Raw genomic sequence first — 115,343 nt, forward strand, 5'->3', positions numbered from 1 at the left:
CTTATAGGATTACTGGTACAAAATCCATCACTGGCGGCTGAAGTCCCTACGCTTGAAGGCTTGAGGGAACATCAACTGCCTGGATTGCCATTATTTATAGAATTGGTTGAAACCTGCCTAGCGCAGCCAGGATTAACAACGGGTCAGTTGATTGAGCTATACCGTGATAATAAATATGCCCAACAGCTTGAAACTTTAGCAACCTGGAACCACATGGTTATTGAGGACATGGTTCACCAAACGTTCGTCGATACATTAGGCAGTCTGTATGACTCCATGCTCGAGCAACGTCAGGAAGAACTCATCGCGTTGGATCGAACCCAAGGCCTAAACGCCGATCAACGACGAGAACTATGGGCACTCAACCAAGCATTAGCAAAAAAGAGTTAATCAGCAAAATTACCTATTTATTTTAATCGTACCACCCAGTGTGAACGAGGAATGGCAAACACTTCCCAAACCGACAACACATTAGGTTAACGATTAAAAACTGAATTACGGCTTAAGTGCCGATGAAAAGCGGGGACAAGCCCCCGTATAATGCCGCAATACCGGGGAGCGGCGCGCAATGAAAAAAACCCGTGTCAGTTATTGTTGGCGGTTCTGCTGCCCAACACCGATTTAAACTCTGAAGTGTGGATACCGTCTTATGGAGCAAAACCCGCAGTCACAGCTAAAACTTCTTGTTACCAAGGGCAAGGAGCAAGGCTACCTGACCTATGCTGAGGTCAATGACCATCTGCCGGAAGATATCGTCGACTCCGACCAGATCGAAGACATCATCCAGATGATTAATGACATGGGTATTCAGGTGATGGAAGAAGCACCTGACGCCGATGATTTGATGCTGGCAGAAAACATTGCTGACGAAGATGCTGCCGAAGCTGCTGTGCAGGTATTATCAAGCGTAGAATCCGAGATCGGCCGCACGACTGACCCCGTCCGCATGTATATGCGTGAAATGGGTACCGTTGAACTTCTGACCCGTGAAGGCGAAATCGACATCGCTAAACGTATCGAAGACGGTATCAATCAGGTTCAGTGCTCTGTTGCCGAGTACCCTGAAGCAATTACTTATCTGCTTGAACAGTATGATCGCGTCGAGGCAGAAGAAGCGCGTCTGTCCGATATCATTACCGGTTTTGTCGACCCTAACGCAGAAGAAGATCTGGCGCCAACCGCGACCAACGTCGGTTCTGAGCTCTCTTCAGAAGATCTGAATGACGACGATGAAGAAGAAGACGAAGACGACGACAGCGAAGATGACAACAGCATCGACCCTGAACTGGCGCGTCAGAAATTCTCTGAACTGCGTGAGCAGTATGAAAAAACACGTGTTGCGATCAAAACTCATGGCCGCAGCCACGCGAAAGCAGCAGAAGAGATCCTGAATCTCTCTGAAGTTTTCAAACAGTTCCGTTTAGTGCCTAAGCAGTTTGACTATCTGGTCAACAACATGCGTCAGATGATGGATCGCGTTCGTACACAAGAACGTCTGATCATGAAGCTGTGTGTTGAACAGAGCAAAATGCCGAAGAAAAACTTCATCACCCTGTTCACCGGCAACGAAACCAACACAACTTGGTTCGAAGCAGCGCTGGCTATGGCTAAGCCATGGGGCGAGAAGCTGAAAGACGTGCGTGAAGATGTTGAACGCAGCCTGCAAAAACTGCATCAGATCGAAGAAGAAACCGGTCTGACTATCGAGCAGGTTAAAGACATCAACCGTCGTATGTCTATCGGCGAAGCTAAAGCACGCCGTGCGAAGAAAGAGATGGTTGAGGCGAACTTACGTCTGGTTATTTCTATCGCGAAGAAATACACCAACCGTGGGCTTCAGTTCCTGGATCTGATTCAGGAAGGTAACATCGGTCTGATGAAAGCGGTTGATAAGTTTGAATATCGCCGTGGTTATAAGTTCTCCACCTACGCAACATGGTGGATCCGTCAGGCGATTACCCGTTCTATCGCGGACCAGGCGCGTACCATCCGTATCCCGGTACATATGATTGAGACGATTAACAAACTCAACCGTATTTCCCGTCAGATGCTGCAAGAGATGGGCCGTGAGCCGACGCCGGAAGAACTGGCTGAACGCATGATGATGCCAGAAGACAAGATCCGCAAAGTGCTGAAAATTGCAAAAGAGCCGATCTCAATGGAAACCCCAATCGGTGATGATGAAGATTCACATCTGGGCGATTTCATTGAAGATACCACGCTTGAATTGCCGCTGGACTCTGCAACCTCCGAGAGCCTGCGTTCTGCAACACGTGACGTTCTGTCTGGCCTGACCGCGCGTGAAGCGAAAGTCCTGCGTATGCGTTTCGGTATCGATATGAATACTGACCATACTCTGGAAGAAGTGGGTAAACAGTTCGACGTTACCCGTGAACGTATTCGTCAGATCGAAGCGAAGGCACTGCGCAAACTGCGTCACCCAAGCCGTTCTGAAGTATTACGCAGCTTCTTGGACGATTAATTTCTTCCACATCGCGTTAAACATAAAAACCCGCTTCGTGCGGGTTTTTTATTGCATCAATATCATCGCTTATTGGCCAAGCGCATCATTGAGAACCCGATAGCTCGCCACCAGTTCATCAACGGTGATGCGGCTCAATCCACTCGGGTTTGGCAGTACCCAAATTTGAGTTTTCCCAATCGTCTTCTCTTGGCGACCCCACTCCACCTTGCGAATGCCAAATGCCTGCGTGTACGCCTGTTTACCAAGGATGGCGATAGATTGCGGCTGATAGCGCAAGATCTTCTGCTCAAGCGCGTCACCGCCCGCACGTAGCTCTTCACGCGTCACTTCCGCGGCCGTGACGGTTGGGCGAGAAACTAACGCCGTGATACCACAGCCGGTATCCAATAAATGCTGCTCATCCTGTGGAGCTAGCTGACGCTGAGTGAATCCCGCCAGATGAATAACTTTCCAGAAGCGATTTGTCGGATTAGCAAAATGAAATCCCTGATGCGCCGAACTTAATCCCGGGTTAATCCCACAAAAAATGACACGAAGGTCGGGAGCTATTATGTCCTGAAGCATCTGTCTTACATCCTATTCAATTTACGAATGACTAAGATCTTACAGAAATTACAATGATCTAGCTATGCTCAAAAAAGCTGCAACCGCCACAAAGCTACTGGATCTCATGCCCGCTTTTACTCTATAATCCCCGCCACTCGGCCCCTTAGCTCAGTGGTTAGAGCAGGCGACTCATAATCGCTTGGTCGCTGGTTCAAGTCCAGCAGGGGCCACCAAATTTTAGATTTAGATTCAGTCATTTAAGCCACTTCTTATGAAGTGGCTTTTTTGTATCTACTTTTCAGTGACGGTAAAATGGCGGTCTATTGCACCACTAACAGGATGCGGTGGAGCAGGATTTATGTTTCCTAACGTCACGATAAATCGTTCCATGCTCTCCATAGTGATAAAGGTACAGCTACAATTAATATTCTGGCACTGATGATAGCGCTCTTTGTATTTTTGCTTAGATATCGGGAAAAAAGATTAAAAGGTGAATACGCCCGTTCAAATAGGGTAAAAGAGGTATCACCTCGAACGTTGAATCTTGAGCTAGCTTACTTCCGGGCTGTGTTCAATGAGCTAAATCACCTCGGAGAGTGGAAAGGTGAAAATCCGCTAAAAAATATGCGCCCTTTCCGCACCGAAGAAATGGCTTGGCTAACTCAAGAACAAATTGCACTGCTGCTCGCAGAGTGCAAACGCCATGACCATCCAGATTTAGAAATGGTAGTTAGAATTTGCCTTGCCACCGGCGCACGTTGGTCTGAGGGCTAAGGAAAAGCCAGCTCGCAAAATACAAGATCACTTATACCAATACAAAAGGTAGAAAAAACCGCACCGTACCCATTAGCAAAGAGCTTTATGACTCTTTGCCTGATGATAAAAAAGGTCGGTTATTTAGTGATTGTTATGGCGCGTTCCGATCTGCATTGGAAAGAACAGGCATCGAATTACCAGCAGGACAACTTACTCACGTATTGCGCCACACCTTCGCCAGCCACTTTATGATGAATGGTGGTAATATTCTGGTCTTACAGCGTGTACTCGGCCATACAGACATTAAAATGACCATGCGATATGCACACTTTGCTCCTGATCATTTAGAAGATGCGGTAAAGTTAAATCCTTTATCATCAATGGCTACTGCACATACGACTCTAACAGCTGAATTGTGAAAAAATAATATTGGAGATTTTATAATGATAATTGGAATTTTTTTAAGATACTTTAAAACATACAGTGGTACAAACTATATTCCGCTTTCTAGTGGGAGCAATTTTTGCGGATTAATCGGAAACAATGGGATAGGCAAAAGTTCAATTTTAGAATCATTAGACTCATTCTTTAACGGAAAGAGCTGGAATATTAACACTGGACTAAAAAAGGCATCAGCAAATACGGCAGGCTCTCATATAGTTCCAGTATTTATGATTAGAAAGGAGGAACTACCAGAAAGGTTTCATGAAACAGCAAGTCGTTTAACGGAGCTCACACTTAATTTTGATGAAAAAAGTAGCGGCACACCAATGACACCAACAACCAGACCGCTTGTTAATGCCTTCATGGAACATATAGATAAAATAATAAGAAACAATAAGGTAGATGATTTTTTCATCATTCCCTTGGGGCATGATTCATCGGGAAATCCAAGCATCTCAATGTTAAATTGCAAGCAACTTACGGAAATGCTGAACCTCGATGAGGAATACATTGAAAATAATAGATTAACAACCATAGGTCTTATTCATAATTTTTACGCATTATCAATGTTTCTAAAAGAAGAATACGAATTTATTTATATACCAAAAGATATAGATCCTGAAACTTTCACAAAACTTGAAACTAGTGAGATACAAAAACTTATGGGCGAAAGCCTTGAGCAGATTATCAAGGAAAAAATCCCTAGTGATATAATATCTAAAATAAATACAGAGTTAAATTCATTTATATCTCAAATTGAAAATGAACTACAAGTATATAGTTATAGAACATCAGGCGATAGACAGCAAAACCTTAAAAGAAGAGATATATATAACTTAATTATCGATGCATTTTTTAGAATAAGAAAACTTAACAAAAGAGACTCATCGAATTGGATCGAAATAAACTCATTAAGCTCTGGTGAAAAACAAAGAGCCATCATTGATATAGCTCACGGTTTTTTAACAAACCATCGTGAAAATGGAGACAAATTAATAATAGGCATTGATGAACCTGAGTGTTCCCTCCATATGTCAGCATGTTTTGAACAATTTGATAATTTATATCAAATAAGCAGAAATTGCCGCCAATTGATATTTACAACGCATTGGTATGGATATCTACCTACAGTAGAGGATGGATGTTCAACATCGATTATAAAAGAAAACCTCACCCATCACTTTGCATTATATGATTTAGCTGGTTATCGTGAAGAAATAAAAAAGAAAAATACTGAATCAAAAAATCGAATGCCTTATGATATCCGGTTAAAGAGTACAAATGATTTAATTCAATCAATAATATCTAGTACACTTTCAGAAGAGCCATATAATTGGTTAATTTGTGAAGGTTCGACAGAAAAACTGTATCTTGGTTATTACCTTCGTGACTTAGTTGAAACAAAAAAATTGAGAATAGTACCTGTTGGCGGTGCTAAAGAAGTAAAAAAAATATTTCAATTATTAGAGGCTAGCCATGATGATCTTCGAAAGGATATCAAAGGGAAAGTTTTTTTGCTATCAGACACTGATAGGGAGCTTATAAACTATCACGTAAATCAAATAGAAAAAATAAAATGCAAGCGCGTCATTAACGATCCGGTGACAAACACTACAACACTAGTAGATATACACTCCAATAAAGTTTCTCCACCGACAGAAATTGAAAATTGCCTTAATGGCTCAATTTTTATTAGCGCTTTGCTACACTTTATACACAATCATGAGCAATTTGAATATTTAGATGAGCTATTATTAGGAGAGAAAGATTCTGAAACTAATTTAAATTCTTATTACACTATGGATTTACGCCCTAAAGAAGAGATTATATTAGATAAGTTTTTCAATACAGAAGGTATAAAATATGCTTTTGCGAAAAAATATATCTCCATTGATAAATATCTAAAAGAGAAAAAAGGTATAAATACTCCTACACCAGCGTGGATCGAAGAGATAAGGAGCTTTTTCGAATAACCCCTTCCCCTTTCTTATACACAAAAAAGAGGGGTTAACACTGAGTTCTCTCACCTCTTAGTTAGATAAGAGGTGAGAGTTGTTTAGGCATAGCTAAATGGCGATAAAGTGGCAATATAAATTAAATGGCTAAAACAGGTAATCTCCGGCAAAAAATTCAACCTATCTAAATGATAAATAAAGTAAAGTATTGATTATTCGTTGTTACAGTAGGAACTCATAATCGCTTGGTCGCTGGTTCAAGTCCAGCAGGGGCCACCAAATTTTAGTTTTAGATTCAGTCAGTTAGGCCACTTCTTTCGAGGTGGCTTTTTTGTTTCTAGGGGGGTAGTGTCCCCTTTTTGTCCGCCCATTTTATTTTGTCCCTTCTAATGACAGGCATCCCCCACTTTCTCAGGGCGAAAAAAAAGCCGCTAAGCGGCTTTTTTTCTACATCCAGCACATTTTTTGCTATCCCGCCTACAGCAGAGTGAAGATAGGATATCGGGGGGTAGACCCGGTAAGCGAAACGCCACCGGGCAATACCCACCAGGCAAACTGGAGCAGTAGCAGAGACGGGATGTTAAAACGTCTCCCACTCCTCATTGTCATCCACTTTCGCTGGGCGTGTTTCCATCACAGGTTCCGCCTTCGGCTTCGGTTTAACCACTGCTTTAACCACTTTTGGCTCTGGCATTTGAACTCGCTGGTTATCCTTGAGGGTGAACACCGAAACAGCCTGCATCAGTCGGCCTGCATGTTCTTCCAGTGCCGCTGCCGCTGCCGCGGATTCTTCAACCAGCAAGGCGTTCTGCTGGGTGACCTGATCCATCTCAGATACCGCTTGGGCAACCTGCTCAACCCCACGGCTCTGCTCATCAGAAGCGGAAGCAATCTCACTCATAATATCGGTAACACGGGTCACGGAGCCGACAATCTCACTCATCGTTTCACCGGCGGTTTCCACCAGTGATGAACCGACTTCTACCTTCTCGACAGAATCGTCAATCAGCGCTTTGATCTCTTTCGCGGCTTCTGCACTACGCTGTGCCAGATTACGAACTTCACTCGCTACCACCGCAAAACCACGCCCCTGCTCACCGGCACGAGCCGCTTCCACCGCGGCATTCAGTGCCAGGATATTCGTCTGGAAAGCGATACTATCGATAACACTCGTGATATCGGCGATCTTCTGTGAACTCTGGGCAATACCGTTCATGGTATTCACCACATTATCTACAACCTTGCCGCCACGCTGGGCGATTTCGGATGTACTCAGTGCAAGCTGGCTAGCCTGCGAAGCGTTATCGGCGTTCTGTTTCACCGTCGCGGTCAATTCTTCCATGCTCGCGGCCGTTTCTTCTAACGCCGCAGCCTGCTGCTCAGTACGGGAGGACAAATTGGTGTTATCTACGGCGATCCCGTTCGCACCCGCGTAGATCGAATTAGCACTGCTGCGCACGTTGCTCACGGCTTTAACCAGAGCTGACTGCATATCTCTCAGGCCAGCTGCAAGCTGCCCCATTTCGTTGGTACCTTCAACTTCAACTTCATGGGTTAAATCGCCATCGGCAACATAGAGAATGCTGCCAAGCAGACTTTTCAGCGGGGCAACCAAGATTTTCTGCATCCCAAACCACATACCAATCGTCATGGTGACAGTCGCGATGATCACCGAAAGTAAAATGGTGGTCGCCAGGCTATGAGAGTTTTGGTTGGCAACAATCGCTTCCGCGTTGATACGATTGTTATCAGCCCGATAATTCATATAGGTACGCTCAAAATCGTCCTGATATTTTTGCGTAGGCTGATCGAGGAAAGCGGTAATATTGCCCGCTTCAAGCAGTTGGACCAGCTCAACCAGTGCGGCATGGAAAGTGTCATATGCGCGATCAATATCACTCGACAGATTCTCACTTTGCCCTGAACCGCGTGGCAGCGACTGATAAGTTTTCCAACTTTTATCAACCGCAGCCAGATGTTTCTTTGCTTCTACCATCAACTCATTGACGGAAACTGCGGTCGCAGCCCCACCGCTTTGCATCACTAAAAAACGAGAGCCAGCACGATTCAATGTGTTTCTCATTTGCAGCAGTGAAATCCAGGATGCATTAAGCTCTGACTCTTCATTATTAATCGTTTGCTGTGTAGAAAAACTATCTTCAGCGCTAGTAATAATATTAAAAACAAACCCACCTGATGCAATTTGCAGTACAGCAAACACAACCAGAGAAATCATGAAACACTTAATTATACTGACTCGAGATAGCATAATGCACCCCTCCTTGTTGGACATATAACTAATATCGGATGATGAAAAAAAAACTGTTGGATAAATTATTTACATTGATACAAAAATGATAATTTTTACTTTTATTTACTTCTAAACCTTTACTGGTTACCGACGCTTAGCAACCTATTTAACTCATCACATACAATTTCATGAAATAGCAGATACTAACGACTAGCAAACATCAGAATAATGCGAGAAAGAAGATCGAAAATATCTCTCAAGCTATTTTCAAAGAATGGTGCAAAGGTATACATTTCCAACGCCAAAGCGCCCATACCTACCGTCAGCGTCAGCGGAAAACCAATGACGAAAATAGAAAGCTGTGGTGTAAGACGGTTAAGCAAACCCAACGTAAAGTTGATCGCTAATAACAGCGTAACAATCGGTAAACCGAGCATTAATCCGTGTTTGAAAATCAACCCTGCACTTTGTGCCAAGAAGAAAAAACCCTCACTATTCAATGTACTGCCACCTATTGGCAAAACCACAAAACTTTCATTAATAATGGTTAATAGCCATAGGTGCCCATTGAGAGAGAGAAAAAGTAACGTGGCCAGCAGGTTTAATATCCTGGCAATCACCGGCATGTTCTGTCCGCCGGATGGGTCAAAAAATGTGGCGAACGATAGCCCCATTTGCAGCCCCATAATTTCACCGGCGGTTCTCACCATAACAAAAATAAGCTGTACGGTGATGCCCATTGCCGCACCGATAATCAGTTGCTGTGCAGCTAATCCGATACCACTCCAAGCGAAAATAATATGATGACTGTCAGGCAAGTTTTGGCTAATTAAAAATGCAATGATTAACGCCAAACCCACTTTAGTTTTTTTATTTATTTCGGTGGCACTAAAAATGGGGGCCGTCGTGAACAGCGCTAAGATTCTTAGCGCTGGCCAAAAGACATGGCTAATTTGGGAATAGAGACTATCAACGGAAATGGGCAGCATAATTACCCGATGATATACGGTAAGTTGCTAAATAGTGTCCGCATATAATCGAGGAAAATACTTAGCATCCACGGCCCAAGCATAATCGTCACCAAAATAATGGCTAGAATTTTTGGGATAAAAGAAAGGGTCATTTCATTAATTTGCGTAGACGCCTGAAGAATACTGATGATTAAGCCCGTAAACAGGGCAGCCATCAGTAACGGTGTCGCAATCATCAGGCCAACTTTCACCGCCTGAAACCCCATCGCCATTACGCTTTCTGGTGTCATAATTTATTCTGCTCAGCTAAAAAAGCTTTGGGCAAGCGAGCCCATCAACAGCCCCCAGCCATCGACTAGGACAAACAGCATCAGCTTGAACGGCAAAGAAATTGTCGCAGGCGGCAACATCATCATCCCCAGCGCCATCAGCACACTAGCAACCACCAAGTCGATTATCAGGAACGGAATAAATACCGTAAAACCAAGCTGGAACCCTGTTTTCAGTTCGCTGGTGACAAAGGCGGGAAGCAGAATACGCATAGGAACATCATCGGGCGTGGCAAAATTCTCGGCCTTCGCTAGGCGTGAATAGAGAGCTAAATCCGATTCACGCGTTTGCTGCAACATAAAGGTACGCATCGGCCCCGCCGCTTTTTCCAGCGCGGTTTCCATACTGATCTTATCTTCGGATAACGGCAGCCAGGCATCGTTGTACACCTGATTGAATACCGGCGACATCACATAGAAGGTTAAAAACAGCGCCAGCCCAAGCAACACCTGATTCGGTGGAGTGGAAGGCGTACCCAGTGCGTTTCGTAACAACCCCAGCACGATGATGATGCGGGTAAAACCGGTCATCATCAGCAATACGGCGGGTAAAAACGTCAATGAGGTGAGCAGCACCAGAGTTTGTAACGGCAGCGACCAGTTTTCACCGTTCCCAGAACGCGAGATCAATAAATCGCTGTTCGCGGCCCAAGCCTCGTGTACCGGAGCCAGCAAGCCTAAACCCAGCAGCGCCGCGAGGGATAAAGTCGTCCAACGACGCACGCTCATTGTGGCGACTCCGGTTTGCGTTTTTTCAGCATATTCAGCAATACGTTCTGGAAATCACCGGACAACGGCGAGCTAGCCACTTCGTCACTGTCGCTTTGCTTGTTCAGCGTGGCAAGGCAGTTGATATTGGTGGGTGTGACGCCAAGGAGAAACCATTTATCGTCGGCTTCAACAATCACTACGCGCTCACGCTGCCCCAGCGACTGGCTGCATTTAACCGTTAGCAGCGCCGATGATTTACCGCCCTGAGTGCGGAATCCGGCACGGCGGGCAACCCAAGCGATCGCGGCAATCAACAGCAATACCAGAGCCAGCGAGCCTCCGACATTGAAGAGAATGGAACCCGGCGTACCTGAGTCGATCGTTGAGGGCGTGGTTTGGATAGCGGTTGTATTCTGCGGATTCATTATCTGCTCAAACGGTGCATACGTTCAGACGGCGTAATAATGTCTGTAATACGAATACCGAACTTGTCCGATACAACCACAACTTCGCCCTGAGCAATCAAATAACCATTGATCAAAATATCCAGCGGCTCACCGGCCAAACCTTCTAGTGCAACGACCGAACCCTGGCTTAAGCGCAGTAATTCTTTAATGGTCATTTTAGTTCGGCCTAATTCCACGGTCATTTTAACCGGGATATCCAGAATTAAATCCAGATCCTGAGATAGATGTGCAGCTAGGTGATCATGTGCGCTAAGCGGCGCCGCGCCATTATTCTCAGCCGACTGCTGCTCGTTCATGGCATCGCCCCACAGATCGTCTATGGATTGTTTGTCAGCGTCAGATGATGGTGTGGTGTCACTCATTAGGTACTACTCCTTTTTAAAATTCGCTAAAGTGGTGCTTTTGATGCGTTCTACTTTAAGGGCGTACTGATTATTCACACTGCCATATTTACCCGACAACACTGGCACACCATCAATAAATGCCTCGAGGGTATCTGGCTTATCAATTGGAATAATATCGCCTGCTTTAAGTTTGAGAACACGTGACAGCCGGGTATTAATCTCTGCAAAGTTAGCAACCATTTCTAATTCGGTATTCCGTACCTGATCAACCAAGATATTATGCCACTGAGCATCTTCTTGCTTTGAATTCTCTACCGGCGGATTCGTCAGTAATTCACGTAGAGGCTCAATGATACTAAAGGGTATACAAATATCGAACTCACCAACATGGGCACCAATTTCCACCGAGAACGGTGTCGTTACAACAATGTCATTTGGTGATGAAGTTATATTGGTAAATTTAACCTGCACTTCCGAACGGACATATTCTGTTTTCAGTTTGTAAACTGAACTCCAGCCATAGTCATATGCCTCCAGTGCCATCGAGAGAATACGTTCGATAATGCGCTGTTCAGTCGGCGTAAATTCACGCCCATCGGCTTTTGTTGGAAAACGACCGTCACCACCAAATAGGCTGTCAACGGCCATGAATACCAAATTAGGCGAGAACACAAACAGCGCAGTGCCTCGTAACGGATTCATGTGCACGAGATTTAGGTTGGTCGGCACCGACAGGTTTCGTGCAAACTCGTGGTAAGGCTGAATTTTAATATTGCCAGCGGTAATATCCGGGCTACGACGTAGCAAGTTAAACAACCCGATACGGAACTGGCGTGCAAAGCGCTCGTTGATAATTTCCAGAGACTGCAGACGATCACGAATTACGCGGCGCTGAATATTAGGATCGTAAGGCTTAATTCCTTCATCCAGCGTAGAATATTCGACCTTATCCTCGCTTTCGCTATTACTTCCGCCGTTCAGCAGGCGATCAATTTCCGCCTGTGACAATATACTATCAGACATAGAATTTACCGTAGGATGAATGCGTTATATAGAACATCAGTAACGCCTGCACTGTGATTAGCTGCAAGAGGCTGGTTGACAGCATCTTTAATTTTTATCGTCAGGTGTTGTTTGCCTTCATCGGTAGATAAAACGTCAAATGTTTGCTGCGAGAAAAGCATTAATAAGCGGCTGCGAATTTCAGGTAAAAACTTTTCGACTAACGCTTTTGCGTCATCATCTTTCACCCGCAGAGTTAAACCAATATAAAGAACACGATCGGGCTGACGAGCCACAGGTTTAAGACTGACGGTAAACGTATCTAATGGGATATACATAGGAACAGCGACGACAACTTTTTTAACTTCTCCCGCGCCATCATCTTTTTTCATTTTATTCATTTCATAAAACGTATAACCCGCCATACCGCAAGCACCGACGACCAGCAGCATGAGAAGAAAAATAACTAAAGTGTTCTTTTTCCCAGAACCAGCGTCATTTTTATTCCTTTTTGACATTATGCAAACCCTTGTAAAAAAACTATGGTCCTGAAACAGACTACCCGAATGAGGGGGGGTATTCTATTACAGACAGACACTGGGACAATTCAGTGAATAAGTGAAATTAGTGACGGCAAGCGGACGAATAAAATTAATCATCAGGCAAATGTATTTATTCCGCTATTGAGTCGAATAACCGGGGAATGAACCTCTCGATCATCCTCTGCAACGTGTCGGTCATCAGATATTTTATCGTCACGAGAGGCTTGCCCATGCGCCTCGTTATAGTGCGAGGAACCGTCCCACGACTGTGTTGAGTCGCTGCCCACGCTGCCCGCATTGAGGTTAATGCCCGACTCGGCAAGTGATGTCCGTAATTGTGGCATTGCCGCTTCCAGCACCGCACGAACCTGATGGTTTTCACTAACAAAGTGCAAGTTTGCCTGATCGCTGTTCATACGCAGGTTAATTTTTATCACGCCAAGTTCCGCCGGATTTAAGCGTATTTCAGCGTTATGAATTCCGTTACGCGTGAACATGCTGACCTGCTGGCTTAATGCCTGCTGCCAAGCGGGAGAGCCCAGTTCCTGTGTTAACACCGGTGCTGGCACCGTAGTCACCGGGGTCGCCGTCGCATGAGACGCCTGTTGCATCGTCGGTGCGGTATGGGTGACGCTCGTTACAGGCACAAACGATGAGGAGCGCTCGCCGGTTGCCGCAGGCATGTCGACAGGTTTAAACATCGTAGCCAGCGGCTCAGACTCTTCAACTTTCGTCGGAACCAATAAAGCAGCGGGTTCAGCCTCTTCTTTATTATTCGGGATCACAACCTGTGACACGTTTTTAGCCAGCGCCGCAGCGGTAGGGGGGCCGCCAGCGCCCGCACGGGTATTCTGTCGGGTGGTAAACATCGCCTGAGTGATCTCCGACAGCGCGGTTTTCCTTCCCTCGACATCAGTAACAGCCATGGCGGTTTCCTGTCCGGCAGCGGGGAGCTCCTGTCCAGCAGCGGCGGTATCCACCTGCATCACGAGGTTTTGCAAATGCGCCAGCCGTGAATCAACAGGCAACGTTGGGAGGTCAATCTGCCCCACGGTAGGATCTTCACTACCCTCCTGCAGCGGTTTACCCGGCAGCTCGCTAGGCAACGTGATCATGTCTTCAGGTAACGCAGGCAGCACATTTACCAGAGCATCTTCCGGCAACGGGGCGGGCTGGGCCGTGGTTTCGTGATGTGCCGGTTTGCGGGACGGTTTCATCTGCCCTTCAAGCAAAGAGGCAAAATCACCGCCAGCTTCGGCCCCGGATGCAGGCTGATTCGCCGTCGCCTTTCCGGCCGTTGGCAGTGATAAAATATTGGTTATCATAAAACTTTCTTCCCTAGACTGGCGCGCTGCGCAAACTCATCCATCAATTTTTGTTCCTGACGGTTCTCTTTCAGAGTCCGTACCTCTTCTGCTCGGCTTTTTAGCGTGTCAAACGAGTTCAAACGCTGCTTATCGCTGCGCCAAGACGACAGGGCTAAATCCACCGATTTCTTGCACTGCGTGACATGCCCTGTGTGCTGAAACACCACTTTGCCAAGCGAATCAATAAACGACTGATGGTTCACCCAGTCGACCACCGAAATGCCTTTATTGGCCATGTTTGATTGCAGGGTCTGCTGGTACTCCAGCTCATACGCTTCCAGCTGTTCGAGCTGCGTCACCGCACGTGAGTAATCCTGCTGTACTTTTCCCAGATGGCTGGTCGTGTCGTCGAGTTTCTGCTGAGCAAGGTCGCGTAACACATCCATCGGGCTGATCGTGGCCATGTATTCATCTCCCTCTTAGGGTTTGGGGCACGAAGAAAAGATCTTTTCCAGTTGCTCGGTAGAATCTTCGTAGCCGCAGTTTTCGTGAATAGACTGCTGGAGGAAAGCTTCAAGCTCTGGGTAAAGGGCAATGGCTTTATCCAGAAGAGGATCGCTGCCTGCGGCATAGGCTCCGACGCTGATAAGGTCACGGTTACGTTGATACGCAGAAAGTAACTGTTTGAAGTTTTGGACTTTTCGATAATGCTCTTCGTCGATAAGCTCCGTCATCGCACGGCTGATGGATGCTTCAATATCGATAGCCGGATAATGCCCCGACTCCGCCAGACGGCGCGAAAGCACAATGTGGCCATCCAGAATGGCACGTGCGGAGTCAGCGATCGGATCTTGTTGATCGTCCCCTTCCGTCAGCACGGTATAAAAAGCAGTGATCGAGCCGCCCCCTTTCTCGCCGTTACCGGTACGTTCCACCAGCGCGGGCAGCTTCGCAAATACGGAAGGCGGATAGCCTTTGGTGGCAGGTGGCTCACCGATGGCCAACGCGATTTCACGCTGCGCCATCGCATAGCGGGTCAGGGAATCCATAATCAACAGGACGTTCATGCCGCGTTCGCGAAAATCCTCTGCAATACGCGTGGCATAGACCGCCCCTTGCATACGTAAAACCGGAGAAACATCCGCCGGAGCCGCAACCACCACGGAACGACTTAGACCTTCTTTGCCGAGGATATTATCGATAAAGTCTTTTACTTCACGCCCGCGTTCACCGATCAGCCCAACGACAATCACATCGGCTTTGGTGTAACGCGCCATCATGCCCAGCAGGACGCTTTTACCTACGCCGGAACCGGCAAACAGGCCCATACGCTGACCGCGTCCGACGGTAAGCAGGCCATTGATCGCCCGCACGCCCACATCCAGCACATTTTTAATCGGATCGCGCGCCAGTGGGTTCATCGGAGCGGTAAATAAAGTGTCACGGTGCTGATGGCTAGGGGCAGGAAGCCCATCCAACGGTCGGGCGCTCGCATCAAGAACGCGGCCCAGAAGCTCCGGTCCGAGCGGCAACTGCTTGCCTTGTCTCAGCCCGACACCGCTTTCCAGTGCGTAAACCCGAGCGCCGGGTAAAATGCCGTCGACGTTCTCAAGCGGCATCAGATAAAGCACCTGACCGTTAAACCCCACCACTTCACTTTCAACTTTGGCAATGCTGGTGCCGGTATCTCGCTCGACAATGCACAAGGTGCCAATTGGCAAGCGCAGGCCAATGGCCTCCATCACCAGACCCGCCGCGCGAGTCAGTTTGCCGTAATGTCGGCTAGGCTGAAGTGTGGTAATTTTTTGTTCTTGGCTGTCGATAGATTCCAGCCATTTTTTCAGGCGAGCTGCCATCAGAGATAGTCCTCTCTGGTTATCTGGCAAAGCTCTTCCCAACGTGTAGTCACCGTAGCGTCAATTTCACCTTCCACCGAGGTGATCCGGCAGCCGCCCGGTAAAATATCGTCATCGCCGCGCAGCTCCCAGCCCAGTGAATCTAAGGTGGAGCGAAGATGTTCCGCCACCAGCGCCAAGTCGTCTTCACTTACCCAAAGCTGAACTTCACCTTTAAGCAGGCTCTCTTCTTTGAGCAGCTGTTTAATCTTCTCCAGCAGGATGGTGTTGTCATAGGCAATGGTTTTCCCCACGATAGAGCGCGCCGCCGAAAGAGAAAGCTGTACCAACCGCGATGGGATCACGCTATCGAGATTATCCAGCGCCGTTTTAAACGTCTCAAACAGATTGGTCATGCGGGTAACGGTTTGGTTCTGCTGTTGCAGCGCCTGCGCCAGGCCCTCTTTTTTACCGAGCGCCAGCCCTTCCTGATACCCCTGCTGCTTGCCTTCTTCCAAGCCACGAGCCTGCCCCTGAGCAAACCCTTTTTGTTCCGCCTGCTGGCGAATACGCGCCAACTCCGCCTGCAGTAACTCATCGGACTGATAGTTGCTTTCCGGCGCAATCGGTTCTGCGACGGTCAGTTCTACCGGATTAAAATCGTTCAGTAGATCCTGAGGCTGCCAGCTTTTCCACTGTAGCGTTTTATCAGACATAGATATCTTCCCCGCCACCCAACACAATCTCGCCGCTTTCCGCTAAACGACGAACAATCAACAGGATGTTTTTCTGTTCGCCTTCGACCTGAGACATACGTACCGGGCCACGGGAGTTGAGGTCTTCCAGCATGATATCCGCCTGACGTCTCGACATATTGCGGAAGAACTTGTCGCGTAGCGGCTGATCCGAACCTTTCAGGGCGACGATCAGCATCTCGTTATCAATTTCTTGCAAGATACGCTGAATGCTGCGGTCTTCCATTTCGATGAGGTTTTCGAACAGGAACATTTCATCAATAATTTTCTGTGCCAGCTCGTTGTCAAATTCACGTACCGCTTCAATGGCAGCATCTTCCTGCTGCGATTTCATCAGGTTGAGAATTTCAGCCGCAGGACGAACACCACCCATTTTGCTGCGTTTGAGGTTTTGGCCGTGAAGCAGATTGTTCAGCACTTCCGTCAGTTCATGAAGTGCTGCTGGCTGTACACCACCAAAGGTGGCGATACGCAGCATAATGTCGTTGCGCTCGCGTTCGTCGAATTTCGCCAGTACATCGGCAGCCTGATTGCGCTTCAGATGCACCAAGATAGTGGCAATAATCTGCGGGTGCTCTTCGCGGATAAGGTCGAAAACGGCCTGCGCATCCATAAAGTTGAGCGCTTCAATACCGCTGTTCCCATCTTCCACATCCAGCAAGTCTTCAAGTAGGCTCGCCGCACGCTCTTCGCCCATCGCTTTAACCAGCACGCTGCGCAGGTATTCGTTGGTATTAAGGTTGAGTGCAGCCACTTCGCTGAAGTCGTTTTGAAACTCACCCAGCACGCTGGAAAGCTGCTCATAGGTAAAGCCACTCATGCTGATCATCGCGGTACTGATTTGGGTCACTTCGCGGGTAGAGAGGTGTTTAAACACCTCCGCTGCCCGTTCGTCACCCAACGTCAACATGACGACGGCGCTTTTCTCTGAGGCATTCATTCTGCTTTCAGTTCCTTATTCAACCATTGGCGCATAACAAGCGCGATTGTCTGCGGATCTTTTTCTGCCATTTCACGCAGATTCTGCGAACCGACTTCCGTATCCACTCGCGCCTGAGCTTTCGCTTTTGCGCTGCTCTCATTCTTACGAACCAGTTCATCAATCTTGGCTTGGCGTGCTTCTTTCTCCAGTTCAAGGCGCTGTAATGCCAGTTCCTGATGACGTAGCCAAGCTGGCTGCACAGCTTTGCGCCACAACATGAAGGCGACAATACCAATCAGCAAATAACGGATGATGGCGAAGAACAGGTCGATCATTTCCGGCTGCTTCCACAGCGGCGGGCTTATCTCATCATCAGCAGTGCTGAAGGCTGAGTTCACGATGTTGAGCGTGTCACCGCGCGCTTCGGAATAGCCAATCGCTTCTTTCACCAGAGCGTTGACCTGCGCCATCTGATCTTTGGTTAACGGCACCAGCGCACCGTCTTTATCCTGCAAATGGTTGATAACCACCGCCACGGATAAGCGCTCGATGCTGCCGGTGCTGCGCTTAATGTGCGTCAGCGTGCGATCCAGCTCATAGTTGGTGGTCGCGTCTTTATTCGAGTTGAACGGGATAGTCGTGGCCGGTGCATTCGTTGCCGCCGGAGTATTACCCGCGCCCGCCGCTGGCTGATTTCCAGCCGGTGGGGTTGCCGTCCCTGCAGGTTGCGTCAGAGGGGCCGCCGCCGGTGTCGGTGGCTGATTGCTTAATGCGCCTGGGACACCACCGACACTGCTCGCGCCGCCCTGTTGCGCATCGCTAGTCTGACGGCTGCGAATCGACATTTTTTCCGGAGCGGAGTTCGGCTGGAACTGCTCGGCTGTTTGTTCATGGGTGGTGAAGTCAATCTGTGCGGTCACCTGCGCATGCACGTTCTGGCTGCCAACAATCGGTGTCAGAATGGCCTGAATACGGCGCTGGAAATCGGTTTCGACTTCGCTGGTATATTTCAAGCGCGACGTCTGCTGCACCTGATCACCTTTTTGCGACAGCAGACGCCCGGTCTGATCGACAATGGTGACATGGTCGGCATTCAGGCCCGGAACCGCGCTAGAGATGAGATAAGAAATGGCGCTCACCTGCCCCGCATCCATAGTGCGGCCATTATCCAAATGGACAGTCACGGAGGCGGTCGGCTGCTTTTCTTCACGCACAAATAATGACGGTTTCGGCATCGCAAGATGCACACGCGCACTGCGCACAGAACCGATGGTTTCAATGGTTCGTGAAAGCTCGCCTTCAAGTGCACGCTGGAAGTTCACTTGCTCACTGAATTGGCTGATACCAAACTTTTCTTGGTCCAGCAATTCAAAACCAATCGCTCCGCCTTTTGGCAAACCCTGCTGGGCAAGCTGTAAACGCGCTTCATAGACTTTATCGGCAGGAACCATAATGGCACCGCCACGTTCATCAAAGCGATATGGCACATTCATCTGTGTTAACTGAGTGACAATAGCGCCGCCATCCTGATCGCTGATATTACTAAACAGCACACGATAGCTTGGCGATTGAATCCACAAAGTGAATGCAACAATAATTGAAATAGCTGCCGCCGCAGAAACAGCTAACGCTATTTTAGGATTGGCACGAATGCGCTCAAAAGCAGTCATAACATTCGTTATATTATTTTTTTAATACCGTTCGTGGTGGCATTCATGCCGTAGTCCTGTAAAAAAATGACGCAATGTGGACGCAATATTGCGAATAAGCATTCCGGTTTGGTTTTCACAGAAAATGCTGCGGCGAGATATCTCACCCACTGATGTTTCAACCGCGCATTATAGGGTATGAGAGGATATTCTTAACCTCCAATAAGCTGAAACTTCTGTCGACTTATTAGTTTATTTCGAACTTGCAGTGCCGTGATAAACTAATACTAACAAGGGAAATACAGCCAGCAGATTATTGCTGGAAAATAATAGGATTATTAATGTCTATTCAATCAATGGGTGGCATTCTGGAACAGATTCAGTTTCAGGCGCAACAGATTTCCGCCACCGGCAATAGCAACCCACTAAAACCCGCACAAAGTAATAGCGATTCAGTTTTATTCTCCTCACTATTATTTGACAGCATCAATAATATTAATGATGTTCGCAGTACAGCCAGAACGCAGGCTCAGGATTATATTAAGGGCACATCAGATATCGGCCTGAACGATGTTATGGTTTCGATGCAAAAGTCATCTATTGCGCTCAATCTGGGCATCCAGGTACGTAATAAAATGGTCAGTGCTTACCAAGAAATCATGAACATGGCGGTATAACCGAGAATCCTGCATTCATTATCAGGCTTCACAACGCTAATCCCGCATTGCCCACGGGGCAACAGCAATATTAATAACACTATTTTTCATATGCAGTGCATGCGCATCGTATGAGCATGACAAGGCGATCATAAATATCGCCTGGATGTAATATCCATATATGAGTATTGGGTGCGACAAAATTAAAATGACAAGCAACAAACTACGCATTCAGTCTGGAATTTCTGATAAAGAACTAGAGACCGTTAGCCAACTTATTTACCAACGTGCAGGAATAGTTCTTTCTGTACAGAAGCGTGACATGGTTTACAACCGCCTGTCGCGCCGTTTGCGTGATCAGGGAATATCGACTTTCAGCGAGTATTTGAACGACCTGAAAACCAACCCGAATAGCAATGAATGGCAATCATTTATTAATGCATTGACCACTAATTTGACCTCCTTTTTTAGAGAGTCATACCATTTCCCTATTTTGGCGGAGCACGCACGCCAGCGTAAAGCGGGTTATAAAATATGGTGTACTGCGGCATCGACCGGAGAAGAGCCCATTTCTGCCGCTATTACGTTGAATGAAACCTTGGGTAAAAGTATGAGTGGCCCACGGATCTGGGCCACGGATATTGACACCGAAGTTCTCTCAAAAGGCATGGCCGGTGTTTATCGCTTATCCGATATAGATAATTTAAGCGCTGAGCAAAAAAGAAATTACTTTATGCGCGGCACAGGCACGCAAGAAAACCGGGTAAAAGTCAGAAAGGAACTGCTCGATTCTATCCATTATGAGCAGCTCAACCTGCTGAGTTCGAACTGGGATGTTCCGGCGCCGTTTGACGCTATTTTTTGTCGCAATGTCATGATCTATTTTGATCAAAAGACTCAGGAACACTTACTGAAGCGCTTCGCTAGCCTTCTCAAACCTGGCGGGCTTTTATTTACTGGTCACTCAGAACATTTTGGCCCTATGAACGGGGCATTCCGCCTGCTTGGCCAGTCGGTATATGTTCTGTCTCAGGAGAAATAATGCGCAAGATTAAAGTCCTCTGTGTTGATGATTCTGCACTGATCCGCAACATCATGACTGATATCGTTAATCAACAGCCCGATATGGAAATGGTGGCTACCGCACCCGATCCCATTATCGCCAGGGATTTGATTAAACGCCTTAACCCGGACGTGTTGACGCTTGACGTTGAAATGCCACGCATGGACGGGCTGGACTTCCTTGATCGCCTGATGCGCCTGCGTCCAATGCCGGTCGTGATGGTGTCATCTCTGACCGGTAAAGGGGTCAGAGATCACCCTGACCGCCCTAGAAATCGGTGCCGTCGACTTCGTCACCAAACCGCAGGTGGGTTTGCGGGAAGGCATGGAAAAGTATGCCGAGCTGATTGCCGAGAAAATTCGCACAGCCGCAGTGGCTCAGGTTTATCGTCGCAGCAGCCATACTCCCCAGCCCAAAGCAATCACCAGCCCGCTGGTTGGCAGTGAAAAAATCTTCGCTATTGGTTCTTCCACCGGAGGAACCGAAGCGCTGCGCCAAGTGCTGGTGCCGATGCCACGAACCTGCCCGGGCGTCATCATCACTCAGCATATGCCGCCGGGCTTCACCCGTTCCTTCGCCGAACGCCTCAACAAGCTGTGTGAAATTTCAGTGAAAGAAGCCGAAGACGGCGATCGCGTCCTGCCGGGGCATGCCTATATCGCCCCCGGTGCGCGCCATATGGAACTGGTGCGTAACGGCGCCAACTACCAAATCAAGCTTACCGATGCTCCCCCTGTTAACCGCCATCGTCCGTCAGTCGACGTGCTGTTTAAATCCGTGGCGCTTAGCGCGGGGAAAAATGCCGTCGGAACCATCCTTACTGGTATGGGCAACGATGGCGCTCAGGGGATGCTCGACTTACGCAAAGCGGGAGCACACACCATTGCGCAAAGCGAAAAAACTTGCGTGGTCTTTGGGATGCCCAGAGAAGCCATTCTCTTAAATGCGGCGGTGGAAGTAGTCGATTTGAACGACATCACCCAGCACATGTTGAACGGCGTGACCGGACAGGCGCGCCGTATTTAATTTGACGTTTCATTACTCCCCCTGCGGGGACATACACAATCAGGAATAAACATGGCAGACAAGAATTTGCGTTTTTTAGTCGTTGATGACTTCGCTACCATGCGTCGCATCGTGCGTAATCTGTTAAAAGACTTAGGTTTCAATAAAGTAGATGAAGCGGAAGATGGTCAAAATGCACTGACCCTACTGCGTGAGTCGACCTTCGACTTTGTCATTACTGACTGGAACATGCCACACATGGACGGTCTTGAGCTGCTATCTGAGATCCGCAAAGATCCGAACCTGAGCAAATTGCCGGTGTTGATGGTCACTGCCGAAGCGAAGAAAGAAAACATTATTGCCGCCGCTCAGGCTGGTGCTAGCGGATATGTGGTGAAGCCATTTACCGCCGCCACGCTGGAAGAAAAGCTGGGCAAAATATTTGAAAAGCTTGGGTGGTAAATCATGGACGATAAAAGTAGCAATCCCGGAGCACAGAATTTTCAGGAAATCTTCTCCCGCATTGGGCATCTGACCCGTTTGCTGCGCGACAGCATGACAAATCTGGGCCTCGACCAGATCATCATGGATGCCGCCGAAGCCATTCCCGATGCCCGTGACCGCCTCTCTTACGTGGTGGGGAAAACCTCGCAGGCGGCCGAGTGTGCCTTAACCTGCGTGGAAGTCGCCCGCCCGCTTCAGGATTCACTGAGCAAACAGTCCACCGAACTGACTCAACGCTGGGATGAGTGGTTTGAAAACCCAATCGAACTGCCGATGGCAAAGGAACTGGTGGAAAACACCCGTAGCTTCCTGCGAGAGACGCCCAATATGGCGGCAAAAACCAACGAGCAGCTCATGGAAATCATGATGGCACAGGATTTCCAAGATCTGACCGGACAGGTTATCCAGCGCATGATGCACCTTATCGAGAACATCGAGAAAGAGCTGTTCCATGTCCTGATCGACAACATGCCAGAGAAACAAGCTCAGGCAGTGGAAGCGACAAAAGCGCCGCAGTTAAAGAATGGTCCGCAAATTGATCAGGAAGGCGCTGGTGTTGTCGCCACACAAGGTCAGGTTGACGATCTTCTTGAAAGCCTAGGCTTTTAATCTCTTGGTCGCATGATGAAAGCCGATGTCTGAAGAGAGTGATGTAGAAAAAACTGAGGAGCCCACACCCCAGCGACGAGAGAAAGCACGTGAAGAGGGACAAATTCCCCGTTCAAAAGAGCTGACCTCGTTGCTGATGCTGTTAGTGGGCTGGAGCCTGATCCTGTTTGGCGGAGATGTCGTCGCGCGTAAGCTGGCGCTGGTTCTGCAAAACGGTCTGAGCTTTGACCGGATGATTATCCTCGATACCACGTCGATGATCCGCCAGTTACGCCATCTATTGCTGATGGCGGCCACCTCGGTTTTGCCGATTTTACTTGGTCTGTTTCTTACCGGCATATCCGCCCCTGCGATCCTCGGGGGCATTCAGCTAAGCGGTAAATCGTTCAAGTTCGATATGAAGCGTATCAACCCGTTGCCGGGCCTTAAGCGAATGGTTGGCGCGCAGCTCGTCTCTGAACTGATCAAAGGTCTTCTCAAAGTGGTACTGGTGGGTATCGCCAGCGGGCTGTTTATCTGGAGCAACAAATCCCGTTTTATCGCCCTCGGTCACGGCTCGCTGGCCGATGGTCTGGGGGATACACGTGACCTGATTTCAGGCTGTCTGTTAATCGTGATTATGTCCCTGTTCCCGATGGTCGCTTACGACGTTTTTTATCAGATTTTCAGCAACTTGAAGAAAATGCGCATGAGTCGCCAAGAAATTCGTGATGAATTTAAACAAAGCGAAGGCGACCCGCACATCAAAAACCGAATTAAGCAGTTACAGCGTGCAGCTGCCAGCCAACGCATGATGGCCGATGTACCGACTGCCGACGTCATCATCAATAACCCGACGCACTACTCCGTCGCCCTGAGCTACAAGGAAGGTGGCACCGCAGCACCGATTGTCGTGGCAAAAGGTGCAGGAGAGGTCGCGCGGCGCATTCGAGAAATTGCACAAGAACACAATGTTCCCATGCTCGAGGCGCCCCCCCCTTGCGCGTGCGCTCTATCGCCACTGTGAAATTGGTCAGCCGATTCCTGCCGATCTCTACAGCGCAGTTGCTGAAGTCCTCGCCTGGGTTTATGGCCTGCGACGCTGGCGACTCGGTGGCGGTATTGTTCCTAAAAAACCTGAAAATCTTCCGGTGCCTGCGGCTCTGGATTTTGCACAAGAGAGTAAAGAGTAATGTCCAATTACGCCGAAAAATTGCGTATCCCCAATCTGAAAGAGACGCAGTGGCAAATACTGGCAGGGCCGGTATTGATCATGCTGATTCTGGCCATGATGGTACTGCCATTGCCTGCGTTTCTGCTCGACCTGCTTTTTACGTTTAATATCGTTCTCTCGCTGATGATCTTGCTGGTGGCGATGTTCACCCAAAAGACGCTTGAGTTCTCGGCCTTCCCGACGATCCTGCTGTTTTCAACCCTATTACGTCTGGCGCTTAACATCGCCTCCACGCGTATTATTTTGATGGATGGTCACACCGGAGCAAGCGCCGCCGGTAAAGTGGTTGAGGCATTTGGTCACTTCTTGGTGGGCGGTAACTTCGCGATTGGTATCGTGGTCTTCGCCATTCTTATCATCATCAACTTTATGGTTATCACCAAAGGTGCAGGACGTATCGCCGAAGTTGGTGCACGCTTCGTCCTCGATGGGATGCCAGGTAAACAGATGGCGATCGACGCCGATCTAAATGCCGGTCTGATTGGGGAAGACGAAGCAAAGCGTCGTCGTAGCGATGTAACCCAAGAGTCTGACTTCTACGGTTCAATGGACGGTGCCAGTAAATTCGTGCGCGGCGATGCCATTGCGGGTCTGCTGATCATGGCGGTAAACGTCATCGGCGGCTTGTTGATCGGGATGCTGCAACATGATTTGTCTTTCGGTGCTGCCGCAGAAACCTACACGATTCTGACCATCGGTGATGGTCTGGTCGCTCAGATCCCTGCCCTGATTATTTCAACGGCGGCGGGTGTTATCGTGACCCGTGTCTCCACCGAGCAAGATGTCGGTGAACAGATGGTCAGCCAGCTGTTCAACAACCCACGCGTAATGGTGCTTTCTGCCGCGATTATTGGCCTGCTGGGGATGATCCCCGGAATGCCAAACTTTGTGTTCCTGCTGTTTACCTGTTCGCTGCTGGGGATTGCCTGGTGGATGCGTGGTAAAGAGTTAGAAGAACAGGGCTCGGGCGGCACACAGTCGAAAGAAGGTAAAGCCGCCGCGAAAGCGCAGGCCGATGCGACGAAAGTCAGCGAAGCCTCATGGTCTGATGTGCAGATGGAAGATGTGCTCGGTCTGGAAGTGGGCTATCGACTGATCTCGATGGTGGATAACGAGCAGAGCGGTGAGCTGCTGACCCGTATTCGTGGCATTCGTAAAAAATTCGCTCAGGAGATGGGCTTTTTACCTCCCGCCGTGCATATCCGCGACAACCTTGATCTGTCGCCGACCCGCTACCGTATTCTGCTGAAAGGGGTAGAAATTGGCAGCGGTGAAACCATGCCGGAACGCTGGATGGCAATCAACCCCGGCTGTGCCGAAGGTGAGCTGCCGGGTACGCCGTGTCGCGAACCCGCATTCGGTCTGCCGGCGATCTGGATTGATGAAGTGATGCGTGAACAGGCGCAGATCCTCGGCTATACGGTAGTGGATCCGAGTTCGGTGATCGCCACCCATCTTAATCACCTGATCGCCACCCATACCGATGAGCTGTTTGGTCGTCAGGAAACGCAGCTGCTGCTGGATCGCTTAGCGAAAGATATGCCGAAGCTGGTGGAGGGTCTGATCCCCGACCTTATTTCGCTCACGACTTTCCATAAAGTGCTGCAAAACCTGCTGGCGGAAAGGATCTCCATTCGCGACATGCGCACCATTGTCGATACGCTGGCCGAGTTTGCCGCAGTGCAAACTGATCCGGACGAGTTAACCGCCCAGACGCGTATTCGCCTCGGCCGAGCAATCACCCAGCAGTGGTTCCCTGGCACCGATGAAATTCAGGTGATCGGCATGGATCTCAATTTGGAAAGGTTGATGATTCAGGCAAGTCAGAACGGCAGCGCGATTGAACCCGGCATTGCCGAGAATATTATTCGTCAGACGGAGAAAGCGCTGATGCAGCAGGAAACGCTGGGCGCACCGCCTGTGCTGCTGGTCAATCAGCCGCTGCGGATGATGCTTTCTCGCTTCCTGCGCCGTATTTATCCTCAGCTGGTGGTGTTGTCGAATCTGGAAATCAGCAATAACCGCACCGTGCGTATGACGTCGATGATTGGGGGTCAGGAGTAATGAAGTCTGGCGTTCTAATAGCGATGCTGCTGGCTTTTCCGCTGACGGCAGGTGCAATCAGCGGTTCATGGAGCCAAACGGCGGCAAGCGGCGTGATTAGCGTCGGGAAACAAGCGGTGCCCGGCTCACGGTTAGCGCCGTCCGGCAGCATCCCGGCGTCAGCGACGGTGACGCAAATTTCATGGCGTATCACACTGCTTTCTCCACAGCCGCCGGGGCTGCAAATCAAGTTATGCACTGCCACAGCCTGCTTCGCGCTGGACAGCCTTTCAGGGCAAAAACGGTTCACCACAGCAATTTCCGCACAAGGCCCGTTCCGGTTTGTCTATGCCGTGGCACATCGTGGGCAGGTTGTGCCCCCTGTGCGGGTGGTGAGCAATCAGTTAACGGTGAATTATCGCTAATACCCTCTCGAAAAAAGAGTCACTCTGATTATCTGCCAGAGTGACTCTTTTTTTTCGCGGGGAATATACGGAAAACTGGGTAAGAAAGAAAAACAGAACCAGAAAAGTACGGCATAAAATAAAAAAAGAGAAAGGCTATTTTCTGAGAAAATAAAACAGCCTTATCACCGTGGGCTACTGAAGGGTGGTGGTAAAACTTGACGCGTAAGCCTGATTACATTTTCTACCGCGATTCAACGACGTAATATCCGACTGGAGTACATCTAGGCGGCCTTTTAAATTTCGGCTTATTTCCGCTTCATTATCAACCAGCGCTTTAATGATATAACCAATTCTCCCTTCCGCACTTTCTTGTAATACTTCAGGGTGATCGCTCAGCGTTTGTTGCAACGTAATAATATATTTCTCTGCCAGCTCAACAAAACCCTCCCACTCACTTTCTCTGGCCATTTTCAGCATAGTCAGACTCATCTGATAAATAACTTCATACTGATTGGTAATGGTATCAGACATTTTTCACCTGTTTTTGCTGAGGGTCGATTTCTTTCCATGTATTAGCCAGATTCATTAATAGCTCATCGACATGAGGAAGCGCATCTGGATTATTGCGTAAATTGCATTCCAATAAAGTGCGCGACATATAGTCATAGAGCATCTCCATTTCCTCGGCGATCCCTTTGCCTTTCTCAAAATCGAGCGATGCACGAAGCCCGTTATCAATAATGTTGATGGCTTTGGAAATCATCTCTCCACGCCGGGCAACATTACCGGTCTCGAAATAAATCTTTGCGCGTAAAATTGCATTATGCGCCCCATCGTACAACATGGTAATAAGCTGATGAGGTGTTGCTCCTGCTAGTTGACTCTGTAGGTCAACCTGAGCATAAGCTTGAATGCCTCGACTCGCGTACATAATAGGCTCCGTGATAAACAGGCTCGAGGTAGCATCCCTCTTGCCTGGTAAAAAAAGTCGTTAACCCAGCGAAGTCAGAATGGCGGAAAGCTGCGAGCTCATGCTATTTAACTTCGACATGGTGGTGTCGAGGTTCTGGAACTGTACGCGATAGCGTTCAACGGAAGCATCGATCAAACGCTGGGTTTTATCGATTTGCTTCTGCATCTGCTCGGACTGTTCAGTCAGGGTTTTGGTGGACGTTTTGATGATGCCATCAGTTTTCGTGTCCGTATCACCCACGTACTTGGTGATAATATCGTTCAGCGTGTTTGCAAGGCCTGGCACATCTTCGCCTTTGCCGGTGAACATCGACGCGACATCATTCGGATTATCAGCAATCGCCTCATCCAGTTTCTTCTCGTCCAGCGTCATCTGCCCGGTAGCGGCGTCAATTTTGATGCCTAGATCGGCTAATGCGGAGTAGTCGCTGTCGCTTTCACCGTACATACCGTTCACCGAGGAACGCACCTCGCTTATCATGCCACGCAGGGTAGAATCACCCATCAGTGCGCCATTTTCCGCGTTGGTGGTGGCGGTTTGATCGTCGCTAATACTGGACGCATCATACGGCACGTACTTGCTGGCGTTGGTCGTCAGGGTCATTAAGGCGTTATAGGCTTTAACAAAATCCTGCACGGTGGTTTTGATGGCGCTGGTGTCCTGAGTCAGCGTTAGCTGCTCAGCCGGTTTGCCCGCTTCCGACACCGCAGTCAGAGACAGCGTAATTCCATCAAGAATATCGGAGATGTTATTGCTGGAGCGGGTGTAAGTACTACCGTCTACGGTCAGTTTTGCATCTTCCGCCGCTGACACCTGGGTCATAGCATTGCTGTTCAGCACACCATCGAGTTTGGTATCACCCGACACACTAACGGTCATTTCCCCGTCTTTACCCGTGGTTTTCGAGCTTAATACCAGCTGATAACCGTTATCGGTACGCTGCACGGAAGCCGAAACATCACCACCTTCACGGTTGATCGCCTTGGCAATCTGCCTTAGGGATGTTTCGTCATCCTTCAGATCCACTTCCATGGTGACTTGTTTATCCGTGCCGTCTTCTTGCTTTACGGTTTGCGTGATGGTTACGGTGCGTGAATTACCGCTGGTCGACTCTCCCAGCTGTGTGTCCTGGCTATTCTCCGCATCCGTTCTAATCTTGTGTGCGGTGGCGAGTTTTTCCACCGTCACGGAGTGCGTATCAGCGCGGGCGTCCGACGTAGCGGTTGCGGTAAACGCGGTATTGTTGCTTACTTTTAAGGTGTTAAAAGCATCGTTCGTGAGGCTCTTTGTTGGCTTCTGTAATGCAGAAAGCGCCGCAGAAATTTGCCCCCAGGACGATACTTTTGATTTATAGCTGGTCTGTAATGCAGTATATGGCGATAAACGCGTCTGCTCGCCGGCCTTAATTTGCGCCAACATCGTTTCCGTGTCTAACCCCGAACCGATACCCAGTGATGATATGCTAGCCATGTTATCTCCTTATGCCAGTACTTTATTTTTTCTGTTCACTAATACCTATCGGTTTTTACTGCACAAAGTTTAATTTTTTGCATTAACAGGCACAACTCTTCCTGACCGATTAATACAATTACGCCGTCTTTTCGATGAATAAAAAATACGCCGCCAAGTTGTTTTTGCTGCACCAAAATCAAACCGTAAAATTGCTTACACTAATGCATTCATTTTACCTGATTGCATATTTTTACTATTACTATAAAGAAAGAAATTGCCATTTGTGTAAATTCCAAGCAAACGCCATAAAATTTTAAAAAAAATTTTTAGAGAATTTTTTTCGCGCCGATATTTTTATTATGCGAACAAACTAACGCATAAAACATAGCACCACATAGATGTGCTGCTGATTTTATAAAGAGAGGAATGAATATGTCACAGGTAATTAATACCAACTCCCTGAGCCTGGTTGCTCAAAATAACCTGAACAAATCTCAGAGCGCCCTGGGTACTTCTATCCAGCGTCTGTCTTCTGGCCTGCGTATTAACAGCGCTAAAGACGATGCAGCGGGTCAGGCTATCAGCAACCGTTTCACTGCGAACATTACCGGTCTGACTCAGGCCTCTCGTAACGCCAACGACGGTATCTCCATCGCGCAGACCACTGAAGGCGCGCTGAATGAAGTGAACGACAACCTGCAGAACATTCGTCGTCTGAGCGTTCAGGCACAGAACGGCACCAACTCCGATTCTGACCGTAAATCCATTCAGGACGAAATCAACGCACGTCTGGACGAGATCAACCGTATCTCCGAACAGACTGAATTCAACGGCGTGAAAGTGCTGAGCAAAGACCAGACCCTGAGCATTCAGGTTGGTTCTAACGATGGCCAGACCATCGATATCAGCCTGAGCCAGATGAACTCTGACACCCTGGGTATGGCTACTTTCGATATCAGCAAAATGGCGACCAAAGTTAGTGCTGGCCAAACTGTTACTGATGGTACTGATTCCCATCAGCTGGTAGATGCTGACATCGATGCGATGAAACTTGCTGCCTTTAAAGCAGGTGGCGAAGGTGAAATCTATACAATGGATGATGGCTCTTACGTCGCGATCGGCAAAAATGCTGCAGGTGATGAAGTCGTCTCCACTCTGACCCCAACCTTCCCAGGTGCCGGTGCAGCACCTACTTGGGCTGGTGTTGATGAAACAGATGCTGCGAAAATCAGTGAGTTAAAAACCGCTGCGAACCCGCTGACTGCTGTTGACGATGCAATGGCACAGGTTGATGAACTGCGTTCCGGTCTGGGTGCAACTCAGAACCGTTTCGATTCTGTTATCAGCAACCTGAACAGCACCGTAAACAACCTGTCTGAATCTCGTTCACGTATCCTTGATGCAGACTTCGCTTCCGAAGTATCTGAAATGAGCCGTGCGAACATCTTGCAGTCTGCGGGTATCTCCGTATTGGCTCAGGCTAACCAGGTTCCACAGAACGTACTGTCTCTGCTGCGTTAATTTTTATTAATTAACCGTAATACAACCGGCTCATTAATCATGAGCCGGTTTTTATATATTTATTGCAAATAACCCCATTAACGCCCTCTTATTCCACCATCGATCGGTTGTACATAAAATAGCTCAAAAAGTATAATAAGAGCAATTAATCTAAAAAGACAAAATTATGCTGCAACCTTACCTCTGGGCCATGAATAAAATCAACGTTACCGCCAAAAGCATGGTTGACGTTATGAATAAGCCGGTTAAAAAACATCGTCTAAAGAATTTTACGGCGATGAAGATCTGCCCCCATATTCAACCCATTATGTGTTCCGCCACTCAGCGTCTGATTGGGGCGGAAGTTTTACTGCGCTTTAATGACGGAAGCGGAAATTATTTTCCGCCTAACTCCAGAATAGAAGAATTAGAAACCGCCCCGCTGACGAACCTCTTCACCGTAAAATTAATTGAAGAAATTCACACGTTTTTCCTGCCATTGCGTAGCAAACTCCCAGAAGGTTTTTTCTTTACCTTTAATCTCTGTGCGAAACAGATTACCCAGCCCGCATTGAGACATGCCATCTACACGTTTTCGGACAGCTTTAATATGCTGCTGGAAATCAGTGAAAGCTCGTTTGAGGCCATGGAAGATAACACTCTGGATATTATTCAAGACATGATGAATGAAGGTATTCAGTTTGCTATCGATGAGTTTGGCACCAGCAGTTCCAGCCTGAAGTACTTAGAAAATATGGAGTTCTGCCTGCTTAAACTCAACCGCGATTTAACGCTGGTTCATCAGGGCGAGCTGGTCTATAAAAAAACCCTTGATGGTTTGTCTGGCCTGGCATTCATGCTGGATATGCAGCTGGCAGCCGAAGGCGTGCAGAGTGAAAACCAAGCACAGTTACTGCTGGAGCGTGGAGTTCATATGTTGCAGGGCCGCCACTATTCACCACCGCTGACGATGAAATATTTTATGCAAACTATGTATCCTGAGGAATATGGTAACGGTAACGCGGGAGATAAAAGCGGGCAGATTTTATGAGTGTGGTTCTTGCGTTATTTGGCAATATATCCCGTATTAATCACAGTAATATATGCTTAAATATTATCTCCATAAATCATCACCTGCCGTTAAATAATATAACGGCAGGTATGGCTACAGAAGATTATCTCATCAGGCGATTTCTGTCTTCGACATAGATTCAACCAGTTGCATCTCTTCGCTATTCAGCAGTTTTTCTATGTCTACCAGAATAAGCATACGATCGTCCACCGTCCCCAGACCTAATAAATATTCCGTTGACAGCGTAACCGAGAAATCAGGTGCTGGACGAATTTGATCGTTCGTCAGTGACGTCACATCAGAAACGCCATCCACAATAATACCGACCACACGTTCGGAAAGATTAAGAATAATAATCACAGTATTAACGTTGAAATCCGCCGTCGGGAAATCAAACTTCACGCGTAAATCGATAATTGGCACAATCACGCCGCGCAGATTCGTCACGCCAAGAATAAAGTCCGGGGTATTGGCAATACGCGTAACGCGTTCATAGCCACGAATTTCTTGCACCTTGAGAATTTCAATGCCGTATTCTTCAGCGCCGAGAGTAAATACCAAGTATTCCTGACCAATATTTTTCTCGTCGTATTGTTTTTCTGATACTGAGTAGTTCATGAGATCACCTTACTAAATCGTATTCAATCCGCCAGCGGGTTTAATCAGCCGTGGTTTTTGGAAAATGAAGCCAGCGCGGCAACGTCGAGGATCAGCGCCACGCTGCCATCCCCCAGAATGGTGGCCGCAGAAATGCCCGGCACTTTGCGATAATTAAGCTCAAGGTTTTTCACCACCACCTGATGCTGGCCAATCAGTTGATCGACCAACAGCGCATAACGATTCCCCGCGCTTTGTACGATAACGGCCACCCCCTGCTGTGGTTCCACCACGTCGCTTTTGATATCAAAGACCTGATGCAGCTCAATCAGCGGCAGATACTCACCGCGCACCTGCAACATGCGTTCATTCCCCCCCATACGGTACAGCGCGTTTTCAGCTGGTCGGAGCGACTCCATCACCGTGCTGAGCGGTAGAACATAGATCTCCTCCCCCACTTTCACCGACATGCCGTCGAGAATGGCCAGCGTCAGTGGCAGGATGATTCGGATGGTCGAGCCTTTGTCCTGCTCAGAGCGAATTTCAACATGACCGCCCATTTCCTGAATGTTTCGACGAACCACGTCCATGCCAACGCCACGGCCGGAGACATCGGTGACTTTTTCTGCGGTGGAGAAGCCGGCTGCAAAGATAAGCATCCATACTTCTTCATCGCTCAGGTTGTCGCTGAGCCCCATCCCTTGTGATTCTGCACGGGCTAGGATCTTCTCACGGTTCAGACCTGCACCATCGTCGATCACTTCAATCACGATGTTGCCGCCGTGATGTTCAGCGGAGAGGATCAGGTTGCCTTTTTCCGGTTTGCCTTTCGCTCGGCGGATCTCTGCCGATTCGATGCCGTGATCGAGGCTGTTACGCACCAGATGCGTCAGCGGGTCGATGATCCTTTCGATCAGGCTCTTATCCAGTTCAGCCGAACCACCGCGCAGCGTCAGTTCCACTTCTTTGTCGAGCTTGCCCGCCAAGTCATGCACCAGACGCGGGAAGCGGCTAAAGACATATTCCATCGGCATCATACGAATCGACATCACCGATTCCTGCAAGTCACGCGAATTGCGATCCATCTGTGCAATGCTGCTGATGAGCGTGTCGTGCACCGCCGGATCGAGCGAGCTGGAGAGCTGTCTTAACATCGCCTGAGTGATGATCAGTTCACCCACCTGATTGATTATCTGATCGACCTTTTCAACCGCGACGCGAATACTGCTTTCGGTCGCCTGCGCGCGCGCAACCGGCTTTTGACGAGCGACAGCCTTGCTGCTCGGTACGACGCTGACGTCACTGTCGGTTGCTGCGGTGGCAACCGGCGTTTGAGTGACGGTCGCGACGGCTGGCGAAGGTTCACTGGTGACCGTCTCGATAATGTCAATTTGCTCAGGTTCCAGCACAAAGCAGAGCACCGCGAGGATATCGTCCGGATCGGTGGTAGTGCTCAGTTGTGCCACGATGCAGTCATCCACAACTTCATGGCTCAGCACATCACCGAGATTTTCCAGCTCTTCAACCAGTACCGGCGCTTCAGACGCCTTCACGCCGCTGAGCGTCACCGTCAGCTGCGGAATACCGTTGTTGGCCAGCGCCACTGGCGCGACCACGGCGGCCTGCACCGGTGCTGCGACTTCTGTACTCCCCTGCTTTGCTTCCTCCGCTATCTTGCGCAGGGCATCACAGATATAGCGGAAGCTGTCATTATCAGGTTCCTGGGATGACTGGTACGCGTCGAGCTGGCCTTGCATAATGTCCTTACTCTCCAAAAATAGATTAATAATGTCGCTGTTTAACTGCAGTTCCCCGCAGCGGGCATCATCGAGTAAATTTTCAAGTAAATGCGTTGTTTCCTGGAGCACCGTAAAACCAAATGTCCCAGCACCGCCTTTAATCGAGTGGGCGGCGCGGAAAATGGCATTCATCATTTCTTTGTCTGGCGAAAGGTAATCTAACTCCAGAAGGTGCCGTTCCATATCTGCCAGAAGCTCATCAGCTTCGGCAAAGAAAGTCTGATAAAAATCACTTACATCCATGTTGTTCAGCTCTCTCCTGAGTTAATTACGTCGGGTTTTGCATGCAGTGCCTTTTCAGCCTCTTGAGGGAATTTCTCCTGCAACGCAGCTTCAATTTGCTCTTTTTGAGGGTACGAAGGAGGCGTAGAAGATGAGCTCTGTGAGGTGTACTCGTGGCGGATACTTTTCTCTTTCTCTTGGCTTAAAACCAAGATACTGATACGGCGGTTAGAAGGAGCGTCGGGCTGGGTATTTTCCAGCACCATGATGTCTGCCGTTCCTGTTACGCGCATAAACTTCTCTGGGCTAAGCCCGGCAGCCACCATGGTGCGACGTGATGCATTGGCGCGATCGGCTGAAAGCTCCCAGTTACTGTAACCCGATCCACCTCCGGCATACGGCAGTGAATCCGTGTGTCCAGTCAGACTAATATGATTCGGTAATTCATTCAGCACCGGCACCAGACTTTGCAGAATGCCGCGCATGTAAGGCTCAAGCGTGATGCCGCCCACACGAAACATCGGACGGTCTGAACTGTCGAGGATTTGGATCAGCAAACCATCATCGGTGAGCGACAAACGCAGGTTGGATTTATAGTCACTCAGACGCGGGTCGTTCTTAATCAGATCTTCCAGTTTGTCGTGGGCACGCTTTAAATTCATGGTGCTTTTGTCACGGTCAATTTTGTTCAGCACCTGCTTAAAGACTTCCCCCTGTTGATGCATCATGTCTTCACCGCCACCGGGGATCGTGCTGCTGCTCAGGCTCTCTTTATTGCCCTGACTTAACGCAACCTTCAGCGGCATCTGGAAGTATTCAGCAATCTGGTGGCGCTGCAACGGCGAAGAAGACGCCAGTAGCCACATCACCAAGAAGAAGGCCATCATTGCCGTCATGAAATCCGCATAGGCGATTTTCCATGAGCCACCATGATGAGCGTGCTTATGGGATTTACGCCTGCGAACAACAATCGTCGCCTTGTCGTTTTTCATGAGGCGTTGTCCGCCGAGGACGCGCTGCTGTTACTTGAGGATTTAACCTCACGAACATGCTCTTCAAGTTCCATGAAGCTTGGACGTTCAGTGGTGAAGAGAATTTTACGGCCAAACTCCACGGCGATCTGCGGGGCGTAACCATTGAGGCTGGAAAGAAGCGTCACTTTGATACATTGCAGCATCTTAATCTGCTCGCTGCTCTTCTGACGCAGCAAGGACGCCAGCGGCAGAACAAAGCCATAGGCCAGCAGGATGCCGAGGAACGTCCCCACCATCGCGTGCGCAATCAGTTCGCCCAGCTCCGCCGCCGGACGGTCCGCTGCGGCCAGAGCATTCACCACGCCCATCACGGCCGCCACGATCCCGAAGGCGGGCAGGCCATCACCTACACCGTTCAGGGCACTGGCTGGGACATCGTGTTCATGTTCGAGGGTTTCAATTTCCTCATCCATCAAGGCTTCCATCTCGAACGAATTCATACTGCCGCTCACCATCAAACGCAGATAATCGAGCACGAAGTTCAACAGCACTTTGTCTTTCATCAGGCGAGGATACGCCGAGAAGATGGTGCTGTTCTCTGGGTCTTCAATATCGTTTTCCAGCGAGATCATGCCGGTCTGTCGGGCTTTGCTGAGCAGTAAATACATCGCAGCAATAAGGTCCATATACAACGCTTTGGTGTAATGGGAGCCCTGCATCATGTGGGGGAATGCCTTCATGGTGGCTTTAATCGCTTTACCGTTATTGGCAACGATAAAGGCACCTACCGCAGCCCCGCCGATGATCAACAGTTCGAGGGGTTGAAACAAAGCGGCAAATGAACCGCCAGATAAAGCAAAACCGCCAAATACGGTCAGCATAACTACCATATAACCAACAATGACTAGCACATGAACTCCTTACTAAAATAAACCCCTTCCCCATCCATGCGACGAGTTACCAGGATTTCAGTATCCTGGTAATAATGCGTTGAGGGCCGCAATAGGCTTTTCGTTTGCGATTTTTAACTAACGGCAGACATGCTCAGTTGAGCAACATCGTGAGCAACCTTTTTCTTCGCACGTGATGGGGGACTACATAAGCTGCAGGTAAACGGTTTTTTTGCCTGTTCATTAGAGGCCACAAAGCGGCCCTGACAGACACAACATTCGGTATGTTGAATCATTCCACAATCAACAAAACGCAAGAGAGTCCAGGCTCTTGTCAGCCCCAGTACCGGTTTTTCATCCAGCAGCATCGGACACTGTTCCAGATACAAACGATAGGCTTTCACCATCGCTTCAACCGGACGACACACTTCCGTTTTGCTCAGGTACAGGAAGATGTTGTAGAACATGGAAGAGTGAATATTCTGCTCCCATGACATGAACCAATCTTCCGAGAAGGGCAACATACCTTTCGGTGGTGGGCATCCGCGTAGTTCTTTGTACAGCTTAAGCAATCTTCTGCGGCTTAAGCTCGTCTCACTTTCCAGAACCTGCATACGAGCGCCAAAGGAAATAAGCTCCATCGCAATCTGAGCTTCTTTTATTTCCTCTAAAATGCTTTTATCCGTCATTGTCAAAATTCCATCATGCAGGCGGAATACTTTCTTCCGTCAGCGAGTTAAGCAAATTAGTTGATAAGATGATGCCGGTATGAACCTGCTGTAAGGCCTCTATACGCGACTCTTTAGTTAGGTGTTCAATGACTGTTTCATTATCTACGCGAAGACGACAAATAAGCTGATTAGTTGATGCGAGCTTAATTAGCTGTGGAAGCGATAGTTCCTTTAGCATATCGATAGTTGCTTCGGTTAATCCGAGGCGAAACCCAGCAGCAAATTTGTCTTCCCTTATAAGCTGCTGCGCCAATAATAGATAAGACAAATTAATGTCATGGATACTTTGCAATTTTTCGTCGAGGTGCATTTTTTTCTCAGCCCAGGTTACATCCACACAAGGGAGTGAATATGAATCTCTCTGCCACACTATCAAAATATGACAATTATACGATCGGGTATGTATTCGCCTTAATATAAAAAGGCAAACAATATTAACTCTGGTAATTATTTCGTAGAGTCTAATCGAGCACGTAATCTTTTTATTGCCTGACTATGTAATTGGCTAACACGTGTTTCCGTAATGCCCAGTAATACCCCAACTTCCTTCATGTTCAGGTCTTGCTGATAGTACAGGTTCAAAAGCAGTTGTTCTCTTTCCGGTAATGCACTGATTTCCGTTGAGATCTGACCGAGTAATTTCTTCTTCATCAAATCATTCAGCGGGTCGAGCTTTTCATGCTGCGAACTGAGCTGCTCAAAGCCATCCGAATACTCTTCTTGGAGTTCTTCCAGCGAGTAGAGCTGGCTGCTGTTCGTATCCGCTAACATCTTATGGTACTCACGGATAGTCACCCCCATTTCTTCGGCGACTTCTATCTCAGTGGCTGCCATGCCCGTGCGCTGCTCGATACGCTGGATCACCGCGGCAATATCTCGGCTGTTGCTGCGCACGCGGCGTGGCACCCAGTCCCGCTCTCGAAGTTCATCAATTAATGCCCAGCGAATACGCTGGGTAACATAGTTGCTAAGCGTAATGCCTTTCGTCGGGTCGAAATCGTCAATCCCAGCAAGTAATCCAATTGAACCTGCTTGAATAAGATCGTTAAGTTCAACACTTGCAGGTAAGCGAAATTGCAAACGCTGAGCCTCACGGCGAACAAGAGAAGCATATTTTACCCACAATTCATTCTTACCTATCACTCCGTTCAAATTATAGATACTGTTCATATTCAGATTTTTCCGCCAACTAATTAGCAAACTAGTAAATTAGCAAGTTATCAAATTAGCCAATTATTATTTTGTGTCTTGAAGACGTTATAGATTCACTAATACGAGGAAATGCTAAATGGAGCATTTCCTCTATATGAAAATAATTGTCAGCAGTACGTAAATAAACATATGCATAATGCTTCATGTTTCAGAAGGTCAAATGCCGGGGCATAGATTGAACAATCAGAGCACATTAAACGATGTTTAATTGATAATTAATCACTATATTAATATTACTCCTACGATTAATTGACATTAACCTTCACCATATATGGATTTCTTTTAATTTATAGTTCTTCTTAATAATGATGGTTATGGTCAAATTAAAAGCAGATTAATAATATTGGCTTAGCGAACCATATTAAACAGTGACATCTGCTGCATCGTCTGGAAGACCATCATCGACGAACTCAACGCGAATTCACTCATTTTTGACTGCGACACGAGTGTGATCATGGAGTCCGGATCAGAACCTACAGTCTGTTGCAAACGTGATTGCAGGGTGATCTTCTGCGCATCTGAGCTAAAACCCAGCGCTTCAATTTGTTGAAGATTGGTCCCAACTTCAGCCTGAATTTTACCCAGATTGTCGATGCCGCGTTTTATAGAAACGTTGACGCCGTCCAACACATTTTGCAACGCTTGACGATCGGCATCATCCACAATCGGTTGCTTGAGTGCATCGATGGCTTGATCCAGTGCGGCAAAAATATCATCCGATGTACCGCTCATGAAGACATCGCTTCCGGTATGTCCGACAGCAAGCGTTGTACTGTCAGCAACGGTTTGGTTCAACGCCACATCGCCACCCAAGTAGTTGCCATCGACATCAAACGGTGCATCGCCGGTTTTATAGCCCGCAAAAATATAACGTCCGTTGGAGTTCTTGCTGTTCGCCAGATCCATCAGGTTATCGCGGATCCCCTGCAATTCTACTGCCAGCGACTGACGGTCTTCATCGGCATACGCGCCATTCCCACCCGCCACGATTTTTTCTGACAGGTTTTTTGTTAACAGATTAGAGATAGAACCGAGGACGGTATCTTCCTGCCCCAAGGCATCATTGGCGTACATACGCGCCGTGTCATACTGGCTGATGGTCGACAGTGCATTCTGATAAACCACGGCCTGTGAAGCCCCCGCCGGGTCATCAGACGGTTTCAGCAAAATTTGTCCAGCGGATAAACGCATATACACATCGTTTCCCTCACCCATGGCTTTGGATAAGCTATCAATGTTGTTTTGAAACATGTAATTAGTACTTAAACGCATCATCTGTCCTTAACGTCTAAACTCTCCGCGTTTCCGGGGGAGGTGCTAGTAATTATCGAAGGCTTAAAAGCGAATCAAACAAGGTATTCGCTGTCTGCAACACCTGTGCATTTGCTTGGTAGTACTGCGTGAACATGGTCAAATTCACATATTCCTCGTTCAGATCTACCCCGGAAACGCTCTGCTGCTGGTACAACAGCGCATCAAGTGTTTTCCCACTGGTGCTGGCACTGGCTTTCAGCGCAGTGACGGAAGAACCGACCGAACTGACCAGGCTTGCATAAGCTTCAGTTAATGTTGCCTTACCAATCAGCGCTTCATCTTTAATGCCAATCAGCAGCTTAATATTCTCGTTGTTGCTCTCATCTGTGGGGTCTGACGAGCTTGAAGCGGCAATTTCATTTCCGTCCGTTAGCGCCACTTCCAGTTTATCCGCTACGCCGGCAACCGAGTTAAGCACGAAGGAGTCATTAGCCTGCGGGTTACCCTGTGGCAAAATAGACAGACCATCAAATTCCAGTTCACCGTTCGGCCCCACGGTGGTGGGAACTACACTTCCGGCGCTGGTTTTAACTTCCCATCCTGGGCCAATAAAGGTAATGGTGTAGTCCTGCGGTGTGACGGCACTAACATCGCTATACGACACATCGAGCGTCGAGTTGCCGTTGTTGTTCCGGTTGGCTAAGGCGACTGGGTCAGCAATATTAAAGATGTCCCCGCCTGGGTTGCCGTTCAGGTCGTAGCCCTGCTGGTTAACTTCGTTAAAACGGTTAGCCATTTGCAGCGCAAGCTGGTTGAGCTGGTTACGCGCATCCACCAAATCTTCGTTACGGAACTTAAACAGGCCACCCAACTTACCGGTAGTGATTTTGTCTTCATCTAATGGCAGTGAGTTGCCGGACGCATCCACATACGCGACGACGCTTTTTGCCGGGTTCTCCGACGATGGCTCTGCGACAAGCCCATAAGAGCGATTGCCATTCACCAGCGGAAGGCCGTTAGCCATCGTGACATCCACGCGGCCAGTGGTGGCATTTTCCGTCACGCGGATACCAATCTGGTCGTTGAGTGAATTCAGCAAGGTATCGCGCTGATCCAGCAGGTTAGCCGGCAGTGAGCCACCCTGATTGTGGATCTTCTCGATTTCTTCATTCAGACGTGCCAGCTGCTTGGCACTGGCATTAATGTTGTCCACGGTCTGCGAAATCTGCGTGTTGGTACTTTTCTCCAGACCATTCAGCGTTTTGCTGTTGCTCTGGAACTGGTATGAAAGGGCTTTAAACTGGGAAAACGCTTCCTGACGCGCCGCTGCGCTAACCGGGTCGCTGCTCATTTTCTCCATCGCGCCAAAGGTGCTGCCCAGCGTGACGGAGATATTTGAGGTGTCATCGCCCAGCATGTTATCAATCTGGCTTAACTGTTCGTAACGACCGACCAGCGACTGATATTCGGTCGCCGAACCGCGTACCTGATTATTGATAAAACTGTCATAAGCTCGCTGTACTCCATCAACCTGTACCCCGTAACCGAAGTAACCGTTGTTGGTCGTCCTTCCACCCGCCTCACCCAAAATAATGCTTTGGCGGCTGTAACCGAAGGTCATCGAGTTAGTAATATTGTTACCAACAACATTCAATGCTGACTGTGCAGAACTTAACCCTGACTGGGCCAGATTAAGTAGATTCATAAATTTTCATCTCTACATTTGGTACATATATTTTAATGAACCAAGAAAATTCCCATCTTATGTAAGATATATCGGCATGAGAAAAATAAACTGAAACGCGCGATCTAAAATAATGACGATATATCACCTTTATATGCGCTTAATGCATTATTAACATTTAATTTAATTTGTTTAATAACTGATATTAATTTGTTTGCATACTGTGGATCAGTTGCGTACCCTCCGCGCTGTAGCTCGCGCGCGCCACTTTCCGCCGATGATGCATTAGCAACATTTCCGTAACGAGGGTTATTTGTAAGTAATGATGCATAATCTGATAAAGCGTCAGAATAGGATTCATATACACGGAATGAAGCTTTAACTTTTTGCTTGATACCGTTTATATATTCCGTGGTGGTTATTTCTGTAGTTTTACCTTTCCAATTCCCCGTGGCTTTAATACCAAACAGGTTATGGCTCGGTTTGCCTTCTTTCGTCAGAATCTCTTGCTCACCCCAACCGGATTCCAGCGCCGCCAGAGCAATAATAAGCTGATGTGGTACACCGCTTTTTTGAGACGCGTCCATGGCAGGTGCCAACATGCGTGAAATAAAGTCGCGACTGCTGCCACCTAATCCGGCTTCTCGGGCAGTTTGCTGGTTGACGATATCGTCGGCGTTTAAGCGCTGTGGAATGCGCTTAAACGATGCGGTATCCAGTGATAGAGGAACCTGCGCGGTTCTCGTCGTGGCATGTGTATTTTCCACTTCGCCACCCATCTGTTTCACCATCATGTCGGCCAGCCCCAGACTGCCGCGATCGGCCATATTCTGCGCAATCTGCTGATCGTACATGGAGGTGAACATCTCGGACTGCTGGCTATTAAACAACCCGTCTTTGAAGGAGGCATTGCGCATGCTTTTCAACATCATCTGCACGAAAAGCCCTTCCATTTGTTTCGCCGCCGCCTTTAATCCCTGCTGGGGATCTTCTTTTGCGGTGCGCTTCAGCGCATCGAGGTTGCGGATATCAAACGCCGCGCCCTGCGTTAAAACAGAATTGCTGTTCATCAGTTGGTCTCTAATTTAGCACGCAGGCAACCTGCGCTTTTCATCGACTGCAAAATGGACATCAGGTCGTTTGGTGTGGCTCCTAGGCTGTTAAGAGCACGTACCACGTTGTTCAGATCGGCACTGGTATTCACACGTTGCAGCGCGCCGTTTTGTTCACGCAGTGAAATTTCCGTATTCGGAACCACCACGGTTTGCCCACCGGCAAGCGGGGTATCAGGCTGGCTAACGGCGTTATTCCGCGCCACTTCAACGGTCAAGTCACCCTGTGCGATAGCACAAGCTTCAAGCGTGACATGGCGGTTCATCACCACAGAGCCGGTACGGGAGTTAACGATGACTCGCGCTTCCATCGGGCCTGGGCGAATCGGTAAATTCTGGATGTTGGCCAAGAAACGCACTTTCGCCGCACTGTCTGCTGGAGCAAAGAGTTTGATCACGCGCGCATCTTCCGCCATGGCGGTACCGCCGCCAAAATTACGGTTAATTTCATCGCTGATTTGCTGTGCGAGGGCGAAATCACCGTCGTTAAGCTGCAAATACAGACGCGTCTGCCCGGCAAAGTTCACCGGTACTTCACGCTCAATAATGGCGCCACCGCTGATACGGGCACCATTCAGTTGGTTAACCTGTACACTGCTTCCGCCCGATGATGCCCCTGCACCAGACACCAGCAGGTTGCCTTGTGCTAGGGCATAAATCTGGCTATCCACGCCTTTCAGCGGCGTCATCAGCAGCGTGCCCCCACGCAGACTTTTGGCGTTACCCATTGAGGAAACCACCACGTCAATTTTTTCACCTGAGCGAGAAAAAGGCGGCAGTTCTGCCGTGACCATCACCGCGGCCACGTTTTTAAGCTGCATGTTGGTACCTGACGGAACGGTGATCCCCAACTGGGAGAGCATGTTATTCAGGCTCTGGGTGGTGAACGGTGTTTGCATCGTCTGGTCACCCGTGCCATCCAACCCGACGACCAGGCCGTAACCCATCAGTGCATTGCTACGCACCCCCTGAACCGACGTCAGATCGCGAATACGTTCAGCATGAGCCACCCGCTGCGGAGAAAAAATCAGCCCGATACAAAGCAGGCTGAGGCAGAACGTGAACAAGGTAGTTTTCATATTGGCTGACTAAAAAGGAGAAAGATTAAGGAACAGACGCTGTAACCAACCCATCTGCTGCGCTTCATTAATGTAGCCATTGCCAACATATTCAATGCGGGCATCGGAGACCTGCGTCGAGATCACCGTATTACTGCCGCTGATGGTGCGTGGGTTCACAACCCCGGAGAAACGAATAAATTCCGTTCCCTGATTAATGGCAATTTGCTTCTCGCCAACCACGCTGAGGTTGCCGTTTTCCAGCACCTGCTTCACCGTCACAGTTATCGTGCCGCTAAAGGTGTTTTGCGCTGCCGCCCCACCTTTACCGGTGAAATCGTTTTTCCCGTTGATGGCGGTATTCGCTTTATCGCCACCAAACCATTTGTTCATCATGCTGGGCATGGCTTCAAAGGTCAGGCCGGTTGAGCCACTGCGCCCGGCATTAGCCGACGAGCTTTTGCTGGCACTGACGTTTTCCTGCAACACAATCGTCAGCGTGTCACCGATATTGCGCGGACGACGGTCTTCAAACATTGGCTGATAGCCGTAGTTCATCGCCTGCCCGCTTTGAAATACCGATCCATTGACGATTGCAGGTGCAACCGGCGCTGGGCTGGCGGTGGTATGTCCTTCCACTAAAGGTTTGTGCGGAATATAGGCACAGCCCGCTAGGGGTAATACAAGTAGAAGCCGAATCCATAAGGTCTTCGTCCGGCCGGTCTGCGGCTTGGTCATAACGGAAAAGGGATACTTTTTCATTTCATTCACTGCGGTAAGGCAGATGCCGTTCCCAAAAAAGGAACGGCAGTACCGTTATAACTGCATCAAGCGCTGCAACATCTGATCGGATGTTGAAACGGCTTTAGAGTTGATTTCGTAGGCGCGCTGCGTCTGGATCATATTGACCAGTTCTTCAGCGACATTCACATTGGAGGTTTCGACATAGCCCTGCGTCAGGCTACCGGCTCCGTTCAACCCTGGCGTCGATTCGTTTGGCGCACCAGAAGCCTGAGTTTCGCGGTACAGGTTTTCACCAATACTTTCCAACCCCGAATCATTCATAAACGTTGCCAGTGTGAGCTGCCCGACCTGCTGCGGGGCGGTTTGCCCAACAATGCTCACGCTAACCAGACCATCTTTGCCCACCGTCAGCGTATTCGCATCCTGAGGGATGGTAATCGCCGGTTGAATCGGATAGCCGCTGGCTGTTACCAACTGGCCGTTCTGATCAAACTGGAAAGAACCATCACGCGTATAGGCAGTAGAACCATCTGGAAGCTGCACCTGAAAGAAGCCGCTACCGTCAATCGCCACATCTTTACTGTTGTTGGTCTGCGTCAGGCTACCCTGACTGTGGATGCGCTCGGTGGCGACCGGACGCACACCCGTACCAAGCTGTAAACCGGACGGGATCGTGGTTTGCTCGGAAGATTGCGCCCCGGGCTGGCGGATCGTCTGGTAGAGCAAATCTTCAAACACCGCACGCTGGCGTTTAAAACCATTCGTGCTGACGTTAGCCAGGTTGTTTGAAATCACATCCATATTGGTTTGCTGTGCTTCAAGACCTGTTTTGGCAATCCATAAAGAACGGATCATAAGAATTTCCTTGTTACGGCGTTAGGAGATACTCAGCAGCTGATTAGCATTCTTCGCATTGTCGTCAACGGCGCTGATTACCTTCATTTGCATATCGAAACTGCGGGCGGTGGAAATCATGTCAACCATAGACTTCACCGGGCTAACGTTGCTGCTTTCAATAGCACCGGGCACCAGTTTCATTTCCAGATCAGCAGGCAGTGGCTGCCCGTTCTGCGCTGTCGTATGAAAAAAGCCATCGTCGCCATTGCGCAGCGTCTGAATCGGCGCGTTAACCATTTTCAGTCGCCCAACCTGTGCCAGTGCAGTCGGTTCATCTCCGGCACCGAGCACGGTAATAGAACCGTCTGGCGCAATGGTGACTTCCGACTGTGGTGGTACGGTCAGCGGGCCGCCGTCACCGAGCAGTGGAAAACCACGCACTCGGAGCTGCCCTTCGTTATCCACTTCGATATTACCGTCGCGGGTGTAGGCTTCAGAACCATCGGCCAGCGATACCGCCAACCAGCCATCCTGCGGTAACGCCACGTCGAGGTTGCGTCCGGACTGGTTAATCGCGCCCATGGTGTTGTCATGATATGGCGTGGATTCCGTCACCAGCGTGCGGGTCGGAACAGACGGGCCGTTAACCGGCACCGCGCGATAGGCCATCAGCTGAGCACGAAACCCAGGGGTTGACGCATTAGCCAGATTGTTCGCGGTAACCGCCTGCCGATTAAGGGCAGCACCTGCTGCCCCCATTGCGGTATAAATTGCACGATCCATAGAGGCCTGCTATTAACCGAGGTTGGTGACAATCTGAAGAAGCTCAGACTGCGTTTTGATAGTTTGCGAGTTGGACTGATAGTTACGCTGGTAGACGATCATGTTGACCATCTCCTGACTCAGATCCACGTTCGACGCTTCCAGACGGTTACCGAACAGCGTACCTAGGTTACCGGTGCCAGAAATGCCGTTAACCGGCTGCCCGGAAGCAGGCGTCTCGGACCAGGCGTTATTCCCTTCGGACGTCAGGCCAGCGGGGTTCGCAAAGTTGCTCAGAACAACCTGACCCAGCGTTTGCTTCTGGCCGTTGCTGTAGTTAGCAATAATTTCGCCGCTATCACCGACAACATAGCCGTTCACAGCGCCTGGCGGATAACCTGTGGTGCTTGGGCTATTCATCGCGGTATCGGTCGCCTGCTGGGTCATACCATCCATATCGATATCAAAGTCCAACGCATTGCCACCACTGTAAGGGGAGCCCTGCACGTTGATCTTCGCCGGAGTGGTGGTCAACTGACCGGAGGCGTCAAATTCGATGTTTTGCTGCTGGTACACCGTATCTCCATTGGCATCCAACTTCGGTGCCGTGGTATCGCTGGAGTACACTGTCCACTTGTTATCTGCCGTCTTCACGTAGTAGACGTTAACCGTGTGCTTGTTGCCTAAGCTGTCGTAGGCATCTACCTGCGTCACGGAGTTGTAGCTTTTGCTGTTTGATGGATCGAACGGGTTAGCGGTGGTATCAATCACTTCGCTACCGGAGTCTAGGTTACCGTTCATCGTGCCGCTGTCAGATGCCTTCGCGGGCATCTGAGTGCTTGGAACCTGAATCGGCCCAATGGCTGCGCCCGGCTGAATCGCTGGCGGAGTACCGGTTGCCTGATAGCCGGTCAGGTACATGCCCTGTGCGTTGGTAATAAAACCATCGGCATCTTTATTAAACTGCCCGTTACGGCTATAAAAAACGCTGCCGGCTTCATTCACCAGACGGAAGAACCCATCGCCGCTGATCCCCATATCCAGAGCGCTGTTGCCCTGACCCAGCACACCACCGGTGAAGTTCTGGCTAACGCCAGACACCTGCACACCCATACCAATCTGCGATCCGGCAAAAACATCGGCAAACGAAACGCTGCCCGATTTAAAACCGACGGTCTGGGAGTTGGCAATGTTGTTACCGACGACGTCCAGCGCCTGAGCAGCGGCGTTTAATCCGCTAAGTCCTTGTGAAAAACCCATGACTAATGTTCCTGAAAGCTAAAATTAAAAGCAATTATTCAACGAGATAGACTTCGCCCAGCGTCGCTGTTCCATTGAGTCCCAGCTGCAGCAGAGCTCCTGTTGGGGTAAACGACACGCTTTCTACCGTCGATTTTTTCAACGAGACAATTTCTGGCGTGTCGCCATCGGCGTTGCTGGCGGAGTAAGACACTTTGAATGTCTCGTCTGCGATAGTGCTCGGATCGGCTGGCTGGAAATTAGTTAAATCATCAAGATTGAACTGGTGTACGCCCGCCTTCACATCTTTCATCTCAGCGGTATACACGTTGCCCTGCGCATCCGTGAGAATGACGCTGACAGTGTCGGCATCATTGTTAATGGAAAACGCACCTTCGCAGTTTCCACCATCAGCGGTGGACATCGTTGTGTCACCTTCTGTCAGCACCTTATGGCCAACCCACTGGGTTGCATTCATCTGCTGCATACTGGTGACCAGCATGCCCAATGAATTCACGCTGCCGTTGAGCTGCTGAACCCCGGCCGCCGTCTGGAATTGCGTCAGCTGAGACGTCAGCTGGTTGTTATCCATCGGGTTAGTCGGATCTTGGTTCTGCATCTGGGCTACAAGAAGATTCATGAAGTTATTCATCAAATCATCAACGTTGTCCCCAAGGCTGTTACTGCCACTGCTGGTTCGGGCTACATTGTTGTCGTTCATTACCGCGGAAACGGCCATGTCACTCTTCCTTATTGACCCAGGGTCAGTGTTTTGAGCATCAGCGTTTTCGCGCTGTTCATCACTTCCACATTCGCCTGGTAGCTACGTGAGGCAGAGATGGAGTTCACCATTTCACTGACCACATCCACGTTCGGCATCCGCACGTAACCTTTATCGTCCGCCAGAGGATTCCCTGGCTCATAGACCATGCGATCTGGCGCGCTGCTTTCCACGACGTCAGTGACCTTAACGCCACCAATTTGTTGACCTGCCGCAGCGTTAACTTGGAAAACAACTTGCTTTGCACGGTAGGGATTTCCATCTGGGCCAACCGCCGTATCGGCGTTAGCCATATTACTGGCGGCGACGTTCAATCTTTTGGACTGAGCCGCCATAGCGGAACCGGAAATATCTAGAATACTGAATAGAGACATATCAATAATTAACCCTGACTGATGACACTCATCATGCCTTTAATTTCGGAGCCAAGCATCGTCAGGCTGGATTGATACTTGATATTGTTATCGATGAAACTCACACGCTCACGATCCATATCGACGGTATTACCATCGGCACTCGGTTGATCGGGAATGCGATATAATATTTGCTGATTATTCATCGCAGGTGCACTTGCGGGAATGTGACTGCCAGCCGTCAACGTTAAAGACAATGGTCCTGTCGCCATTTTTCCTTTATCCATTGATTCTTTTAACTGCTGAGAAAAATCAATATCACGAGCTAAATAGCCAGGCGTGTCAGCATTAGCGATATTCGAAGCTAAAATATCCTGCCGCTTAGTCAGCAAATTTAAAGCTTGCTGCTGAAAGCGCATCGAATTATCGAGTTTATCAAGCATGTTTTTACTGACCTCTGCTAGGTAAGATAAGAATAGTCACCTGCACATATTAAAATAGAACAGGTCAATTCTATACTGCAAAAACCGAACAGAAATCGTTGCTTTTAAAACCTTAAAAAACACTGACAAAAAAATTTGTTTTTATCTCCTAATATGGCGTCAAAAGTAACGCCATTTAAGATAATGAAAATGCCACTTCCTCGAATATACTTATATATTCATATAGCGAGATTAAGAAATTTAATTTACTCACGATAGTTAATAGAAGGCCAGAATTATCATGCCAGGGTTACCCCGTCTGTTAAGCAGCTTCGTTCTTGTGCTGTTATACGGCAAGTTATTCTTAATTCCTAATGCTGCGCACGCTGAATCCAATAAATTAGCCAGTAAGATTACTGAGTTATTAAACAAAGATTCAGACAGCAAGGTGACACGCAGCGTAACGATTCTGACCCCCGCCAATCAGCTGGCGGAAATGTGTAGCGATCCCATACTTTCTGTTTCCGGCAACGATGCACGCTTAACCGGTAACCGTAGCGTGATTGCGCAGTGTGACAGCAATAAAAAGTTTATTCAGATTAAAATCGAGGCCGAAGGAACATGGTGGGTGACAAACCGTGCCCTGAAACCTGGCACGCCTATTCAGGCGGACGACCTTAAGCAAAGGAGCGGCTCAATGGCACGCCTCCCAGCCGGTGTCATACTGAATAAAGACGACATTGTAGGCCAAGTCGCCAAAGGCATGATCGGCGCTAATCAGCCTTTTGTGGAGAGTAAGCTACGAAAACGCTGGACGATAGTTGCCGGGCAAAATGTGGAGTTATTGGCCCCTGGCCCCGGTTTTAATATCCGTTCTCGGGGCAAAGCCATCGACAATGCAGCACAGGGTGACACCCTACGCGTGAAAACAAATCTGGGTCAAATTGTCTCGGGAAAAGCCGTTTCAGAAGGGAAAGTCAGTATTTTCATTAAAGATTGAGGCAAATTGCTTTAGTTTTTTCAAATATCACCGATTCATAGTTCTATATGCAGTAGCGACTTGATTCAACATTGACGAGGGAATTATGAGCATAAACCGAGCACAACCTATTTCACCCAGTAATGCTCAGCATGACCTAGCAGTACGCCCAAGAACCCAAAGCGTAAGCACCAGTTCCGCTCCCAGCGACGAGGTCATAGGTATCCAAGTGAGTATTCTCAAGCAGACAACAGCCATTCAGAACGATACCACTAAAGACATCAACGTGGAGAGACTGGCTAATATCAAAGCAGCGATGGATGCCGGAGAACTACATATCGATACCGATAAAATTGCGCATGCCTTGCTGCAAGATATGCTTAACTTTTAATAAAAAATTACCGAATTATAATAATGGATAACTTACGCTCAACTTTAGTCAAAATGCTCGAATCTATTGGGACACTTGAATCAATTCTTGCGGAAGAAATGAGCCAGTTAGGTCGCCCGCAGATTAATCCAGTGTCACTACAGATTATTTCTGATACTAAAAGCCGATTGCTCTCAACTCTCGGCTATTATGATGAAATTCGAACCAAAGAAGAGCGTCGTCTTGGTCTTGTCGCTCCCTACGAAGGGCACGCCGCATTTTCCCGGACATGGAAAAGTATTATCGAACGAGTCGCCAGTTCTAATGCATTAAATGAGCATATTGCGACGTTGCTTAATATGCATTTGAAAAAGAATAATGACTTAAAGAAAATGATGAATCAGGTGGGTGGCATAAGTGCAACCTACGGTCAGGATGGAACATCTCGAGATGCTGCATCAGGTAAAATCTACAATATCAGTATTTAGTTCATTGTCTGTTGCCTTTTATGTGACAAAGGCATTTGAGCTTCTTTTTTCTCTCTTCGGAAGGGAAGCTCATTTTTTTTACCTACCGCCCTTAATTGCTACTACGCCAGCAACATTATTTTTATTAATGCAACAAGATTAACAAATTAACTGCAATTTAATCTGCGGTCATTTTTTATTGCATTAAAAGCCGACACTTCCATCTTCTTTTTACCCATTTCCTTAAACACTTTTTCACCCTGAAAGCCGCTAAAATAGTCAGCAATTAGCATATGGTGAAATAAACCAGACGGATAAAGGTTAAAGAATTGGCAAAGATATTATTGCGCAGCGGTTATTCCGGTGACTTCCTCGCGCTGGGCGAAAATGGACAGTCTATTTTTGATTCCGCACGGCAAATACGTGAAACGCTACGATTAAGAAAACAGCAGATGCTGGCGGACTGTCTGGCTATCCCCCAATCCAATGATGCAGAGGATAAAGTCGACTGGTACGCGCCGTATTCCGGTACCGTGACGCCCTGGTCTATGGCCAGCGAATTACAACGCACGCAGGCCCTGCGCTATCTGGATAACTGCCTGCTAACGGCCTCAGAAATGAGTCAGCGTAGCCTGAAGTCAGAAAAAAGCGCCGAACAGCTGTTTGGCATCCTGCTTCAGAACGCGATCCGCTTTCCGGGCAGCCAGCATGTGTACCTCGTTGATGATAAACCGGTACTCACCTTCTGGGGTTTTTCCGATCTCAACGCATCGCCCGAACAGCACGCATTATCCTGCCTATATGCAAGCATGGCGCCCGAACCGGTTCCCGTTGCGCCACCGGTATTGCCTGAGCCCGTCCCGGAATATGAACCCATTCAGGTTGATGACCCAGAACCGGTGGTTGTCACACTGAGCACCCCGGATAAACCGTTATTAACGCCAGAGGTTGCCCCGTCAGTTGTGCCGGAAATCGACGAACCGCCTGCACCGCGCACTCGTTCCTGGCGCAAAAAAATTCTGAGCGTGCTGGCTCTCGCGGTGGTTCTCGCCGGACTGCTGGCGTGGCCATGGCTTTCATCTCACTTTAAGCCTGCCGCCGAACCGGTTGCCGCGCCACCGGCCAAAATGGTCAAACCGCCCGTCGTCGCAAAGCCGATTGCGCCTCCGGTGATTACCCCTGCTAAGCCAGTAGAACCGCCAGTGGTTGCAAAGCCGCCTGTAGTCACAGAAACACCGCCAGCACCGACTCAGCCAGTAAAAGTCGTGGAGCCAGAGCCCGAAGTTCCACCAATCGATGCGCTGGTATTACATAGCGAAGCCGTGAAATTAGGCACCACTGAGTTTCTGGATGGTATCTGGCGAGTCTCGCTGGAAGCCAATGACGCGATCGCCAACCTTCCGAGCAGTATGCGTTACCAGATCAGCAAAAATGAGGGTCAGGCACGGCTGGTGATGAAAGATAACCGAGTCTGTCGTGGCGACATTTATTCTGGGCTGATGCAATCCGGCAATCTGATGATTAAACCCCGTTCCCGAGCAAAATGCGCCGACGGTAGCCGCGTTCGTATCCCAGAAATCGTTTGTTCGCAGGCACTTACCGGTGCAGCACAGTGTTCTGCCCTCTATGAGAATGACATTACGATCTCCGCTAAGTTTAAACGAGTGAGGTACTAACCATGCAGGCCAACCTTATCGGCTATAAAGCCAATATCACTCTGATTAAAAATAGCGGCGTGCAGTTTCTGGATTTCGGTCTGGCAACACGCACGGGCAACAGCGGTAGTTTTGTTCGTCAAAGCGCCAACGGCCCGCTGCTCCGTCTGGACTACGATGAAAATCTGGCAAAGTTTACCCTGCCGGGTGAAAACGGCGGTATGCCGGAGATTGTTCGCCCGGAAGCCACGATCACGCTTGAGCAGTCTCTGGCAGCCCTAGATACCCTCTGGCTCCCGCTACCTTTTCTGCGAGTGAATGCGCGACAGGTCTTTTCCGGCGGGCCGGATAACTGGGCTCGTGTGCAGGTTCAGCGCCTGCCAACGCCTGATTCACTGGGAAATACAGTGCGTCTTACTCTGGCCTTCGACACCAAAATCGTGGCAGATGACGCATCTTCCACGCCCCTTGCACCGACGTTTTCCGACGTGCGCAACGGAGCCCGTTTCGCTCTGGCATGGCGTAACCACGAAGTAGCCGAATTTCTGGATCAGACTTGGGTAGATGGCTGGCTGCGTGATGTTTTTGTCGAGTACGCCACCCGCCATGAACAACGCAGTGAACGGGAAATAGCACTCGCCCTGAAATTGTTTGAGTATCAGGCGCACTACCTGAACCTTCTGGAAATGCTCAGCACACACCTTCAGGTGCCAGAGATCCAGATAGTCACCGAGACGCTCCAGTCTCCGGCCATTGCCGTGGATCTGGTGATGGACGTCGGCAACAGCCACACCTGCGGCGTGCTGACTGAAGATCACGGGGCCGGAAATGAAGGCTTACGCCAAAGTACCGAACTGCATATCCGTTCATTATCACGCCCACAGGAATTCAGCGAAGCCCTGTTCTCCAGCCGTCTGGAATTCAGCGAAGCGCGCTTCGGGAAACACCACTTTTCGGTAGAAAGCGGCCGTGAAGATGCTTTCACGTGGCCTTCTATCGTGCGCGTGGGCGAAGAAGCACTCACTCTGGCTCAGCAACATCAGGGCACGGAAGGCAGCAGCGGCCTCTCCAGCCCCCGCCGCTATTTGTGGGATGACTCGCCGGTTAATCAGGCATGGCGCTTCAGCCAGCCGCGCGGAAAAAGCCAGCGCGAACCCCGTGCCATGGCGCTTCCATTAACACATCTGATGAACGATGAGGGCCAGCCGCTCTTTAGCTTGCCTATGGACGAACGTCTACCGGTCTTTACCCCACACTACAGCCGCAGCAGCTTGATGACCTTAATGCTGTGCGAATTGCTAGCACAGGCGCTGTCACAGATAAACAGCGCCAGCCACCGACAAAATATGGGCCACCACAATGCCCCGCGTCAGTTGCGTAATATTATCCTCACCCTGCCTTCCGCTATGCCAAAACAGGAACGGGAAATATTCCGCCAGCGCATGGAAGAGGCGATTGGGTTGGTGTGGAAATCGATGGGCTGGCATCCGCAGGATGAAGCCTTCTACGAAATGCGCAGTGAAGAGTTCAGTACCGTTCCGGTACCTAAAGTTCAGATGGAGTGGGATGAAGCCACCTGCGGTCAACTGGTCTGGTTGTACAACGAAGCGCTGATTAATTATGCCGGGCAAAGCGGCGTATTTTTCCAGAACCTAGCGCGTCCGGACCGCCAGCTCGCCCTAGACGAACCGACGGGTACCACGTTGCGTGTCGCATCAATAGATATCGGTGGTGGCACCACGGATATGGCTATCGTGCAATATCAACTGGACGGGGGGATCGGCAGTAACGTCAAGTTCAAGCCACATCTGCTGTTCCGCGAAGGTTTCAAAGTGGCCGGCGATGACATTTTGCTGGATGTGATCCAGCAGTGGGTGCTGCCATGTCTGGAAAAAGCCTTGCTGACAAACGGCCTGACGGACGCGAAAAGCGTCATGATGCAGCTATTCGGGGAAGGCAACCAGAATGAAAATGAAAACATTCTGCGCCAGCAAGCCACTCTGCAAATACTGATCCCCGCGGCTCAGGCTATTCTGGCCTTCTGGGAAAAAAGTAACCCACAAGATGAGAGTCGCCAGTTTGAAGCCAAACTGGATGAGCTCCTGCCACAGCGCCCCACTCTTCCGGTGATACGTTATCTCGATCAGGCAATTCAGCCGCGACTTCCTTCAGATAATCAGGCATTCAGTTTGCTGGATGTGACGCTGCGGGTGAATATGGCCAGCCTTGAAGAGGCGATGCTGAGTGGTCGCTTTACGCTTACCGCCCCGCTCAAGGCGCTCAGTGACGTGGTGAATCATTATTGCTGTGATGTGCTGTTGATGACCGGTCGTCCAACCGGTTTACCCGGCGTACAGGCGCTCTTGCGCTATCTGCAAGCCGTACCCGCTAACCGTATTGTCTGGCTGCATAACTACCCGGTTCACGAACGCTTCCCACTGGGGCACGATGGCTATCTGAGCAGCCCGAAATCAACTGCCGCGCTGGGCGCAATGCTGTGCAGCCTAGCGCTGGATTTACGCCTGCCCGGGTTTAACTTTAATGCGGCAGATATTCAGGCCTACTCCACCATACGCCATCTCGGCATTCTGGACGGGAGTAATATCCTCCGTGACGAAAACGTCTGGTATCACGATCTGTGTCTCGACGATACGACGCGCAAACTGGACACCCAGCTCTATTTCCCGCTGCGCGGCAACGCCTGCCTTGGCTTCCGCCAACTGGCCGATGTTCACTGGCCTGCCTCACCTTTGTATCTGGTACAGATTACATCTCCGGAACTGGCGAAAGCCATCGCGGGTGATGGCGTCCTCTCCGTTCGCCTGCAATATGACACGCAAAACGGCGGCTTCGCCATCGTTGCAGCCCAAATGCAGGATGGCTCACCGGTATCCCTCGACCAAATTAGTCTGAAACTCAACACCCTTGCAGACAGCTATCGCGGGGTCACTCACTACTGGATAGACAGCGGGAGCGTATACCCTAAATGAAACCGTTTTCGACAACGATCCGCGAACTGGAAGAGTGGATTCAGAGTAACCGCAGCCACTCTTCAACCCTGCAAAACGAGGCCAACAGCCTGTTAGGCAGACTGGCTCAGTTTGCTGCACGCCAGCAGAAAATCGATGCATTGGCTCACGCTCCCTTAACGCTGGGGCTGTATAGTGCCTCCGTGGCGGGGAAAGCTCATTTGCTACGGACACTGCTGGCTCAGGGGCTTGACCACATCACCGTGCAGCTCGGGGATAAATCGCTAAACTATCTGCGGCATATCAATCCCCCTACGGCACTAACTGCCCTCGCGGTACGCCTGACATCGACCCTCCCTCCAGAGGTAGAAAACTACCCGCTGCTGCTTAATATGTTGTCTGAAGACCAGCTGGCGATCCCTCTGGTGCAGCGCTACCACGCCCGCGGCGAGCCACGTCTGCTGTCTGAAAGTGCGATGTATAAAAAACTGAGCACCTTACAAAAGCAGCGCCAGAAGCAGCTAGTGCCGGGAATGAGCCGGGAACAATTCGCTGCCATTGCCCACAGCTATCAGCAGCAGGTACACAGCGAGCATTACCCAGACGATGACCTGCTGTGGCAGATGACTGAACTAGCTCCGTGGCTAACGGTAAACGATCGCGCCACGTTGCTGGCCCTGTTCTGGGGCGAAGAGCCAACCCTGACGCAAGACTGGCTGGAGCAGGCACAGGTTTTACATTTATTGGGAGGTGCAGAGCAAGTTCTGGCCCCTGCCAGCCTGATCGTTGATAAATTTCTGCTTCCTGCTGAGGGTTTTCTTGTTCTGCCGGAACAGGCTCACACGGCCGAAAACATCGATGTGATTGTCTGCACGCTGCGTGACGGAAAGCCACTGACACATGTCAATGTGGCTCAGCAGTCTCTTCGTCGAGTCTGTGCGGAAGTCGTGCTCACGTTAAGCGCCACCACAAATCTGGGTGAGATTGATATCGTCGACATCCCACGCCATGAGCAAGACCGTTATACCGCAACGCTTCAGCCCGATATTCTGATGGTCTGTAATGCGGTTGAGTCCTCGTTGGAAGTCGTGCCGGTCGCCAGCACGCTAAACCGCTGGCTGGAACAAACCCAAAGCGAAGCCGATGAAGGGCTACCGCGTTTGATTTGGGCCATTACGCCTTATGATCCGCGTTTTACCCAAAAAACGATTCTGGATAATGACGTACAGCATTTGCTCACCCAAGCAGGTAAAAAATGGGGGACGCTACAGGCGCTGGAAAGTCACAGTATGCATCGGTTACAGGAATGGCTTGCCAGTGCGATCAGCCCCACTAACCGCCGTGTTCGCCATCAGGCTTTGCAGAACCGTCTCAGCCAAGACGTGCAAGCTCAGTTCGCCCATATTCGTACTGCCAGTGGTCAGGCGCAAACGCCTGCACAAGAAGCTGAAACGCTGATCCGCACCCTGCAATCTCAGGCCGCACGTCAGGGAGAGTTGTTGGATCAGCTCACGCTGCCACGCGAAATGATCCGTCAGTGTTGGCAGCGTTGCGAACAACAGCATCGTCCACTACCGATGCTGTCGGCCTTTGAGATTGACCTTTTTGCTGTCGAAAAAGATCCGGTGCCAACAGCCATTGATGAAAATAACTTTTCTCGCCAGCTACATAAGCGCTGGATTAATTATTTGCGTCAGCTCGGCTATCGCAAACATATTGCCGCGCAGCTTGGCCTGTCAGCGCAGGAAATTCAGGCGTTGTGCGAGTTGCTCATTGATACCAGTTACCGGATTGATCTGGGCAGTGAACTGGAAAAGGCACTACAGCATCGCGACAGTCATTCATCATTAATGCCAACGTGCGCCGGTAATATCCTTAACGACTTCATCGGTTGGCTCGGCTATCAAAACGTACCACAAGAAAATCGCCCACCCAGCAGGATAAATAAAGGTCAGGCTATTTTTTCCCCACCGCATCAGGCTAATGCCGCCATGCGCCTGACACAGCTTGGCGAGCGTCAGGCTCAGGGTAATGCCAGTTATTTATATGACTGGCTGGTGGCGCTTTACGTCCGAGCCATAGAAAACTCGCAGGACTCACAATGGGATATTGGCGAAGATCAACGGGGAAATTTAGTGTGCATCTTAAAGCAATAAGAAAAATATGAGAGCGAGGTCTTAATCTGGTTCAGATTTTATTGTCCACGGATAATGTTATTAAATTTATCCATCAATAATACATTATTTTGCCAAATGTTTTTCTTGCCTCAGCCGATAGTAAATATAGACAACTAAAGGAATTAGATATTATGTTTCGCAACGTCAAAATTGTTACCAGTTTAGCTATTGTATTGGGGTTATTTAGTTTATTGCAGCTCACATCCGCTGGGCTGTTCTTTAAATCACTAAATACGGATAAGGATAATCTGACCGAGCTTAATTCAGTTCGCGAAGAGCAGTCCAAACTAGACTCCTCTTGGACTGCATTATTGCAGGCACGAAATGATGTCACTCTTGCCGCGCATTACTACTCAAGAAAAGATCTTGAACCGGAGATGGCCGCTTACCTCAAACAATCATTGATAAAAACCAGCGACTCGCTGAAAGAGGTGAAAAAGAGCTGGAGCGAGTATCAGAGTACTCAAGCAGCAGGCTCGAATAAGGAAATTTTAGCCGCTTATACCGCATACTATAATGCACTTTCTGATATGTTGAACTATATCAAAACGAATAATATGACTGCCGTATATGCACAGGATACGCAATCCTATCAGGATAAGTTTTTTGATACCTATGCGCGTATCTCTGCAAAGAATAATGATTTTTATAGCGAAGCGCTTTCTGACAGTCAGCAATCATTTAGTGAAGCAACCTGGCTCACCGCCGCATCACTGATTATTGCTCTGTCGATCGCGGTTGTCGTTTGGCAAGGTACGAAAGTCACACTGATTAATCCACTGAACAGACTGATCGAAGAAATTCGTTTAATTGCTGACGGCGATCTCGTCCATAAAATTGATGTTGAAGGACGTAACGAAATGGGTCTGCTTGCCGAGTCCCTGCGTCATATGCAGGAAGCACTGGCACGCACCGTCGGGAATGTTCGTTCCGGCGCAGAAGCTATTTTTAGTGGCGCAAGCGAAATTTCAGTCGGCAGTACCGACCTTTCTTCCCGCACCGAGCAGCAGGCTGCTTCACTGGAGCAAACGGCAGCAAGCATGGAAGAACTGACCGCAACCGTGAAACAGAACGCTGAGAATGCGTCACAAGCTAGTCAGCTCGCGCTAAGTGCCTCTGACGTTGCCCGTCACGGCGGAAAAGTGGTGGATAACGTTGTTAACACCATGACAGAAATTGCCAGCAGTTCGCAGAAGATTGCTGACATCACCAATGTTATTGACGGCATTGCTTTCCAGACCAATATTCTAGCGCTGAACGCGGCAGTCGAAGCGGCACGCGCCGGTGAACAAGGCCGTGGTTTCGCCGTCGTGGCCAGTGAAGTGCGCAATCTGGCACAACGCAGTGCACAGGCGGCACGAGAAATTAAGCAGTTGATTGATGAGTCAGTCAGCAAAGTCGATACCGGCTCCACACTGGTTGAAAGCGCAGGGGAAACAATGGGTGACATTGTGAAAGCAGTATCCCGCGTAACGGACATCATGAGCGAAATTGCGTCTGCATCAGACGAGCAGAGCCGCGGCATCGACCAGATTGGCCTCGCAGTAACCGAAATGGATCGCGTGACTCAGCAAAACTCCGGTTTGGTGCAGGAATCCGCTGCCGCAGCCACGGCACTGGAAGAACAGGCCAGCCGCCTGAGCGAAGCTGTTGCCGTGTTCCGTATTAATCATCGAAGCGGAGCTGCTGCGTAAGAATTCAAAAAGATATAAAATGATTAAGGATCGGTGTGAAAACACGGACCCTTATTTTTTATATTGAGACTCTATCCGCGGAAAGAACGCATCGAGCTGAAACCGTCCACCCGGTTATTAGCTGCATGATTTTCGTTCGAGGGAGATAATGCTATTTCATGCGGAATTAAAAAAGGATATTTAATGAACACCGCCACAGCGATCCATAAAAATATAGGCTATGAGATCATGCAACACTTGCATGAGAACTTCACTGGCTCACATTTATATGACATTAATGACAAAGGTTGTTATCAACAATTAAAATTAGAGAATGGTTGTTCAATTCATTTTACAAAATGGCGATACGGAGGCATGCCTTTTTACATCGTGCTATTCAACAATAAAGGTAAATACATTTTCGAGCTGGATCTATCAATGATTGTTTGTAGTGATGATGTTTATGACTGGTATCTTAAATCTCCACAGAACAAAACAACCTTTAATGTCGTGAATGAAATGTTATCTGGCATCATAAAACTGCCTGATGAATATACTTTGTCAGTAAAAAAGTTAAAAGAAACGCTGTCATCCGGCGTAAACACGCCCAGAAATGGGTTTGATTTTTTATCCAATGCATCATGGAATACACTCACGACACGACTACTAACGTTAGTTACTTCGGTATTTGATGGTCATGGATTGCCAAAATTAAACGTAAATCCCCCTTGTACTACGCATAATGAAGCAAACAATGACAGTAATGAGTATGAAGCACAACGCAGGCGTATAAGAAAAGGGCAAGCGGCATTAAAGCAAAAACTCCTTGAGGTTTATGATGCTAAATGCTGCGTGACAGGGTGTGATATTTTAGAGATTCTGGAAGCGGCACACATTATGAGCCATGCTGAAAGCGGAATTAACCATTCTGAAAACGCCCTTCTGCTAAGAGCTGACATCCATATTCTTTTCGACAGACATTTATTGAAGATATCACCTAAAGCGTTAAAAATAACTTTAGATAAATCACTCAAAAATACAGAGTACTGGAGTTTAAACGGGAATCGCTTACGGAAAAGAAATGATAACAAAAAACCCTCGTTTGAATACTTAGACAGCCGCTGGAGCAACGTATAACTCGCCAGTGCTTTATTAGTTTCTGCGCCCCCCATCTTTCCAGAACACCAGCGCATCCGTGAGTTGGAAAAGCAGGTTCGCCGTCTGGATGAACAGAATAGGACATTAAGAAAGGCTAGCGCGCTCTTGATGTCCGACTCGCTGAACGGTTCACGATAGCTGCCAGACTGGGTATTCAGAAACATAAATAACTTTATAACCAAAGTGGAATAGATACTTTGTCGCATAACAAAACTGAAAACATTGATAAAAAATGGGCTTGTTGCCGATTAGGTTAGATGCTTTTGTAAACAGTACCCCCAGAAAATCCCCCTTCATTATCCAAACTAAGTCACGCTTCTCAGCTTTCTACCAGCACAATGTTGCGGTAAATCACAGTTCATTAACATATTACTTTCAAAGCCCCGCAGAGAGACTAGATTTAAGAAACTCATCCGACCAGAAACTGCTGCTTCAGCCTGTGCTAACAAGGAAAGCCCGAATGAATCAATACTCTCATCTGCTCGCACCATTAGATCTCGGGTTTACTACCTTAAAAAATCGCGTCCTGATGGGATCGATGCATACGGGGTTAGAAGAACATCCTGACGGCAGCAGACGTTTGGCAGAATTTTACGCGGAGCGCGCTCGGGCCGGTGTTGGGCTCATTGTGACGGGAGGCATTGCGCCAAATCAGCATGGCGTGGTGCATGCTGGCGCTTCCGTATTGGATCACGAAAACCAGATCCCGCATCATAAAATCATTACCAGCGCGGTACATCAGGCCGGTGGGAAAATCGCGCTGCAAATTCTGCATACGGGGCGCTACAGCTATCAACCGCAGCCTCACGCGCCCTCTGCGATACAGGCCCCTATCAACCCTTATCCGCCGATAGAAATGACCGAAGATATGATTCAGCAAACGCTGTCTGACTTCGCCCAGTGTGCGCGTTTGGCGCAGCACGCTGGGTACGACGGCGTTGAAATCATGGGCTCTGAAGGCTATTTGATTAACCAGTTTCTTGCCGCCAGAACCAACCAGCGCGACGACGATTGGGGCGGCGATTTCATGCGCCGCATGCGTTTTGCCGTGGAGTGTGTGCGCCGCGTGCGCGCCGCCGTTGGGCAAGAGTTCATCATCATTTATCGTCTATCGATGCTGGATCTGGTTGAGGAAGGCTCTGATTTGAAAGAGATTGAACAGCTGGCGATTCAGGTGGAACATGCCGGTGCGACGCTTATCAATACCGGTATTGGCTGGCATGAGGCGCGCATTCCTACCATCGCAACCATGGTGCCACGCGCAGGATTTAGCTGGGTTACACGTCGTTTGATGGGCAAGGTTTCCATCCCTCTCATCACCACCAATAGAATTAATCACCCCGACGTTGCCGAGGCCGTGCTGGCGGACGGATGCGCCGATATGGTGTCTATGGCGCGACCATTTTTGGCCGATCCGGCATTTGTGCAAAAAACGGCTAGCGGTCGCGTCGATGAAATCAATGTATGTATTGGCTGTAATCAGGCCTGTCTTGATCAAATTTTTGAGCACAAACTCACATCCTGTCTGGTCAACCCACGCGCATGTCATGAAACCGAGCTCGTGCTGACCACCGCAGAAAAACCTAAACGCCTAGCCGTGGTGGGCGCTGGCCCCGCAGGTTTAGCGTTTGCGACCACCGCGGCACAGCGAGGCCATCACGTCACGCTGTTTGAGGCAGACAATCAGATTGGTGGTCAATTTAATATCGCCAAGCAGATCCCCGGCAAAGAAGAGTTTCATGAAACGCTACGCTATTTTAAGCGCTTGTTGATTATCCATAATATTCAACAGCGGCTAGGCCAACGCGTTGAGGCTCAAGATCTGGCTGAATTCGATGAAGTTATTTTGGCGACGGGAATTATCCCGCGCTATTTAGATTTACCCGGTAGCGATATGCCCCACGTCCTGAGCTATGCACAGGTTTTACGTGACAAACTTCCGGTTGGGAAACGCGTGGCCATTATTGGCGCTGGCGGTATTGGTTTTGATACCGCCGAATATCTCAGCCAGTACGGTCAGTCTACCAGCCTAAACAGCGTCGCCTTTGCCGAAGAATGGGGCATCGATCTACAGTTAAAACAGCGTGGAGGGTTAGCCGCAGGCGGAATGCATTCCCCGCATAGCCCACGCAAAATCTATTTACTGCAGCGTAAAACCAGCAAAGTGGGCGAAGGTCTTGGAAAAACAACCGGATGGATACATCGTGCCAGTTTGCAAAAACGCGGCGTGACGATGATAAACGGCGCCCATTATCATCATATTGATGAGCAAGGCCTGCATCTGATGCGCGATGGACAGATTGAATGTCTACCGGTAGACAACATCGTTATTTGTGCGGGGCAAGAATCGCAGCAGGCGTTGCTGGCGCCATTACAGAAGATGGGTAAAACCGTGCATTTGATTGGCGGCGCAGATGTCGCACGCGAGCTCGATGCACGGCGTGCGATAGACCAAGGAACCCGACTCGCGCTGGCAATTTAAACGCATCTATTCGTCATCCTCACTTCCGCGAGGATGACGAATGCCAAGTACCTTGGAATTTGAATCTTATTTCACTTTAGTGATCTGTTTGACGTCCAACTCAACCGAGTTCCAGTCTTTATCGATTTTCCCCTGCAATTCCACGGTATCTTTCGGGGTGATGGTCTGCCCATTCCAACGCTTATGGTCGATATCTACGTTCATGGTGCCGGTAGCATCACGGAAAGTGTAGTGCTCACCACCAATACGCTGCTCGATGTTCCCGCGTAGGGTAACCCAAGTATCATCGCTCATGGTTTTGGCTTTCTCGACCGTCATCGCGCCGGCATTTGGGCCATTGAATCCACCGGCAGCTTGCGTCTGCATCGTTTGAACTGCGGGAGCATTCGGGTCAGAAAAACCACCGTTTTGCGCTAAAACAGGAGCACTGCAAACGGCAAGAATGACGACTAGAGCGGCTACTTTTTTCATTATTTTTCTCTCTCTTAATGGGATTAATGTCAGCATCAACAGTTAGCTGTTTTTGCTCTTCGGAATGCATTACACCAAAGAGTTCTTAACAAGATCTTAAGCTCGTAGTTTAACCAACTTTATTTTTTAAAACTGCCTACGGTGCTGGATCCGCACGGTATTACGCTGTACAAAGCCCTTGCCAAATAGTTAGATAAAACCATACAGCACAGCATAAAGGACGCAGTTATGCGGGTATTACTCATTGAAGATGACAAACTGATCGGCGACGGCATTAAAGCCGGTTTGATTAAAATGGGGTTCAGCGTGGACTGGTTCACCGAAGGGAAACAGGGGCTCAGCGCGTTGGATTCTGCTCCCTACGACGCCGTCGTGCTCGACCTTAGCCTACCCGGCATGGATGGACTCGATATTCTGCGCACGTGGCGTCAAAACGGCCATGATGAGCCGGTGCTGATTCTCACCGCTCGCGATGCGCTAGAACAGCGCGTGGCCGGTTTGCAACAAGGGGCTGATGACTATCTATGTAAGCCATTTGCGCTGATTGAAGTTGCCGCACGTTTGCAGGCGCTCATCCGCCGCCGTCATGGGCAGGTGCAAACAACGTTGAATCACGGATCAGTCTCACTCGATCCCATCAATCTTACCGTGACCTATAACGACGAACCGATATACCTGAAACCAAAAGAGTTTGCGTTGCTGGAGCTGTTATTGCGCAATGAAGGCCGCGTGCTGCCTCGCCCGTTGATCGAAGAGAAAATTTATAACTGGGACGATGATGTATCCAGCAATGCCATCGAGGTGCATATCCATCATTTGCGGAAAAAATTCGGCAGTAGCTTTATCCGCACCGTCCATGGCATCGGTTATACGCTAGGAGAAGCGTCATGAAGGCGCTAACGCTTAGCCTTAGGCTGCGGCTCATTTTAGGTTTCATTGTGCTCATCGTTATTACGTGGGTTTGCGCCAGCGCATTAGCGTGGAATCAAACCCGCGACACCGTCGATGAGCTATTTGATACCCAGCAAATGCTATTCGCCAAGCGTCTAACCGCGCTTAATATTGACGATCTGGCGGTTAAAAGCCCTCAACTACCGCGTAGTAAAAAAATGGTGCGCCATAGCCACGGCGACTTAGATGACGACGCGCTGGCCTTCGCTATTTTTACCGTAGAGGGGAAAATGGTGTTGAACGATGGCGATAACGGCCCCGATTTACAGTATCACTATCGACGCGACGGCTTTACCGAAGGAACGCTACAAGATGATAAAGATCTCTGGCGTTTAGTATGGCTAACCACGCCTGATGGGAAGTATCGCGTGGTGGTTGGTCAAGAATGGGACTATCGCCAAGAGATGGCCATCGACATTGTGAAGGCTCAGCTTTTACCGTGGTTAATCGCATTGCCGATCATGGTGTTACTGCTGATTTGGCTCGTCACTCGTGAATTAGCCCCAATGAAAAGGTTAGCCAAACGCCTGTATCAGCGTCGCCCCGATGACGAAACGCCGCTCCCGCTGGACGCGATTCCTAGCGAAGTAAAACCGCTGGTTGAGGCGCTTAACAGCCTCTTCACCCGTACCGGAGATATGCTGGTGCGCGAACGTCGTTTTACCTCCGATGCAGCACATGAGCTGCGCAGCCCACTCGCGGCGCTCAAGGTACAAACCGAAGTCGCACAGCTCGCGCAAGACGATACCGAAATGCGCGAGCATGCATTAACCAACCTCACGGAAGGCATAGAACGCGCAACTCGTCTTGTGGATCAGTTACTGACGCTTTCGCGGCTGGATTCGCTGTCTGGCTTGGACGATGTGCAAGATATTGCTCTGCAAGACGTTCTACAAACCGGCGTAATGGACCATTACCACAAAGCAAGAACCAGCGGCGTAGAACTGATGCTGGATATTCGCCAAACGCCACCGCCTCGGCGGGCACAGCCGCTTTTACTCGCCTTGCTGGTGCGTAATCTATTGGATAATGCCATTCGGTACAGCCCACGCGGCAGCACCGTCAAAATTACCTTAGATGCCCACAGTTTTAGCGTGGAAGACAACGGCCCCGGCGTTAGCCCTGAATATTTAAAACGCATCGGCGAGCGCTTCTTCCGTCCACCAGGGCAAGAAAAAACCGGCAGCGGTTTAGGCCTTTCTATCGTGCAACGCATCGCCACACTGCACGGCATGACCACGCATTTTAGCGATGGGGAAAATGGGGGATTTAGGGTGGAAGTCAGATGGTAACGAGAACGATGTAAGACCCCCTCCCAGCCTCCCCCTTCATAAGGGGGAGGAGCATACGGTATTCCACGCCATCGCCAGCCTGCACATACCAAAGCAAAGGTTGATGGCAATTTATCTAGCAACACCGTTCAGCCCCCTCCCCTGCGAGGGGGAGGGCCGGGGTGGGGGCAGATCTCCGAAGGGAGGCATTAAGCGATACTTACACCCACCCTTTCGCACTAAACGATTTCAGCACGCTGACAAACACCTGCATTTCCTGCGGGGTGCCTAAGGTTAGGCGATTCCAACCCACCGCCGGTGGAAATTCACGGCCAACGTAGATATTTTGCTGCTTCATACGATCTTGATAGGTTTTCACATCGCCGTTCACTTTATGGAAGATAAAGTTGGCCTGCGACGGTACATATTCTAAATTCAGTTCATCAAGCATCGATGTCACGATCTGGCGCGACAGATCGATTGATTTGCGACTCATGGCCACAAAGGTTTTGTCTTTCAATGAGGCCAACGCCGCTACCGCTCCGGCGGTATTGGTGTTATCCAATGAGACAAAGTTTTCCACCTGAGCAATGACTTCAGGTGCCGCGATACCATAACCAATACGTAACCCCGCCAAAGCGAAGATTTTGGAAAAGGTACGGGTCACGATCAGGTTTTTTTGCCCGCTTTGTACCAGACCGATAGCGCTTTTAAACGCCGGATCGTTAACAAACTCGGCATAGGCCTCATCGACAATAAAGAATGTGTCAGCTGGCGCACTTTTTATCCAGCTATCCATAGTAGCGGCTGGCGTAATCGTCGCGGTTGGGTTGTTTGGATTGCACAGGTAGACAATAGATTTACCCGCAAAGCCTGCTGCTTTTGCCTGCATAGTCGCCAGATCAAACTCAAGTTTCGCGTTCAGCGGTACTTTGACAATTTCAGCACCCAGCGGCTTGGCGTAAAGCTCCGCATAGTTAAAAGTCGGATCGGGCACGATCACCTGCACTTTTTTCTGCTGCTGTTGAGCCTGCAAAACAATCGCCTGAACCGCGGCTTGGATCGTCTCCGATGAGCCATTGCCCAAAGTAATATTTTCACTCTTCAGGCCAAAATGTGCCGCGATCTGTTCAATCAGCTCGGCGCGTGCCGCATCAGGGTAACGAAAGGCGGTCGGCAAACAGTCCACAACCGCTTGTTTGGCCTGCGCAGACATCCCCAATGAGTTTTCATTGAAATTTAATAACAGCGGATTTTTTTCAGTCGGAAACGAAATAACGGCAGCGTTTGCCGGAGTGGCCGCCTGCGCGCGATTAATCAAACCGCTGAGCGTTAACCCACCGAGAATAGCACCTGAAGATTTAAGAAGAGTACGACGATCCATGGCAAAGTCCCTGTCAGCAACATTATTTATTTTAAGAAGCGTTATTTTGACCAGCCGGAAACGGCTGTAGGACTGAGCATAACCGAGAAAAAGTGCATAACACAATATATTATGCACTTTTTGTGATTATAAATTCAAATATAGCGAATTTAATTAACGACGCGGTGGGAGTTTAGTCGCTTTTAAAACCACAAATTTTTTGTTGGTTTCAATGGTGGTGCAGTTGCCAAACAAACGTTTCAGTTTGTGGAAGTAATCCAGATGACGGTTGCCCACGATATACAGCGTACCGTGAATTTTCAGGCAACGTTTCGCCCCGACGAACATATCCCACGCCACCTGATCGGTAATGGAATGCTGCTGATGGAACGGAGGATTACACAGCACCGCGTTTAGGCTGCCGCCGTCTACGCCAGAGAAACCGTTACCCACGCGGAACGCACAGCGATCCATATCCTGCGGACGGTTAACTTCGACGTTCATCTGCGCTGAGGCAACGGCCATGTATGACTCATCACAAAACAGCATATCAGCGTTTGGATTCAGCTCGAGTGCCTTCAGGCCAATAACGCCGTTACCGCAGCCCAGATCCGCAATCGAACCTTCGATATCTTTCGGCAGATGCTCAAGGAAGAAACGAGCGCCGATATCTAAGTTGCTACGGGAGAAGACCGATGCATGGTTATGCATCTGGTAAGGCTCGTCAGTGCCGCAAAGGTCCAGAGGCCAAACGGTTGTTGGCTGCGCAGGCGCGGGGCTACGTTCGGCCACTTGGCAGTGGATCAAACGGGCTTTTTTCCATGCCAACGAAGTATGGGTATCACCCAGAATAGTTTCGAACAGCTGTAGCGTTGAGGTGTGAATATCACGCGCTTTTGCCGCCGCAACAATCACGGTATCTGGCGCAACCACTTCACGCAGCGCACGCAGCTGGTGCTCCAACAATGCCAACGCTTTTGGCACTTTAATTAGTACCAACGCAGGCGCCTGCGGCAGGGGCGCAAGGCTATCAAGCAAGGTGATCGTGTCGTCATCCATGCCGTTCAGGCCAAGATTATGACGCGTTGCCAACTGGCTCACATAAGAGTCACTCACGCTGTATAACCGCTGACCATGCAGCGCACAAGCCAACGCGCCAAAGGCGTCGTTGAACACAATCACCGGACGACCTTCTGCCTGCGACAGATCGAAACTCTGCAACAGATATTCATCGGCGGCTTCCCACGCCTGAAGCGTTGGATCATCAGACTGCTGTGGGTAGCGTTCTAGCTCAAGGCCATTTTCTTCAAAAAAACCGGAGATCGGTTCGAGTTGGCTCATCGCCCCTCCAAAATCTATCCGCTTGATTAAGCGGAAGAATAAAATAAATTATCGTGCAGATGTGACGGTCTTCACCGCCCGAGCACCGTGCTCAAGAATTGTTATGTCACGCGCATGACGTACAATAGTCCGCTATTGTACCTGAAGGAATTGAATATGACGTCTTTGACTTATCTGGCCGGCTATCCTGAACATCTGCAAACGCAGGTTCGCCAGTTGCTCGACCAGCAACGTCTGGGGACTGTTTTATTGCAGCGTTACCCGCAGCCACACCAGCTCACCACCGATCGCGCACTCTATCAATACACTACCGATCTCAAAAATCAGTATCTGCGTAATGCACCGCAAATTAATAAAGTGGGCTACGACAGCAAAATTCAGGTTCTCAAACATGCATTAGGGCTACATACCGCCATTTCGCGCGTGCAGGGTAGCAAGTTAAAGGCAAAAGCTGAAATCCGTGTTGCGACCGTCTTCAAAAATGCGCCCGAGGCTTTTCTGCGTATGATCGTCGTTCACGAGCTGGCGCACCTGCGCGAGAAAGAACACAACAAAGCGTTTTACAACCTGTGCTGCCATATGGAACCCGCTTACCACCAGCTTGAGTTCGATACCCGCATGTATCTCACGCATTTAGAACTGGTTGGCGCGCTGTATTAATTTGCCCAGCGTCGCCGAATTAATCCAAGAAATGCTACTCTGTGAAAAATCTTATTTTCCCAATCGGAGACGCCCATGATTCGCTTTGCCGTTATTGGAACCAACTGGATTACCCAGAGCTTTATCGACGCCGCTCATGCCACGGGGAAAATGCAGCTGACCGCTGTGTATTCACGTCATTTAGCGCAGGCATACGCTTTTGGCGAGCCAAATAAAGCCCAGTATTTTTTCGATTCGCTCGACGATCTCGGCAATTGTGCTCAGGTTGACGCGGTTTATATCGCCAGCCCAAACTCTTTCCACTATCCACACACCTTGGCGATGTTGCAGCATAAAAAGCATGTCATCTGTGAGAAGCCGTTGGCGTCTAACGTGCATGAAGTCGAAAGTATGATCGCCTGCGCGCATGAGAATCAGGTCGTGCTGTTTGAAGCCTTTAAAACCGCATACCTACCTAACTTCTCTGCGATCCAGCAAGCGCTGCCGCGTTTGGGCAAACTGCGTAAGGTGTTCCTGAACTACTGCCAATATTCCTCGCGCTACCAGCGTTATTTAGACGGTGAAAACCCAAATACCTTTAATCCCGCGTTTTCAAACGGTTCGATTATGGACATTGGCTACTATTGCTTGGCAAGCGCAGTGTCTCTGTTTGGCGAACCGGACAGCCTTAACGCCAGCGCCACGCTGTTAGATTCCGGTGTGGATGCCCATGGGCACGTCAGCATGAACTACGCAGGTCACCACGCAGGCGACGGATTCGACGTGGTTCTTTTCCACTCCAAGGTCAGCAATTCAGATATCCCAAGCGAGATTCAGGGGGAAGACGGCACGTTAGTTATCGAAAAAATATCTGAATGCCAGAAAGTGACATTTACACCGCGCGGTGGGCAGCCTGAAGTCATCAGCCAAGCCCAGCAAGAAAATACCATGTATTACGAAGCGGAAGTATTTGCCAAACTGGTGCAATATCAAAGTATTGAGCATGCGGGGATCAACGTATCACGCAGCACGGCGAAGATCTTAACGCAGGTTCGCGCGTTGACCGGGGTTGAATTCCCGGCCGATGCCGCTATTCCACCGGAAACCGTGGTTGTGCCGAATACTCGCGGATGATCATGAAAAAAGGCCTCTGTCATCAGAGGCCTTTTGACTAACGAACAGGCTTAACCTGCTGAATTTGGGCTTTCGCCACGCGTTTACCGCCGAAACTTAATGCTGCTAGCGCCAGCACGATTAACACAATGCCCGCTCCTTCAATCGCTCCCGGATTTTCACCCAGCAGCCACCAAGAGAACAGTACGCCACATACGGGTACTGCCAAGGTGCTCAGGCCTGCAATGCCCGCCGGTAAGTTCTTCAACACGAATAGCCATAGCGTCCACGCCAGCGCGGTGGCCAAAATGGCGCTGTATGACAATGCGAAATAAACATAGGGATCCCACACAATTGGGCGCTCGGGAACCAGCCACGCAATCACGCTCATAATGATCGCGCCGTACACCATTTGCCATGTGGTCAGCGACAGCAAATCAACCTTAGGATGACGCTGGTACAAACGTTTAGCGACAATAGCGCTCGCCCCCCAGCTGATGCCAGACAGAATGGCCAGCACCGCGCTTTGCAGTGACTCACCCGTCAGCTTCCACGGTTGTAAGACCAGACAAAGCCCAATCGCCGCCACCACGATTGCCAAATACTGTACGCGACGCATTCTTTCACCCAAGAACAGCGCCGCCATGATCACCACCCAAAACGGCATGGTGTAACTCAGTATGGCCACTTTACCGGCTCCACCGCTCACCAGTGCCCACTGAGCCAGCCCAACCATGCCGCAGGTTTGCAGCACGGCAATCGCCAGCGTGTAAGCAAAAGGCGTTGGTTTCATCCCGCGACCACGCAGTTTTAACACCACCAACAGTAATAAGGCTCCGAACACGCAGCGCAGCGCGGTAAAATCAAAGGCGCCGATGTAAAGCGTGACCTGCTTCATCGCGATCCAGCTATAACTCCAGATCAGCGTTAATAATACCAATCCCCCAAACGCCAACGGATCGGCTTTTCCTGCTACGGCCATTTTGATGTCCTAATCATTATCAATCGTGCTTATTATCACTAATGCCATTATCTCATTACTCTCTCTTATATCCACCTTCTATATTTCACAACGGCATTAGAAAAATGTGTGAAAAGCGTCTAATTTGAAAGCTTCAATAAATTTGAAAATATCCAACGGCGGCGGTACTCAGGAGATTCTATGGCGGAGTTTGAGGCAAAACCCTTAGTCATTTTACAAACCGGTGATGCACCGGATGTTATTCGCCATCAGCACGGCGGTTTTACCGATATGTTTTTGCAGCAGGGCGATATTGATCCGTCCAGCGTAGTGATTGTGAATCTTCCTGCAGGCGAACAACTGCTCAGCCCCGAACATTATCGCGGTGCGGTGATTACGGGTTCAGCGGCGATGGTGACCGAACTACTGCCGTGGAGTGAATACGCTGCGATGTGGCTACGCGACGCCATCGGTATGGGGCTGCCTATTTTCGGAGCCTGCTATGGTCATCAGCTATTGGCTCACGCGCTCGGCGGCGAGGTGGGTTATCATCCCGAAGGGCTGGAAATTGGCACATTGGAAATTGAGCTGTTGCCAGAAGCTCAACAGGATCCGGCACTGCAAAACTACCCACCGCGCTTCTATGCCAATCTCATACACTCGCAATCGGTGCTTCGCTTGCCTGAGGGCGCGGTCGCTTTAGCCCGCTCACAGCAAGATCCGCATCAAATCATCCGCTATCGCGATAACGTGATTAGTACGCAGTTCCATCCTGAATTTAACGGGCCGGTGATGCATTGCTACATGAGTTGGATTGCTGAGCTAGAACCGCAGCATCAGGCTAAATACCTCGATATTCAGCGCCGTACTAGCAATACTCCCGTCAGCCAATCATTACTGCGTGAATTTGTTCGCGGTTTATAAATTTAAACGAGCCATGGTTTACAAGATGTAAAATCATGGCTCAAGTTTTCTCTTTGTTAAACCACGCCAAACATTGACCTTTGAAATATTTTGCATTATTTTCTTACATGCAAAGGGGAGTAACTTCATTGCTGGTTAATCGTCATTACGGTGCGTGCTGCGTACCCGGTTGCCAGGCAACGCATTTTGGCTTTACACTAAAATGTATCTAAGCGCCCTGCTTAGATGTATACCAGAATCATTGAGCGCGGCTAATTCCGCTGTCGCATGATGATGCAGGTATCGAGTTGTAAGTGAGACCTTGCCGGAAGGCGAGGTGCGCTTAAAACTCAGACAAGAGTCGTCGCTGTCGTCCTCCGTCATCGTGATTTTTGTATTTAATGAGTGTTACGAAGGATACTCCCATGATCAATTCCATTGGCTCTCCCCTGCTCTGGGGTAGTTTTGCCGTCATCGTCGTCATTATGCTCGCCGTCGATCTGCTGTTGCAGGGGCGTCGCGGTGCAACCACCATGACGCTGCGCCAAGCCGCCATCTGGTCGCTCGTATGGGTCAGCTTATCCCTCTTGTTCAACGCAGGTCTGTGGTGGTATCTCAGCGAAACCATGGGGCGCGTCGTTGCCGACAAACAGGCACTGGCGTTTCTGACCGGTTATCTCATTGAGAAAGCGCTGGCCGTCGATAACGTGTTCGTTTGGCTGATGCTCTTCAGCTACTTCTCGGTGCCGCCGAACCTGCAACGCCGCGTACTGGTTTACGGTGTTTTAGGCGCGATCGTGTTACGTACTATTATGATTTTCGCCGGTAGCTGGTTAGTCACCCAGTTCCAGTGGATCCTGTACGTATTCGGTGCTTTCTTGCTGTTTACCGGCGTGAAAATGGCCTTGGCGAAGGATGACGACGGCGATATTGGCGACAAACCGCTGGTGCGCTGGATCCGTAGCCATTTGCGCATGACCGACAAGATTGAAAACGAGCACTTCTTTACTCGCAGAAACGGCGTGTTGTTTGCCACACCGCTGCTGTTGGTGCTGATTCTGGTTGAGCTTAGCGACGTTATCTTTGCCGTAGATAGCATCCCAGCAATCTTCGCGGTCACCACCGATCCGTTCTTGGTATTAACGTCTAACCTGTTTGCGATTTTGGGTCTGCGTGCAATGTACTTCTTGCTGGCGGGCGTGGCAGAACGCTTCTCAATGCTGAAATACGGTCTGTCAGTAATTCTGGTGTTTATCGGCTTTAAGATGCTGATTATGGATCTGTACCACATCCCAATCGCAGTATCGTTAAGCGTAGTGGCTGGAATTTTAGTGCTGACGCTGGTGATTAACGTCTTTGTTAACCGCCGCAACGACCGTTTGAAATCACAAAGTGAATAACCGTTAAACGGAATGCCCCGGATTTTCCGGGGCATTTTTTTGCTTAGAGCCGTTAACTTCTGCGCCTTGCAGACCAAGCCACCGCAAAGATAATCAGCAAGCCACCTGAAACCATCCTCAGGCTTGGTACCTCATGGAACAGCGCCCATGCAATCAGAATGGCGTACACCGGTTCTAGCGCAATAATCATCGCGGCCATACGCGCTTTCAGCGCCTGTAGGCTGTTGATAAACAAACTGTATGCTAATCCCGTGCAAATCAGCCCCAAGCAGGCAATCCACATCCAATCCATCGCACTGACCAGCGGCAGCTCATGATAGGTAAACGGAAATAGCAGCACGATAACGGCAAGGTTTTGCCACCAGCAGACCTGAGTTCCGTTCACGCTGGCGGCTGAATGTCGATTCGCCAACGCCAGAATTGCATAAATTAGGCCGGATAAAATGCCCCACAGCAGCCCTTCCGTTGCGCTGTTCTCGAAGTTGAAGCTCGGCGTCACCAACACCAGTCCTACAGTTACCAGCAGAATTAACACGTACTCCGCTGACGACAGCTTCTCTCGATACAGCAGCCCTTCCAGAATCGCCACAAAGGCGGGGAAACAGGCAAAACCTAGCGTACCGACCGCAACCCCACCCACTTTCACCGCGATAAAAAACGTGACCCAGTGCGCGCACAGCAGCGCGCCACAGGCGCACAAACGCCCCACGCCGCGAGCATCAAGCTCACGCCACGGTAGGCGTTTTAGTTTTATCAATAACAGCGACATGGCCGCTAACGCGAAAATCGCACGGCCAAAAACCAAGACGGCGGCACTGCTGGCAATGAGTTTGCCAAAGATACCTGAAATGCCAAATAGCACGGTAGCCCCGTGCATCAGCCATAGCGCACGGCGACGATCCATGCTCACTCCTCAAAAAATCGCTGAAGGATCAGCGGTTCATAAACAGCTTAGGGATCTCACGCAGAAGCCAAGATTTTGCCTCGCCCATGCTATCGCGACGCCACGCCATAATAATATCGGTTTCATGACTGTATTCGGCGCTCACCACCCGCAGGCGACCTTCGGCAATATCCTGTTCGACCAACGGATAAGGCATAGTTGCAACGCCCAGCCCATCAATAAGCGCCTGACGTTTATCCGCAATAGTGCTCACGGTTAAACGCTGTTGCTTATCAAGCAGTTGAACCGTCAACACGGGGCGCTCACGCGCAGTATCCGCTACGGCAATGCCGCGATATTTCACCCGAACAGCGTCGGATAAAGGCTCTGGCTCTAAATGAATAGGATGCTCAGGGGCGGCAACATAAACGCTCATCACCTTATAGAGCTTACGCACGTTGATCTCAGACGAAGAACGAAAATGCATATCTGGCGCGATCACGATATCCGCACGCCCTTGTTCAAGGCGCTCCCATGCACCCGCTAAAACTTCGGTCATGAGAGACAGTTGAGTATTGGCTTTTTTCGAAAGCTTATCCACCAGCGGGAAAAGCTGTGTGGCGGGCACCAAAGCCTCGCATACCACCGTAATGTGCGTTTCCCAACCGCGCGAAAGCGCTTCGGCATCTGTCGTCAGCTTGTCGGCCGCTTCAAGAAGAATGCGCCCACGTTCGAGCAACATGCGTCCCACATTGGTAAATTTAGTGCGGTGGCCAGAACGGTCGAACAACACCACATCCAGCTCTTCTTCTAGCTTTTGCATGGTGTAGCTTAAAGCTGAAGGCACTCGGCCTAATTCGTCTGCCGCCGCTGCAAAACTTCCACGACGATCTATGGCATCCATGACCCGCAATGCTTCCAATGTCAGCGCGCGATCTTTACTCATAGCATCCTTCTATTCAGGAAATTTGAATATGGCGACCAGATTAACTGGCTAACAATCTCACGTCCAGACGCTTACCATGGTTATATCGATTATTAAGAGCCTTGAGCGCCATGATTACACAACGAAAAGCCCAAAACTGCGGACACGCTGACTATGGTTGGCTCAAGTCCCGCTATACATTTTCCTTCGGCCACTATTTTGATCCTAAGCTGATGGGATATGCGTCACTGCGCGTTCTCAATCAGGATGTATTGGCACCCGGTGCGTCATTACAGCCACGCACCTTCCCACGCGTCGACGTATTGAACATTATTCTTGATGGTGACGTAGAGTACCGAGATAGCGAAGGCAGCCATACACAAGCCCATACTGGCGATGTGGTGTTACTCGCCACGCAGGGGAACATCAGCTACAGCGAACATAATCTCAATAGTGATAAACCGCTTACTCGCATGCAGCTATGGCTAAATGTATGCCCAGAAAGAGAAAACGACGAGATCCAGCGCCTCACGCTCGTAGAAGAGCCTTACCGCTTGCTCGCTTCGCCCGAAGGCGACAACGGCAGCCTGCAACTGCGCCAGCAGGTGTGGATCCATCATTTGGATCTTAAACCGGGTGAGCAGCACACGTTACATTTGCACGGATCGCGTGCCTATGTGCAGTCGATCCACGGAAGCTACAAAACGCAGGATAGCGCCGAGCTGTTAGCCTGCGGCGACGGTGCCTTTATCAATGATGAAGAAAGCCTAACCCTCACCGCCGTCACACCGCTGCGCGCACTGGTGATTGATTTGCCGGTGTGATTTTTGCCTTCCCTCTTGGTTTAAGGGGGAAGGCCATCACCAACGCGTATGTTTCCAGATACTCCCTCCCCAACTATGCCTAGATGACCACCAATGTCTTTTATGCGAACTACTGGAGCTATTCCAAGATAGTTGGGAGAAGTTATTTTCTGGACCCCACCAGATTTTCACTTCATCTTTTGGCAGCAAAAGAACATGCAGATACACTGCTCCCAGTTTACGTTCCGGCAATAATACCGTTTTATGTCGAATTTCTTCTTTAATTCCCTTAACCCGCTGATCTTTATACGCACCAAAAACCCAATTAACCTCAACGAGCCTTTGCTTATCCCAATAACAACAAGCGCCCATTGATTGCATATCATTACCTGATGAATCAATTACATTCACTTTGAGTAATGGTCGCTCCACATCAGTGTTGTTTTGTATATCGACTGTGATCTCGGTAAAACCAATCCATAGTATTAGCCACAAAAAATAAGCCGCAGGTAGGGGGACAACTAAAATCCATAATATACGCCAAAACCAATGTCCCCCTCTCTCATAACTCCGCGTCAGAACCTCATCAAATTGTTCTAGCCGTCTAAAAAAACGCATATTAATTCTGCTGTTCTATCAATGAATATCTCATCGTCGCTTATGTATTAAGTACAAATCAATATAATGAGCAGTTAAGGAAAACTTAATAATTCATGTCATTACAGTCTCTGGCTATTCAGATAGCCATCTGAATAATATGCCAATACTTATTGCTAATATTGAATAATGAAAACGACTTATCAGAAGGATACTGATATGAATAAGATAAAAACAAATAGATACATCAAAAAAGACTGCAAACTTATTATTTCCATTATCTTCTTCATTTTATTTATTTTTTATATATCGTGGGCATCCAGAATTTCAAACAACACCATTCTTATAAAATCAGGTGCTGAAGTTAAACTGTCTTTCATTGTCATTGGCATGATGGCTACAGCAGCGGGAATCAGTGCCGTGAGGCTGGCTGCTATACCACGTACTAGAAATGACTGTATTTTTATCTTAAGTATGTTCATCGCTGGCGGGCTGATAGGGTTAACCCTATCGCTGAATGCGCTGGATGCTTACGTTTATCTATTTCCAGATAAAACAATTTATTATGCCAGTGAGTATGATGTTTCTATTCCCGGCCCATACCGAGGGAGGTATCGCTGCGAGGCTGGTGTGCGGCTGAAAGATATTCATACTTCACGCTGGATTGAGCTGCGTACTTCAAAAGAAGAACTGAAAATCGGAAATAAGCGACAACAAGGGATGGATGCTGTGTGGGTGACTGCGCGAGTTAATCGCGTTGGCAGTTATATTGTTAACTACCAATTTATTTTCAAATAACGGCTGAAATATTCGTTCTGCTGGTGCCATCTGTGAACAGGTTGATCACGTATTTTCCTCCCTGACTACACTCCATTAACCATCCCTCACCGCCTGCAAACAACTCTTATTGCATTAAGAAAAACGACCTCGCTCTCGGTTTGTATAACGTTTCTACCGAAAATAAAAATCTTTGCGCTATGTCAAACTACTGCGCTTTAACTCAAATCAAATACCATATATAGTGTGTCTCACTTTAGAACATACCCATATGTAGTAGTTATCCACAAAACATCCACAAGACTGCGTCAAGCCTTATGGCACGCGGATTGTGGCTGTGGATAACATACAAAACGGGAAAAAGGAGCGACGCGGTGAAACCAATAGTGATTAAACGGGACGGTTGTCAGGTACCATTTGACGAACAGCGAATCAAGGAAGCTGTGGTGCGTGCTGCCCGAGCGGCAGGCGTTGATGATACTGATTATTGTGCAACCGTAGCCCGCGTAGTCGCTATGCAGATGGCCGATCTCGAGCGTGTTGATATCCATGTGATTCAAAACGCAGTAGAAAACCAGCTGATGGCAGGCAACTATAAGCAGCTTGCGCGTGCATACATTGAGTATCGTCACGACCGTGACGTGTCTCGTGAACAACGCGGCCGTCTTAATCAGGAAATCCGTGGCCTGGTTGAGCAAAGCAATGCCGCTTTGCTGAACGAAAACGCAAACAAAGACAGTAAAGTTATCCCAACCCAGCGCGATCTGTTGGCGGGTATCGTGGCAAAACACTACGCGACACAGCACATTCTGCCGCGTGACGTGGTGCTTGCGCACGAACGTGGTGAAATTCACTACCACGATCTGGATTACTCTCCGTTCTTCCCAATGTTTAACTGCATGCTGATCGACCTTAAAGGCATGCTGACTAACGGCTTCAAGATGGGTAACGCAGAAATTGAGCGTCCTAAATCTATCTCGACCGCCACCGCCGTGACCGCACAGATTATCGCTCAGGTCGCCAGCCATATTTATGGCGGCACCACGATTAACCGTATTGACGAAGTTCTGGCGCCGTTTGTCACTTCAAGCTTTGAAAAACATCGTAAAACCGCTGACGAATGGAACATTCCAGACGCAGAAGGCTATGCAAAAACCCGCACCGAAAAAGAGTGCTACGACGCATTCCAATCTCTGGAATACGAAGTCAACACGCTGCATACCGCTAACGGTCAAACCCCATTTGTGACCTTCGGTTTTGGCTTGGGAACCAGCTGGGAATCTCGTCTTATCCAGCAATCTATCCTGAAAAACCGTATCGCAGGCTTGGGTAAAAATCGTAAAACTGCCGTGTTCCCTAAACTGGTCTTCGCCATTCGCGATGGCTTAAACCACAAGTTTGGCGACGCGAACTACGATATCAAACAGTTGGCGCTAGAGTGTGCTAGCAAGCGTATGTACCCAGATATTCTTAACTATGATCAAGTAGTTAAAGTTACCGGCTCGTTCAAAACACCAATGGGCTGCCGTAGCTTCTTGGGTGTGTATGAAGAAAATGGTGAGATGATCCACGAAGGGCGTAACAACCTCGGCGTCATTAGCCTAAACCTGCCGCGTATCGCTTTAGAAGCTAAAGGTGACGAAGCTGCATTTTGGAAATTGCTGGACGAACGTTTAGAGCTTTCTAAGAAAGCATTAATGACGCGTATTGCTCGTCTGGAAGGTATCAAAGCACGCGTTGCACCGATCCTCTATATGGAAGGTGCATGTGGTGTTCGCCTGAAAGCCGACGACAATATTGCTGATATTTTCAAAAATGGACGTGCGTCAATTTCGCTGGGCTACATCGGTATTCACGAAACGATGAATGCGCTGTTCGGCAACCAAACTCACGTCTTCGATGATGAAACCCTGCGTGCGAAAGCCGTGGCGATTGTTGCACGTTTACAGCAGGCAACCGACAGCTGGAAAGAAGAAACCGGCTACGGCTTCAGCTTATACAGCACGCCAAGCGAAAACCTGTGTGACCGTTTCTGCCGCTTGGATACCGCTGAATTTGGCGTTGTACCAGGTGTGACCGATAAAGGTTATTACACCAACAGCTTCCACTTGGACGTTGAGAAAAAAGTTAACCCATACGACAAGCTGGATTTCGAAGCGCCATATCCGCCATTGGCGAGCGGCGGTTTCATTTGCTACGGCGAATATCCAAACCTACAGCACAACCTGAAAGCGCTGGAAGACGTCTGGGATTATAGCTATAGCCGTGTCCCTTACTACGGTACGAATACGCCAATCGATGAGTGCTACGAGTGCGGTTTCACCGGTGAGTTTGAGTGTACCAGCAAAGGCTTTACCTGCCCGAAATGTGGTAATCACGATTCGGCTAAGGTTTCCGTGATCCGCCGTGTATGTGGCTATCTGGGTAGCCCTGATGCGCGTCCGTTCAACGCCGGTAAGCAAGAAGAAGTTAAACGCCGCGTTAAGCATTTGAACAACGGGCAGATTGGTTAAATACAACGAATACCCCACCCTAACCCTCCCCTTCACAGGGGAGGGAACCGTTCGGAGCGGATGAATAACGATCCGCTCCGCCTCCTGCCAAGGGGGAGGCTGGGAGGGGGCTTCCCTCCGCATTTCTTATAGATAAGCAGATATGAATTTCCATCAATATTACCCCATAGACGTCGTCAACGGGCCGGGTACTCGCTGCACGTTATTCGTTGCCGGCTGTGTGCATGAATGCCCCGGTTGCTATAACAAAAGTACATGGCGACTGAATTCAGGCATGCCGTTTACGCAAGAAATGGAAGATCAGATCATTGCCGATCTGAATGACACACGTATTCCGCGTCAGGGTTTATCCCTTTCCGGTGGCGATCCGCTGCATCCGCAAAATGTGCCGTTTATTCTGAAGCTCGTACAACGCGTGCGTGCGGAATGTGAGGGCAAAGATATCTGGGTTTGGACAGGCTATAAGCTAGACGAACTGAGCGATGCACAGCGTGAAGTCGTGGATTTGATCAACGTGCTCATCGATGGCAAGTTCGTACAAGACCTCAAGGATCCGATGCTCATCTGGCGAGGCAGTGCGAATCAGGTTATTCACAAGCTGCGCTGATCGTTTCATTTCAGTCGTTCATCAAAAGCATGCGGCACTTCAGCCACCGTGGTTAGATAGCGTTCAAATTTTGGATGCTGCGGATTCAGTAAAAGATTATTTTCCTGTGGCACAATCACCGAAGGCACCCGTAATCCTACGGATACCTTCGATGCTATCCACTGTGACCCCATATCGGCAGTTACCGATGAGATTTCATCCTGACGCCATTGAGCAGGCAATACGCTGACATCTAGCGAGCTAATATCACGGTCGTCAATTTCTATCGAAAAAAGCGAGTAAAACTCAGTTAGCCGTGCGCTTTCGAGGTGAACCAAACATTCCAGCATCGCAAGCGAGATAGAACTGGCCAGATACACCATTGGGCTACCCATGCGGTTCCAACGCCCGCCAAACTGTTTTGCTCCCTGCCCCGTGAATGCGCTGTTTGCAAATTTGGTTTTAACAATGCGATAGCCCATCATGAGAATACACCGTGCTCCAAGCGCCCGATCAGGTTCAATACCGCAATGGCTCCACTCTCCGTGCTGATGAGACTCGCTGGAGCAGTCTGTCCCAGTGCACGCACAGGATGTGTTAGCCAGTGGATAGCCTGCTCTTTATCATCCTCAAAAAGGGCAATCGCCGCGTTCATCACCCTCACCAAACGAGCAATACTTTCACTCTGCTCAGGCGATAACGTTTTAGGCCCATTCTTTCTACGAGAAACCTGACGACCGCTGATCCCCGCGATTTGGACGATATCGGCCTTATTAATCCCCGTCCATTGGTGAATATTTTCAATCACGTCGGTGGGTAATCCCTGTTTAAGCAACTCAAGCAGCTGAATGCTACCTTCTGGCGGAAAACTCACTACGTGCCAAAGTGTGCTTTCATCTCGCTGCTGAGCGGGTGTGAACATACGCATACTTGCCTCCTGCTACTTAGCCATACGTCTATGCTTAATATAGACCTATGACCTACAGTCGACAATCCTATCGTGCAAATAACAACCACACGTCGTGTTATATAAAAATACCCAACGCCTGTCTTTATGAGTTTTCAATGTCTTGTCAAAACTGTATGACGCTGTCCAAAATGCGCAGCTGAATACAGCTCAACGACACTATTTTTGCAATCCGCTTCGCACCTCTTCTCTTCGCGGCTGTCATCCTAACGCCTTCAACTATTCATATTTCTGCAACATATAAACAACCGTTTTGTCATTTTCAATCGGCACCATGAGCGCAACTTAATTTTGACCACCTCACTAAAGAGGGTTACGCCATGTCGATTATCCGAGTTACCAACCTCAGTAAAACATTCGCCGGTCAGCAGGCGCTACACAGCGTTGGCATGGAGGTTCAACAAGGACAGATGGTGGCCTTGCTCGGCCCTTCTGGTTCAGGAAAATCCACGCTGCTTCGTCATCTAAGCGGACTTATCACCGGCGACCGCCATGATGACTCCCACATCGAATTATTAGGCCGTACCATTCAAAAGCAGGGACGTCTCGCGGCTGATATTCGCCGTAGCCGCAGCGATATTGGCTATATCTTTCAGCAATTCAATTTAGTGAATCGCCTGACGGTTCTCGAAAATGTGCTGATTGGCGCGCTAGGCGCAACGCCATTTTGGCGTACCTGTTGCGGTTGGTTCACTCAAGAACAAAAACAGCAGGCCATGCAGGCTCTCACTCGCGTGAGCATGGCCTCCTTCGCCCACCAGCGTGTGTCCACGCTTTCCGGTGGCCAGCAGCAACGCGTTGCCATTGCGCGTGCGCTGATGCAAAAAGCCAAAGTTATTCTCGCCGATGAACCCATTGCGTCACTGGATCCTGAATCCGCCCGCATCGTGATGGAAACCCTGCTCGATATTAATCAAAAAGACGGCATCACCGTGGTGGTCACTTTGCATCAGGTGGATTACGCCCTGCGCTATTGCCAGCGCGTCATAGCGCTGCGTCAGGGGCATGTTTTCTACGACGGTGAAAGCGCGCACTTAGCACGCGAGCAAATTGAACATCTCTATCGCGGCGTAAACCGCGTCAATGTTTCTACCCCTGAAACCGAAGCCGTTGCGGCTTAATTCGAACCTTCAACATGCTCATAGGGAGTCATCACATGACTTACAAAACGGTAGCCGCGCTGGCTTTCACCAGCATGTTCAGCGTCTGTACCCTGCTTGGCACAGCACACGCTGAAGAACAGGCTCCGGCGCTCAACTTCGGCATTATTTCGACGGAATCACAACAAAACCTAAAACCGCAGTGGGACCCGTTCCTGAAGGATATGGAGAAAAAGCTGGGTATGAAGGTCAATGCCTTCTTCGCTCCAGACTATGCGGGCATCATTCAAGGCATGCGCTTTAACAAAGTCGATATCGCGTGGTATGGCAACCTCTCGGCGATGGAAGCCGTGGATCGCGCCAACGGGCAAGTCTTTGCGCAAACCGTAGCCGCAGATGGTTCACCTGGCTACTGGAGCGTGCTGATCGTGAATAAAGACAGCCCGATCAACAACGTTCAAGAGATGCTGGCCAAGAAGAAAGATCTTACCTTCGGCAACGGCGATCCCAACTCTACCTCCGGTTATTTAGTCCCTGGCTATTACGTTTTCGCCAAGAACAATACCGCCGCCAGCGACTTTAAACGCACCGTGAACGCCAACCATGAAACCAACGCGCTCGCCGTGGCGAACAAGCAGGTAGATGTGGCGACCAACAATACCGAAAACCTCGATCGTCTAAAGATCACGGCTCCGGAGAAATTCAAAGATCTGAAAGTGATCTGGAAATCACCGTTGATCCCCGGCGACCCGATCGTATGGCGTAAAAACCTGCCAGAAGATGCCAAACAAAAGATCTACGGCTTCTTTATGAATTACGGCAAAACGCCGGAAGAACAACAGGTTCTCAAAGGCTTGAGCTGGGCACCGTTCCGCCCATCCAGCGATCTTCAACTGGTTCCCATCCGCCAGCTCTCCCTGTTTAAACAAACTCAGACGATCAAAGCCAACGACGGCTTAAGCCAAACCGACAAAGCCACAAAAACCGCTGCGCTACAGGCTCAAATGGACGATCTCGATCGTCTGAGCTCGGCGCTTAACGCCATGAACAGTTTGAAAACAGCCACTCAGTAATTTGGCCGTCGCCTCCTAGCTCTGCATGCAGAAAAGCTGAGCTAGGAGAAAAGTGACACCAAATTGGAGATACAGATGCAAACCACTCAATCCACCGCAGCCCTAGTGCCCGAGCAAAAGCGTAGCTGGTTTAGCCTTTTCACCGGCGCCATTCTACTTGCGGTTCTCGCTTGGTCTTGGCATGGCGCGGAAATGGCCCCGCTCACGCTGTTTCGTGATGCTGGCAATATGGCGACCTTTGCCGCTGATTTCTTCCCACCTGATTTTAGCCAATGGCAGCAATATCTTGGCGAAATGCTGGTAACCCTCCAGATCGCCGTTTGGGGAACCGCGCTTTCCATCGTGCTTTCCATTCCTCTGGGGCTAATGAGCGCTGAAAACCTTGTGCCTTGGTGGATCTACCAACCGACTCGCCGACTGATGGACGCCTGCCGCGCCATTAACGAAATGGTATTCGCCATGCTGTTTGTGGTGGCTGTCGGTCTTGGCCCATTTGCTGGCGTGCTGGCGCTATTTATTCATACCACCGGTGTTTTGGCGAAGCTGTTTTCTGAAGCAGTCGAGGCCATCGAGCCGGGCCCCATTGAGGGTGTTAAAGCCACCGGTGCCAACAAGCTGGAAGAGATCATTTACGGCGTCCTTCCCCAGGTTATGCCGCTGTGGATCTCTTATTCACTCTACCGTTTTGAATCCAACGTTCGCTCCGCCACCGTGGTGGGCATGGTGGGTGCCGGTGGTATCGGCGTCACCTTGTGGGAAGCCATCCGCGGATTTCAGTTCCAGCAAACCTGCGCATTGATGGTGTTCATCATCGTCACGGTCAGCCTGCTGGATTTCATGTCTCAGCGTCTACGCAAGCACTTCATCTGATTAAAGAGGCTTTGTTTGTTATGCACTTATCTAGACATCCGACCAGTTTTCCCACCCGCTATCAAGAGATTGCGGCGTTATTGGAACAAGACCTACGCCAGCATTACCAGTGCGGAGACTATCTTCCCGCAGAGCATCAGCTCGCTGAACGTTATGAGGTAAATCGCCACACTCTGCGCCGCGCCATTGATGAGTTAGTCGTTCGAGGCTGGGTGCAACGTCGTCAAGGCGTAGGCGTTTTAGTGCTGATGCGCCCGTTTGATTATCCGCTGCACTCACAGGCTCGCTTTAGCCAAAACCTATTGGAACAGGGTAGCCATCCCACCAGCGAGCGGTTGATCTCAGTTCTTCGGCCTACGGTTAGCCATATTGCCGATGCGCTAGGGATGGAAGAAGGGCAACAGGTTATTCATCTGCGCACCCTGCGCCGAGTCAACGGCGTGCCGGTCTGCGTTATCGACCATTTCCTACCGGATCTCAGCTGGTGGGGCACGTTGCAAAACTTCACCAGCGGTTCGCTGCACGGTTATATCCAACAGCATCTTGGCCGTGAACTCAGTCGCACTCAAACCCGCATTAGCGCACGCTGCGCACAGGCCAAAGAGAGCCGACTGTTAGAAATCGCCACTCATGCACCGCTGATGTGTGTTCGTACCTTAAATCACTGTGAAGGCCAGTCACAGCCTGCGGAGTATTCCGTTAGCCTGACGCGTGCCGACATGATCGAACTGACCATGGAGCACTAAATGGACGCCACACCGTCTCACTCTCATTTTTCAATCGCTGAGCGCCAACGCTGGATGGCAACGCTGGCGCACAGCCAGCCCGACGACCTTAATCCGCTGTGGGATGCCCTGCATCTCAATGCACTGGAGTGGAAAAATATTCGTCCCGCAGAAACCGGCCTCACCCAAATTCAGGCGCGTACCGGCGGAAGCGGTCAGCGCTTTTTCCTCGGCGACGCCACGCTCACTCGCGCAGTCATTCAGCTCAGCAGCGGCACCTATGGCTACAGTTATCAGCTTGGCCGCGACAAATCTCACGCCGAGCGCTGCGCGTTAATCGACGCCCTGCTGCAAGAACGCGAGCACAACATGACTTTGCTGGAAAACCTGATTAACCCACTCGCCGCACTGCAACAAGAACGACACCAGCAGCGCGCCCAAGAAATTGCAGCTAGCCGAGTGGACTTCTTCACTCTGGTTCGCGGAGATAACTAATGACGTTAATGACCGCTTTTACATTGCCCGTGCATGATGCACAAAACCATTTTCGCCGCCTGCTGAAAGCCATGAGCGAACCCGGCGTGATCGTGAATTTGAATAACACGCCGGAAGGCTGGCTGCCGCTCAACAGCGCCACCACCAGCGTGCTGTTAACCCTGAGTGATCAAGATACGCCAGTATGGCTCACGCCCGAGCTAAGCTCGGAAACCGCGCAGCAAAATCTGCGCTTTCATACCGGCGCTCCGCTGGCCGTCGAACCTTCACTGGCAGCCTTTGCGGTCGTGAATGAACAGGTTACCGCTGAACAACTGACTGATTTCGCACAAGGTGAAGATGTCTCACCGGAAACCAGCGCCACCGTGATTGTGCAGGTAAAAAGCCTCAGCGGTGGCCACATGTTGCGCCTGACCGGCCCCGGCATTTTAGAAGAGCGCATGATTGCGCCTCAGATTTCAGACGTCGTGCTCAACGCTTTAACCGAACGTTCGCACAGCTTCCCGCTGGGTTGCGATTTCATCTTTACCTGCGGCGAACGTCTGCTTGCCATACCACGCACTACGCTCGTGGAGGTGTTCGATGTACGTAGCCGTTAAGGGGGGCGAAAAAGCCATCGCCGCCGCCCACCGTTTGCAAGAACAGAAGCGCCGCGGATCGACCCAGCTCAATGAGCTCAGCGTTGATCAAATCGATCAGCAACTCACGTTAGCCGTCGATCGCGTGATGACCGAAGGCGGGATCTACGATAGACAGCTTGCCGCACTGGCGATCAAACAGGCCAGCGGCGATCTGGTCGAAGCCATCTTTTTACTGCGCGCCTATCGCACCACCCTACCGCGTCTGGCGGTCAGCGATGCCTTGAACACGCAGGATATGCGTTTAGAGCGCCGCATTTCGGCGGTGTATAAAGACCTGCCCGGTGGCCAAGTGCTCGGCCCCACCTATGACTACACCCATCGGCTGTTAGATTTCACGCTGTTAGCCAACGGCGAAACGCCAGAAATAAACCGCGATGAAGCGATGAACGAATCGCATAGCCCGCACGTCTTCAGCATGTTGGCACAGCAAGGGCTGGCACGTGCGGAACACGACAGCGGCGCCGAACCCGACGACATCACCCGCACACCGCCGGTTTATCCCTGCTCTCGTTCTTCACGTTTACAGCAGTTGGTGCGTGGCGATGAGGGCTATCTGCTGGCGCTGGGCTACTCCACTCAGCGCGGCTATGGGCGCAACCACCCGTTTGCAGGAGAAATTCGCAGCGGCTATGTCAGCCTAAGTATTACGCCTGAAGAGCTGGGCTTTTCCGTTGAAATTGGCGAGCTGTTGCTGACCGAATGCGAAATGGTCAACGGCTTTGTTGCCCAACCCGATGATGCCCCGCATTTCACGCGCGGCTACGGCTTGGTGTTTGGCATGAGCGAACGCAAAGCGATGGCGATGGCGCTGGTCGATCGCGCCCTTCAGGCTCCCGATTACCAAGAGCAGATCAACGGCCCCGCTCAAGACGAAGAGTTCGTGCTGGCGCATGCCGATAGCGTAGAAGCCGCCGGTTTTGTCTCCCACCTTAAATTACCGCACTACGTTGATTTTCAAGCCGAGCTGGAATTGCTCCATCGTTTACAACAGGAATTCAATGACCGTCAGGAGAATGCACATGACTAACGTGCTAACCGGTTACAGCTTAGCGGGCTATAACTACGGCTATCTCGATGAGCAGACCAAACGTATGATCCGCCGAGCGATCCTCAAAGCCGTGGCGATCCCCGGCTATCAGGTGCCCTTTGGCGGACGAGAAATGCCGATGCCCTATGGCTGGGGAACCGGCGGAATTCAGCTCACCGCCAGCGTGATTGGTGAAGCTGATACCTTAAAAGTGATCGATCAGGGCGCAGACGACACCACCAATGCGGTATCGATTCGCCGTTTCTTCCAGCGCGTTACCGGCGTTGACACCACCGAAGTGACCGCCGACGCTACGCTTATTCAAACTCGCCACCGCATACCTGAAACGCCGCTGCGCCAAGATCAAATCATCATCTATCAGGTTCCGATGCCTGAACCACTGCGTTTTATCGAACCGCGTGAAACCGAAACGCGAAAAATGCATGCGCTGGAGGAGTATGGCGTCATGCAGGTAAAACTGTATGAAGATATCGCGCGTTTTGGCCACATCGCAACTACCTATGATTATCCCGTAAAGGTCAATCATCGCTATGTGATGGCTCCTTCACCCATTCCAAAATTTGATAATCCCAAGATGAACATGATGCCCGCGCTCCAACTGTTTGGTGCCGGACGCGAAAAACGGATCTACGCCGTTCCCCCGTACACCAAAGTGGAAAGCCTCGACTTCGACGATCATCCGTTCAGCGTGCAGCAATGGGATCAGCCCTGCGCGATTTGCGGATCGCAGCACAGCTATTTGGATGAAGTGGTGCTCGACGATCAAGGCTCCAGAATGTTCGTCTGCTCCGACACTGATTTTTGCCGCCAGCACAGCGAGGCCAATGCGCAATGAACGCCACAGACTCGATCTTCTCAGCGCCAGCCGACGATCTGCCGCTGCTTTCCGTGAACAATCTGACCCACCTGTATGCGCCGGGCAAAGGCTTTAGCGATGTCTCTTTCGATCTCTATCCGGGCGAAGTGTTGGGGATCGTCGGAGAGTCGGGATCCGGTAAAACAACGCTGCTGAAATCCATCTCTGCACGTCTCACCCCGCAGCAGGGAGAGATTCGCTATTTGAGCGCCCAAGGCGTTCAGGATTTATACGCCATGAGCGAAAGCGACCGCCGTCGCCTGTTACGTACCGAATGGGGCGTGGTGCATCAGCATCCGCTCGACGGGCTTCGCCCGCACGTTTCGGCCGGTGGCAATATCGGCGAGCGCTTAATGGCCGTAGGGCAACGTCATTACGGCAATATTCGCGCCGAAGCCATGCGTTGGCTGGAAGACGTGGAGATCCCAGCCACGCGCATTGACGATCTACCCACCACGTTTTCAGGCGGCATGCAGCAGCGCCTGCAAATAGCGCGCAATTTGGTGACTCATCCGCGCGTCGTGTTTATGGATGAACCCACCGGCGGGCTCGATGTTTCAGTACAGGCGCGCCTGCTCGATCTGCTGCGCACGTTGGTGGTCGAGCTTCAGTTAGCCGTAGTGATCGTGACCCATGATCTCGGCGTGGCTCGCCTGTTGGCGCATCGTTTGCTGGTGATGAAGCAAGGCAAAGTGGTTGAGAGCGGGCTGACGGATCGCGTATTGGACGATCCTCATCATCCGTACACCCAGTTGTTGGTTTCTTCCGTTTTACAAAATTGAGCGAAAATCATGACCATAACAACACGCTTGCGCGTAGAGAATCTGAGTAAAACCTTTGTACTGCATCACCAAAACAGTATTCGTCTGCCGGTGCTTTCAGACGCGTCATTGGAAGTGAACGCCGGTGAATGCGTGGTGTTGCACGGTCATTCAGGCAGCGGGAAATCAACGCTGTTGCGATCGCTTTATGCTAACTATCTGCCCGATGAAGGCAGCATCTGGGTACAACATCAGGGTGAATGGCTGGATATGGTGCAAGCCCCAGCAAGGCAGATCCTCGCTGTGCGTCGCAAAACGATCGGCTGGGTCAGTCAGTTTCTACGCGTGATCCCACGCATTAGCGCATTAGACGTGGTGATGCAGCCGATGCTTGAACTGGGCTACGAACGTCAAGCCTGCGAACAAAAAGCGGCGGCGTTATTAACCCATCTCAACGTTCCCCAACGCCTCTGGCATTTGGCACCTTCCACCTTTTCCGGCGGCGAGCAGCAGCGCGTAAATATCGCCCGCGGATTCGTGGTTGATTATCCGATTTTGTTGCTCGATGAACCTACGGCGTCGCTCGATACCACCAATAGCGCCGCGGTGGTGAGTTTGATCGATCAAGCCAAAGCACGTGGTGCCGCTATCGTTGGGATCTTCCATGATGAAGCCGTGCGCGACCATGTTGCAGATCGTCTGCATGTGATGACTGAATAGCGGAGCAAAACCATGATCGTGAACAATGTAAAACTGGTGCTGGAAAATGAAGTGGTGGCAGGTTCGCTTGAGGTTCAAGACGGCGTGATCCGCGCCTTTGCCGACAGCGATAGCCGTTTGCCCGAAGCCGTCGATGGCAACGGCGGCTGGCTGCTGCCGGGCTTGATTGAGCTACATACCGATAATTTGGACAAGTTTTTCACTCCGCGTCCCAAAGTCAGCTGGCCTGCGCATTCTGCCATGAGCAGCCACGATGCGTTGATGATTGCCAGCGGGATCACCACGGTGCTTGATGCCGTAGCCTTGGGTGACGTGCGCGACGGTGGCGATCGCTTAGATAATCTGGAAAAAATGATCAACGCGGTGATTGACAGCCAGCAGCGCGGCGTCAATCGCGCAGAGCATCGCCTACACCTGCGCTGCGAACTCCCCCATCACAGCACCCTTCCCCTGTTCCAACAACTGGTGGAGAAACGCGGCGTGTCTCTGGTGTCATTGATGGATCACTCTCCTGGCCAGCGCCAATTCGTAAACCCGCAGAAATATCGCGAATACTTTCAGGGCAAATACCATCTCAGCGATGAGCAGATGGATGCCTATGAACGTGAACAGCTGGAGAATGCTGAGCGCTGGTCACAACCTAATCGCCATGCCATCGCTGAACTCTGCCGCACGCGCGGCATTGCACTCGCCAGCCATGATGATGCCACCGAAGCACATGCCGATGAATCGCATCAGTTAGGCAGCGTGATTGCCGAATTCCCCACCACGGTAGAGGCGGCACATGCATCACATCAGCGCGGTTTGCAGGTGATGATGGGCGCTCCCAATATTGTGCGAGGCGGCTCGCATTCCGGTAACGTTGCGGCTCATGAATTGGCTTCGCTCGGCGTCTTGGACATTCTGTCATCCGACTATTATCCCGCTAGCCTGTTGGATGCCGCGTTTTGCGTCGCCGCCAGCGAGCACAATACGTTTACGCTGCCTCAGGCGATGTCATTAGTGACGCGCAATCCGGCGAAAGCACTGGGATTATCCGATCGCGGCGTGCTTGCAGAAGGCAAAAGAGCGGATTTGGTATTAGCACAACGCCACGGCGAGCATATTCATGTGAATCACGTGTGGCGCGAAGGGATACGGGTGTTCTAATGGCAAAATTAATTTATCTGGTTGGCGCGTCGGGCTCAGGTAAAGACAGTTTGCTTCAGGCGTTACGCGAGCAGCAAACCACGCCGTTGCTCGTCGCCCATCGCTATATTACTCGGGCCTGCCATGCAGGCTCGGAAAATCACATCGAACTCAGTGAAAACGAGTTTATGCAGCGGTGCAGCCAAGGACTTTTTGCGCTGCACTGGCAGGCTAATCAGCATTATTATGGGTTGGGTATAGAAATAGATCAGTGGCTGACTCAGGGGATTAGCGTGGTGGTCAACGGTTCTCGCGCCCATCTGCCTATCGCCCGCGAGCGCTATGGCGATCGAATGCAGGCCGTGTGTTTGCAGGTTTCTCAAACGACCTTGCGCCAGCGATTGTTGGCGCGTGGGCGCGAAACGCCGCTGCAAATAGAGCAGCGTTTGCAGCGTGCACAGGATTATCAATTACCGGAAAACGCACGCTGTGACTATCTGAATAATAATGATGATTTGCAGCACACGCTGCGGGAGTTTTTGCGCCTCGTAGAACGCACTATTGCTGTTTCCGTTTAATTTTTTGTTTCGTCATCACGTAGAGGTTCTGTATGCCAGAGACGACTTCTCCCCATATCATTTTACGCCCCACCACCGCGCAGGATGAAGACACGGTGTATCACCTGATGTGTGAGCTTGAGCAATGTGAGTTTGACCGCCTCGCTTTCGCCAAAGGCTATGCGCTCAATTTAGCCAATCCGAATATGCACTATGCGTTAGCCACACAGAATAACGAGGTGCTGGGATTTATTAGCCTTCACCTGCAATATCATCTGCATCACGTAAACTGGATTGCCGAAATTCAGGAGCTGATCATTACGCCACAGGCGCGTGGAGCTGGCGTGGGTAAACGGTTGTTACGTTGGGCAGAAGATACAGCGCGTGAATTAGGGGCGGAGCAGACCGAGCTCTCCACCCGCGCAACGCGTTATGACGCGCATCGTTTTTATCAGCGTGAAGGCTATCTTCACACACATTTTCGCTTCGTTAAGCCGTTATCGGATCAGTAACGATGTCCAAGCTTACTCTCACATTTTTAGGCACCAGCGGAGCACAGCAGGTGCCCGCTTTTGGCTGTCAGTGTATGGTCTGTCTGCGCGCCCGAGAAGAGCCGCAATATCGGCGAAAACCCTGTAGCGCCATGCTGGAATATAACGGCAGCCGAACGCTGATTGATGCTGGTTTGCACGACCTCACCGAACGGTTTACGCCTGAGCAAATTAGCCAGTTTTTGCTAACGCATTACCATATGGACCACGTTCAGGGATTATTCCCGCTGCGCTGGGGCGTGGGTGGGTCCATTCCCGTTTATGGGCCACCGGATGAAATGGGCTGTGACGATCTGTTTAAGCATCCCGGCATACTTGATTTCAACCATACGCTCACGGCGTTTGAAACCATCCAACTGCAAGGATTGAGCATCACACCGCTTCCTCTCAACCATTCGAAACTCACTTTTGGTTATCTATTCACAACGCCCCATCATCGAATCGCCTATCTGACGGATACCGCAGGCTTGCCCGAAGCTACCGCAGAGTTTTTGTGCCAGCAACCGCCGGAAATCATGATTATCGACTGTAGCCATGAGCCACGTCCAAGCACGCCGAAAAACCACAGCGACCTCAATACGGTGATAGCGTTAAAACAGCGGATAGGCTGCGAGAAAATTTGGCTGACCCACATTAGCCATCAGTTTGATGCGTGGATGCTAGAGAATTCGCTGCCCGAAGGTATTGAAGCGGCCAGAGATGGATTAACGCTGACCGCAGATGAGAGTGGCTATTATTGAGAATATTTTTGAATCTGTTCTGACTCGATGATCTGCAAGCGATAAGGCGCTGGATTACGTGCAGATTTCAGCATCGCCATCGCTACGGCTGAAGCCTCAACGGCTTTCCATTTCTCGGGCAGCAGCTTAAATATGGGTTCTGAAATTTGCTCTAACAATCGTGGTTTTGGCCTGTCGCCTTGTAACATTGATGGACGCACTATCGTGAGATGTTGCCATGCTTGCAGCTCTAACGCTTTCTCCATTTCCCCTTTCGTGCGGCTATAGAGGAATGTTGACTGTGGATTCGCGCCAAGCGCACTCACTACTGAATAGTGCTGGCAGCCATTTTTTAGCGCCACCGACCCACACTCAACCACCAGCGTATAGTCTACATAGCGGAATGCGGCATCACTGCCGGCATCTTTGCGCGTGGTACCCAAGCAACAAAATGCGATATCAATAGGGGTCGTCCATGTTGCCATCGTCGCGCATAAATCATCTGCAACCGGATTGACCAGTTTTTCTGACGGCGGTAAAGGCCTACGCGTTGGGGCATAGATTTTGCTGATGCCTGAATCTTGTTCTAGAAGTTTGAGTAATTCACTTCCGACTAAACCCGTCGCGCCTAACAATAAAATTTTCATCCGTTTTCCTCCCTGTCTTGAGTATAACGCGAGAAAAGCGGGAGGTAAGGACTTCAAGCAATTAGTTTCAGTGATATATATCTAACTTTTCCGTCGTCATAATGATTATGTCGCCGTTATTCCTGCGCAGGGGTTCGCTCCCAGCGAATTTTTTTCGCAAAGCCCAATTTATTGTCCGTCATTTTTATCTGGTTGAGCGAAAGCTGCCAAATAGGCGCAGACATTAAACGGGCGGCGGGGAATTGCTGATAATAGCGGCTACGGGCTAGATGCTCATTTTCACCTTCTAATATTATGGCCTCACCCGAAAATTGCAGCCCACGGATCAGCGCAATAGTTTTGGTTTGATGTGCGATGGTTCCCGCGACCCGAGGATTTTTAAGCAACATTCCACCGTGACGGGTGCGCGTTTCCGTCATGAAATAGAGCGCCATACGCTCTTCATCAAAGACGTAAAAACAGTTGGCACACCACATTTCGCCTTCCCAACAGGTTCCGAGCGTTAACACATGCTGGGCGTGCAGGAAGCGGCATATATGCTCTTTATCAGTCGTCATGGGTTAGTCTCACAGGCCGTGATGGATGAGGGTATAATGTCATGAAACGGCTAACCAATTAAATCCTAATGACCACTGCACCTCATGAAACCCGCTGGTATCTCTATCTCATACGCACCGCATCAGGCGCGCTTTATACCGGTATTACCACCGACGTAGAACGCCGCTATCAGCAGCATCAGAATGGTACAGGCGCGAAGGCGTTACGCGGTAAGGGGCCATTGCAGTTGGCATTTTCATGCTTCGTGGGTGAGAGAGGGCAAGCTTTGCGCTTGGAATATCGAATCAAACAGCTTAATAAAGCTCAGAAAGAAAAATTAGTGGCGGAAAGCCCACAATTGCTCGAGAAATGGTTTGGGATCGCGTAATTAAACAAGAAAATTTATTAATATCGAAAAAAATATGCGGCTCCCCTTTGGCAATTTATTGTTGCTCTATCGGTGGAGCCGTAAAGAATGGCTGGTTTTTCTTAGTAGCGCCCTGGTGAGGCGAAATCAGCATCTTCAGACAGAGCGCAACAAACAGCTAAGGTTTACGAGGCACATAGCTATTTGTTTAACTCTGTCACATTCAATATAAACACTGAGCATCAATCCGTGAACGGGTGAAAACCACCCTTGTAACACTTTAATAAAAGTGATACTAAAATTGGTTTAGCTCAATTCTTTTAATTACAATCCTAATTATTTACACGCAAAGGTATCTTTCACCATGAACATCAATATTACGGATGCGCCAAACCCGCAGGATGAAGAGTATGTCATTGACAGTCTCTGGGCGCACAATAGCAAAACCGAAGCCGTCGATATTCATCCGCTATTTTTAACCGTCACCGACGATGCAGGGAAAATCGTTGCGGGTTTGGTGGCAAGAACTTGGTGGGGCGGACTTGAAGTTCAATATCTTTGGGTCAGCGACGAATACCGTAAAAGTGGGTATGGCCGTCAACTGATGGAAAATGCTGAAAAAGAGGCGCTAAAGCGCGGTTGCCACATGGCTTATGTCGATACTTTCGATTTTCAGGCCAGAGGTTTTTATGAAAAATTAGGCTATCGTGTATATGGTGATTTAGGCGGATATGCTCACAGATTTACGCGGCACTATCTGGCAAAAGAACTCTAATGCATTATTGAGCGGAGAGGTTGCCATGGATTTGCCCGACAAAAATAATGACATTTATTTCAAGGGCCTGATTGCCATGATGGAACACTTGAGTGAGCCGTGGGGCATCAAAGATCTGCATTCTCGCCATATCTATATGAATCAGGCAGCTTATCTCTATACCAATACCCCCCTTGATTTTGACATCGAAGGCAAAAGAGACGATGAGTTTCCCGCCCATTGGGCAGAACTCTCTTCTGAGTTTATAGAGCACGATAAAAGAACTGAAGAATCTCAAGATCGCGTCACAGTAATAGAAACACATTACTGGTACGGGAAAGAATTCCTCATGCCTTATATCAGCGAAAAATTGCCTATTTTTAATGATAAAAAAGAATTAATCGGCGTAATGTGGAATGCCAAGCCGCTTAATAGTTTATCTCCGCTCAAATATATAAACCAACAAAAGCCCAGCGTTCTTACCACTGAAATTAATAATACAACGTTCACTCGTTCTGAATTAGACGTTATCTTTTTAATGTTGCAACGACGCTCGGTTAAAGAAATTGCAAAGATATATAACATCAGCACCAAAACAATAGAAAACAGAATATATACCATTTACCAAAAATCTGATGTCCATACGCAGCAACAGTTTGAGGAATTTTGCAAGGTTGCGCACTTGGATAATTATATTCCCGATCGGCTAGTGGCAAAAGGGATTCAGTTTATCTAAACAACAAGGGTATACCTTATCGTGATCAAAATTGAAGATTATCCATTGAGCAGAGTGCCACAGGATAAAAGGGTTTCATTTTTAAGCGTCGCTATCGTTCATATGGGTATGTTGACCGCGCTAGATCAGTTCATGCTTGGCGCGGTATTGGGTAATTCCATGTCGCTAACGGATGCATTTACGGCCATCTTGATCGGCAGCGTTATATTTGGCGTTGTCACCTACGGCTTGGGTTTGGCGGGGATGCGCGAAGGGATATCCGGCAGCCTGTTAGCGCGCTGGTGTGGTTTTGGTCGTTTGGGGTCGGTGCTGATCGGCGTGGTGGTCGCCGTTAGTTTGCTCGGCTGGTTTGGGATTCAAAATGCCATTTTTGCCAAATCTTTGGACTTTGCTCTCGGCCACAAGCTAGGCTTTGGCTGGGCCGCTGCCCTATCCGGCAGCTTCCTCACCATATTAGTCGCATTTGGTTTCAAGGCCTTGCGCATTGCAGCCAGAATCGCCGTACCGATGTTTATTCTGCTGGTCGCCTACATTTCGATTAATGTTCTATCAGGCCATAACTTGCCTGAAATCATGCAACTGGCACCGCATGGTGAACCACTATCTATCAGCGCCGGTATTACTATCGTCGTGGGTGGCGCGATTGTCGCCAGTCTAATGACTCCCGATTTAACGCGTTACTCAAAAAACAAAAAGCATGTTTTGGGCGTCACTATCGCCACCATCGTTGCCGGGGAATTTATCATCAATGGGTTGGCGATTCTGATTGCCAAAACCTTAGGCACCGCGGACGTAGTCACCATCATGGCTCAAGCGGCGGGGGGGCCGGTCTGCTGGTTGTCGTGTTCTCAACGTTAAGAGTTAACGATCTCAACCTCTACTCGTCTTCACTCGGCATCGTGAATGCGGTCGAAGGACTTACCGGCAAGAAGCTGAAATACATCTCTACCACGCTGGTCATTGGTGTATTGGGCACCACGCTTTCTGTGCTGGGTATTCTGGATCGCTTTGTTGATTTTCTTACCGTGTTAGGCGTCGTTTTCCCGCCAATTATCGGCATTATGCTGGTGGACTATTTTATCCTGCGTTCGCATCGCCATATTTTGGATAAGACTCGTGCAGAAGGGAAACTGCCGGATGACAGCCAAACGCCGGTTATTGGTTGGGCTGCTATTATCGCCAGTATTGTTGGCAGTATTGTGGGGCTGGTTACCGAATGGGGTATTCCAACGATCAATTCGTTGCTTGCCGCCAGCTTGATATATTGGCTGTTTAAAGTCGCGGTCAATCGCAATCAAAAACCCGTAGAGACAGGAACCGCCTAATTTTGCCTCATCAACGCTGGATACTCCCTGAAAATAGGGAGTATCCAGAGATATCAAATTCAGCCACGTCCAAACGGGGCAGAATACTCAACCACCCCTTTGCAGTTTTCCATTTCACCATCGGCTAATGGGTAAACCTGAAACGACGCTTCTGTTCCCGGGAGTTTGCTATGCAAGCCATGTTCTGCCGCATTCTGAAAACCAAAACGGCTGAAATAGGCCGGTTCACCGAGCACGACAACGGCGGAATAGCCAAATTCATTCAGAGAGTCTAATCCCTCATAAATGATTTTTTCTGCCAGCCCCTGACGGCGATGAGCCTCATCCACTACCACCGGTGCCAGACCTACGCATTGGCGGTCTTCACCATCAACATAAACCGGGCTGAAAGCCGCGTATCCAACCACGCCGCCCTCTTCATCGGTGGCAACAACACCTAGCGTTAACAGGCCATCCTCACGCAGACGATGTACAAGCTCCGCTTCTTCACTGGTTGGGAACGCGTTGCGCAGCAGCTGATCGATACCAGCAGCATCAACGGGAATTTCAACGCGAATTAGCATGGTGAAACCTCTTGGGTAGCGGGCGGTGATGCTTCTTTCATGCCTGCATCAACAAATTCGGCCAACTGTAACAGACCAAAACGCAGCGGCTTAGGCATAGCGTCTAAATCTATCGCATCCATCAAGTTTTTGACATATAAGCCAAGCTCAGTATCACCTTCAATACGTAAGCGGCGTTGGAAAAACAGCGTATCAGGATCTTCTTTACGTGCCGCAATCAGAATCAAATCGTTGGCATCTGCGCTGAAGCTTACGTCGGCCTCTTGATGCTGGCTGACCTGTAATTTGCCGTCGTTAACGGTGACAAACCACTTTAAGCCCAGATCGCGTACTTCAACCTTCAGCCAACGATCTTCCAGAAACTCAAGCTCATCATCCTCAAGCGCCTGACGAAATTGCCAGCCCAGCAGTTGTTCCAGCACCTGTCGTTGTAAAGCAAACGGCGTGAATTTTAACGGGACGCTTAAAAACGCCGGGCCTTGACGCACTAAACGTGCTCGTAATTTTTCCAACACTGGAGTGACTCCTTTTGATACGGGTGCAGGTATTTTGCCACATTAACAGCGCAAGACAGCGCGCTATATCAACAAAACGAACCCTTATTAGTCTGGCACGCATAGAGCGCGAAAATAATTTGGGTAAAGAATAACCGCCATGTTGCTGCTGTCAACACGCGAGAAACTGCCTCAAATCAAAACGGCTGATGAATGGGTTATCTAGAATGATCGCCATTAAAATTATCACTCAGGGTTCAACCGATCACCTGTTGTCATTAATTGCCACTCATCGCTAACGTGGCTTGTTCAGGAATGATATATGGAGTTGCTTTGCCCCGCCGGAAACTTACCTGCTCTGAAGGCAGCGATCGATAACGGCGCCGACGCCGTTTATATCGGTTTAAAAGATGATACCAATGCACGGCATTTCGCTGGCTTGAACTTCACCGAGAAAAAACTTCAGGAAGCCGTTAGCTATGTGCACCGCCACAACCGCAAATTGCACATTGCGATTAACACTTTTGCCCACCCTGACGGCTATGCCCGTTGGGAACGTGCCGTAGATATGGCTGCGCAGCTGGGAGCCGATGCGCTCATTTTGGCCGATCTCGCCATGCTCGAATATGCCGCCGAGCGCTATCCTCACGTGGAACGTCACGTGTCCGTTCAGGCCTCAGCAACCAATGACGAAGCTATCCGTTTCTATAAACAACACTTTGACGTATCTCGTGTAGTGCTGCCGCGCGTGCTGTCGATTCATCAGGTGAAACAGCTGGCACGCACCAGCGAAGTTCCGTTGGAAGTCTTTGCATTCGGTAGCCTGTGCATTATGGCTGAAGGACGCTGTTACCTGTCGTCTTACCTCACCGGTGAGTCACCAAATACCGTTGGAGCCTGCTCTCCGGCTCGCTACGTGCGCTGGCAGCAAACCCCTCAAGGCATGGAATCACGCCTGAATGACGTGCTTATCGATCGCTATGAAGATGGCGAGAACGCCGGTTATCCCACGCTGTGTAAGGGTCGTTATCTGGTGGACGGCGAGAAATATCATGCGCTTGAAGAGCCTACTAGCCTGAATACCCTTGAGCTTCTGCCTGATTTACTGGGAGCGAATATTGCCTCGGTGAAAATTGAAGGCCGTCAGCGTAGCCCTGCCTATGTAAGCCAAGTGGCGAAAGTATGGCGTCAGGCTATTGATCGCTGCCAGAAAGATCCCGAAGGCTATAAAGCCGAACAAAGCTGGATGGATAGCCTTGGCGCAATGGCCGAAGGAACTCAAACCACGCTGGGTGCCTATCACCGGAAATGGCAGTAAGGAGCTGAAAGCATGAAATATTCTCTAGGAGCCGTGCTCTATTACTGGCCAAAAGCCGAAATTGAACGTTTTTACCAGGCCGCGACGCAAAGCGAAGCCGATATTATCTATCTCGGTGAAACCGTGTGTTCGAAGCGCCGTGAAATGAAAGTGGCTGATTGGCTAGACGTTGCCAAACAGGTGGCGCAGTCGGGTAAACAGGTTGTCATCTCTACGCTTGCGTTATTACAGGCGCCTTCCGAGCTTAATGAGCTGAAGCGCTATGTTGAAAACGGTGATTTCCTGATTGAAGCCAACGATCTGGGCACAGTAAACATGGCCGCCGAACGCAAATTACCGTTTGTGGCGGGACATGCGTTGAACTGTTACAACGCCGTCACGCTACGTTTATTGCACAAACAGGGCATGATGCGTTGGTGTATGCCGGTTGAGCTTTCTCACGACTGGCTGAAAAACGTGATGGCGCAGTGCGAAGATCTGGGCATTCGCAATAAGTTTGAAGTAGAAGTGCTGAGCTATGGCCACCTACCTCTAGCCTATTCTGCCCGCTGCTTTACCGCGCGTTCGGAAGATTTGCCTAAAGATCAGTGTGAAACTTGCTGCATCAAATACCCTCAAGGTCGCCGCGTGCTATCGCAAGAAAATCAGCAGGTTTTCGTACTCAACGGCATTCAGACCCAGAGTGGATATTGCTATAACCTCGGCAATAACCAGCTAGAAATGCAGGGACTGGTCGACATCGTGCGTTTATCGCCAGAAAGTATGGATACGCTCAGCGTGCTGAGCCAATTCCGCGCAAATGAACGAGGCACTCAGCCATTAACGTTGGAAAATCGCGCCGACTGTAACGGCTATTGGCAGCGCGTTGCTGGGCTTGAACTGGTTCAGTAACCCTCTGTTGATCAGCAAAAATGGGAGCCAAGGCTCCCATTTTTTATACTGACTATTCTCACTTCTCACTCGTTATTACGATGCTTTTTTAGCCATAATCTCAATAATCTGCGTATCCGTTTGCTGCATCGAGTGGCAGGCTAACGCACAAAGATTCGCGATCGAACGATCAACATCGTCGGTCACAATACCTTCGTTGCCCGTTACACAGCTGTTGTCCAGTGCCATCAGCACGGCTTTATAGGCAGCAGACACGCTGGTTGATACTTTCATCGCACAGCTATTCGATGCGCCATCACAAATCATGCCGCTCACGTCACCAATCATGCTGCTAATTGCCATGGCTACCGTTTCATAGCGCCCTTCAATCAACCATGCGATCCCCGCCGCAGCCCCCATTGACGCCGTGGTTGCGGCACAAAGTGCTGAAAGCGTTGGCAGCTGACTATGGATATAGATTGCCGTGAGATGTGACAGCATTAACGCACGGGTTAACTGCTCTTCGCTGGCACCGAGGTACTCAGCCACCACCACCACCGGCATGGTGGCCGCAATGCCCTGATTGCCCGATCCTGAATTACTCATGGCCGGCATTACTGCGCCGCCCATACGCGCATCAGAAGCCGAAGAAGTACGGATCATGATATCGGTGAGTAAATCACGCGCTAATAACCCGCGTTCGCGCTGGCGCTGTAGCGTCGCTCCGATATGCAAGCCATATTGGTTACTTAGACCCTCTAGCGACAGCGCCTTATTCAACGTGGCGGCTTCTAGAATAAAATGGATGCGCTCCAACGGCACGTTAACCGCAAAATCGAATACCTGTTTTAGCGACGCTTTTTTCAGGCAATAACCTTCTTGGCAAAGCGCTTCGTCGCTGTTCTCTGCGCTATGGCAAGCATCAAACAGCACCTCACCGTTTTTGACGATCTTAATCACATTGGTATGGCCATCGGCAATCGTGACACAGACTGACTCCGTTGGGCCAAACACCGTGACCTGAGAGAATAAAATGTGCTCACACGGCTGTTGGATACCCACGGAGACAGCGCCACTCGCCAGAAGCGACTTCCCTGCCGCTATCGACTCCGGCGTTGCATGTTTGAGCACTTCCAACCCTGCGCTGGCATCACCACCGATTGCCCCGACAGCCGCGGCAATCGGCAACCCAACCATCCCCGTACCTGGCACGGTAACGCCCATACCATTTTTCATTAGGTTAGGCGAAACGCGTGCTTCGATACGTTCAACGGATTCAGGAAGATATGAAGCGGCAACGGCGGCAGCCAATGCCAAAGAGACTGGCTCTGTGCAACCTACCGCGGGCTTAACTTCTTGCTGCACCGCACGGATAAACTCATTCCACAATTCATCACGTGATTCGGTACACAACAGATTTTCGCTTTCATACTTGCTCATAATTCAGACCTTAATAACAAGACTACAAAAATATTCAGTTTTAATTTATTAGGAGAAGGCTAGGAATGGAGAAACACATAGCAGCAGCCCGGTAATGATAATAATGGTCAGCGAAGTGCCTTTATATTTATGTAAAGCAGGCACTTTGTAGACCAAATAAGCAGGAATTAAGCACCCCACCATCCCAAATATCGGGCTACAGATGGAGGTAAAGCTTAATACCGGTGCGTTAAGAATGATGGCACTCCAAGCCAATAGAATGGCGAACAGCATAATTCCGTTCTGAACCCATTTTTCATTGATCTTTTCGGCAGGCATACGACGACGCAGAATGTTCATCACAATACCCTGAGTTGCTTCACGGAAACCTAAATAGACGCCAAAGAAAGCGGTCATTACGGCAAAGATATTCAGAATAACGCTGACTACCGTTGCCCAACTTCCAGGGAAGAACTGCGCGGCAATGGCGAGAGCCGATATATTTTGCTCGTAGGCCTTAACCGCTTCGTCGTGGCCCATCGCCAAGGTGAAAGACACCGCATAAAAGAATACCGTAACGAATAGAACACCGAAGGCAATGTTCATTGCACGCAGTGCTTTAAAGCGGGCAACTTCGCGTGATTTTTCTTTAGAACGATAAGAAATCACCATCGGGCTAAGGGTTTGAATAAACAGAATAGACGTCAGAGTAAACGGCAGCGTGATAATCGCATTTTTAATCAGCAGCCCCATCGGCGGTAACGAACCCACATTGTACAGATGCCACATACCCACCATGGAGACACCTAACGCGGCTACCACTAAAAGCTTTGTAAGCACCATAAAGCTGGAGAGCTTAAATAATAACTTTTCACCACGAGATGAAATGGCAACCAAAATGCAAATCAGTACCAGACCATAGAATGGATTTTCAGACAGAAGTCCGTCCGTCACGCCAAAAGTATGTAGATAGGAAGCGCTATCATTAGTAATCGCCGTTGAATAAACGAACATCCAAATAACCAACATGACGAAATATAATGCGCCTAACAAAATACCCCAGTTTTTACCCAAGTATCCGCTGATTACGCTCGGATAATCTTTACACTCTGGCGATTCAGCTAAGGTATTAATGAATAAACGCTGGAATAAATACATCGCAGGGTAGCCAATAATGGAAGAGAGTAAGAAAACCCATAACCCCATTAGTCCAACCTGAACCGGTAAAAAAACAATACCGGCGCCAATTGCCATGCCGATACTCATAATGATCCAACCGGCATCCGTGCTATCAAACTTAATGGCTTCTCGCCATTCGCTTTCAGACATGCCCCCACGGCTATTGGCAGAAAGATCGTTCACAACGACACTGCTATTCTCTGATGCTGTTTCCATAATAATTCTCGCTCGCCCTATCCCAGCCATACCTCAAACTGCATTATTGCTAAGTGTGAGAGTTCACTACCGTCTCAATGCAGCTTTTAATATGTTGGGTAATTTTATGTGTAGGTTTTATTTTCTTTTTAATGTACAGACGTAATATGCAGGCTTTTTATTATGCAGAAATGATACGCCGGTAAAGGGAGAATATTTTTTCAACTACGTCCCCCATAATGGCGGCTCATGAGAAAAATATTCTCCAAAAAGAGAATAAAACTAAAAATTTAACTCTAAAAATACAGTTTTATAAAAGCACTGACCTGAATGCAAATATGAAAAATCCTAATCATATGAATAATATAGAAATTTCATTTTATGCGTCTTCACTAGGGATGTAACGCCTTAACGACATAGGAAATTTTTGTGATATACAGCAAGCTGGCATGAGTGGAAAAACAAAGAATAAAGCCCTACTAATATGATGGTTATCACACAATAAACGATAAGAACTCTCGCATCAGCCATTTACTCTGTAGTTTGTTGAATAAATGAAAACGATTGGAATATTAAACTAGATTTTCTGAATAGGCGGTTTAGGCTTCGATTTTGGCTCAAACTCATCCATTGAAATAGCACGCTAATCCACAACCAGCTATTGATTAATTATCACATATGATTAACATCAACCTAAAACCAGACCGATTGGTCTATTTATAGGAATAATGTTATGACTTCTCGTTCCGTACCCTTTTCAGTTCTCGACCTTTCTCCAATCCCGACAGGAGAAACGGCTCGTGATGCATTTCATCGCTCGCTGAGTCTAGCCCAGCATGCTGAGAATTGGGGCTTTCATCGCTACTGGTTGGCAGAGCATCACAACATGACCGGCATCGCGAGCGCCGCCACGTCGGTGCTGATTGGCTACATCGCTGGCGGAACTAAAACTATTCGCGTTGGATCAGGTGGCGTAATGCTACCAAACCATGCCCCATTGGTGATTGCCGAGCAGTTTGGCACGCTCGAGTCACTCTATCCGGGACGCATTGATTTGGGGCTAGGCCGTGCCCCCGGTTCCGACCAGAGAACCATGATGGCTCTACGTCGTAGCCTACACGGCGAAATTGATGATTTCCCTCAAGACGTGCTCGAACTACAGCGTTACTTTGGTGAAGTGACCGATGACCAGCATGTACAAGCCGTTCCAGGACAAGGTTTACACATCCCTATCTGGCTGTTGGGCTCAAGTCTTTACAGTGCACAGCTGGCCGCTAAGCTCGGATTACCTTTTGCCTTTGCCTCACATTTCGCTCCCGATATGCTGCATCAGGCATTAGCGCTCTACCGTAGCCAGTTCCAACCATCGGCAGCGTTGGCTAAGCCATACGCTATTGTCTGCATCAACGTGGTCGCCGCCGATAGCGAGCGCGACGCACGCTTCCTGTTTACCTCAATGCAGCAGCAGTTTATTAATCTTCGTCGTGGCAAACCGGGGCCTTTACCTGCTCCAGTACAAGATATCTCCGACTATTGGAGCGGCGGCGAGCAATACGGCGTTGAGCAGGCACTTAGCATGTCGGTGGTGGGCGATCCCACTCAGGTGAAGAGCGGATTGGAAGCGTTACTACGAGAGACTCAGGCGGATGAAATTATGGTTAACGGGCAGATTTTCGATCATCAGGCACGCCTTAGATCGTTTGAAATCGTGGCCGACATCAAACCCCGTCTGAGCATTCCTGAACTGATTGGCTAAGGCAGCTGACCTGCCTTAGCCAACGCAGGTTTATCGCTGAATGAGATAGCGAATGGTTGGGCCATCTTGTTGGATGTCGAGCACGGTGTAACCGTGATTTTTGGCATCCAACGGGATGTTATTAATAGACTGTGGACAATCGCTCACCACTTCTAAAATCTCACCCGGTTTAAGATTGGGCATCGCTTCTAATGTGGCGACCGCAGGGTACGGGCACGGCTCGCCGACCATATCTAAACGATAGTCTGGAATAATCTCTGCGTGTTTCATGCGATCTCCTTAACGGCGTTGTTCATCTGAGTTTTCGTGCGAAAGAAACGTTTTTCCCATGCGACAACCAACAAAAATGCCGCCAGCAGCATAAGGTAAGTCACCAGCAATCCACCCAGCGGGCCAAAGGTTTGCAGCAGATTTACTTTGTCGTATGACGTTGCTAACGATGGAGCCAAATCGTCCCAGTAATAAGCCAAAATGGTTGCGCCTAGAATGTTACCAAAACCCACCCACCAGAAATGGACCTGCCCTTCAACGGCACGATACATCCAGCCTGTTTCACAGCCGCCAGCCAGTACAATACCGAAGCCAAACAGCAGACCACCCAGCACCGCATTTGGCCCTGCCCACATAATTTTTGGCGGTAGACCCATTTGTACGTAGCTAAAAATACCGATAGCGCTCACCGCCATACCAATGATGATGGCCTTGGCCATATGAGTGCGGCCAGTGATCCATAAATCGCGGAATGCTGAGGTAAAGCAGATTTGAGCACGCTCGATCAGCAAGCCAAAGCCTACGCCAAATAGCATGGCTAACCCTAGCTTAGGCGCATTCATCGCGGTTAAACCGCCCCAAAGGATCACCGCCAAGAAAATGATCATACCCAGACGAAAACGACGTTTAGCCTGAGCCGGTTTCTGTGTTAACGGAGACGCCGCGCTGACTTTTTGTAATTTAACCGGAATACGAAACATCGGCAGCAGAGTGAAACGAGCACCGAAATAGGAGCCCACCGCCGTTGCTAACGCGAAGAACCATGCATGAAGAGAGAACTGAGGAATTCCGGTAAAGAATGCAGCAAGGTTACAGCCCATCGCCAAACGTGCACCAAAACCGGCAATCATTCCACCCAATACGGCCTGACAGATACGGATGCGATGCTGTGGCATGCGCAGTTTGACGTTATTAGCCCACAGCGCGGCGGCGAAACAGCCACCAAACATGCCAATGACCATCATGCCGTCAATGCGATCCAGCGGTGAGCCCTCGAGCCCAATCACTTTAAAATAGCCCCATTGCTCAGGATGAGCGCCGAATAGCTGTAATACATGACCGCCCCAGCGGGTAAATTCCCCTGTCACAGCCCAAAACGTGCCGGTGATGCCAAAGTAGTAAGTCGATAAAATGCCTGCGGCAATAACCGCAGGGAGCGGTGCCCAGAATTTTATGAGGTATTGCTGTTTGAAGTTTAACCAAGACATGAAGTATCCCCTTGTTATTGCAGCCCCCGACCGGGGAACTGTCTTGAGGTTGTCACCCTCAATCGCCAAGCATGATACGCCGATAAAACGTATTTCAAAGGCAAGAAACAAACTTATGGAAATAACCTCTCAGAAACAGGCCAGATAGAGAAAATCAGATAACTAAAAAGCAAAAAAAAAGCCAACCCGAAGGTTGGCTTAGTATGCTCTAGTTTAGAACAGCGCGATTATGCGTCGTTGCTAGTCGGAGTACGACGACGTGGCGGCTGTGCTGCATCATCACGACGTGGGCCGCGTGGTGCTGCGCTACGATCGCTGTTACCACGACGGTCATCACGGCGAGGTGCGCCATCACGTCCACCGAAGTTACGACGCTCACCACCTTCACGACCACCACCGAAGTTGCGGCCACCGCGATCGCCAGCTGGGCGTTCACGACGTGGTTCGCGTGCCGGAGCATCACCCATCAGCTGCATGTTCAGCGGCTTGTTGAGGATACGGGTACGGGTGAAATGAGACAGCAGATCACCTGGCATACCTTTAGGCAGCTCGATAGTTGAGTGAGAAGCAAACAGCTTGATGTTACCGATGTAACGGCTGCTGATATCACCTTCGTTAGCGATAGCGCCAACGATATGACGAACTTCAACACCATCATCACGGCCAACTTCAATACGGTACAGTTCCATATCACCGGCTTCACGACGTTCACGACGTGGAGCTGCGCCTTCGCGAGCTTCACGTGGCTCACGGTCGCCACGACGAGCGAAACGGTCACCGCCGCGTTCGTTGCGATCGTCACGGTCACGGAATTCGCGACGTGGACGACGTTCCATTACTGGATCTGGTGGCAGGATCAGAGGACGTTCGCCCTGTGCCATTTTCAGCAATGCTGCGGCCAGAGTTTCCATATCCAGCTCATCTTCCGGCTGCAGTTTAGTCAGCAGATCGCGGTATTTGTCCAGATCGCTGCTTTCCAGCTGCTGCTGAACTTTAGCGGCAAACTTAGCCAGACGACGTTGACCCAGCAATTCTGCATTCGGGATTTCAACTTCTGGAATAGTCAGCTTCATGATGCGTTCGATGTTGCGCAGCAGACGACGTTCGCGGTTCTCAACGAACAGCAATGCGCGACCTGCACGGCCAGCACGACCGGTACGACCGATACGGTGAACGTAAGACTCTGAGTCCATCGGGATGTCGTAGTTAACAACCAGACTGATACGGTCAACGTCCAGACCACGTGCAGCAACGTCAGTTGCAATCAGGATATCCAAACGACCGTCTTTCAGACGCTCCAGAGTCTGCTCACGCAGAGCCTGGTTCATATCGCCGTTCAGTGCAGCGCTGCTGTAACCGTTACGTTCCAACGCTTCTGCAACTTCCAGAGTGGCGTTTTTGGTACGTACGAAGATGATTGCAGCATCGAAATCTTCAGCTTCAAGGAAACGAACCAGCGCTTCGTTTTTACGCATACCGAACACAGTCCAGTAGCTCTGGCTGATGTCTGGACGCGTGGTAATGCTTGACTGAATGCGTACTTCCTGTGGCTCTTTCATGAAGCGACGGGTAATACGACGAATAGCTTCTGGCATAGTTGCAGAGAACAGCGCCGTTTGGTGCTGTGCTGGGATCTGCGCCATGATGGTTTCAACGTCTTCGATGAAGCCCATACGCAGCATTTCATCCGCTTCGTCCAGAACCAAACCGCTCAGGTTAGACAGGTTCAGGGTGCCACGTTTCAGGTGGTCCAGCAGACGACCAGGAGTACCCACAACAATTTGTGGCCCCTGACGCAGAGCGCGCAGCTGTACGTCGTAGCGTTGGCCACCGTACAGAGCAACAACGTTTACGCCGTTCATGTGTTTAGCGAAGTCAGCCATCGCTTCAGAAACCTGAACTGCCAGCTCACGAGTTGGAGCCAGAACCAGCACCTGTGGTGCTTTCAGGCTTGGATCAATATTGTGCAGCAGCGGCAAAGAGAACGCAGCTGTTTTACCGGAACCGGTCTGAGCCATACCCAGAACGTCACGGCCATTTAAAAGGTGAGGAATACATTCCGCCTGGATAGGAGACGGTTTTTCGTAGCCCAGATCGGTCAGGGCTTGGATAATTGGTGCAGCTAACCCTAGGTCAGCAAAAGAAGTTTCGAACTCAGCCATGTACACGTGCCTCATTGATGGCGGCCAGTCTACATAACTCGTCTAGAAAATGGACAATGATTTTCATTGAAAAGTGTGAACCGGCTCAAATTAGATTAAATAACGAACAAAAAGCCCTCACCTCAAGGAGGTGATAAAGCAATTAAAAAAGTATAGGCGTAGTTGTTCGTCAGCTATTGCTGGTCCGATTCTGATAGGTCGTCTTGCTCTTGGCCCAAAAGCGCCAATTCCAACAGTGCATAGCGGTGCTCAACAAAGTTATGTACGTTGTTGGCAACCGTCAGTTTGAACAGCGCAGAGGCACTGCTCTTGTCCCCCAGACTCAGGTAATATTTACCTAAATAGAAGTCAGTTTCACTGAGATGCTCAGCGAGCGAAGTGTTATCCGTTGCATCTTCCTGTAAGCGTGTCATCAATGTTTTCTGATTGATGGTGCCCAGGTAGAATTCGACAATATTCCATCCCCATTGATTCCTGTTCGCCTTGTTATATCGCTGTTCCAGCGAGGCAGTGGCTTTCTTTGGATCGATTTCACGTTCCACAAGGTAAAGCCATAACGAACGGAATGGATCATTGGGATCGTCTTGATAAAACGCCTGCAGATCATCCTGCGCTAACGGGTATCGACCACCATAATACAGTGCGATGCCTCGGTTTAAACGCGCGTAGTTGTAAGTTGGATCAAGCTCTAGTACAGAATCAAACGCTTCATAGGCGGCATCAAAATTGCCAGCCTGCGTTAAGTAAATCCCCAGATAGTTAAAAACTTCTGGCATATCAGGACGAATAGCCAGCGCTTGCGAAAAATCGTTACGCGCTAAAGCTCTCAGTCCTAGACTATCATACAGTACTCCGCGCTCATATAAAAGCTGTGCGCGTTCATCATCTGTCAATGCACGGCTAGCAAGGATTTGTTCCATGCGCGCCAGCATGACTTCCTGTTGCAGCGAAGGCTGTAACGGAATTGCTAGTACTTCGTCTTTACGCCAATCAAGGTTGCTGCATCCTGCCAGCAGAATTGCTGTCGCAACGTAACACCAGCGCAAGATAGGCTTCATTTCCCAACTCCCGAAGACCAACATCGGATTGATTTCCTATCATCCATATAAGCAAATACATCCTGTATTTGCGTAACAAACGGCTTCCCGCCTATGCAGGAAGCCGTAATACTGAACGGTTTGTTATTCAGCAGCTGGAGCAGCGGCCTGTTCTGGCGCGCTTGCCTCTTTGATGCTCAGGCGGACGCGACCCTGACGGTCAACTTCCAGAACCTTAACAGGAACGTCCTGACCCATCTGCAGATAGTCGGTCACTTTCTCAACACGCTTGTCAGCGATCTGAGAAATATGTACCAGACCTTCTTTACCGCCACCGATAGCAACGAATGCACCGAAATCAACGATACGGGTTACTTTACCCTGATAGATGCGGCCAACTTCGATTTCAGCAGTAATTTCTTCGATGCGACGAATAGCATGTTTCGCTTTTTCGTTGTCGGTTGCTGCAATTTTAATTGTGCCATCATCTTCGATTTCGATAGTCGTGCCAGTTTCGTCAGTCAATGCACGAATAACAGAACCACCTTTACCGATGACATCTTTGATCTTCTCAGGATTGATCTTGATGGTATGGATACGTGGAGCGAATTCAGAGATATCGCCACGCGGCGCGTTAATCGCCTGTTCCATTACACCCAGAATGTGCAGACGTGCACCTTTAGCCTGATTCAGAGCCACCTGCATGATTTCGCGGGTGATGCCTTCGATTTTAATATCCATCTGCAGCGCAGTGATACCTTCGCGGCTACCTGCAACTTTGAAGTCCATGTCGCCCAGATGATCTTCGTCACCCAGAATATCAGACAGAACGACGAAGTTTTCGTCTTCTTTAACCAGACCCATAGCGATACCAGCAACGGCAGCTTTGATCGGCACACCTGCGTCCATCAGTGCCAGTGAAGCACCACAAACAGAGGCCATAGAAGAAGAACCGTTAGATTCGGTGATTTCTGAAACCACACGAACGGTGTACGGGAATTCGTCTTGCTTAGGCATTACTGCCAGCACGCCGCGCTTCGCCAAACGACCGTGACCAATTTCACGACGCTTAGGTGAGCCCATCATGCCAGTTTCCCCTACGGAGTACGGAGGGAAGTTATAGTGTAGCAGGAAGCGGTCAGTCTGCTCGCCGGTCAGGCCATCGATGTTCTGAGCATCACGTTCTGTACCCAGAGTTGCGGTAACCAGAGCCTGAGTTTCACCACGAGTGAACAGTGCAGAACCATGGGTGCGAGGCAGTACGCCAGTGCGAACGTCCAGACCACGGATCATGTCTTTTTCACGGCCATCGATACGTGGCTCGCCACGCAGCACACGGCTACGTACAACATTTTTCTCCAGAGAGCCCAGTACATCAGCGATTTCGCCAGCGCTCAGAGATTCGTCTTCAGCCTGCAGAGCAGCGATAACGTCAGCTTTGATCTGATCAACCTGAGCGTAACGAGCCTGTTTTTCAGTGATGTGGTATGCATCGCCGATACGGGTTTCAGCCAGAGCAGCAACGCGCGCGTGCAGCGCTTCGTTTACAGCCGGAGCAGTCCATTCCCAACGTGGTTTACCAGCTTCAGCAACCAGCGCTTTGATGTTTTCAATAACAACCTGCTGCTGATCGTGACCGAATACAACGGCACCCAGCATCTGGTCTTCGCTCAGCAGTTGAGCTTCAGATTCAACCATCAGTACTGCACCTTCGGTACCAGCAACAACCAGATCCAGCTTGCTTTCTTGCAGCTCATCTGTTGTTGGGTTCAGCACATACTGGTCGTTGATGTAACCAACGCGGGCTGCACCGATTGGGCCATTGAATGGAATACCAGACAGGCTCAGGGCAGCAGAAGCACCGATCATCGCAACGATGTCTGGGCTAACCTGCGGGTTTACAGAAACAACGGTAGCAACTACCTGAACTTCGTTCAGGAAGCCTTCTGGGAACAGTGGGCGAACTGGGCGGTCAATCAGACGCGCAATCAGAGTTTCGCCTTCACCAGGACGGCCTTCACGACGGAAGAAACCACCTGGGAAACGACCAGCGGCGTAGGTACGCTCCTGATAGTTAACGGTCAGAGGGAAGAAGCTCTGGCCTTCTTTAGCTTTTTTAGCACCAACAACGGTAACGAATACCGCAGTGTCGTCCATGGTAACCATTACAGCAGCAGTGGCTTGGCGAGCCATCATGCCAGTTTCCAGCGTTACGGTATTCTGACCGTACTGGAATTTGCGAACGATAGGATTCAGCAAAGTATTTTCCTTATCTTTATAAGTTTAATGGCGTCATCAAAACACCATCACGCTTTTGCCTTCGATCACTTCGTTGCATTCTCGCGACTAATGGAAATCACTGGTCATCCAGAGACTTGCATTAGCCGCGCGAACATCTGCAAAAAGGATCGTCACTCGGCATGCGTTATCAGCAACAGTCTAACCGACTCTCGTTTTAACGCTTACTTCTTTAACAACAACGATTTTAACAACCGAATTTGAGTTAACTACAATACATTAACCTGATTTGCGATTGCTTCCTAGAAGAAAGGGGCCAATCTAGGCCCCTTTACTTCTGAAAATCGTTTGGACTAGCGACGCAGACCCAGACGTTCGATCAGGCTGGTGTAGCGAGCTACATCTTTACGCTTCAGGTAATCCAGCAGCTTACGACGCTGAGAAACCATACGCAGCAGACCACGACGGCTGTGGTGATCTTTTTTGTGTTCAGCGAAGTGACCTTGCAGGTGGTTGATCTGTGCAGTTAACAGAGCAACCTGAACTTCGGTGGAACCGCTGTCGTTAGCGTCACGACCGAAGTCAGCAACGATTTGAGCTTTAGCTTCAACACTTAGAGACATTATAGAACTCCAAATTCATAAAACGATTAAAAAGGCGGGCGCCGATCTCTAATTCAGCTGCCCAATACATAAGCCGCGCTATTCTACTCTGAGCGCAATAAGATCGCAACAAAGCACCTTATCGACCTCAGTGCACCTTACTCTTCAGGAACGCGCTCTTCTACTACTAGGCGACGTGGTGCCAAGCGTCCTTGGTCATCCACTTCGCCAACGCCGATAAATCGACGTTTCTCACCCACATTGATGCGCACCATACCTTCAGCAGGCAAACCTTGCACCTGCACCGGCTGTCCTTGAAGAACATAGGCGGCAACCACATCGGTTAGATTGATTTCCGGCAAATGAGATGCAGCGGTATCCATCGGCAGCAGCAGCGGATCGAGAACCGTTCTAGGTTCAACGCCAGCCTCTTCGGCAGCGGCAACCATTTGCTGCAATTGCTCCAGAGAAACCATGCGCTCCGACGGATAATTAGAAACCTGCACACGACGTAAATAGATGACGTGTGCACCACAGCCTAAAACCTCACCCAAATCATCAATGATGGTTCGGATGTAAGTACCTTTCGAGCAGTGGATTTCTAACTCTAACTCATCGCCTTCCCAGCGGATAAACTGCAGTTCATACACCGTAATGTCACGAGCTTCGCGTGGTACATCAATGCCCTGACGCGCATACTCATACAGCGGCTTACCTTGGTGTTTAAGCGCAGAGTACATCGATGGGATTTGTTGGCTATCACCACGGAACTGCTCCAGCGCCGCATCCAGTTGTTCCTGAGTAAATTCCACAGGACGTTCCTGAACCACTTCGCCATCGGCATCCGAGGTATTCGTTCTTTGCCCTAAACGCGCAATCACGCGATAGCGTTTATCGGCATCCAGCAAGAACTGAGAAAATTTGGTCGACTCGCCTAAGCAAATAGGCAACATACCGGTTGCTAAAGGATCTAGCGCTCCGGTATGGCCTGCTTTATTGGCGTTATAGATGCGTTTTACTTTCTGCAAAACGTCATTTGAGGATAGACCTTGGTGTTTGTCTAATAACAGAACGCCGTTAATATCACGGCCGCGACGGCGAGGTCGTGACATTATTCCTCCTCAGTGTTACCTGAAGTATCACCTGACGCTGAGCGACGCTCTTCGTCATTTTTCACAACGCTGGTCACCAGATTAGACATACGCATACCTTCAACCAGAGAGTTGTCGTATGCGAAAGTCAGTTCAGGTACAACACGCAAACGCATTGCTTTACCAATCAACATGCGGATAAAGCCAGAAGCTTCATGCAACGCTTTAAGACCCACTCGCACCGCGTTTGGATCGCTATCATTCAAGAAAGTGACAAACACTTTGGCATAAGCCAGATCGCGGGATACTTCAACGCCAGATACCGTCACCATACCGATGCGTGGATCTTTAACTTCACGTTGCAAAATGATCGCAATCTCTTTCTGCATCTCTTGAGATACACGCTGAGTACGGCTGAATTCTTTTGCCATTTTGGATTCCTCCCAGACGAATTGGGGGGCATTAAGCCCCCCAAAGATATTATAAGCTGAGCGCTTACCTAATTACTCAATGGTACGCTTAACTTCGATGATTTCGAATACTTCGATCATATCGCCAGTGCGAACGTCGTTGTAGTTCTTAACACCGATACCACATTCCATGCCGTTACGAACTTCGTTAACGTCATCTTTGAAGCGGCGCAGAGATTCCAGCTCGCCTTCATAGATAACCACGTTGTCACGCAGAACGCGGATTGGGTTGTGACGTTTAACGACACCTTCAGTAACCATACAGCCTGCGATAGCACCGAATTTAGGTGATTTGAACACGTCACGAACTTCGGCCAAGCCGATGATTTCTTGACGATATTCAGGCGCCAACATACCGCTCATCGCCTGCTTAACTTCGTCAATCAGGTTATAGATGACGGAGTAGTAACGCAGATCCAAGCTTTCAGTTTCAATCACGCGACGCGCAGAAGCATCGGCACGGACGTTGAAGCCAAGGATGATAGCGTTAGAGGCAGCGGCCAGAGTCGCGTCAGTTTCAGTGATGCCGCCCACGCCGGAGCCAACAATTTTCACTTTCACTTCATCGGTAGACAGGCCTAACAATGCATCGGAAATCGCTTCGCAAGAACCCTGTACGTCAGATTTCAGTACGATGTTCAGTTCAGAAACTTCGCCTTCGCTCATGTTCGCAAACATGTTTTCCAGTTTAGATTTCTGCTGACGAGCCAGTTTAACTTCGCGGAATTTACCCTGACGATACAGAGCAACTTCACGCGCTTTTTTCTCGTCACGAACAACGGTCGCTTCGTCACCGGCAGCAGGAACGCTGGACAGACCCAGAATTTCTACAGGGATAGAAGGACCCGCAGAGGTCACTTCGCGGCCCATTTCGTCGCGCATCGCACGCACACGGCCATACTCGAAGCCACACAGAACGATATCGCCTTTGTTCAGCGTGCCTTCTTGAACCAGAACAGTTGCAACCGGACCGCGACCTTTATCCAGGAAGGATTCGATAACAACGCCGCTCGCCATACCGCTGCGAACTGCTTTCAATTCCAGAACTTCTGCCTGCAACAGGATAGCGTCCAGCAGATCATCAATACCGGTACCCGCTTTAGCAGATACAGGGATGAACTGAGACTCGCCGCCCCACTCTTCTGGCATTACGCCGTACTGGGACAGTTCGTTTTTAACGCGATCCATATCAGCTTCAGGCTTATCGATTTTGTTCACAGCAACAACAACCGGCACTTTTGCCGCTTTAGCATGCTGGATTGCTTCGATAGTCTGTGGCATCACGCCATCGTCGGCAGCAACAACCAGAACCACGATGTCTGTAGCCTGAGCACCACGAGCACGCATAGAAGTAAATGCGTCGTGACCTGGGGTGTCCAGGAAGGTGATCATACCGTTGCCGGTTTCTACGTGGTAAGCACCGATGTGCTGAGTGATACCACCTGCTTCGCCCGATGCCACTTTCGTGGAGCGGATGTAGTCCAGCAGGGAAGTTTTACCGTGGTCAACGTGGCCCATGATGGTTACAACTGGAGCACGTGGCTCAGCGGCTGCACCGGTATCACGGTCGCTCATTACTGCTTCTTCCAGCTCGTTTTCACGACGCAGGATAACTTTATGGCCCATTTCTTCAGCAACCATCTGAGCAGTTTCCTGATCGATGACCTGATTAATAGTAGCCATAGCGCCCATCTTCATCATTGCTTTGATGACTTGGGAGCCTTTAACAGCCATTTTGTTAGCCAGTTCTGCAACGGTAATGGTTTCGCCAATGATGACGTCACGGTTAACCGCTTGAGCAGGCTTGTTGAAGCCTTGCTGCAGAGTGCTTGGTTTACGTTTGCCTTTACCACCACGGGTCTGAGCACGCGCTTCTTCACGATCGGCTTTAGATTCAGACAGTTTATTGCCTTTCTTCTGCTTAGTCGCTTTGGTTGCGGTACGTGCACGAGCGCGACCAGCTTCAACCTGACGGTCGTTTTCATCTTCTGCTTCACGAGCATGATGAGAAGTGGTTACGTGGTAGTC

At 49.7% G+C, this 115,343-nt stretch carries 109 protein-coding genes, 1 tRNA gene and 8 pseudogenes (2 of these 118 cut by a window edge); 56 read left to right on the top strand and 62 right to left on the bottom strand.

Annotated elements, in window-relative coordinates:
- Nucleotides 1-390: the final stretch of a DNA primase gene (gene dnaG / locus DSM2777_RS22275; protein ID WP_046459199.1), read on the top strand. Its footprint begins 1,359 nt before the window's first position; only the last 390 of its 1,749 coding nucleotides appear in the window; the start codon falls outside the window, past its left edge; the stop codon is at nucleotides 388-390.
- Nucleotides 391-649: 259 nt separating this feature from the next.
- Nucleotides 650-2,482: an RNA polymerase sigma factor RpoD gene (gene rpoD, locus DSM2777_RS22280; protein ID WP_025799013.1), complete on the top strand. Its 1,833-nt coding sequence runs from the start codon at nucleotides 650-652 to the stop codon at nucleotides 2,480-2,482.
- Nucleotides 2,483-2,551: 69 nt separating this feature from the next.
- Here rpoD and mug read toward each other — a convergent pair whose 3' ends face one another.
- Nucleotides 2,552-3,049, bottom strand: a complete 498-nt coding sequence (gene mug, locus DSM2777_RS22285) for a G/U mismatch-specific DNA glycosylase (protein WP_061555176.1) — start codon at nucleotides 3,047-3,049, stop codon at nucleotides 2,552-2,554.
- Between the two features lie 139 nt (nucleotides 3,050-3,188).
- On the opposite strand from mug, the gene DSM2777_RS22290 reads away from it, so the two are divergent.
- Nucleotides 3,189-3,264 (top strand) — tRNA-Ile (locus DSM2777_RS22290).
- A 58-nt stretch (nucleotides 3,265-3,322) separates the two neighbouring features.
- Here DSM2777_RS22290 and DSM2777_RS23985 read toward each other — a convergent pair.
- Nucleotides 3,323-3,507 (bottom strand): annotated as a pseudogene (locus DSM2777_RS23985) (ogr/Delta-like zinc finger family protein); the annotation flags it as partial.
- On the opposite strand from DSM2777_RS23985, the pseudogene DSM2777_RS22295 reads away from it, so the two are divergent.
- Nucleotides 3,497-4,206: pseudogene (locus tag DSM2777_RS22295) on the top strand (phage integrase); the annotation flags it as partial. The pseudogenes DSM2777_RS23985 and DSM2777_RS22295 sit on opposite strands and share 11 nt — an antisense overlap.
- Before the next feature lie 24 nt (nucleotides 4,207-4,230).
- Complete coding sequence (locus tag DSM2777_RS22300; RefSeq protein ID WP_061555177.1) at nucleotides 4,231-6,204, top strand: AAA family ATPase; 1,974 nt, start codon at nucleotides 4,231-4,233, stop codon at nucleotides 6,202-6,204.
- 562 nt (nucleotides 6,205-6,766) lie between these two features.
- Here the strand turns inward: DSM2777_RS22300 and DSM2777_RS22305 are convergent.
- The 14 genes and pseudogenes from DSM2777_RS22305 to fliF all read right to left on the bottom strand — a co-directional run bounded on the left by DSM2777_RS22305 (nucleotide 6,767) and on the right by fliF (nucleotide 19,339).
- Nucleotides 6,767-8,455: a methyl-accepting chemotaxis protein gene (locus DSM2777_RS22305; protein WP_061555178.1), complete on the bottom strand. Its 1,689-nt coding sequence runs from the start codon at nucleotides 8,453-8,455 to the stop codon at nucleotides 6,767-6,769.
- Nucleotides 8,456-8,640: 185 nt separating this feature from the next.
- A complete protein-coding gene (gene fliR / locus DSM2777_RS22310) occupies nucleotides 8,641-9,426 on the bottom strand; it encodes a flagellar biosynthetic protein FliR (protein WP_046459202.1) in 786 nt (261 codons plus the stop codon).
- A gap of 2 nt (nucleotides 9,427-9,428) precedes the next feature.
- Nucleotides 9,429-9,698, bottom strand: coding sequence for a flagellar biosynthesis protein FliQ (gene fliQ, locus DSM2777_RS22315; RefSeq protein ID WP_046459203.1), 270 nt, complete (start codon nucleotides 9,696-9,698; stop codon nucleotides 9,429-9,431).
- A 12-nt stretch (nucleotides 9,699-9,710) separates the two neighbouring features.
- A complete protein-coding gene (gene fliP, locus DSM2777_RS22320) occupies nucleotides 9,711-10,460 on the bottom strand; it encodes a flagellar type III secretion system pore protein FliP (protein ID WP_130985530.1) in 750 nt (249 codons plus the stop codon).
- Between the two features lie 2 nt (nucleotides 10,461-10,462).
- On the bottom strand, nucleotides 10,463-10,873 hold the full coding sequence (gene fliO / locus DSM2777_RS22325; RefSeq protein WP_061555180.1) for a flagellar biosynthetic protein FliO: 411 nt from the start codon (nucleotides 10,871-10,873) through the stop codon (nucleotides 10,463-10,465).
- Nucleotides 10,873-11,277, bottom strand: coding sequence for a flagellar motor switch protein FliN (gene fliN / locus DSM2777_RS22330; RefSeq protein WP_046459206.1), 405 nt, complete (start codon nucleotides 11,275-11,277; stop codon nucleotides 10,873-10,875). The genes fliO and fliN overlap by 1 nt, the downstream gene beginning before the upstream one ends.
- 6 nt (nucleotides 11,278-11,283) lie before the next feature.
- Nucleotides 11,284-12,282: a flagellar motor switch protein FliM gene (fliM, locus tag DSM2777_RS22335; protein ID WP_061555181.1), complete on the bottom strand. Its 999-nt coding sequence runs from the start codon at nucleotides 12,280-12,282 to the stop codon at nucleotides 11,284-11,286.
- Nucleotides 12,283-12,287: 5 nt separating this feature from the next.
- Complete coding sequence (gene fliL, locus DSM2777_RS22340; protein WP_061555182.1) at nucleotides 12,288-12,779, bottom strand: flagellar basal body-associated protein FliL; 492 nt, start codon at nucleotides 12,777-12,779, stop codon at nucleotides 12,288-12,290.
- Nucleotides 12,780-12,919: 140 nt separating this feature from the next.
- Nucleotides 12,920-14,128, bottom strand: a complete 1,209-nt coding sequence (locus DSM2777_RS22345; RefSeq protein ID WP_061555183.1) for a flagellar hook-length control protein FliK — start codon at nucleotides 14,126-14,128, stop codon at nucleotides 12,920-12,922.
- Nucleotides 14,125-14,574 carry a flagellar export protein FliJ gene (fliJ, locus tag DSM2777_RS22350; RefSeq protein WP_064645391.1) on the bottom strand — a complete coding sequence of 150 codons (450 nt, stop codon included), beginning with the start codon at nucleotides 14,572-14,574 and terminating at the stop codon, nucleotides 14,125-14,127. The genes DSM2777_RS22345 and fliJ overlap by 4 nt, the downstream gene beginning before the upstream one ends.
- Before the next feature lie 15 nt (nucleotides 14,575-14,589).
- Entirely contained in the window at nucleotides 14,590-15,966 is a 1,377-nt protein-coding gene (gene fliI / locus DSM2777_RS22355) for a flagellar protein export ATPase FliI (protein ID WP_046459210.1), read from the bottom strand.
- Entirely contained in the window at nucleotides 15,966-16,661 is a 696-nt protein-coding gene (locus DSM2777_RS22360) for a flagellar assembly protein FliH (protein WP_064645392.1), read from the bottom strand. Before DSM2777_RS22360 ends, fliI begins: the two co-directional genes overlap by 1 nt.
- The gene (fliG, locus tag DSM2777_RS22365) at nucleotides 16,654-17,640 is read right to left on the bottom strand and encodes a flagellar motor switch protein FliG (RefSeq protein ID WP_061555184.1); all 987 of its coding nucleotides are present in this window, start codon (nucleotides 17,638-17,640) and stop codon (nucleotides 16,654-16,656) included. Before fliG ends, DSM2777_RS22360 begins: the two co-directional genes overlap by 8 nt.
- Nucleotides 17,637-19,339: pseudogene (gene fliF / locus DSM2777_RS22370) on the bottom strand (flagellar basal-body MS-ring/collar protein FliF). Before fliF ends, fliG begins: the two are co-directional and overlap by 4 nt.
- Before the next feature lie 273 nt (nucleotides 19,340-19,612).
- Between fliF and fliE the strand changes: the two are divergent.
- The 8 genes and pseudogenes from fliE (at nucleotide 19,613) to DSM2777_RS22410 (ending at nucleotide 26,789) form a co-directional block, all read left to right on the top strand.
- Nucleotides 19,613-19,948 (top strand): flagellar hook-basal body complex protein FliE, encoded by a 336-nt coding sequence (gene fliE / locus DSM2777_RS22375; RefSeq protein WP_061555186.1) that lies wholly within the window; start codon nucleotides 19,613-19,615, stop codon nucleotides 19,946-19,948.
- 187 nt (nucleotides 19,949-20,135) lie between these two features.
- A complete protein-coding gene (locus DSM2777_RS22380; RefSeq protein WP_046459221.1) occupies nucleotides 20,136-20,969 on the top strand; it encodes a CheR family methyltransferase in 834 nt (277 codons plus the stop codon).
- Nucleotides 20,969-22,016: pseudogene (locus DSM2777_RS22385) on the top strand (protein-glutamate methylesterase/protein-glutamine glutaminase). Before DSM2777_RS22380 ends, DSM2777_RS22385 begins: the two are co-directional and overlap by 1 nt.
- A 51-nt stretch (nucleotides 22,017-22,067) precedes the next feature.
- Complete coding sequence (gene cheY, locus DSM2777_RS22390) at nucleotides 22,068-22,457, top strand: chemotaxis response regulator CheY (RefSeq protein ID WP_061555187.1); 390 nt, start codon at nucleotides 22,068-22,070, stop codon at nucleotides 22,455-22,457.
- A gap of 3 nt (nucleotides 22,458-22,460) precedes the next feature.
- The gene (gene cheZ / locus DSM2777_RS22395) at nucleotides 22,461-23,108 is read left to right on the top strand and encodes a protein phosphatase CheZ (protein WP_046459404.1); all 648 of its coding nucleotides are present in this window, start codon (nucleotides 22,461-22,463) and stop codon (nucleotides 23,106-23,108) included.
- A 25-nt stretch (nucleotides 23,109-23,133) separates the two neighbouring features.
- Nucleotides 23,134-24,280: pseudogene (gene flhB / locus DSM2777_RS22400) on the top strand (flagellar biosynthesis protein FlhB).
- Complete coding sequence (gene flhA, locus DSM2777_RS22405; protein WP_046459402.1) at nucleotides 24,280-26,385, top strand: flagellar biosynthesis protein FlhA; 2,106 nt, start codon at nucleotides 24,280-24,282, stop codon at nucleotides 26,383-26,385. The pseudogene flhB and the gene flhA overlap by 1 nt, the downstream one beginning before the upstream one ends.
- Nucleotides 26,385-26,789 (top strand): flagellar protein FlhE, encoded by a 405-nt coding sequence (locus DSM2777_RS22410; RefSeq protein ID WP_064645394.1) that lies wholly within the window; start codon nucleotides 26,385-26,387, stop codon nucleotides 26,787-26,789. Before flhA ends, DSM2777_RS22410 begins: the two co-directional genes overlap by 1 nt.
- 174 nt (nucleotides 26,790-26,963) lie before the next feature.
- On the opposite strand, the gene DSM2777_RS22415 is transcribed toward DSM2777_RS22410, so the two are convergent.
- Genes DSM2777_RS22415 through fliD form a run of 3 tightly spaced genes read right to left on the bottom strand, consistent with a single transcriptional unit; the run spans nucleotide 26,964 to nucleotide 29,214 of the window.
- Nucleotides 26,964-27,302, bottom strand: a complete 339-nt coding sequence (locus tag DSM2777_RS22415; RefSeq protein WP_061555188.1) for a flagellar protein FliT — start codon at nucleotides 27,300-27,302, stop codon at nucleotides 26,964-26,966.
- The gene (gene fliS, locus DSM2777_RS22420; protein WP_046459400.1) at nucleotides 27,295-27,702 is read right to left on the bottom strand and encodes a flagellar export chaperone FliS; all 408 of its coding nucleotides are present in this window, start codon (nucleotides 27,700-27,702) and stop codon (nucleotides 27,295-27,297) included. Before fliS ends, DSM2777_RS22415 begins: the two co-directional genes overlap by 8 nt.
- A 60-nt stretch (nucleotides 27,703-27,762) precedes the next feature.
- Nucleotides 27,763-29,214: a flagellar filament capping protein FliD gene (gene fliD, locus DSM2777_RS22425; RefSeq protein WP_061555189.1), complete on the bottom strand. Its 1,452-nt coding sequence runs from the start codon at nucleotides 29,212-29,214 to the stop codon at nucleotides 27,763-27,765.
- A gap of 414 nt (nucleotides 29,215-29,628) precedes the next feature.
- Between fliD and DSM2777_RS22430 the strand changes: the two genes are divergently transcribed.
- On the top strand, nucleotides 29,629-30,717 hold the full coding sequence (locus DSM2777_RS22430; protein WP_061555190.1) for a FliC/FljB family flagellin: 1,089 nt from the start codon (nucleotides 29,629-29,631) through the stop codon (nucleotides 30,715-30,717).
- A gap of 166 nt (nucleotides 30,718-30,883) precedes the next feature.
- Entirely contained in the window at nucleotides 30,884-31,747 is an 864-nt protein-coding gene (locus tag DSM2777_RS22435) for an EAL domain-containing protein (protein WP_061555191.1), read from the top strand.
- A 132-nt stretch (nucleotides 31,748-31,879) separates the two neighbouring features.
- On the opposite strand, the gene cheW is transcribed toward DSM2777_RS22435, so the two are convergent.
- The 18 genes from cheW to flgB all read right to left on the bottom strand — a co-directional run bounded on the left by cheW (nucleotide 31,880) and on the right by flgB (nucleotide 48,460).
- The gene (gene cheW, locus DSM2777_RS22440; RefSeq protein ID WP_046459396.1) at nucleotides 31,880-32,386 is read right to left on the bottom strand and encodes a chemotaxis protein CheW; all 507 of its coding nucleotides are present in this window, start codon (nucleotides 32,384-32,386) and stop codon (nucleotides 31,880-31,882) included.
- A gap of 44 nt (nucleotides 32,387-32,430) precedes the next feature.
- Nucleotides 32,431-34,407 carry a chemotaxis protein CheA gene (gene cheA, locus DSM2777_RS22445; protein ID WP_061555192.1) on the bottom strand — a complete coding sequence of 659 codons (1,977 nt, stop codon included), beginning with the start codon at nucleotides 34,405-34,407 and terminating at the stop codon, nucleotides 32,431-32,433.
- A 5-nt stretch (nucleotides 34,408-34,412) separates the two neighbouring features.
- Nucleotides 34,413-35,378 carry a flagellar motor protein MotB gene (gene motB / locus DSM2777_RS22450; protein WP_082790907.1) on the bottom strand — a complete coding sequence of 322 codons (966 nt, stop codon included), beginning with the start codon at nucleotides 35,376-35,378 and terminating at the stop codon, nucleotides 34,413-34,415.
- Nucleotides 35,375-36,271 (bottom strand): flagellar motor stator protein MotA, encoded by an 897-nt coding sequence (motA, locus tag DSM2777_RS22455; protein WP_046459394.1) that lies wholly within the window; start codon nucleotides 36,269-36,271, stop codon nucleotides 35,375-35,377. The genes motB and motA overlap by 4 nt, the downstream gene beginning before the upstream one ends.
- A 113-nt stretch (nucleotides 36,272-36,384) precedes the next feature.
- A complete protein-coding gene (flhC, locus tag DSM2777_RS22460; protein ID WP_046459393.1) occupies nucleotides 36,385-36,939 on the bottom strand; it encodes a flagellar transcriptional regulator FlhC in 555 nt (184 codons plus the stop codon).
- Between the two features lie 13 nt (nucleotides 36,940-36,952).
- The gene (gene flhD / locus DSM2777_RS22465; RefSeq protein ID WP_046459392.1) at nucleotides 36,953-37,291 is read right to left on the bottom strand and encodes a flagellar transcriptional regulator FlhD; all 339 of its coding nucleotides are present in this window, start codon (nucleotides 37,289-37,291) and stop codon (nucleotides 36,953-36,955) included.
- A 137-nt stretch (nucleotides 37,292-37,428) separates the two neighbouring features.
- A complete protein-coding gene (locus tag DSM2777_RS22470; protein ID WP_046459391.1) occupies nucleotides 37,429-38,151 on the bottom strand; it encodes an RNA polymerase sigma factor FliA in 723 nt (240 codons plus the stop codon).
- Nucleotides 38,152-38,541: 390 nt separating this feature from the next.
- Nucleotides 38,542-39,444, bottom strand: coding sequence for a flagellar hook-associated protein FlgL (gene flgL, locus DSM2777_RS22475; protein WP_335340653.1), 903 nt, complete (start codon nucleotides 39,442-39,444; stop codon nucleotides 38,542-38,544).
- Nucleotides 39,445-39,517: 73 nt separating this feature from the next.
- The gene (gene flgK, locus DSM2777_RS22480) at nucleotides 39,518-41,152 is read right to left on the bottom strand and encodes a flagellar hook-associated protein FlgK (protein ID WP_061555194.1); all 1,635 of its coding nucleotides are present in this window, start codon (nucleotides 41,150-41,152) and stop codon (nucleotides 39,518-39,520) included.
- 104 nt (nucleotides 41,153-41,256) lie between these two features.
- Entirely contained in the window at nucleotides 41,257-42,201 is a 945-nt protein-coding gene (flgJ, locus tag DSM2777_RS22485) for a flagellar assembly peptidoglycan hydrolase FlgJ (protein ID WP_061555195.1), read from the bottom strand.
- Entirely contained in the window at nucleotides 42,201-43,322 is a 1,122-nt protein-coding gene (locus DSM2777_RS22490) for a flagellar basal body P-ring protein FlgI (protein WP_046459387.1), read from the bottom strand. Before DSM2777_RS22490 ends, flgJ begins: the two co-directional genes overlap by 1 nt.
- A gap of 9 nt (nucleotides 43,323-43,331) precedes the next feature.
- Entirely contained in the window at nucleotides 43,332-44,039 is a 708-nt protein-coding gene (locus DSM2777_RS22495) for a flagellar basal body L-ring protein FlgH (protein ID WP_046459386.1), read from the bottom strand.
- 78 nt (nucleotides 44,040-44,117) lie between these two features.
- Complete coding sequence (gene flgG / locus DSM2777_RS22500) at nucleotides 44,118-44,900, bottom strand: flagellar basal-body rod protein FlgG (RefSeq protein WP_046459385.1); 783 nt, start codon at nucleotides 44,898-44,900, stop codon at nucleotides 44,118-44,120.
- Nucleotides 44,901-44,921: 21 nt separating this feature from the next.
- A complete protein-coding gene (locus DSM2777_RS22505) occupies nucleotides 44,922-45,665 on the bottom strand; it encodes a flagellar basal body rod protein FlgF (RefSeq protein WP_046459384.1) in 744 nt (247 codons plus the stop codon).
- A gap of 12 nt (nucleotides 45,666-45,677) precedes the next feature.
- Complete coding sequence (flgE, locus tag DSM2777_RS22510; protein ID WP_046459383.1) at nucleotides 45,678-46,904, bottom strand: flagellar hook protein FlgE; 1,227 nt, start codon at nucleotides 46,902-46,904, stop codon at nucleotides 45,678-45,680.
- A 34-nt stretch (nucleotides 46,905-46,938) separates the two neighbouring features.
- Nucleotides 46,939-47,622, bottom strand: coding sequence for a flagellar hook assembly protein FlgD (locus DSM2777_RS22515; RefSeq protein ID WP_061555196.1), 684 nt, complete (start codon nucleotides 47,620-47,622; stop codon nucleotides 46,939-46,941).
- 11 nt (nucleotides 47,623-47,633) lie between these two features.
- Entirely contained in the window at nucleotides 47,634-48,038 is a 405-nt protein-coding gene (gene flgC / locus DSM2777_RS22520) for a flagellar basal body rod protein FlgC (RefSeq protein WP_046459381.1), read from the bottom strand.
- Between the two features lie 8 nt (nucleotides 48,039-48,046).
- Nucleotides 48,047-48,460 (bottom strand): flagellar basal body rod protein FlgB, encoded by a 414-nt coding sequence (flgB, locus tag DSM2777_RS22525; RefSeq protein ID WP_046459380.1) that lies wholly within the window; start codon nucleotides 48,458-48,460, stop codon nucleotides 48,047-48,049.
- Between the two features lie 280 nt (nucleotides 48,461-48,740).
- Between flgB and flgA the strand changes: the two genes are divergently transcribed.
- From flgA to DSM2777_RS22570, 10 genes and pseudogenes are all read left to right on the top strand, one after another.
- Nucleotides 48,741-49,439 (top strand): flagellar basal body P-ring formation chaperone FlgA, encoded by a 699-nt coding sequence (gene flgA / locus DSM2777_RS22530; RefSeq protein ID WP_061555197.1) that lies wholly within the window; start codon nucleotides 48,741-48,743, stop codon nucleotides 49,437-49,439.
- Nucleotides 49,440-49,524: 85 nt separating this feature from the next.
- A complete protein-coding gene (gene flgM, locus DSM2777_RS22535; RefSeq protein WP_052958449.1) occupies nucleotides 49,525-49,809 on the top strand; it encodes a flagellar biosynthesis anti-sigma factor FlgM in 285 nt (94 codons plus the stop codon).
- A 23-nt stretch (nucleotides 49,810-49,832) separates the two neighbouring features.
- A complete protein-coding gene (locus DSM2777_RS22540; RefSeq protein WP_046459378.1) occupies nucleotides 49,833-50,276 on the top strand; it encodes a flagella synthesis protein FlgN in 444 nt (147 codons plus the stop codon).
- Nucleotides 50,277-50,584: 308 nt separating this feature from the next.
- Nucleotides 50,585-51,931: an SrfA family protein gene (locus DSM2777_RS22545; protein WP_061555198.1), complete on the top strand. Its 1,347-nt coding sequence runs from the start codon at nucleotides 50,585-50,587 to the stop codon at nucleotides 51,929-51,931.
- A gap of 2 nt (nucleotides 51,932-51,933) precedes the next feature.
- Nucleotides 51,934-54,900, top strand: coding sequence for a virulence factor SrfB (locus tag DSM2777_RS22550; protein WP_061555199.1), 2,967 nt, complete (start codon nucleotides 51,934-51,936; stop codon nucleotides 54,898-54,900).
- A complete protein-coding gene (locus tag DSM2777_RS22555; protein ID WP_061555200.1) occupies nucleotides 54,897-57,035 on the top strand; it encodes a virulence factor SrfC family protein in 2,139 nt (712 codons plus the stop codon). The genes DSM2777_RS22550 and DSM2777_RS22555 overlap by 4 nt, the downstream gene beginning before the upstream one ends.
- A gap of 152 nt (nucleotides 57,036-57,187) precedes the next feature.
- A pseudogene (locus tag DSM2777_RS22560) lies at nucleotides 57,188-58,729 on the top strand (methyl-accepting chemotaxis protein); the annotation flags it as partial.
- A gap of 204 nt (nucleotides 58,730-58,933) precedes the next feature.
- On the top strand, nucleotides 58,934-59,866 hold the full coding sequence (locus DSM2777_RS22565) for an HNH endonuclease (RefSeq protein WP_061555202.1): 933 nt from the start codon (nucleotides 58,934-58,936) through the stop codon (nucleotides 59,864-59,866).
- Between the two features lie 21 nt (nucleotides 59,867-59,887).
- Nucleotides 59,888-60,036: pseudogene (locus tag DSM2777_RS25210) on the top strand (IS3 family transposase); the annotation flags it as partial.
- Between the two features lie 311 nt (nucleotides 60,037-60,347).
- A complete protein-coding gene (locus DSM2777_RS22570; protein ID WP_061555203.1) occupies nucleotides 60,348-62,369 on the top strand; it encodes an oxidoreductase in 2,022 nt (673 codons plus the stop codon).
- 66 nt (nucleotides 62,370-62,435) lie between these two features.
- On the opposite strand, the gene DSM2777_RS22575 is transcribed toward DSM2777_RS22570, so the two are convergent.
- Nucleotides 62,436-62,840 (bottom strand): YgiW/YdeI family stress tolerance OB fold protein, encoded by a 405-nt coding sequence (locus DSM2777_RS22575; protein WP_061555204.1) that lies wholly within the window; start codon nucleotides 62,838-62,840, stop codon nucleotides 62,436-62,438.
- 228 nt (nucleotides 62,841-63,068) lie between these two features.
- Between DSM2777_RS22575 and qseB the strand changes: the two genes are divergently transcribed.
- Together qseB and qseC are read left to right on the top strand one after the other, a co-directional pair.
- Nucleotides 63,069-63,731, top strand: a complete 663-nt coding sequence (gene qseB, locus DSM2777_RS22580; RefSeq protein WP_046359402.1) for a quorum sensing response regulator transcription factor QseB — start codon at nucleotides 63,069-63,071, stop codon at nucleotides 63,729-63,731.
- The gene (gene qseC / locus DSM2777_RS22585) at nucleotides 63,728-65,083 is read left to right on the top strand and encodes a quorum sensing histidine kinase QseC (protein WP_046459372.1); all 1,356 of its coding nucleotides are present in this window, start codon (nucleotides 63,728-63,730) and stop codon (nucleotides 65,081-65,083) included. The genes qseB and qseC overlap by 4 nt, the downstream gene beginning before the upstream one ends.
- Nucleotides 65,084-65,282: 199 nt before the next feature.
- On the opposite strand, the gene DSM2777_RS22590 is transcribed toward qseC, so the two are convergent.
- Nucleotides 65,283-66,446 carry a pyridoxal phosphate-dependent aminotransferase gene (locus DSM2777_RS22590; protein WP_061555205.1) on the bottom strand — a complete coding sequence of 388 codons (1,164 nt, stop codon included), beginning with the start codon at nucleotides 66,444-66,446 and terminating at the stop codon, nucleotides 65,283-65,285.
- Between the two features lie 153 nt (nucleotides 66,447-66,599).
- Entirely contained in the window at nucleotides 66,600-67,766 is a 1,167-nt protein-coding gene (gene rlmG / locus DSM2777_RS22595; RefSeq protein WP_061555206.1) for a 23S rRNA (guanine(1835)-N(2))-methyltransferase RlmG, read from the bottom strand.
- 156 nt (nucleotides 67,767-67,922) lie between these two features.
- Between rlmG and DSM2777_RS22600 the strand changes: the two genes are divergently transcribed.
- Nucleotides 67,923-68,426 (top strand): M48 metallopeptidase family protein, encoded by a 504-nt coding sequence (locus DSM2777_RS22600; RefSeq protein ID WP_025798947.1) that lies wholly within the window; start codon nucleotides 67,923-67,925, stop codon nucleotides 68,424-68,426.
- Nucleotides 68,427-68,501: 75 nt separating this feature from the next.
- A complete protein-coding gene (locus tag DSM2777_RS22605) occupies nucleotides 68,502-69,539 on the top strand; it encodes a Gfo/Idh/MocA family protein (protein ID WP_061555207.1) in 1,038 nt (345 codons plus the stop codon).
- A 37-nt stretch (nucleotides 69,540-69,576) separates the two neighbouring features.
- On the opposite strand, the gene DSM2777_RS22610 is transcribed toward DSM2777_RS22605, so the two are convergent.
- Nucleotides 69,577-70,500, bottom strand: a complete 924-nt coding sequence (locus tag DSM2777_RS22610) for a DMT family transporter (RefSeq protein WP_061555208.1) — start codon at nucleotides 70,498-70,500, stop codon at nucleotides 69,577-69,579.
- Between the two features lie 180 nt (nucleotides 70,501-70,680).
- Between DSM2777_RS22610 and DSM2777_RS22615 the strand changes: the two genes are divergently transcribed.
- Together DSM2777_RS22615 and DSM2777_RS22620 are read left to right on the top strand one after the other, a co-directional pair.
- Complete coding sequence (locus tag DSM2777_RS22615; protein ID WP_046459367.1) at nucleotides 70,681-71,403, top strand: glutamine amidotransferase; 723 nt, start codon at nucleotides 70,681-70,683, stop codon at nucleotides 71,401-71,403.
- Nucleotides 71,404-71,810: 407 nt separating this feature from the next.
- Complete coding sequence (locus DSM2777_RS22620; RefSeq protein WP_025798939.1) at nucleotides 71,811-72,782, top strand: TerC family protein; 972 nt, start codon at nucleotides 71,811-71,813, stop codon at nucleotides 72,780-72,782.
- 52 nt (nucleotides 72,783-72,834) lie between these two features.
- Here the strand turns inward: DSM2777_RS22620 and DSM2777_RS22625 are convergent, their stop codons facing one another.
- Entirely contained in the window at nucleotides 72,835-73,686 is an 852-nt protein-coding gene (locus DSM2777_RS22625; protein WP_046459365.1) for a DMT family transporter, read from the bottom strand.
- 28 nt (nucleotides 73,687-73,714) lie between these two features.
- Nucleotides 73,715-74,611 carry a LysR family transcriptional regulator gene (locus tag DSM2777_RS22630; protein WP_046459364.1) on the bottom strand — a complete coding sequence of 299 codons (897 nt, stop codon included), beginning with the start codon at nucleotides 74,609-74,611 and terminating at the stop codon, nucleotides 73,715-73,717.
- A gap of 110 nt (nucleotides 74,612-74,721) precedes the next feature.
- Between DSM2777_RS22630 and DSM2777_RS22635 the strand changes: the two genes are divergently transcribed.
- A complete protein-coding gene (locus DSM2777_RS22635) occupies nucleotides 74,722-75,414 on the top strand; it encodes a pirin family protein (protein ID WP_046449751.1) in 693 nt (230 codons plus the stop codon).
- A gap of 36 nt (nucleotides 75,415-75,450) precedes the next feature.
- Here DSM2777_RS22635 and DSM2777_RS22640 read toward each other — a convergent pair whose 3' ends face one another.
- Complete coding sequence (locus DSM2777_RS22640) at nucleotides 75,451-76,011, bottom strand: hypothetical protein (protein WP_061555209.1); 561 nt, start codon at nucleotides 76,009-76,011, stop codon at nucleotides 75,451-75,453.
- 198 nt (nucleotides 76,012-76,209) lie between these two features.
- Here DSM2777_RS22640 and DSM2777_RS22645 point away from each other — a divergent pair, with 198 nt between their 5' ends.
- The 3 genes from DSM2777_RS22645 to nrdG all read left to right on the top strand — a co-directional run bounded on the left by DSM2777_RS22645 (nucleotide 76,210) and on the right by nrdG (nucleotide 79,887).
- Nucleotides 76,210-76,788, top strand: coding sequence for a hypothetical protein (locus tag DSM2777_RS22645; RefSeq protein WP_061555210.1), 579 nt, complete (start codon nucleotides 76,210-76,212; stop codon nucleotides 76,786-76,788).
- 353 nt (nucleotides 76,789-77,141) lie between these two features.
- The gene (gene nrdD, locus DSM2777_RS22650; RefSeq protein ID WP_046459356.1) at nucleotides 77,142-79,280 is read left to right on the top strand and encodes an anaerobic ribonucleoside-triphosphate reductase; all 2,139 of its coding nucleotides are present in this window, start codon (nucleotides 77,142-77,144) and stop codon (nucleotides 79,278-79,280) included.
- Between the two features lie 142 nt (nucleotides 79,281-79,422).
- Complete coding sequence (nrdG, locus tag DSM2777_RS22655; RefSeq protein ID WP_061555211.1) at nucleotides 79,423-79,887, top strand: anaerobic ribonucleoside-triphosphate reductase-activating protein; 465 nt, start codon at nucleotides 79,423-79,425, stop codon at nucleotides 79,885-79,887.
- A 5-nt stretch (nucleotides 79,888-79,892) separates the two neighbouring features.
- Here the strand turns inward: nrdG and DSM2777_RS22660 are convergent, their stop codons facing one another.
- Nucleotides 79,893-80,351 carry an RES family NAD+ phosphorylase gene (locus tag DSM2777_RS22660; protein ID WP_061555212.1) on the bottom strand — a complete coding sequence of 153 codons (459 nt, stop codon included), beginning with the start codon at nucleotides 80,349-80,351 and terminating at the stop codon, nucleotides 79,893-79,895.
- The gene (parS, locus tag DSM2777_RS22665) at nucleotides 80,348-80,794 is read right to left on the bottom strand and encodes a type II RES/Xre toxin-antitoxin system antitoxin (RefSeq protein WP_046459353.1); all 447 of its coding nucleotides are present in this window, start codon (nucleotides 80,792-80,794) and stop codon (nucleotides 80,348-80,350) included. Before parS ends, DSM2777_RS22660 begins: the two co-directional genes overlap by 4 nt.
- Before the next feature lie 359 nt (nucleotides 80,795-81,153).
- Here parS and phnC point away from each other — a divergent pair, with 359 nt between their 5' ends.
- From phnC to phnP, 14 genes are all read left to right on the top strand, one after another.
- Nucleotides 81,154-81,954 (top strand): phosphonate ABC transporter ATP-binding protein, encoded by an 801-nt coding sequence (phnC, locus tag DSM2777_RS22670; RefSeq protein ID WP_061555213.1) that lies wholly within the window; start codon nucleotides 81,154-81,156, stop codon nucleotides 81,952-81,954.
- 35 nt (nucleotides 81,955-81,989) lie between these two features.
- On the top strand, nucleotides 81,990-83,006 hold the full coding sequence (phnD, locus tag DSM2777_RS22675; RefSeq protein ID WP_061555214.1) for a phosphonate ABC transporter substrate-binding protein: 1,017 nt from the start codon (nucleotides 81,990-81,992) through the stop codon (nucleotides 83,004-83,006).
- Nucleotides 83,007-83,081: 75 nt separating this feature from the next.
- Nucleotides 83,082-83,876 (top strand): phosphonate ABC transporter, permease protein PhnE, encoded by a 795-nt coding sequence (gene phnE / locus DSM2777_RS22680; RefSeq protein WP_025798923.1) that lies wholly within the window; start codon nucleotides 83,082-83,084, stop codon nucleotides 83,874-83,876.
- A gap of 20 nt (nucleotides 83,877-83,896) precedes the next feature.
- Complete coding sequence (gene phnF / locus DSM2777_RS22685; RefSeq protein WP_061555215.1) at nucleotides 83,897-84,622, top strand: phosphonate metabolism transcriptional regulator PhnF; 726 nt, start codon at nucleotides 83,897-83,899, stop codon at nucleotides 84,620-84,622.
- Entirely contained in the window at nucleotides 84,623-85,096 is a 474-nt protein-coding gene (phnG, locus tag DSM2777_RS22690; protein ID WP_046459350.1) for a phosphonate C-P lyase system protein PhnG, read from the top strand. It abuts the gene before it with no gap.
- Nucleotides 85,096-85,695, top strand: a complete 600-nt coding sequence (phnH, locus tag DSM2777_RS22695) for a phosphonate C-P lyase system protein PhnH (RefSeq protein WP_061555467.1) — start codon at nucleotides 85,096-85,098, stop codon at nucleotides 85,693-85,695. The genes phnG and phnH overlap by 1 nt, the downstream gene beginning before the upstream one ends.
- Nucleotides 85,679-86,764 (top strand): carbon-phosphorus lyase complex subunit, encoded by a 1,086-nt coding sequence (locus DSM2777_RS22700; RefSeq protein ID WP_061555216.1) that lies wholly within the window; start codon nucleotides 85,679-85,681, stop codon nucleotides 86,762-86,764. Before phnH ends, DSM2777_RS22700 begins: the two co-directional genes overlap by 17 nt.
- Nucleotides 86,757-87,620, top strand: coding sequence for an alpha-D-ribose 1-methylphosphonate 5-phosphate C-P-lyase PhnJ (locus tag DSM2777_RS22705; protein WP_046459347.1), 864 nt, complete (start codon nucleotides 86,757-86,759; stop codon nucleotides 87,618-87,620). The genes DSM2777_RS22700 and DSM2777_RS22705 overlap by 8 nt, the downstream gene beginning before the upstream one ends.
- Entirely contained in the window at nucleotides 87,617-88,423 is an 807-nt protein-coding gene (gene phnK / locus DSM2777_RS22710; protein ID WP_046359410.1) for a phosphonate C-P lyase system protein PhnK, read from the top strand. The genes DSM2777_RS22705 and phnK overlap by 4 nt, the downstream gene beginning before the upstream one ends.
- A gap of 9 nt (nucleotides 88,424-88,432) precedes the next feature.
- Entirely contained in the window at nucleotides 88,433-89,122 is a 690-nt protein-coding gene (gene phnL / locus DSM2777_RS22715; RefSeq protein ID WP_061555217.1) for a phosphonate C-P lyase system protein PhnL, read from the top strand.
- Nucleotides 89,123-89,134: 12 nt separating this feature from the next.
- A complete protein-coding gene (gene phnM / locus DSM2777_RS22720) occupies nucleotides 89,135-90,271 on the top strand; it encodes an alpha-D-ribose 1-methylphosphonate 5-triphosphate diphosphatase (RefSeq protein WP_061555218.1) in 1,137 nt (378 codons plus the stop codon).
- Nucleotides 90,271-90,828 carry a ribose 1,5-bisphosphokinase gene (gene phnN / locus DSM2777_RS22725; RefSeq protein ID WP_061555219.1) on the top strand — a complete coding sequence of 186 codons (558 nt, stop codon included), beginning with the start codon at nucleotides 90,271-90,273 and terminating at the stop codon, nucleotides 90,826-90,828. Before phnM ends, phnN begins: the two co-directional genes overlap by 1 nt.
- A gap of 32 nt (nucleotides 90,829-90,860) precedes the next feature.
- Nucleotides 90,861-91,319, top strand: coding sequence for an aminoalkylphosphonate N-acetyltransferase (phnO, locus tag DSM2777_RS22730; RefSeq protein ID WP_061555220.1), 459 nt, complete (start codon nucleotides 90,861-90,863; stop codon nucleotides 91,317-91,319).
- A gap of 2 nt (nucleotides 91,320-91,321) precedes the next feature.
- On the top strand, nucleotides 91,322-92,098 hold the full coding sequence (gene phnP, locus DSM2777_RS22735; RefSeq protein WP_061555221.1) for a phosphonate metabolism protein PhnP: 777 nt from the start codon (nucleotides 91,322-91,324) through the stop codon (nucleotides 92,096-92,098).
- Here the strand turns inward: phnP and DSM2777_RS22740 are convergent.
- Entirely contained in the window at nucleotides 92,092-92,724 is a 633-nt protein-coding gene (locus DSM2777_RS22740) for an NAD(P)H-binding protein (protein WP_046459341.1), read from the bottom strand. The two genes, phnP and DSM2777_RS22740, sit on opposite strands and share 7 nt — an antisense overlap.
- A gap of 116 nt (nucleotides 92,725-92,840) precedes the next feature.
- Nucleotides 92,841-93,281 carry a YhbP family protein gene (locus DSM2777_RS22745; protein WP_061555222.1) on the bottom strand — a complete coding sequence of 147 codons (441 nt, stop codon included), beginning with the start codon at nucleotides 93,279-93,281 and terminating at the stop codon, nucleotides 92,841-92,843.
- Nucleotides 93,282-93,349: 68 nt separating this feature from the next.
- Between DSM2777_RS22745 and DSM2777_RS22750 the strand changes: the two genes are divergently transcribed.
- The 4 genes and pseudogenes from DSM2777_RS22750 (at nucleotide 93,350) to DSM2777_RS22765 (ending at nucleotide 96,443) form a co-directional block, all read left to right on the top strand.
- Entirely contained in the window at nucleotides 93,350-93,649 is a 300-nt protein-coding gene (locus DSM2777_RS22750) for a GIY-YIG nuclease family protein (protein ID WP_061555223.1), read from the top strand.
- Nucleotides 93,650-93,992: 343 nt separating this feature from the next.
- Nucleotides 93,993-94,403, top strand: coding sequence for a GNAT family N-acetyltransferase (locus DSM2777_RS22755; RefSeq protein WP_043490742.1), 411 nt, complete (start codon nucleotides 93,993-93,995; stop codon nucleotides 94,401-94,403).
- Nucleotides 94,404-94,428: 25 nt separating this feature from the next.
- Nucleotides 94,429-95,118 carry a helix-turn-helix transcriptional regulator gene (locus tag DSM2777_RS22760; RefSeq protein ID WP_061555224.1) on the top strand — a complete coding sequence of 230 codons (690 nt, stop codon included), beginning with the start codon at nucleotides 94,429-94,431 and terminating at the stop codon, nucleotides 95,116-95,118.
- Nucleotides 95,119-95,139: 21 nt separating this feature from the next.
- Nucleotides 95,140-96,443, top strand: a pseudogene (locus tag DSM2777_RS22765) (cytosine permease).
- A 59-nt stretch (nucleotides 96,444-96,502) separates the two neighbouring features.
- On the opposite strand, the gene DSM2777_RS22770 reads toward DSM2777_RS22765, so the two are convergent.
- Both DSM2777_RS22770 and ubiT read right to left on the bottom strand, forming a co-directional pair.
- Nucleotides 96,503-97,006, bottom strand: a complete 504-nt coding sequence (locus DSM2777_RS22770; protein WP_046359418.1) for a GNAT family N-acetyltransferase — start codon at nucleotides 97,004-97,006, stop codon at nucleotides 96,503-96,505.
- On the bottom strand, nucleotides 97,000-97,521 hold the full coding sequence (gene ubiT, locus DSM2777_RS22775) for a ubiquinone anaerobic biosynthesis accessory factor UbiT (RefSeq protein ID WP_046459335.1): 522 nt from the start codon (nucleotides 97,519-97,521) through the stop codon (nucleotides 97,000-97,002). The genes DSM2777_RS22770 and ubiT overlap by 7 nt, the downstream gene beginning before the upstream one ends.
- Before the next feature lie 301 nt (nucleotides 97,522-97,822).
- Between ubiT and ubiU the strand changes: the two genes are divergently transcribed.
- Entirely contained in the window at nucleotides 97,823-98,818 is a 996-nt protein-coding gene (gene ubiU, locus DSM2777_RS22780) for a ubiquinone anaerobic biosynthesis protein UbiU (protein ID WP_046459334.1), read from the top strand.
- A gap of 12 nt (nucleotides 98,819-98,830) precedes the next feature.
- Nucleotides 98,831-99,709, top strand: coding sequence for a U32 family peptidase (locus tag DSM2777_RS22785; RefSeq protein ID WP_025798879.1), 879 nt, complete (start codon nucleotides 98,831-98,833; stop codon nucleotides 99,707-99,709).
- Nucleotides 99,710-99,784: 75 nt separating this feature from the next.
- Here the strand turns inward: DSM2777_RS22785 and DSM2777_RS22790 are convergent, their stop codons facing one another.
- Nucleotides 99,785-101,101 (bottom strand): L-cysteine desulfidase family protein, encoded by a 1,317-nt coding sequence (locus tag DSM2777_RS22790; RefSeq protein WP_174521891.1) that lies wholly within the window; start codon nucleotides 101,099-101,101, stop codon nucleotides 99,785-99,787.
- 75 nt (nucleotides 101,102-101,176) lie between these two features.
- Nucleotides 101,177-102,502 carry an SLC5/6 family protein gene (locus DSM2777_RS22795; protein ID WP_046459332.1) on the bottom strand — a complete coding sequence of 442 codons (1,326 nt, stop codon included), beginning with the start codon at nucleotides 102,500-102,502 and terminating at the stop codon, nucleotides 101,177-101,179.
- Between the two features lie 712 nt (nucleotides 102,503-103,214).
- Here DSM2777_RS22795 and DSM2777_RS22800 point away from each other — a divergent pair.
- A complete protein-coding gene (locus DSM2777_RS22800) occupies nucleotides 103,215-104,237 on the top strand; it encodes a luciferase-like monooxygenase (RefSeq protein ID WP_061555226.1) in 1,023 nt (340 codons plus the stop codon).
- Nucleotides 104,238-104,267: 30 nt separating this feature from the next.
- Here DSM2777_RS22800 and yedF read toward each other — a convergent pair whose 3' ends face one another.
- The 10 genes from yedF to infB all read right to left on the bottom strand — a co-directional run.
- Nucleotides 104,268-104,507: a sulfurtransferase-like selenium metabolism protein YedF gene (gene yedF / locus DSM2777_RS22805; RefSeq protein ID WP_025798870.1), complete on the bottom strand. Its 240-nt coding sequence runs from the start codon at nucleotides 104,505-104,507 to the stop codon at nucleotides 104,268-104,270.
- Entirely contained in the window at nucleotides 104,504-105,715 is a 1,212-nt protein-coding gene (gene yedE, locus DSM2777_RS22810; RefSeq protein ID WP_061555227.1) for a selenium metabolism membrane protein YedE/FdhT, read from the bottom strand. Before yedE ends, yedF begins: the two co-directional genes overlap by 4 nt.
- A gap of 227 nt (nucleotides 105,716-105,942) precedes the next feature.
- Nucleotides 105,943-107,877 carry a DEAD/DEAH family ATP-dependent RNA helicase gene (locus tag DSM2777_RS22815; RefSeq protein WP_046459330.1) on the bottom strand — a complete coding sequence of 645 codons (1,935 nt, stop codon included), beginning with the start codon at nucleotides 107,875-107,877 and terminating at the stop codon, nucleotides 105,943-105,945.
- Nucleotides 107,870-107,944, bottom strand: a complete 75-nt coding sequence (gene yrbN / locus DSM2777_RS25215; protein ID WP_102961607.1) for a protein YrbN — start codon at nucleotides 107,942-107,944, stop codon at nucleotides 107,870-107,872. Before yrbN ends, DSM2777_RS22815 begins: the two co-directional genes overlap by 8 nt.
- A 106-nt stretch (nucleotides 107,945-108,050) precedes the next feature.
- Complete coding sequence (gene nlpI, locus DSM2777_RS22820) at nucleotides 108,051-108,935, bottom strand: lipoprotein NlpI (RefSeq protein ID WP_025798864.1); 885 nt, start codon at nucleotides 108,933-108,935, stop codon at nucleotides 108,051-108,053.
- Between the two features lie 123 nt (nucleotides 108,936-109,058).
- Entirely contained in the window at nucleotides 109,059-111,173 is a 2,115-nt protein-coding gene (gene pnp / locus DSM2777_RS22825) for a polyribonucleotide nucleotidyltransferase (RefSeq protein ID WP_043490729.1), read from the bottom strand.
- Between the two features lie 332 nt (nucleotides 111,174-111,505).
- Nucleotides 111,506-111,775 carry a 30S ribosomal protein S15 gene (gene rpsO / locus DSM2777_RS22830; RefSeq protein WP_004093717.1) on the bottom strand — a complete coding sequence of 90 codons (270 nt, stop codon included), beginning with the start codon at nucleotides 111,773-111,775 and terminating at the stop codon, nucleotides 111,506-111,508.
- Between the two features lie 137 nt (nucleotides 111,776-111,912).
- Nucleotides 111,913-112,866, bottom strand: a complete 954-nt coding sequence (gene truB / locus DSM2777_RS22835) for a tRNA pseudouridine(55) synthase TruB (protein WP_043490727.1) — start codon at nucleotides 112,864-112,866, stop codon at nucleotides 111,913-111,915.
- The gene (gene rbfA / locus DSM2777_RS22840; protein ID WP_046459329.1) at nucleotides 112,866-113,276 is read right to left on the bottom strand and encodes a 30S ribosome-binding factor RbfA; all 411 of its coding nucleotides are present in this window, start codon (nucleotides 113,274-113,276) and stop codon (nucleotides 112,866-112,868) included. The genes truB and rbfA overlap by 1 nt, the downstream gene beginning before the upstream one ends.
- Before the next feature lie 72 nt (nucleotides 113,277-113,348).
- Nucleotides 113,349-115,343, bottom strand: partial view of a translation initiation factor IF-2 gene (infB, locus tag DSM2777_RS22845; protein ID WP_061555228.1) — the 3' portion only. It continues 708 nt past the right edge of the window; 1,995 of the gene's 2,703 nt are visible here — the last part of the coding sequence; its start codon lies beyond the right edge, outside the window; its stop codon occupies nucleotides 113,349-113,351.

The organism is Obesumbacterium proteus, from assembly GCF_001586165.1.
GTDB classification, from domain to species: Bacteria; Pseudomonadota; Gammaproteobacteria; order Enterobacterales; family Enterobacteriaceae; genus Hafnia; species Hafnia protea.

Coding starts and splice junctions, on each gene's coding strand:
- flgJ (WP_061555195.1), bottom strand. CDS start 42,201: ATGAACAGCAATTCTGTTTTAACGCAGGGCGCGGCGTTTGATATCCGC.
- yedE (WP_061555227.1), bottom strand. CDS start 105,715: ATGTCTTGGTTAAACTTCAAACAGCAATACCTCATAAAATTCTGGGCA.
- parS (WP_046459353.1), bottom strand. CDS start 80,794: ATGCGTATGTTCACACCCGCTCAGCAGCGAGATGAAAGCACACTTTGG.
- fliR (WP_046459202.1), bottom strand. CDS start 9,426: ATGCTGCCCATTTCCGTTGATAGTCTCTATTCCCAAATTAGCCATGTC.
- fliD (WP_061555189.1), bottom strand. CDS start 29,214: ATGGCTAGCATATCATCACTGGGTATCGGTTCGGGGTTAGACACGGAA.
- cheY (WP_061555187.1), top strand. CDS start 22,068: ATGGCAGACAAGAATTTGCGTTTTTTAGTCGTTGATGACTTCGCTACC.
- DSM2777_RS22605 (WP_061555207.1), top strand. CDS start 68,502: ATGATTCGCTTTGCCGTTATTGGAACCAACTGGATTACCCAGAGCTTT.
- motB (WP_082790907.1), bottom strand. CDS start 35,378: ATGAAAAACGACAAGGCGACGATTGTTGTTCGCAGGCGTAAATCCCAT.
- flgG (WP_046459385.1), bottom strand. CDS start 44,900: ATGATCCGTTCTTTATGGATTGCCAAAACAGGTCTTGAAGCACAGCAA.
- DSM2777_RS22430 (WP_061555190.1), top strand. CDS start 29,629: ATGTCACAGGTAATTAATACCAACTCCCTGAGCCTGGTTGCTCAAAAT.
- DSM2777_RS22490 (WP_046459387.1), bottom strand. CDS start 43,322: ATGAAAACTACCTTGTTCACGTTCTGCCTCAGCCTGCTTTGTATCGGG.
- phnE (WP_025798923.1), top strand. CDS start 83,082: ATGCAAACCACTCAATCCACCGCAGCCCTAGTGCCCGAGCAAAAGCGT.
- DSM2777_RS22750 (WP_061555223.1), top strand. CDS start 93,350: ATGACCACTGCACCTCATGAAACCCGCTGGTATCTCTATCTCATACGC.
- DSM2777_RS22435 (WP_061555191.1), top strand. CDS start 30,884: ATGCTGCAACCTTACCTCTGGGCCATGAATAAAATCAACGTTACCGCC.
- rbfA (WP_046459329.1), bottom strand. CDS start 113,276: ATGGCAAAAGAATTCAGCCGTACTCAGCGTGTATCTCAAGAGATGCAG.
- phnG (WP_046459350.1), top strand. CDS start 84,623: ATGGACGCCACACCGTCTCACTCTCATTTTTCAATCGCTGAGCGCCAA.
- phnP (WP_061555221.1), top strand. CDS start 91,322: ATGTCCAAGCTTACTCTCACATTTTTAGGCACCAGCGGAGCACAGCAG.
- phnO (WP_061555220.1), top strand. CDS start 90,861: ATGCCAGAGACGACTTCTCCCCATATCATTTTACGCCCCACCACCGCG.
- flgM (WP_052958449.1), top strand. CDS start 49,525: ATGAGCATAAACCGAGCACAACCTATTTCACCCAGTAATGCTCAGCAT.
- DSM2777_RS22600 (WP_025798947.1), top strand. CDS start 67,923: ATGACGTCTTTGACTTATCTGGCCGGCTATCCTGAACATCTGCAAACG.
- flgE (WP_046459383.1), bottom strand. CDS start 46,904: ATGGGTTTTTCACAAGGACTTAGCGGATTAAACGCCGCTGCTCAGGCG.
- phnH (WP_061555467.1), top strand. CDS start 85,096: ATGACGTTAATGACCGCTTTTACATTGCCCGTGCATGATGCACAAAAC.
- DSM2777_RS22495 (WP_046459386.1), bottom strand. CDS start 44,039: ATGACCAAGCCGCAGACCGGCCGGACGAAGACCTTATGGATTCGGCTT.
- phnC (WP_061555213.1), top strand. CDS start 81,154: ATGTCGATTATCCGAGTTACCAACCTCAGTAAAACATTCGCCGGTCAG.
- fliQ (WP_046459203.1), bottom strand. CDS start 9,698: ATGACACCAGAAAGCGTAATGGCGATGGGGTTTCAGGCGGTGAAAGTT.
- flgB (WP_046459380.1), bottom strand. CDS start 48,460: ATGCTTGATAAACTCGATAATTCGATGCGCTTTCAGCAGCAAGCTTTA.
- phnL (WP_061555217.1), top strand. CDS start 88,433: ATGACCATAACAACACGCTTGCGCGTAGAGAATCTGAGTAAAACCTTT.
- phnD (WP_061555214.1), top strand. CDS start 81,990: ATGACTTACAAAACGGTAGCCGCGCTGGCTTTCACCAGCATGTTCAGC.
- DSM2777_RS22815 (WP_046459330.1), bottom strand. CDS start 107,877: ATGGCTGAGTTCGAAACTTCTTTTGCTGACCTAGGGTTAGCTGCACCA.
- rlmG (WP_061555206.1), bottom strand. CDS start 67,766: ATGAGCCAACTCGAACCGATCTCCGGTTTTTTTGAAGAAAATGGCCTT.
- cheA (WP_061555192.1), bottom strand. CDS start 34,407: ATGGATGTAAGTGATTTTTATCAGACTTTCTTTGCCGAAGCTGATGAG.
- DSM2777_RS22745 (WP_061555222.1), bottom strand. CDS start 93,281: ATGACGACTGATAAAGAGCATATATGCCGCTTCCTGCACGCCCAGCAT.
- qseB (WP_046359402.1), top strand. CDS start 63,069: ATGCGGGTATTACTCATTGAAGATGACAAACTGATCGGCGACGGCATT.
- rpoD (WP_025799013.1), top strand. CDS start 650: ATGGAGCAAAACCCGCAGTCACAGCTAAAACTTCTTGTTACCAAGGGC.
- DSM2777_RS22575 (WP_061555204.1), bottom strand. CDS start 62,840: ATGAAAAAAGTAGCCGCTCTAGTCGTCATTCTTGCCGTTTGCAGTGCT.
- rpsO (WP_004093717.1), bottom strand. CDS start 111,775: ATGTCTCTAAGTGTTGAAGCTAAAGCTCAAATCGTTGCTGACTTCGGT.
- phnK (WP_046359410.1), top strand. CDS start 87,617: ATGAACGCCACAGACTCGATCTTCTCAGCGCCAGCCGACGATCTGCCG.
- yedF (WP_025798870.1), bottom strand. CDS start 104,507: ATGAAACACGCAGAGATTATTCCAGACTATCGTTTAGATATGGTCGGC.
- truB (WP_043490727.1), bottom strand. CDS start 112,866: ATGTCACGACCTCGCCGTCGCGGCCGTGATATTAACGGCGTTCTGTTA.
- ubiU (WP_046459334.1), top strand. CDS start 97,823: ATGGAGTTGCTTTGCCCCGCCGGAAACTTACCTGCTCTGAAGGCAGCG.
- DSM2777_RS22415 (WP_061555188.1), bottom strand. CDS start 27,302: ATGTCTGATACCATTACCAATCAGTATGAAGTTATTTATCAGATGAGT.
- fliG (WP_061555184.1), bottom strand. CDS start 17,640: ATGAATGCCTCAGAGAAAAGCGCCGTCGTCATGTTGACGTTGGGTGAC.
- fliI (WP_046459210.1), bottom strand. CDS start 15,966: ATGGCAGCTCGCCTGAAAAAATGGCTGGAATCTATCGACAGCCAAGAA.
- DSM2777_RS22565 (WP_061555202.1), top strand. CDS start 58,934: ATGAACACCGCCACAGCGATCCATAAAAATATAGGCTATGAGATCATG.
- DSM2777_RS22630 (WP_046459364.1), bottom strand. CDS start 74,611: ATGAGTAAAGATCGCGCGCTGACATTGGAAGCATTGCGGGTCATGGAT.
- DSM2777_RS22645 (WP_061555210.1), top strand. CDS start 76,210: ATGAATAAGATAAAAACAAATAGATACATCAAAAAAGACTGCAAACTT.
- phnN (WP_061555219.1), top strand. CDS start 90,271: ATGGCAAAATTAATTTATCTGGTTGGCGCGTCGGGCTCAGGTAAAGAC.
- DSM2777_RS22540 (WP_046459378.1), top strand. CDS start 49,833: ATGGATAACTTACGCTCAACTTTAGTCAAAATGCTCGAATCTATTGGG.
- cheZ (WP_046459404.1), top strand. CDS start 22,461: ATGGACGATAAAAGTAGCAATCCCGGAGCACAGAATTTTCAGGAAATC.
- DSM2777_RS22360 (WP_064645392.1), bottom strand. CDS start 16,661: ATGTCTGATAAAACGCTACAGTGGAAAAGCTGGCAGCCTCAGGATCTA.
- DSM2777_RS22345 (WP_061555183.1), bottom strand. CDS start 14,128: ATGATAACCAATATTTTATCACTGCCAACGGCCGGAAAGGCGACGGCG.
- flhC (WP_046459393.1), bottom strand. CDS start 36,939: ATGACGGATAAAAGCATTTTAGAGGAAATAAAAGAAGCTCAGATTGCG.
- DSM2777_RS22705 (WP_046459347.1), top strand. CDS start 86,757: ATGACTAACGTGCTAACCGGTTACAGCTTAGCGGGCTATAACTACGGC.
- fliO (WP_061555180.1), bottom strand. CDS start 10,873: ATGAATCCGCAGAATACAACCGCTATCCAAACCACGCCCTCAACGATC.
- DSM2777_RS22800 (WP_061555226.1), top strand. CDS start 103,215: ATGACTTCTCGTTCCGTACCCTTTTCAGTTCTCGACCTTTCTCCAATC.
- nrdG (WP_061555211.1), top strand. CDS start 79,423: ATGAATTTCCATCAATATTACCCCATAGACGTCGTCAACGGGCCGGGT.
- fliS (WP_046459400.1), bottom strand. CDS start 27,702: ATGTACGCGAGTCGAGGCATTCAAGCTTATGCTCAGGTTGACCTACAG.
- DSM2777_RS22590 (WP_061555205.1), bottom strand. CDS start 66,446: ATGGATCGTCGTACTCTTCTTAAATCTTCAGGTGCTATTCTCGGTGGG.
- nlpI (WP_025798864.1), bottom strand. CDS start 108,935: ATGAAGCCTATCTTGCGCTGGTGTTACGTTGCGACAGCAATTCTGCTG.
- fliM (WP_061555181.1), bottom strand. CDS start 12,282: ATGTCTGATAGTATATTGTCACAGGCGGAAATTGATCGCCTGCTGAAC.
- DSM2777_RS22770 (WP_046359418.1), bottom strand. CDS start 97,006: ATGCTAATTCGCGTTGAAATTCCCGTTGATGCTGCTGGTATCGATCAG.
- mug (WP_061555176.1), bottom strand. CDS start 3,049: ATGCTTCAGGACATAATAGCTCCCGACCTTCGTGTCATTTTTTGTGGG.
- DSM2777_RS22795 (WP_046459332.1), bottom strand. CDS start 102,502: ATGGAAACAGCATCAGAGAATAGCAGTGTCGTTGTGAACGATCTTTCT.
- phnF (WP_061555215.1), top strand. CDS start 83,897: ATGCACTTATCTAGACATCCGACCAGTTTTCCCACCCGCTATCAAGAG.
- DSM2777_RS22740 (WP_046459341.1), bottom strand. CDS start 92,724: ATGAAAATTTTATTGTTAGGCGCGACGGGTTTAGTCGGAAGTGAATTA.
- flgA (WP_061555197.1), top strand. CDS start 48,741: ATGCCAGGGTTACCCCGTCTGTTAAGCAGCTTCGTTCTTGTGCTGTTA.
- DSM2777_RS22700 (WP_061555216.1), top strand. CDS start 85,679: ATGTACGTAGCCGTTAAGGGGGGCGAAAAAGCCATCGCCGCCGCCCAC.
- DSM2777_RS22640 (WP_061555209.1), bottom strand. CDS start 76,011: ATGCGTTTTTTTAGACGGCTAGAACAATTTGATGAGGTTCTGACGCGG.
- DSM2777_RS22550 (WP_061555199.1), top strand. CDS start 51,934: ATGCAGGCCAACCTTATCGGCTATAAAGCCAATATCACTCTGATTAAA.
- qseC (WP_046459372.1), top strand. CDS start 63,728: ATGAAGGCGCTAACGCTTAGCCTTAGGCTGCGGCTCATTTTAGGTTTC.
- DSM2777_RS22410 (WP_064645394.1), top strand. CDS start 26,385: ATGAAGTCTGGCGTTCTAATAGCGATGCTGCTGGCTTTTCCGCTGACG.
- fliE (WP_061555186.1), top strand. CDS start 19,613: ATGTCTATTCAATCAATGGGTGGCATTCTGGAACAGATTCAGTTTCAG.
- DSM2777_RS22785 (WP_025798879.1), top strand. CDS start 98,831: ATGAAATATTCTCTAGGAGCCGTGCTCTATTACTGGCCAAAAGCCGAA.
- DSM2777_RS22380 (WP_046459221.1), top strand. CDS start 20,136: ATGACAAGCAACAAACTACGCATTCAGTCTGGAATTTCTGATAAAGAA.
- DSM2777_RS22505 (WP_046459384.1), bottom strand. CDS start 45,665: ATGGATCGTGCAATTTATACCGCAATGGGGGCAGCAGGTGCTGCCCTT.
- fliL (WP_061555182.1), bottom strand. CDS start 12,779: ATGTCAAAAAGGAATAAAAATGACGCTGGTTCTGGGAAAAAGAACACT.
- cheW (WP_046459396.1), bottom strand. CDS start 32,386: ATGAACTACTCAGTATCAGAAAAACAATACGACGAGAAAAATATTGGT.
- flgC (WP_046459381.1), bottom strand. CDS start 48,038: ATGTCTCTATTCAGTATTCTAGATATTTCCGGTTCCGCTATGGCGGCT.
- fliN (WP_046459206.1), bottom strand. CDS start 11,277: ATGAGTGACACCACACCATCATCTGACGCTGACAAACAATCCATAGAC.
- DSM2777_RS22610 (WP_061555208.1), bottom strand. CDS start 70,500: ATGGCCGTAGCAGGAAAAGCCGATCCGTTGGCGTTTGGGGGATTGGTA.
- DSM2777_RS22305 (WP_061555178.1), bottom strand. CDS start 8,455: ATGCTATCTCGAGTCAGTATAATTAAGTGTTTCATGATTTCTCTGGTT.
- DSM2777_RS22300 (WP_061555177.1), top strand. CDS start 4,231: ATGATAATTGGAATTTTTTTAAGATACTTTAAAACATACAGTGGTACA.
- DSM2777_RS22760 (WP_061555224.1), top strand. CDS start 94,429: ATGGATTTGCCCGACAAAAATAATGACATTTATTTCAAGGGCCTGATT.
- flhA (WP_046459402.1), top strand. CDS start 24,280: ATGTCCAATTACGCCGAAAAATTGCGTATCCCCAATCTGAAAGAGACG.
- DSM2777_RS22635 (WP_046449751.1), top strand. CDS start 74,722: ATGATTACACAACGAAAAGCCCAAAACTGCGGACACGCTGACTATGGT.
- DSM2777_RS22555 (WP_061555200.1), top strand. CDS start 54,897: ATGAAACCGTTTTCGACAACGATCCGCGAACTGGAAGAGTGGATTCAG.
- DSM2777_RS22625 (WP_046459365.1), bottom strand. CDS start 73,686: ATGGATCGTCGCCGTGCGCTATGGCTGATGCACGGGGCTACCGTGCTA.
- flgL (WP_335340653.1), bottom strand. CDS start 39,444: ATGTTTCAAAACAACATTGATAGCTTATCCAAAGCCATGGGTGAGGGA.
- phnM (WP_061555218.1), top strand. CDS start 89,135: ATGATCGTGAACAATGTAAAACTGGTGCTGGAAAATGAAGTGGTGGCA.
- DSM2777_RS22570 (WP_061555203.1), top strand. CDS start 60,348: ATGAATCAATACTCTCATCTGCTCGCACCATTAGATCTCGGGTTTACT.
- fliJ (WP_064645391.1), bottom strand. CDS start 14,574: ATGGCCACGATCAGCCCGATGGATGTGTTACGCGACCTTGCTCAGCAG.
- flgK (WP_061555194.1), bottom strand. CDS start 41,152: ATGAATCTACTTAATCTGGCCCAGTCAGGGTTAAGTTCTGCACAGTCA.
- DSM2777_RS22615 (WP_046459367.1), top strand. CDS start 70,681: ATGGCGGAGTTTGAGGCAAAACCCTTAGTCATTTTACAAACCGGTGAT.
- DSM2777_RS22755 (WP_043490742.1), top strand. CDS start 93,993: ATGAACATCAATATTACGGATGCGCCAAACCCGCAGGATGAAGAGTAT.
- DSM2777_RS22660 (WP_061555212.1), bottom strand. CDS start 80,351: ATGATGGGCTATCGCATTGTTAAAACCAAATTTGCAAACAGCGCATTC.
- flhD (WP_046459392.1), bottom strand. CDS start 37,291: ATGCACCTCGACGAAAAATTGCAAAGTATCCATGACATTAATTTGTCT.
- DSM2777_RS22470 (WP_046459391.1), bottom strand. CDS start 38,151: ATGAACAGTATCTATAATTTGAACGGAGTGATAGGTAAGAATGAATTG.
- DSM2777_RS22515 (WP_061555196.1), bottom strand. CDS start 47,622: ATGGCCGTTTCCGCGGTAATGAACGACAACAATGTAGCCCGAACCAGC.